This window comes from Brumimicrobium oceani (genome assembly GCF_003143775.1).
Lineage (GTDB): Bacteria > Bacteroidota > Bacteroidia > Flavobacteriales_D > Crocinitomicaceae > Brumimicrobium > Brumimicrobium oceani.
The window spans coordinates 173,015-255,020 of the sequence record NZ_QFRJ01000005.1 but is presented as its reverse complement, the minus strand read 5'-3'; the positions used below and the strand labels follow the sequence as shown (position 1 = coordinate 255,020).

The window sequence follows — 82,006 nt, the reverse complement described above, 5'->3', positions numbered from 1 at the left end:
GTGATGGCGCGTTGCGCCATCACTTCCAAACCCTGATTTTTGCCCCCTAAGACTATTAAGCTTGTCATCCTGATGTGAAAATAAAAAAATCTCAGTTTTTTATTTTCCGAAGGATCTATTTTGATCTACTCCAGTTGATAATCAGAAGTCAAGGTTCTGATTATCAATACAAAGGTGTAAATTTGGAAGGATAGCAAATTGTCTGAAACAATCTGCGACTTAAAAGGGTAACCCTAAAAAATAATTCATTTTAGTCTCAAAACTAATTTTGGGAGTATTCAGAATGTAAAGTAGTGAAAACAGCCGTTTTATAGTTTTTTAGACTATTTTTAAATATAAAACGGCAAAAATAGGCATAAATAAAAACAATTTATGGTCTTTTTAAAAAGTTACACCTAAATACAAGCGCTTGATTTCCGATTAGGAACCCAAGAATACCAGCTTAGTTTTAGGGATAATTTCGAAGATTTATATCTTGCTTACATATAAATAACATGGATTAAAACTTCTTTATTTTTGGTTAATTCGAAAGAAGCTTTTTCAAAATTTGGTCGATTCGTCAATCCAATACTTTTGAAATTTGAAAAACCTATGCCTTCAATTGGTAAAACCCAACCTTTATCTATTTCCCCATTTTTGTTTTCATCGTGCAATATATTGACGGCATAAGTTCCTGATTTCAATCCTTTAAAAGTAAATTCAGCTGAATTATTCTGAATCGTTGATTTTCTAATTTTATAATATTTCTCAAAATATTCATCTGGTATACTTCCGCTTTTATTGTACAAGGTGAATTGGACAATTCCTTTAGAATTTCTTAAGTCTTTTACTGTAATTTTTAAGTCATGATATTGCTCATCTTGACTAAAAACAGTCAAAGAAAAAACTAAGAACACCATAAGAATTAATCCACTTTTCATCCTTTTCTTTTTTGTAGTTTCAATTTTATTCCATCCACAAAAGCATAAACCACAGGAACTAAATAGACGGTTAAAATTAATGAAGACAATAATCCACCAATAATTACCCAAGCCAAGCCGTTTTTCCATTCACTTCCCGAACCTGTTGCTAATGCGATGGGCAACATTCCAATCACCATGGATAAAGTGGTCATTAAAATTGGACGTAATCTTCCTTTTCCAGATTCAACTAAAGCTGTTTTGTAATCTTTTCCGTCGGCTTTTAATTGATTCGTGAAATCGACAATCAGAATGGCGTTTTTGGTTACTAGTCCCATCAACATAATTAGTCCTAATAAGGCAAATAAACTCAGGTGACTTAAAGATAAATTTAAGGCCAAGAACGCTCCAATTATTGCCACCGGAATGGAGAATAAAACCACGAATGGATAGACAAAACTGTCATACAATGCCACAAGGATTAAGTAAATCAGCAAGAAAGAAATCATTAAAACGTTTCCTAAAGCTCCAAAACTATCATTCTGTCTTTTTACATCACTTCCCCAAGTCATTTCTATTCCAGCAGGCAGTGGATGTTCTTTCACATAAGCCACCACTTCATCCGCAACGGTTCCAGATGGTTTTCCGAGTGCGTTGGCTGTTATCGTAACAGCAGGTTGTCTATCTTTTCTTTCCAACAAAGAAGGTGAATTGTTCTTTTCTACTTTCGCAAATTGCTTCACCTCTACTGCCATTCCGTTTGGATTAATTATTGGCAATTCGGCAACATCTTTTGCGTTTTCACGATTGAAACTTCCCAATTGAACACGAACGGGATATTCGTTTCCTTCTTGGGTAATTGAAGCATCATCATTTCCGTTGAAAGAAGTTCTTAAATTCATTCCCACATAAGCTGTCGTTAATCCAAAACGCTGCATGAGATTTTTATCGGGAATTACTCTGTATTCTGGACTTCCTTCTTCAACAGAAAGCAGAATATTATCTGTTCCAGGAATGTCTTCCAATACACCTTGTAAATGATTCGCAGTTTTCATTACCTCATCCAAATCTGCGCCACTCAAGGTAATTTCTATTGGTGCAGTTCTAGGAACTAATCCCATTGCGATAATAGAATATTTTATTCCGGTATAGCGCGACTCCAATTCTGTTCTCAGTTGTCGCATGTAGGATTCTGTTGAAATATCTCCTTTTTTATCGTTGAGTTGAATGGTCATTTCTGTTCGGTAAGCAGAGCCCACACCAAGACTTCCTATTCCTGTACTTGGACCCCCCACATTACTGAATAAACTTTCCACGGCATCTTGCTGTAAAATGAAATCTTCTATTTCTTTTGCTGATTCATTATTGAAATGAATTGACGTATTTTTATCGAATTCTAATCCCAATAAGAATTTCCCTTGGTCTCCTGTGGCAATTAATTCTTTCCCGATAATTCCTTGCTTCATCATCACACCTGTCAATGCGGAAAGAGCAAGAACAAAACCTACGAAAATCAATTTATGATTTAAGACCCATTTCAATTGTCGGCCATACATTTCTTGTAAACTATCCAATTGAACTTCGAACCACAACAAAAATTTATTGAAGAAATTCGTTGGTTGCAAATCTTCTTTCTTTCCAACTCTTGAGGCCAGCCAAGGTGTTAATGTAAAACCAACCAGCAAACTCGTTAAGGTGGAGGTAATAATTACAACAGAGAATTGTTTCAGCATATCCGCAACGAAAACTTGAAGGAATAAAATTGGAACAAAAACCACGATATCAACAAGTGTAATAGACAAAGCAGAAAAACCTATTTCCATTCGGCCATCCATTGCGGCTTTGCGTTTTTCTTTCCCCCGATCTAGATGCACTTGAATGTTCTCTAAAACTACAGTTGCATCATCGACTAAAACCCCAATAATTAAGGACATTGCCAGTAAAGTCATGAGGTTTAAGGTATATCCTAAAATCCACATCATAGCAAAAGCGGTAACCAAGGAAGTTGGAATGGCAATTAAAACGATCAATGAGTTTCTGAAACTTCTCAAGAATAAAAGCATTACGAGAGAAACCAAAATAACAGCCATTATCAAGTCAAAAACCACTGAATTTACAGCTTCAATTGTGTTATCTGTGCTGTCATCTGCAATTACGAATTGAACATTCTCTTCGGCATAAGTAGCTGAAATTCTTTCAAAACGTTCACGCACACTTCGGGAAACATCAACAGCGTTTGCGTCTCCCTGTTTCTTTAAAAGAATTCCAATTCCTTCTTTTCCATTGTAACGACTCACCGAAGTGATTTCAACTGTTTTGTCTTCTACTTTGGCAATATCTTTTACATAAATTGGATTTCCTGGCATCGGCATTGCCACTTGAACATTACCAATTTCATCTAGTGTACTGAATTTTCCTTTCAGTCTTAAAGTATTTTCAAATTCATCGGTTTGAATTTTCCCAGCAGGAATATCAACACCAGATTGATTGATGGCTTGTACCACTTGATAAATTGAAACGCCATGTTGTTTTAACAGATGAGGTTGAACGTTTACTTGAATTTCTCGTTCCTTTCCGCCCAGCAAAGTGATCTCAGCAACCCCTTGAATTTGTTGAATCTGAGGAAGAAAATCATTCTTCATTTTTTGATAAAACTCCGTTTGAGGCAAATCGCTCGTTGCACTTATCGACATAATTGGTAAGTCGTTAGGTGAGACTTTACTCATTTCTGGACTCATTATATCGGCTGGTAAATCCTTTCGAATATTGTCTATATACCGCTGTGCATCTTGCATGGTATTGTCCAAATTTGTTCCGTATTTCAGGTTCACAATCACAACGGAAGCGTTGGGCAATGATTTTGTAACTAAATAATCGACACCTTCTAAATTAGAAAGCGCATCTTCAATCTTTTCGCTTACTGAAGTTTCAACTTCTTCTGGATCAGCTCCAGGATACCCTGTTTTAATCACCACAACGGGTTGATTAAAATCGGGCATTAATTCGTAGCTCAAGTTTTTAAAACCTATCCATCCCAAAAGGATAAATACGCTAAATAAAACTATGATAAGCGATGGTCGTTTTATGGAAATTTCTGTAATATTCATTATACTCAATTTAATCAATTAAAAATTATGAATTACGAATTGGCGCAGCACATCGTGAATTCGTAATTCGTAATTGAACTATTCGTAATTCACATTTATTCCGTCAAACAAATTCACAAAACCTCTGCTCACGATTTTATCTCCTGCTTTAAGTCCTTCGCCTACTAAAACAGAAGCGCCTTCAGTGGAGAGGATTTCAACATTCACGAGAACAGCTTTTCCGTCTTTTACGACATAGACTTTTGCATCATCCATTTGACCTTGAATAACAGATAAAGGCAGTACAACTCCTGACTTTATTGATTGTTGATCTAATATTACTTGCCCAAACATTCCCGCTCTAATTGGGGTTTCTTTATTATTTATCACTTCTATTTCGACTGGATATCGTGCTGCGGGATTTGCTTTACTCCCAATAGCAACAACTTTTCCTGAAAAATCTATTTGTGGATATTGATCTGCATTTAAAATCACCTCTTCATTCAAAGAAAATTGATTTATTTCTCCTTCAGCAACGAAAGCTGTGAAACGCAAAACATTCATTTGACTCAATTGAAGTAAGGGAACTCCTGGCGCTGCAAATGCTCCAACCTCTATAAACTTCTGCGTAATGGTTCCATCAAAAGGTGCACGAATTGTGGTTTTATTGATTTGTTCTTCAATTGTTCTGCGTTGAATTTTAGCCGATTCTAATTGCAATTGAATTTTATCTAATTTTGCTTTTTGAATAGCATCCGCCTCGGTTAAAATACGGTAGCGTTCGAAGTCTTTTTCTAGATCTTTCTCTTGAATCTTCACACTTTCAAGTTGTAATTTCAGAAGAGAATTATCCAATTCAATTAGAATCTGACCTTTTTTGACTTCCGAACCCAAGTCTACTCTCACCACTTCAATCTTCCCTTGAATATCAGCATTCAACTTCACTTCACGGTTGGCCATAAAGTTTCCATCGATGGTTTGGCGAGTTTCTAAATTTGAAACTTCGGCGGTAATTACATCAACGGGAATGGTTTTATTTTTATCGTAATGAAAAACTATGGATTCAGTTTCTCCTTTATTCTTAGCCAATTGAAATATGGTTATTCCAACTAAGCCAACAAGTACAACAATCGTTATTATCTTTTTCATGATCTCTATCTTTTGTGGTTAATTTTTGAGTAGGTTTCCTGATTCCTTCTTCAATTTCAAATCTGCTTTGAGGTATTCTATTATTGTAGCCAAATATTCCATTTGAGCTTTATTTACGTCCGTTTCTGCCATAATTACATCGGTTAATGAAACAATTCCTTCACTGTGCTGCAAAATGGTTTGATCATAAATCAATTCGGCCAATTTTAGTTGTTCCTCTACAATCTCCATTGTTCTATTGGCATTGTCTTTTTCTGATAAGGCATTTTCAATATTTACATCTGTTTGATCTTGCATTAATTCAAGTTGAAGTGAACTTGCATCAATTTCTAATTGTTTACTGATCACTTTCCTCTTGGTCACCATTCCATTAAAAAGTGGCATTGAAAGTTGAATTCCTGCTAATCCTTTTGGATAAAAATTCAAGAATCTGTTGGGTTCTTCATCATAACCATACCCTGTTGTTCCATAAGATGCAAAAGCATTTAAAGAAGGAAGGTAACGCGTTTTTTGAAGTGTATTGATTTGTGTTTTTAGCAAGGTATTTCTTGCTTCCGCTAATTGAACAGAAAGAGAAGTTTCCCTTGTATAATTCTCTATCTTTTCAAAATCAATTGTTTTATTTACTTTAATAGGCTCGTTAAGCGCTCTTCCCATCAAGAAATTCAAAACATTGATCACACGATCATATTTTACTGTTGTAGATTCACGTTCTTTTTCCAGTTGAAGTAGTTTTAATCGTGCTCTATTTACATCTGTTCCTGTAACTAATTCTTGCGTTTGAAGCAGCTCAACATTTTTCAATAATTGCCTTGCATTAAGAATATTAGAATCGATAAAATCTAAACTTTGAGCAATGATTTGAGCGTTATAATACACCGTAGAGACTTCAAAAAACACTTCTTCTTTCGATTTTAAATTCTGGATTCTTGTGAGTTCAGAAGCTGCCCTGCTGGTTTTAATATTTCCATATAATTCTGGATTATAAATTGGAATAGCTAAGGTTAAATCTGCATTCAAATGATGTGGAACACCAAATTGAGCCTCTTTAAATTGACCTTCTGGACCACCAAAAACACTCATTGGCATTAGCTGATAAGGTAAATCTGTGAAATACTTATAATCGGCATTCAAATTTAGTTTAGGAATTCTATTACCTTCTACAACTCTCACTTGTTGTAAACTCGATTCCATTTCCAAAGAGTTAATTCTCAATCTTTTGTTGTGTACTTCTGCTGAATCGATGCATTGCTGTAAAGTCCATGTTTGAGCATTTATCATTTGGAGTGAAGAAAGAATAAAAACCATTCCTAAAACCAATTGTTTGTGAGTATTTACTAACTTCATTGTGTAAAATTTTTTATTTTAAATCTGATTCCTTCCCACTGATCATTTCAGAAGAAATCCCTTTTTTGTTGGTGTATTCAGCTATTAATATGCCTGCGATATGTAGCAAAATAAATATCGGAAACCAATAAATCCCGAGTTTATGAACTGTTTCAATTGAGTCTTTCATTTCAGGGAAAAAACCTTGTTTCAAGGAGACTCCAGTAAACATGGATACAAAAACAAAAACGTAAAAGAAAAGATATATGCTTCCCTGTAATCTTTCTTTCATGGGCAGCTTGGAGTTGAATAAACTTGGAAACTTAATCCCTTTAGCAATCATATAAATAATACGCACGAGAAAAGCAAAAACCATTACGTAGGCAAAAGAAACGTGCCATTCCCACATAGGCGCACGAATAGCTTTGGCTATTTCGGTCATTTCTTCTTTGGGAAGTGCTTGTGTTTTACTGGCGATAATGTCCACCATTTTATGTTTGTTCAACCAATACATGCGTAAAAAGCCTGTACCATAAAGAACAGTCATTGCGACAGCAATTGTCCAATGTAAAAACCTGTGAAGTGGGGTGAATTTCGTTTTCATAATCATGTTTTTTCAATCATTTTTAGAATCCCATTGAGTACTTTCATACCATCTTTTACTACACTTGATTTATTTCCAGAAAGTTTCCATTTCATCACCGCCATTCTCATTCCACCAGTAATAATTGTGGTCATGGTTCCAGAATTAATAAGCGTGCTGTATTGTTTTTCAACTTGTCCTTTTTTGATGTTTTCTTTCACAGTACCTTGCATAAAGTCAATGATTTCGCTCACTTTATTACTTAAAGATTTATCAAAGTGAAAAATGCTTTCTGCAAAAATAACGCTTACAATAGCTGGTTTCTCCGCAAAAGTTTCTAATTGAGATAGGAATAAGATTCTTAACTGGTCGCCTGCGCTATCTGTTTCTTTAAAAGATATTCGACTGAACCTTTCTTTCATTTCCATTTTAAAATACTCAAGTAAACCCAAGAGTATTTCGTTTTTCCCTGCGAAATGACGGTAAAGAGCAGGTTCTGACAATTTAATATCCGCTGCTAAAGTATTGATGGTCAAGTTTTGAATTCCAAACTCATCAATACGCTTAGTGGCTGCCTCCATTATTTCAATTTGTCTAGCTGTAAATTCCATTTCTTACTCTTTAAAACAATGTTAGTTAGTATTCGCTCACAAAAGTAAACGTATTAATTCAATTTCCTAATAAAATCAATAAATATTCTTCATTTCTAGTGAATTGAATCTTTATAAAGTCTGCAGAAAGCCCTTTAACTTAATATTCAAGCACAAAATGTTCATTGCTTATTCATTTTGAAAAATTGGATCTATATTAGTGGACGGTTGGAAACAGTTGACTTTTATAAATAGTAATAATTATAAATTTAAATGCTTGTCGGGAATTTTACCAGCAGTTTAATAAATTACAATAGAAAATGTTTTTCTCTCAAATTTAACAAGATCCTTCCATTGTTGAAAATCATAATTTTCACCAATGATCAGGATGACAGTTGTGGGAGTTAGGGGGCAAACGAGAGAAAAAAAACTTGCTCAGTCCACTAATAAAAATGTTCCGAACAAGTTTTTTACTTTGGAAATTTAATCCTCAATTATTTGAAGAACTTGTGATACTCTTCATAAGAAGCTAATAAATGTTCAACGATATGATTTGCTTCGTCGATGCTTTTAGCTTGTTTTAATTCCTTTGTTAATTCTAAATGCGGGTGCAACCATTTGTGTAACTCATCATGACTCACACCGTCCATTGTACAACTTGTAATTAATTGCTTATTTTGATCTGCTAAGTTTTCAGCTAAACTTAAGTAATCTTCATCACCTGAATCTAAAAAATCCTTCACAAAAATTTCACCTTGCATTACGAAAGGTTTCATTTCTTCATTCACTTTCCATCTCTCACCATCATTTAGAGAAATTTCTTCTCCATCATCATGCGAATGTTCATGGTCAGCTGCAGCCGGATGTTCTTCTCCCGCTGGATGTTCATCTCCTGATGGGTGTTCCTCTCCTGTTGGGTGCTCATTATTTTCAATTGTATCTGTAGCATCTGTTGCTGACTCAGTAGCATTATCACAACTTGCCAAAAGTCCAATGCTGAAAATTCCTAATGTTAAAATTATGTGTTTCATTTTGTTTTATTTTTTAGTTTTAATTAAAATTAAATTGGTTTCTATCATGTTTTTCCCATAATGAGAAAGATCAAATTCAAAGTTAGCAATTCGCCATTTATACATCAACAAGCGCAATGAACCCATTACCACATGCATCAGATCTTCTGTGGTAATCGCATTTGTAAAAACACCCTCTTGCTGTCCTTGGAAAACCACAGGCGTGAGGTATTTCATTTTAACTTGCATTATTCCACTAATCGCTTGATTGATTTTTTTGCTTTCTTCTAATAGCCCATCAGAAAAAACGGCTACTGCAAAATGCGGATTTCTTTTAAAGAAATTAAATTGACTTTCAAAAAGAGCTTTAAAACGTTCTTCAACTGAGTCGCCATCGGAGAATGAAGATTTGAAACGCTGATCCATATCTCCAGCCAAATAATTCAACATTCCGATTATAATCTCTTCTTTACTTGAGAAATGCCTATAAACCGCACTTTCAGAGAACTTCATTTCTTTTGCAAGGTTCTTAATGGTTAATCCATGTATTCCTGAATCAGTCAAAATTCTTCCTGCTGCGGTAATTATTTCGTGTTGTCTTTCTGTTATCTCCATTTGGTTTGTGAATAGTCACTCACAAATGTAGATTAAATTTAAGGAATAGCAAGTCGTTTTTTAAAAAAAGGTGGTTTTGAAAAGTTTAGACCAAAAAAAGGGAACGAATTTGTTCCCTTTTTTATTTTAATATTGAATTTCAATTCAGCTTTTATAAAGGTAAATCGGTCCAGCGCAAATCACGTTAAACATTAAACCTTAATTGTAATTAAACATTAGCCGTCATTATATCTTCATCCCTTTAACCACCCTGTCTTTACGCTGGTTTTTCTTCCAGTTTTTCAGTTTTACCATAAGGTAGGCAGAAGCACTTTGTCTTACTGCGAAATAAACAGAGCCTCCGTAATCCAATTCTCCTTTACCGTTTACCCATTGTGCAACTAAGTAAAATCTTCCATTTGAAATATTTTGGCGCTCTGCAAAACGTAATACACGCCCATCTCCCATTTCAAATCTAATTTGAACTGTTCCATCATCTTCCATTTGCTCAAAAACACATGGTCTGTTTGCTGGAATAACAATTCTTTCTGATGTTGAACGCTCAGAAGTTACTAACTCACCAGATTGCCCAGTAGTAGCCACTTTTGTTTCTTTATCACTTCTTTCTAGAATAATAATTTCCGAAGTATAAAACTGAACTTTCTTCAGCTTCTCTGGTGTTAACTCAAATTCTGATCTAATTTTTGTAGTGTAAGGAACTTTGGTAGCACAACTTCCTAGGATTACAACTGTTAATAAAGCTATTAATATTTTCATTCTTTTTAAATTTTATTTTTTCAAATATGAGTACGAAAGTAAGAACAAATAATGTTCCAATCTACTAATTCACCAATAAATTACAACCCCGAATATCACTTTGATCGAATCTTCCCAAGATTTTAAATCGATTTCCTTTTCTCACTCCTAAATCATCTGTTGCAATAAATGAGCAGCTAAAGAGATTCGCTAAATCTATTACGTTTACTCCTCCAGTTTTTCCATCAGGCCTTAAAGAAAGAGGGTCGTTGACATCTCTTATAACCACCTTCATCCAGTTGGGAGAAGTAAAATATTCTGTTCCGTCCGTGTAGCCTTGCGACAAAAGCTCTGTCATTCCATATTCTGAATAAATATGCTTAACATTCAATCCATCACATAATATTTGATGCAATTCCTCCTTAATCATTTCCTTTCTTCGGCCCTTCATTCCACCGGTTTCAATAATCACAACCTGAGATAAATCAATCCCTTTTTCTGCTAAATCTAACAAAGCATAAGAAACGCCAAAAAGTATAATTTTCTTTTTCGTTTGCTTTGCCTTTTGAATTTCTTGGATGAGCGCCTCTAAGTCAGACAGATAAAATCCAGACAATGGATGATTGGACACTTTAACTAAATGATCCACCATGTAAACCAACGAAGATTCCCCTTGCTCAATATAATTTGGCAATAAGGCCATCACAATAGCGTCTTTTGGATCAACCATTTGTTTTGAGAAAGTATCCATAAATGAATTAACATACAATTCAGGTAGTGCCAAGAAATGATTACTTCTTATGCTTTGAGTTGTTCCTGAACTTTTAAAATTCAACAGTTGATCTGAAGAAAACTCATCAGATAGGACTGTATGCGTTTTGAAAAAGGATATTGGTAAAAAGGGGATTTCTTTGTAATGTTTTGGCGTACTTCTGCCCAAGGCATTGCAAAATTTACGATAGACTGCTACGTGATTATATTGATAATTAAATACCGATAAGGCTATTCGATTAAAATCCGTTTCTGAATCGATTTTAAATACGCTTTCTAATAAAGGATTTCTGTGAGGCACTGCGCAACTGAATTTAAAGTATTTTACAAAAATACGTAAATCAAAAGGTCTTTAAAAAGAATAGGAGCCTAGAACTGGCGTTCTAAGCTCCTATCACACTAATCAACCTAACCTACTACTACTGATACAAATGTAGTTCAATTTGTTGGAAATGTGTTGGTTTTACTCAAAAAATTAAAAAGCTTAGCTTTACAATAAATCAAAAATATTTTTTTCATCGCCAAAAAACAATGATTCGTCTACTTTTCAAGCTACATAGTGTAGTTCATAGTCCTTTAGAAACAGGTTATCACAATAACAATTCAGGATTAAAGTCTTATTACCAGTATTGGCTTTCCAATAATTGTTAAAATTTATATCTCATATTGCACTAATTTTTAAACAAATAAGGTTTTTTGACTGCAAATAATAACAAAACTACATCCTTTAAAGTGGATTTATCAATTCCCTTTTATCTTCCATCTTAACTACTCACTTTCAATCCTGTAGAACCACAAAGAACAAAATCGCAAAAAATCAGTAACGTTTTAAAACATTTTAAATTCATTTTTCAAGGAATCCAAGCAGAGGTGATTCAAAAGTAGGTTCGATATTTGATAATAGCGAAGTAATTTACAAATAGCATATATTTACAGAAAATAAGGAATTCAAACCGTGGGATTCAGAGGATTAATTTTTTAATGCATAAAATGAGAAGAGGTTTTATTACATTATTATTTACCGGATTGTTATTTGGTTTAACGGGCTGTCTTGAGCTCATTGAAGACACCACTTTAAATAGTGATGGTTCGGGAAGCTATAAATTAACAGTCAATTTAAGCGCAAGTACAACAAAAGTGAACTCTTTAATAGCAATGGATAGCATAAAAGGAACAAAAGTGCCTTCCCGCTCTGAACTTCAGCAAAAACTGCAAATTTATATTAAAAACCTCAACACGAAACCGGGAATAACCAACACAAAAGCGGAATTAAATACTGAAAACTGGATTTTAAATCTTTCTCTTGATTTTGAATCCCTGAAATCATTAAGAAATGGAATGATAGGTTTATCTGAAGACATCAATAATGCACCCGCCAATGATAAAGTCAATTCAATTATTTTAGAATTTTCTAAAAACATTTATCAAAGAAAAATTGGTGGACTCATTCCAAACGATTGGCAAGAAAAAGCACGTAAAAACGAAGATTTTGCATTATTAAAAGAGGGGAAATGCGTATTCATTCAACGATTTGAAAAAGAAATAATTAATGTGAGCTCAGCTGATGTTCGAATTGCAAAAAGCAAAAAAGCAACTATGCTACAGTTATCACCGTTAACAATTGTGAATAATCCAAAAATTATTGATTATTCCGTCACAGTAAAACCCTAGTTAATAACTCCTAAGCACAATTAAAAGCTAAATCTTTTTTACTTAGTTTTGCAATCCAAACTAGAATATAAAATGAAAAAAATTATTACCGCTCTACTTTTGCTCTTGAGCTCACTTTCTTTAAAAAGTCAAGTGAACCAAATGATTTCAGACTCTGCCTATTTCGTAATGGAAGTAGATTTAGGCAAAATTGTAAAGTCAGTTCCCCTAGAGGAAATCAACAAGCTTGAATTTGTACAATTCCTATTAAAAGAGTTTGATGACGGGAAAAACAAAATCAATAATCTGTCGGGACTTGGCGTGGATTTTAGCGCTAAACTGACTGTCTTTAATCTTGAAAGGGAAATGTACAACTCTGTTTCTGTCATTCTACCTATAAAAGACAAACAAAAATTCATTCAACTATTTTCTTCCGAACAACAAGCTCTTTTCATGACAAACGGAGCTATCGCCAGAAATGATTTGTTTATTTCTTTAACAGAATCCGCTTGTGTGATCAGCAAAATCAATTGGAATACGGAATCTTTCCGTGAAAAAACCAGGTTGATTTTCGAAGATAAGGGCTGGGAGCTTCCAGAGAATTATTATTTCTATAATGAATACGATTATATCGAAGATGATTTTTATAACATTGAAGAAACAGAGGAGATTATTGAATATGAAGCCGAGGAAACAATTTCTGAATACGAGGTTCAACAAATGGAATTAGAAAGTAAATTTCAACATATTTTAGATTCTATTACCACCATAGAAAAAACTAAAATTGTAAAGCAACATCAAAATTTTATCAATTCCCCAAAAAACAATCTTTATTCTAATGATGAGTTGTATAGAAAAATTAGCCAACAGACTTCGGATGCTAAAATCTATATGAATCCTTTAATGAACATCAATTTGATGAGTGAATTCATGTATTATCCAATCAGAGGTTACATGGAAGACGAATTGAAGGAAATGAGACAATTTGCTTACCTTAATTTTACGCCAGAAGGCATTGAGTTAGACTGGAAAATTCAAGTATCTGAAGACCTTGCAGAAGTAATGAAAGCAGGATCTTCAAAGAAAATTGACAAAAACCTTTTGAAATATATTCCAGATTATGCGCAAGGAATTGCATTATATAATATTAATGGATTTGGTGCTTACGAAAAGTTCAAGGAAATCTACATGCCCAAATTAGATGAATCAGAAAATGCTGAAATGCTGCTGGCCTCTGCAATTTGGTCTACCCTTGACGAATTTATCGATGTTGAAGCAGTTTCCTCTGTTTATCCTCCAAAAATTCTTGTTTCTTATGCTGGATTTAAAGAAGTAGAACTTTCTCGCGTGACCTATGCCTATGATGAGGAAACTTTTGAATACTCTGAAGTCGATACAACTTACATGGAGAAAATTCCTATGATGACTTTTGCACTTGCTAACGAACACGCCTTTCTAATAGAGAAATATTTAAAAGCCTTGCAAAAACTTGAATCGGATAAAGTGATTAAGAATGGAACATATTACACCATTATTGATGGACCAATGCAGTTAGGAATCTCCTATTACATTGCCATAAAAGACAATATTATTATTGTAACGAATGATGAAAGTGTTGTTACGGAACACTTGAATGGTTACTCCAAAAAAGCATTCGACCGAAAAACCCAAAAGAAAATTAAAAACGCTAAACTGTTTTATGCGCACATGGATTTTTCAAGCATAGCAGAGGATATTGTCGATTTAGGCTTTATTTATAAAACTGACGAATATTTAGAAGCATTCCATGACAAAACTGGAAAAGTAGAAATCGAAATGACTTCAATCTCTAAGAATCAAGCGCATTATAAAGTGAATATCAACACCAATGAAAAATATGAAAATGGAGGTTTTTTCCTTTTCGAATTAATGAATGCCATTTATTTATACAATAAGTAAAGCACTTTTAATTAACGATTTAAAATGACGAAAAAAGCTAAAGTTACCATTATTGCGATATTCCTTTTGGCTGGAATGGTGACTTTGTTCTTTTATCTTTCTAAAAAAAAATCCAAATCTGAATTTCAACTGATTGAATATGTTTCAGAAAAAGACATTGCTTATCACACTAATTTTATTGAACTTATAGAGGAAGCCATTCGCTATAATTCAAAAGTAGAAAAAAGCATCACCAACAACATTGCTTTAAATGAATTGAAAAGTAAACTCGTGAAATCTGGTTTAAAACTGGAAAACACCTATATCACCTATTCACTGGCAGGTGAAAAGTATGGCTCCGTTTACCTAGAAGTCACAGACGCTATGCTCTTTGAAAGTGCCTTTACCCAGCTTTCTGATTTTTTTAATTTCAGGCGAATTACAGAAAACGCTAATCTATATATTTCTGGAAACACAGCTGTAAGCGCAGAAAAACATGCACAGTTCATTAAAATTAATTTTGGAGATGGTGCCTTGAACGCATTATCTGAACCTAAAAATAAATCAAGTGCATTTTTCAGAAAACTACTTGAAAAACCCAATTTAGGAATAATCAACACCACAGGAAGTTCAGCGCTAGACTCAACAGATTATGCCACATTTTCCTACGCTTACACAGATGAACTAAGTTTTACTTTGGATTGGAAAGTGACGAAAAACCATCCTTTAAAAGTAAATCAAAACACAACAATCCCTGTTTATCCTTCGCAGAAAAACAAGATAAATGCGACGATAAATTTAGATTTAGAACATTTGACATCTAATTTAAACCCCTATTTAAAAGAAAAGGGGGGAAATGTAATTGATTTATTACCTCCAGCGCTCATGCAATTATTGACCTTATGGAATGGTGAAGCTTCGTTGCAACTTGGAGGAAAATCTGCGCAGGAGACCATTCAATACGTCACGGAATTTGACGATAATTTTAATCAGGTAGAAACAAAAATCGTTAAAGTGGATAGTGTTCCTGATGTTGGGATGTATTGGGGAACTCAGCAAGCGGAAAAAAGCTTGTCATTTCTTTATCAATTGCCCAACGTTAGGGCAGATAAGGGAAAATTACAAGTCGCATTACTTCCTTCTTTATTTACTAAAACAGAACCAAACAGTTTAAAAGTCAGCACACAATCCATCGCCTTCGAAAATCAAGAAACAAAAGACCTTCTTTATTTAAAAAGTGATATTCCAGGAATTATTGGAGAGTTAAAAGCCAAAAAAACAAGCACCCAGAATCTCCGCATTTCATTAATCCTAAAGGACTGGAGTGCTTTGAGAGATCCTGAAAAGCTCAAATTTTCGACTTTTTGGTAGATTCAGTGATTGAACGATCTAGTTTTCATCAGGCAAAAACAGTCTTTTTAACTCAGTAGCTTCTTGCGGATTCATTTTTCCAGCTAAAATCAAACTCAATTGTTTTCTTCTTAAAGCGCCATCATAACGCTCGATTTCCTCTTTTGTTTCTGGTTCAATTTGAGGAACACTAATTGGTCCTCCGTTCTGATCTACCGCCACAAAAGTATAAATTGCTTCATTGAGTTTTGTGCGTACTCCAGAAACTTGATTTTCAATAAAAACATCAATAAAAACCTCCATTGAACTTGTGAATGCACGAGAAACTTTCGCTTCTAAGGTCACCACATCAGATTCTTTAATTGGCGAACCAAAAGAAACGTTATTCACAGAAGCGGTAACTACAACCCTTCTGCTGTGGCGCTGTGCAGAAATTGCCGCTGTAACATCCATCCAACCCAATAACTGACCTCCAAACAGATTTCCATGCGGATTTGTATCGTTTGGTAATACAATTTTCGTGGTTACAGTCAATGATTCTTTTGGCGTTTTCTTTTTCATCTGATAATTTTTCGACAAAATTAATACAAGCAAAAGACTTATGGGTTAAAGAAAGATAAATTAATTGGATGAAAATTTTAGGGTAAGAGAGCATTCCAATTACAAATCAACAAAACCCAATTAAGTTACTAATAGAAATGTGGCTATATTAAAGAAACCTTTAACTTTGCTCATCATGAGTTATACCGTATTAAAAGCCTTGCACATTATTTTTATGGTCAGCTGGTTTGCTGGACTATTCTACATTGTGCGTTTGTTCATTTACCATACAGAAGCGCAAGAAAAGAGTGAACAAGAAAAGAACATCTTGAGCGCTCAGTTCACCATTATGGAAAAGAAATTGTGGTGGATTATCACTACTCCCGCCATGATTTTAACATTGGTTTTCGGGATTTCGATGTTGATTGTTAATCCTGCATTACTCAAAATGCCTTGGATGCATCTCAAACTCACTTTTGTGGCTTTATTGCTCGTTTATCATTTCAAAAGTCAATTGATTATGGGTAAAATGCACAAAAGTATTTTCAAATGGAGCTCTAATCAATTGCGTTTATGGAATGAAGTAGCCACCCTTGCTCTTGTAGCCATTGTGTTCTTGGTGAGTCTGAAAAATAGTTTGAATTGGATTTATGGAACTGTTGGGTTCTTCGCTGTTGCGGTGGCCCTCATGATTGCAATCAAAATTTATAAACGATACAGAACAAAGAAAAAATGACCTATATAGATACGCATGCCCATTTATATTCAGATAAATTTGACGAAGACCGCGATGAAATGATTCAACGTGCTATTGAAAGTGGTGTTTCTAAATTATTCCTTCCAAATATTGACATTTCTTCTATTACAAAAATGGAAGAATTGGTGGCAGATTATCCTAATGTCTGCTATTCTATGATGGGTATTCATCCTTGTGATGTGAACAAAGATTGGGAAACGCAATTTGAAGAAGTGAAAACACATTACAAGAAAGGACATCACATTGCGATTGGAGAAATTGGAATTGATTTGTATTGGGACAAAACTTTGCAGAAAGAACAAACGGAATCTTTTCGAGCGCATATCAATTGGGCAAAAGAGGAAGAATTGCCTATTGTTATTCACTGTCGAGATTCATTCGATGAGATTTTTGAAGTCTTAGATCAGGAAAACGATGATAGACTTTTTGGCGTTTTTCATTGTTTCACCGGTACAGAAGAGCAAGCCGAGCGCATTCTAAATTATGGAGGTTTTAAACTCGGAATTGGCGGAGTGGTGACCTTCAAAAATAGTGGTGTTGATAAAGCGATTCAGAATATTGATTTGAAAAATATCGTTCTGGAAACAGACGCTCCTTATTTAGCTCCTACTCCATTTAGAGGAAAAAGAAATGAAAGTGCTTACATTCCCATGATTGCCCAAAAACTGTCTGAAATCCATGGTATAAGTGAAGAAGAAATCGGTAGAATAACTACTGAAAATGCGTTGGAAGTTTTTAAAATAAAGTTATAAATATGCAGCAGTCAAAAGTGTTAATGATTTATACTGGAGGAACAATTGGAATGATTGAAGATCCCGAAACGGGTGCATTAATGGCCTTTGACTTTGATCATTTAAGCGACCAAATTCCAGAACTTTCAAGAATAAATGCGGAATTAGAAGTTGTTTCTTTAGGCGAACCGATTGACTCCTCTGACATGTGTCCTGAAATATGGCAAAACATCGCTCAAAAAGTTGTAGATAATTATGAAGATTATGACGGTTTTGTGATTTTACATGGTTCCGACACTATGGCTTTTACTGCTAGTGCCTTGAGTTTTATGCTTCAAGGAATCAAAAAACCCGTTATTTTAACAGGTTCTCAACTGCCCATCGGAACCATTCGAACAGATGGAAAAGAGAATTTAATCACTTCCATAGAAATTGCAGCCTCAAAAATAGAAGAAGAAAGCATTATCCAAGAAGTAGCTATTTACTTTGAATATTCTTTATACCGAGGAAATAGAACAACAAAAGTTTCTGCGCATGCCTTCGAAGCTTTTATTTCTCCCAACTATTTGGATTTAGCAGTGGCAGGGGTAGATATAAAATATCATCCTTCCGCTTTCTTTAAAACAGAACTACAAGAACTCAACTACAAACCTAAAATGGATGACAGGGTGGCGCTGATGAAGATTTTTCCCGGTTTCTCAACAGAAGTATACAAAAGTATGTTCGATTTCCAAAAAGTAAAAGCAGTTGTGATTGAATCTTTTGGGGCTGGAAATGTGCCCAACAATACTGCCTTTTTCGAAATGATTAAATCTTACATTTCTGAAGGAGGAATCGTCATCAACATCACACAATGTTCTTCAGGAAGTGTTTCTCAAGGAAAGTATGCCAATTCAACAATGCTTAACCAAATTGGCGTAATAAGTGGCGGAGATTTAACCACAGAAGCGGCGATAACGAAGATTATGTATTTGCTGGGGAATTATTCAGATGTGGAAGAAATTAAGCGTTTGATGCAGGTTTCATTGGTGGGAGAGTAGGGAAATTTTCAATTACGAATTGAGAATTTCGAATTTTAAAAAGTGTACTTCCCTAAATAGGGTTGACCGTTTTGGTTAATATTCTTAATTTATTCCAATCGGACGATTCTAATCCAGAGCTTTGTCAGTCCCTGATATAGGTTAACAACCAACAATTCGTAATTCACAATTACCCCATTCGTAATTATTTATTTTTCATAAAAAAAACCGTTCAGACTATAAGTCAGAACGGTTTTTTTATGAAAAATAAATTGACTACCGTATCCCGTGTCTTCTTAATTTTCTATTATCAATAACATCTGCTGATTCAATCAATGCAGAACGGAATTGGTTTTCAATCGTTGTTCTATTTTGAGATTTGATTTGCTCAATCTCAGCTGAATAATCTGTTGTTTCCTCTGCTGGTGTTGTTTGATCTACTCTTAAAACAAAAACTCCGTTTGTTCCTTTTACTGGAACTGAAGTTTCACCATCTGCTAATCCAGAAAATGCTGTACCGATGATTTGTGGCTCACGACCAACAGCAACATTACTTGCAGAGAAAGTTAAACCTTCGTTTTCAAGTTTTGCTCCTAATTCGTTAGCTAAAGCTTGAAGGTCTGCTTCTTTACCAATCATTTGATCAATTAAGTAATTCGCTTGTTTTTCTTTACGAATTTCAGCGCGGATTGCATCTTCCACAAGCTCCAATCTTGGTGTTCCTGCTTCAATAACATCAGCGATAAACGCCACTACGATACGGTTATTGTCACGAATTGGAGAAGAACTAAGTGTACCTGCTTTGTTTCCTTCATCGTACGCCAAACGTAAAATACGACCTTCAGCTATTTCATTGAATCCGGCAACAGAAGGTTCTTCATCTTGAATCGTTGCAAACCTTACAGAGTAACCTTTATCCCTTGCATAAGTTTCAAAAATAGAGTCTCTTACTTTTCCAGATTTACCGCTAAACTTATCATCTAAATCGTAAATGTAGTTTGAGGCTTCAGAATTTACTTGATCTGCTGTAGTTTTTGTTGCTTCGATGTTTTTAATTACATCTGCAAGAATAGGACGTTTTGTTTCCTCTCTATCCAAAACTTCAACAATGTGAATACCATAAGTTGTTTTCACAGTTCCCATAGTTCCCACTGGCTTGAAGAAAGAGAAGTCATTGAATTCTGGAACCATTTGTCCTTGAGGGAACTTTTCATACTTACCACCATTGTTTACAGATCCTGGATCTTCACTAAACTCAGTTACCATTTCTTCGAAGTTGTTCTTAGAACGAATAACTCGCATGATACTGTCTGCCTTTGCTTGTGCTGCATCAAACTCTTCTGGAGACCCTGCATTGATTAAGATATGACGAACTGAAGCTGTTTTTTCTTCCCCAAATCCAATTACTTTAGAAATCTTAGCTCCGTTTTGTCCAACATAAGGCCCTACAACATCACCTACGTTAGCCGCTTCCATTTCCGCAGCTACAGAAGCAGGATAAGTTGGTCCTTGCTGACCTGCACCTTCTGGTTTTGCCATTGCAGTTGAGTCGTTAGCATATCTTTTCACATCACTATAACGCATCACAAATGCAGAATCGTTTTTCACCGCAGCGAACTTTGGTTTCAACTTAGTCAAACGTTCAAAAGACTGCGTAGAATCTTCTTTACTTGGGTTTACAGGAATTACAAAATAAGCAATCTTACGACTTGCTTTTTGCTTGTACTTTTTATCATTCTTGTGCTCGTTGAAGTAGCTTTTCACCTCTTCCGCTGTTGGTTCCGCAACTGCATCCGTTGGAACTTTCGTGAAGTTTTGATAAACGTAAGTAACATTTTTTACTGTTTTCTTCGCTTTGTACTCGTGCTTTCCCTCCAAGGTTGTCGCATGAACACCTGTTGTTAGAAGCGCATTGTACTTCTCCTCCATTCTTACTTGTGCAACATAGTCCATCAAATCTTTATACTGTTGTGCACTTCCCGCTTCAGGAGATTCTCTTAGTTGATCTAAAGCTTGACGCAATTGATCTGGCGCAAATTCTCCAGTTACAGAATCTTTAAACTGTGTTGAAATAGAAGAAGGTTTGTAACCATTAGTTCCATACAACACATTTTCTAATTCATACTCATCTACCACCAATCCAACTTCTTTATACTCTTTCTTCATCAATCCATCAATGATTGAAGTTTGCCAAGCTTGTCTGATTGCGTTTTTATCATCTTCCTCAGTAAATCTTACTTGTTGCGTAGGATTTTGCTGTTGTTTATTTTGCATAATGTTATTACGCGCATTATTTAGGAAAAGATTATACTGTTGTTCGTCGATTTTTTCTCCGTCAACAGTTCCAATTCCATAGACGTCTTCTTGTGGACCTCCTCCTACGGAACTCAAGTCACCTATAATAAATGCAAGCATTGCAATACCAATTACTGCAATTAAAAGCCACGATTTCTCGCGTATTTTTCCAATTAAAGCCATTTTTTCTGTTTAATTTAAGGTTGCGAATATAATATTATGAATCAAAATATGAAAGGATAAATGTGCATTAAATATCTTTCTTACTGATTTGTAAGAATCTTCAAGCGAATTACCTCTATTCTTCGGTCAGAAACTGCTTCAATTCTCATACTATAATTCTCTAATTCTAGAATCGTTCCTTCCTCAGGAATCGACTCCAAGTAGTGTAAAACTAAGCCTCCCAAGGTTTCGTACTCACTTGATTCTTCCAATTCAAAATCGTAGGCTTCGTTGAGGTGATCAATATCTTGACGTGCTGAAAATAAATATGTTGTTTCATCAATTTGCTGTTCCAAAAGCTCATCCATATCGTGTTCATCTTCGATATCACCAAAAATCTCCTCCACAACGTCCTCAATTGTGATCAATCCAGATGTTCCACCATACTCATCCACCACAATTGCGATATTTCCATGTTGCTTGGCAAATAGCTCTAAAAGGTCTTTAGCGAGCACTGCTTCTGGAACAAAAGCTATCGGAATTAAAATTTCTTTAATTCGGCTGGGCTTCTTGAACAATTCAAAACTATGCACATATCCAATGATATTGTCTATAGTATCTCTATAAATCAATATTTTAGAAAGACCTGTTTCGATGAATCTATTTTTCAATTCCTCGATAGAAGATTCAATATCTAGTGCTACAATATCTGTTCTTGGAATCATACAATCTCTGGCTTTTATGTCAGAAAAACCTATTGCATTTTGAAGAATCTGCATTTCATTATCCAAATCGTTCTCATCTTCCATGCGTTCATTTAAATCACGCACATAATCATCCAAATCAATTTTAGAAAACACCAATTCTCCAGTCTTCACATCCATTCCCACAAGCTTCAACAAACCGTTACTGATGGTCATTGTGAAAATGGTGAGTGGATACAAGATCCCGTAAATAAGCACCAAAGGAAAAGAAAGGAATTGTAAAACCCTATTGGGATTAATTTGAAAAGTGGCTTTAGGCAGAAACTCAGCCGTAACTAAAATTAATAAAGTAGATAAAATAGTTTGTATTAATAAGGTAGCCGCTTCACTTCCCCCAACCATGGGAGAAATCCAAGGCTCCAATATTTGCGCCATCCAAATTCCATAAACCACCAAAGCGATGTTGTTCCCCAACAGCATTGTAGCAATGAAACGACTGTCATGCTTCACGAAGTTGGCCAAGACCTTCCCTGAAAAAGTCCCTTTCTTGTTGTCCAATTCAATTTTTAGTCGATTGGCCGTTATAAAAGCGATTTCCATTCCAGAGAAAAAAGCGGAAGCTGTAATTGCAATTGCGATGACGATTATACTCGACGGATCCATATAGTTTATTAAGTACTGATCTGCGTTATTTAGAAATAATACAGTATAAATTTAGAAAAAAAATAGGTTAAAGTAAATCTTGACCAATATCTTTTCGGTAATAAGCACCCTCAAACTCAATATTCTTGATTGTTTCGTAAGAAGTTTCTATTGCAGACTCAATATCATTTCCATAAGAGGTAACGGCTAAAACTCTTCCGCCAGCAGTCAAAACCGCGGGACCATCTGATGCCGTTCCGGCATGAAAAACTAAGCTTTTACTAACTGCATTTAATCCATAAATGGTTTTTCCTTTTTTGTAGGCTTCAGGATATCCTCCAGAAACCATCATTACAGAAACGGCACTTCTCGGATCAAACTCCACATCTCTTTCTGATAAGGTTTTGGTTGCCACTCCTTCAAACAAATCTACAAGATCAGATTTTAAACGAGGTAAAATCACTTCGGTTTCAGGATCTCCTAACCTACAATTGTATTCAATAACATAAGGTTCTCCTCCAACATTGATAATTCCGATGAAAATAAAACCGTTGTATTCTATTCCATCGGCTTTCAATCCTTTTACAGTAGGTACAATAATTTGATTGTAAACCTTATCTGAGAATTTCCCTTCTGCGAAAGGCACTGGGGAAACGGACCCCATTCCGCCCGTATTTAATCCCGTATCTCCTTCACCAATTCTCTTGTAATCTTTTGCTTCTGGAAAAACTTTAAATCCATCTCCATCTGTCAAAACAAAAGAAGACATTTCAGTTCCTTTTAGGAATTCTTCTATTACTACTTTTGCGCCAGCACCTCCAAATTTGTTATCCAATAACATCGAAGAGAATTCTTTCTTTGCTTCATGAATATCTTGTAAAATAAGAACTCCTTTTCCAGCCGCTAAACCATCTGCCTTCAAAACATAAGGCGCTTTTAAGCTGTCTAAAAAAGCAAACCCTTCCTTGATAGTGGCTTTTGTAAAAGTTTTATGCTTTGCCGTTGGTATATTGTGACGGTTCATAAAGTCTTTCGCAAAATCTTTACTCCCCTCTAACTGCGATGCTTCTTTATTTGGTCCAATAACAGAAACATGAGCAAGCTCTTTGTCTGCTTTAAAAAAATCTGAAATCCCAGCAACTAGAGGCGCCTCTGGCCCAACTACCACCATATTAATTTTGTTTTTCAATACAGTTGCTTTCACTGCTTCAAAATCACATGGGTCTAGTGAAATATTTTCTCCGTATTCTCTTGTACCCGCATTTCCAGGAGCAATAAACAAAGATTCTAAAGTGCTACTTCTTGACAATTTCCAAGCCAAAGCGTGCTCTCTTCCTCCTGAACCTAAAAGTAATATTTTCATTATTTTCTATTTGGTGCGCAAAGTTAATATTTCATGACGATAGAAGAGAATAAGTTGAAAGTTTTAGCGTTAATTACTTCATTAAACTCTCCAAAGTGATTAATTTTGTCTCCAATTTCCACGTTTTGATGGAGTAGTTAAGCTGCTTAGCAAGCAAGTATTAAATCCCAAAACGTATTATTGAAAAAAGTAATTGTGTTTTTATGAAGTTGTTCCCTTTCCTTTTCGTGTTTATTTCTCTTATTCTCGCGGCAACATCTTGTAGCCCCTCCAAAAAAGTAGAAGCAGAAAATATTCCTGTGACAGACACTGTGGTTGTTGAAAAAGATTTACTCTTCGGTTTTGATTTATCTCAATATGATATTGCATTTGACACCGTTGAGCAAGGTTGGACATGGAATAATTTATTTAAGGATTTCAAAATCGATCAGCATACTATAAATACTACTGCTGAAAGATTAAAAGACAGTTTAATCGGAATGAAATATATTCTTGCAGGTAAACCTTTTATGACATTCACCGAAAAAAAGGATACCAGCAATACTCCAAAATATTTGGTCTACGAACCTGATGTTTTTTCCTTTGTTACTTTTGATTTCAGTCAAGATTCTGTAGGCATTCGAAAAGAAGTTCGCCCAGTTGAAATCACCGAGCGAATGGTGAGCGGTCAAATTGCGAAAAACTCTAGCCTATCGGTAGAATTAGGAAAAAGCTTTGACAATTACCAAATGACAGCAGCTATCTCTGACGCCATTGAAGGTGTTTATGCATGGAGTGTCGACTTTTTTAAATTGCAAGTTGGAGATAAGTTCGTAGTGTATTATGATGAAAAAAGCGTGGATGGGGTTCCTTATTCAGTAGATAAAATTAAATATGTTTGGTTTGAACATGCCAACAAAGGACTTTATGCCTTTAACTTCACAGATTCAACGGGAGAAGTTTCTGGCTTTTACGATGAGTTGGCCAACGAAATGAAAAGACCATTCTTAATGTCTCCTGTAAAATTTTCTCGTATCAGTTCCTCCTTTAACATGAATAGATTACACCCAATTTACAAAACAAGAAGGCCACATTTAGGAACAGATTATGCTGCCCCAACAGGAACTCCAATATTGGCCACTGCAGATGGAACAATTTCTAGGGCTTCTAGAAGTCGTGGAAACGGAATTTACGTAAAAATTAGGCACAACAAAACTTATGACACGCAATATTTGCACATGAGTAAAATAGCAAAAGGAATAAAAAGCGGTGTTCGCGTAAAACAAGGAGACGTCATTGGATATGTGGGGTCTACGGGTGCTGCCACAGGTCCGCACGTATGCTATCGTTTTTGGAAAAATGGAAAACAAATCAATCACCGTTCAGAGAAGTTCCCAAAATCGGAACCTATGAAAGAGGAAGTGAAGCCAGAGTATTTCGAATATATTGCTCCGTTTAAAGAAAAATTAGATGTTGAAATATTGAAATTATCAGTGACACCCGCTTTGGAAAGTGAAGTATAAAACATGAACTTGTGAAAATTATAATTGTTGGAGGTGGCTTATCAGGCATTACTTTAGCTCACCAGTTAGAGGAAAAAAAGATTGATTTTCGAATTATAGACGAAGGAATAAATCACAGCACAAAAGTAGCAGCGGGAATGATTAACCCTATGACTTTTCGCCGAATGATTAAAACCTGGAAAGGTGATGAATTAATTCCAACATTAAAAGAGTTTTATCCCGCAATAGAAAAGAAAATAAAACACAAATTCTTTTTTCAAAGAAAATTGCGACGCGCTTTTAATTCTGAACATGAGCGTGACTTGTGGATGGAAAGACTTGAGGAAAATGAATATGATGACTACCTGAATCCTCCAGAGGACAAAAAAAACACACCAAGTCACTTAAAAGCGCCCTTTGGAAATGGATTTTTAAGTACTCCAGGATATGTTGATGCTAAGAAATTCATGCAGTACAATCATGACTACTTCATTGAAAAAGGCCTTCTTGAGTATGGTAAATTTGATTTTTCCGAATTAGACCCTTCCTCGAAAACATATAAAAACGAGGAATTTTCGCACCTCATCTTTTGTGAAGGCTACAAGGGTGAAGACAATCCCTATTTTGGCTATCTCCCTTTTAGTAATGCCAAAGGAGAAGTGCTCACTGTAAACTCTGATGTTTTTGACAAGAATGAAATCCTCAACAAGAAGTGCTTTATTTTACCCACAGAAAATGGTGACTTTAAATTAGGCGCTACTTACGCTTGGTATACTCAAGACACTTCACCAACGGAAGAAGCAAAAAAGGAACTTTTAGAAAATTACAATTTATTGAGTTCCGCTCCAATTGAAGTGATAGATCATGAAGCAGGTATTCGACCAGCGGTTGCAGACAGAAGACCACTTATCGGCGAACACCCTACACATAAGGGGTTGTACATTTTTAATGGCTTGGGTTCAAAAGGCTACATGATCGCTCCTTATTGCGCTATAGAATTTGTTGATTTCCTCATGGGAAAAGGCGAAATAGATCAAGAAGCAGATATTCAACGTTTCTACAAAAAACACTTTAACAAGCAGTAGTAAAGCCCATTCTTGAAAAGCCAAAAAGTTAATAAATCATGTTAAGTTAAAATAAAGTTTAAAATGTCCTTTAATCAAACTTTGCTTATTACCTTTGTCTACAGAACAATTAAAACTTTATATATATGTATCCACCAGAACTAGTTGCTCCGATGAAGGAAGATTTAACTTCAGTAGGATTCAAAGACCTAACATCTCCTGAAGATGTTGACAATATGATTAAAAACACAAAAGGAACTTTATTAATGGTTGTAAACAGCGTTTGTGGCTGTGCAGCTGGAAATATGCGTCCTGGAGTAAAAGACTCTTTAAAAGGGAATATCAAGCCAGACGCCATGGGAACCGTTTTTGCGGGAGTGGATAGCGCTGCGACACAACAAGCAAGAAATTACTTTTTGCCTTATCCTCCTTCTTCACCGTCGATTGCGGTATTTAAGGATGGTAAATTGGTTCATTTCTTAGAGCGTCATCACATTGAAGGGGTTACTGCGCAAATGATTTCGGATAATTTACAAGAGGCCTACAAAGAATTCGCCTAGTTTTTGTTTAGAAATCCCATTAGTTGCGTTGCAATTATTTTAGAAAATAATCATTGACAAAAGTCAACTCATATTTTTAAAATTTCATGCGCCTTACTAATGAAATTTCTAATTCAAAAAGTGAATCATACAGCTTCAAAAAATATTAAAAAAGCAATAGGAGAAATCTTGTTGCTTTTTTAGGTTTAATTGCTTTTCGTTATTTTTTTGGCCTTGAAAATTAAAGTTATAACACAATGAATTCTTAGACATTTTTTTCATTTGTATAAAAGTTGATTTGCACGGGTAGTTTATAAATCATCCGCACAATCCTGATAGCGAATTCATTAAATCATTCACAAACTCTATACAGCACCTTTTTGATTTAATTTTAGTTAATCGAAACACAAATTATTTTCAATAGCAATTGCACAAAACAATGCCCATATAAACTAGAGCCATGTAAATTTAGATTCGAAATAGTGTGAAAACTATTAACGACAACCCCATATTAAACAGAGATCCCGCTTTTCTCAACCTAAACACCTCAACGCTTGTCATCCTTTAATCATTAAAATCTGTGATTTTTGTGATTGAAGGATCTCACCTTACGGTATACCTTTATTAAATAGGTAGTCAATTACAATATCGGAACTTTTATTTCATTCCACCCAGGGTTATTTCCATTTATTAACTCTTCTTTTCTAGAGCGCGGAAAACGTTTCAATTGTTTCTCTCTTTTTATTGCTTCTTTAATCCAAGAGAAGGATTCAAAATAAACAAGCTTGTTAACATTGTATTTTTCTGTGAACCCTTTATTTCTTTTTGTTTTGTGTTCAAAAGTTCGTCTAGCCAAATCATTGGTTACACCAACATAAAGAACTTTATTGTTTTTATTGGTAAGGATGTACACGTAGTATTTTTTGGTGGCAATCATGATTTTTGATTTTATTTTGTTTACTATTTCTTCTTCTACAAACAGCTCAAAGCATACTTCTTCCCCGGCAAACTCATCACAACACCACGCAGTTCTAATCCTAACAAAATTCCGCTTAAAACATGTCCTGGTTTTTTCAATCTTATAGAAAGAACATCCAGAGAAATCTTTTCAAATTCTTTTATTGCTTTAACAATTAGTGTTTCATCGCCATTGAGTCCTTCAAACAAATTGGCTTGAATTACTTTTGCTTTGTCCTCTTTCTGCCACTCCATCAATCTGATCAAATCTTTACCTGATGTTATTAAATGTGCTTTACTATCTGCAATTAAGCGATTACAACCTTTAGAAAAAGGCCGATCGATATCACCAGGAAAAGCAAAAACATCTCTAGCGTAGTCATTGGCTAATAAAGCCGTAATCAAAGAGCCTCCGCGCTCACCGCTTTCTATTACAATGGTTGCATCCGTCATTCCTGCAACAATCCTGTTGCGTTGTGGAAAGTTCTCTCTGTCTGGCTTCGTGTTGTGCGGAAATTCAGTAATCAATCCACAGCCCTTGGTTTCCACCATTCTTTTGGCCAGCTTCATGTGTTGATTAGGGTAAATTCTATCCAATCCATGTCCCAACACCCCAATTGTAGGAATTCCATTTTCCAAGCATTTCTTGTGTGTGTAACCATCAACACCATAAGCCAATCCTGAAATCACTTGTACGTTATAAGGTGCAATCGCAGAAATTAACTCGTTAATCAATTGTTTACCATAACTGGTCATATTCCTTGTGCCTACAATGGCAATGGTCTTTCTTGGGTTAAAATCGAAGTCTCCTTTTTGAAAGAGCAGCATTGGACCATCAGCACATTCTTTTAATCTTCGCGGATAGTTTTTGTCTGTAAAAAAAGTGGTTTCTATTTCATTTTTTTCTACAAAACTTACAATAGATTCTGCTTCCAAAACTGCTTTGGATTTATTTAAATTTCTAAAACGTTCCTTGGCAAATCCCGGAATTTCGGTTTGTAGCTTAAAGTTTTCGTCAAAGAGCTTTTGTTCACTGCCCAAATAGGCCAATAAAACTTTTGCTCGGCGCGCTCCAACTCCTTCTAATCGGGTTAAAGCCACTTGGTGAATAAGGTGGTTATTTTTCAAATCTTAAGTTTTTAATTTAGGTTTTTTATCTATTTGAGAATGAAGATTTCTCAATCAGACAATAACTAAGATAATGAAATATATTCCATAAAAGAAAGGCATTTGTGATTTTAATTTGAGAAAAATCAGTTTTCATTCAAAATAGTTTCCCCCTTTCTTACTCGTTCATTTTATTATAAATAATATCTTTAAGCACGAATTCAATTCTATTTAAAAGATGAAAAAACTCGCAATTATTCCAGCACGTTATGCTTCCTCAAGATTCCCGGGAAAACCTTTAATCGATTTGGCAGGAAAAACAATGATTCAAAGGGTGTTGGAAGGTGTTACAAATTCAAAGCATTTTGATGAAGTTGTGGTTGCTACAGACAATGAAAAGATTGCGAACCACATAAAAGAAATTGGGGGGAAAGCAATGCTCACAAAAGCATCGCATGAAAGTGGAACAGACCGTTGTGGAGAAGTCATTGAAAGTTATTCTGATTTCGATATTGTAGTCAACATTCAAGGAGATGAACCTTTGGTAGACGCCGAACAATTGCGACTTTTACTGGCTGCTTTTGAGGATGAAACTGTTGAAATTGCAACTTTAGGATCACCAAAAATCACTTCAGAAGATAGAAATGATTCAAATAGAATTAAAGTGGTTGTTAATCATAAATCAGATGCGCTATATTTTTCGAGAAGTCCAATACCCTTCGAAAGAAACCAAGAGAATTATCCTTTTTTAAAACACATCGGCTTGTATGGTTTTCGAACAAATACTTTAAAAAAATTAGTACAACTCTCTCCTAATGTTTTAGAACAAACAGAGAGTTTAGAGCAATTGAGATGGATGTATTATGGATACAAGATTAGGGTTGTAGAAACGGATATTGAAACACCAAATATTGATACGCCTGAGGACGTTGAGGTGGTGTTAAAGAATTTGAAATAGGTGGTTTTGTTTTTTGTAGAGACGCAATGCATTGCGTCTCTACAAAAAACAAAACCACAAAATCCAATTTATCTTCATTTTTACCCACATTTTTGTAACTTTTAAAATCATATTAGGTATACCTAAAATTATTAATTTGTATCTTTGCTTACATGACACATTTGGACGCTCTTCTCGGAACTTTACTTTTACGCAACAATTGCGTTGTAATCCCTAATTTTGGTGGATTTGTTGCTAATAATGTCTCTGCCAAAATTGATGTGAAAAATGGCTTAATTACTCCACCAAGTAAAGCTTTAAGTTTCAACAAAAACTTGAGTAATAATGATGGTTTAATTATCAACCATTTGGCCAACGAAAAAAAGCTTTCTTTTGATGAGGCCCAAAACATTATTTCCCTAGAAGTTCAGCAAATTAAGTCCCAACTAAATGAAGGAAAGCGAATTCATTTTCATAATGTTGGCTTTTTATATACCAACACTGCAGGAAAAATAGCGTTTGAACAGGATCGTTTTTTTAATTTACTGCTTTCCTCCTACGGTTTAGGAAATGTACAATTCATTAGTGAAGAAGAGGAAGTTGAGCCGGTTATAATTGCTCCAAATGCAGTCAACGCAAAAGAAACTGCTCCAGTTGCTCCAACTATAATTTTAGAAAACGAGCCTACTAAAGCAGAAAATAATGAAGATGCCCAAGAAATTGAACACCCTGCTGTTGCTCAAAAATCATCAAGCACTTTATTCGGGAAAATCGCTAAATATGCCGCAGTAGCTGCTTTGGTACCACTTGCGTTCTACAGCTTTTGGATTCCAATGAAAACAGACGTCCTGAAATCAGGAATTGTTTATTTAGACGATTTTAATCCTTTTAAAGGAGCGGAAGATTCCAAATATGAAAGCGCAATGAACAAAGAAGGTCTTACTATAGATTCTGTTCATTCTTCCACAACTTTGTCTTCCATCACTGAAAATTTAAATTCTGGAGCACCCGTTTTTGCATATCCACTATCAGATGACTTATTTATTCCTGTTTGGAGAAAAGTGGAAACAACAGAGAACATTAAGCACTCTGAGAACCTTGAGAAAGACGAGGTTGCAGCTCCTAAAAACAGTTATCATGCAATTGTTGGTTGTTTTAGTGATCCAACAAACGCTAATGATTTAATTGCTGAATTAAAATCAAAAGGATTTAATGCTTACAAAGTGGATGTTAAAGGAGGTTTACACAGAATATCTGCTGGAAACACAACAAAACGTTCAGAAATTTCAACTTTACGTGCAAATTTAGAATCGACAGATTTGAATGTTTGGATTCTTAAAAAATAAAAATCAATAAATTTATATTTCTATGAAAAAAATAATTCTTTCTCTTGCAGCCTTTTCTGTAGGACTAATCGGCTATGCCCAAAACATCACAAATGTTGAAGGTTCAACATATAACTTCACCGAAGTTGCGCATTTAGATGCTACACCTGTCTTATCTCAAGGATATACGGGAACTTGCTGGAGTTTTTCGGCATTGTCGTTTTTCGAATCTGAAATGATCAGAAAAGGTGTTGAGAATCCGCCAATTTTATCGCAAATGTACATCGCACGTAAAGCTTATGAAGGTAAAGCGGAGAACTACATCAGAATGGATGGTAAAAGTAATTTCTCTCAAGGAGGAGCTTTTCACGATATTCCTTACGTATTTGAAAGATATGGAATTGTTCCAAATGACGTTTACGGAGGATTGAATTACGGATCTGACAAACATAATCACCAAGAGCTTTTTGCTGGATTAAATGGTTATATGGGCGGAATTCTGGACTATGTAGACAATAAAAAATCAGCAACACTTTCTAAAACATGGAAAGCTGGACTGAATGGAATTTTAGATGCTTATTTTGGAGAAGACCCAACAAAATTCACTTTCGAAGGAAAAGAATATACGCCAAGATCTTTTGCAGAATCTACAAAATTAGACATGGACGATTATGTTTCTTTGACTTCATTCACACACTTCCCAATGCATGAAGAAGTTCAATTAAGAATTCAAGACAACTGGGCTTGGGGAAAAAGCTACAATGTTTCGATGGACGAATTGCTAGAAGCGACAGTTAACGCTGTAAAAAATGGTTACACTGTTGCTTGGGCTTCTGATGTTTCTGAAAAAGGATTCAACTTTGGGAAAGGTTTAGCCATCGTTCCAGAAGACGAAAGCACAATTCAAGTAAGAGGTAGAGACAATTCAAACTTCTCTGATGCTGGTGCAGAAAAAATCTCTGACGCTTTCATGACGCCAGTAAAAGAAATTACAGTAACTCCAGAAATGCGTCAAGAAGGTTATGACAACAAAACCACGACTGACGATCACGGAATGCACATTACTGGACTGTATACAGAAGCTAACGGAACGCGTTATTTCTTAGTAAAAAACTCTTGGGGAACAGGAAATTATCCAGAAGGATATTTATATGTTTCTGAGAATTACTTTAAGTTGAAAACGATTAATGTTTATATGCATAAGGATGGAGTTCCTAAGAATATCTCGAAAAAGATTATGAAGTAGGCATTAAGAAAGGTTATCACGAGATGAAATCTCGCGATAACCTTCCCTATTGACCCCGACACTTGCCAAAGTGTTACTGCGAGATTACCTTCGGTGCTACTTCGTGGTTTATCTCGTAGTTATACTTTGGACCCACTGGTTGAACACAGAATATTTAAAAAACATGACAGTAACAAAAACATATACGATTTTAGCCTTGATTTCATTGGCACTTTTCTCTTCTTGTGGAAATGGAGAGAAAAGGATGGATAGTAAAAACAAATCAGTTACTGAAAAAGAAGCTCTCTATCCTCACGAACTTTTAAAGTCCTTTGAGGATAGGCCTTTTTTCTTTTATAATGTTGAAAATTTGTTTGACACAATAAATGATCCTGAAACAAAAGATGAAGCTTTTTTGCCTGAGAGTGAGAAACAATGGAATACCAAGAGATATTACGACAAGCTGGAAAAATTAGCGACTGTCTTAACTCATCCTTCAGAGAATAATCCCCTGTTTATTGGTCTTGCTGAAATTGAAAATCGTTTTGTGGTTTTAGATTTAATGAAAACTGGAAGGTTAGCAGAGACAAAGTATAGAGTTGTTCATTATGACGCGCCGGACGTTCGCGGAATTGATGTTGCTTTGGCTTATGACCACGAAAGATTCAAAGTGATGTATGAGGAAGCAATTGATTTGTCAATTATTGGTGAACCAGACTATAAAACACGTGATATTCTTTATGTAAAAGGATTGTTGAAAGACAGTTTAGATTTACATGTTTTTGTGAATCACTGGTCTTCTAGGAGAGGTGGAGCGGAAGAAAGCGAATACAAAAGAATCAATGCTGCCAAAGCTTTACTCTACAAAACGGACTCCATTCGCAATGTGAATGCTGATGCCAAAATCATTATCATGGGAGATTTCAATGATTATCCAGATAATAATTCGATTCTTAATACTTTAGGTGCAGGATTGGCTTCAAATGCTACGAATTTCGTGAATCTCATGCTGCCAATGCACGAAAACGGAGAGGGAAGCTATAACTACCGAGGAGATTGGGGAATGTTGGATCAATTCATTGTTTCGCCAAGTTTAGTAGCACCAAAAAGCGGACTTCACATCAAGGAAAGCAAAGCCTTTATGGTGAATGACGATAGATTTATGCATTTCAATAAAGCTGGAGAAAAATCACCCAACAGAACTTATGGTGGACCAAATTATTATGGAGGTTATTCAGATCATTTGGCCATTTATGGGTTTTTGAAGGTGCTTGAGGAGTAGGTTTTTGAACTATAAATTGGAACGCGGATGACGCTGATCTTCGATCACAGATTTTCACAGATTAAAGAAAAGTTTTAACCGAACTCTTTGATAAAGTTATAGAGATTGTTTCACAAAAGGAAACATTCAATTAAAATCCTGCGATTATCCGCGTTGCTTGCAGTTCTGCTGAGCTTGTCGATGCATCCGTGTCATCCGCGTCCCATTACAGCGCAAACAAACGCATTCCATCCTCAAATAAAATAAATAACCAAAGCATAAACGATTATCCACCCATCAATTATTCCAGAAAAATACATTTCGTGGCGAGTGGTTTGGCTACCAACTATTAGAATTCCCAAAACAAAATAACAGAGATAAAACAGCCACAAATGGATAACAACTGGGAAGAAAAGATATAAACTCAAAGCGCTTAATCCAGCAAAAACCAAAGCGATACCCTTCGACCCTTTCACGCCAAAAATTTGTGGAATGGTAGATTTATGCTTTTTATCATAAACCAAATCTCGGATATCGAAAGGGACAGTTGCAGCGAGAATAAAAAAGAAAATTGAGAGTCCTAGTCCAATGGGGAAATCGGTTGAATCTGCAATTCGCATATAGGGCCAATAAACAGAAACAAGCGCCCATTGTGCTGCAATTAAATAAATCTTAGCGTAAGGAACATCTCGCAATGCCATAGATTTTGGATGGATTTTCATAGCATAAAGCACGCCGATAATCGCACTAAAAGCCAAGAACCAAAAATCAATATTCCAGCCTAAAACTGTAAAATAAATTGCAATTGATCCAATTATTCCGATTCCAGCAAGAGTTTTGATTAAAAAAGTATGATTTTCCAACCAATGGTGTCGATCCGAAGATTTTACTTTTATTTCTCCCGAGCGAAGAATGCGCTGAATGTTGTAGATGAAAAGCGTGGCGAAGAAAACCATAAAGCCAATTCCAATGTAATGAGGATTACCTAGTTTTACGGCACAAGAATAAGCGAGAAGTCCGGCTGAAAAGCTGACAAGGATGTTGCTGTATATTAGATATTGGAGTATGCGCATAATTGGTTTGTAAAATTACGGGAATAAAAACTGTTCTTAAATAGTGTCTGGACGGAAACACATCAAAATTAAAAACAGTTCTTTTTGCGATAGTTCCCTTTATTTTTAATCACCTGATGCTAAGGTATCACCTCATAAAAATAATTTCAAATCTCATCAAAAATAATCTATTTTATAAAATTCATCTGTTTCCGACCAACCACTAAATAGAATAAAAGCTTTTTTCATTGTAAAAATGTTCCTATTTTTCGTTATATTTATAAAAGTCAACCTTTAAATAACCACAAAGAGGATTAACTTAAAAGTGAATCTTCTTGTAATTAACTTAAAAGTGAATATATTTGCAACCATCAAAACTGCCCAATCGTTTAATAAGGTAACTTATTATACAGTAAAATTTGAAAACGAGGAATATTCTGAATTTGAGAAATTTATTATTAGGCATAGGAATGTGAGCGAGATTCACAATGAGTACAATGATCTAATGGCACTAATTAAAATATTAGGAAATGAAATTGGAGCACTTGAGCGTTATTTTTCGAGAAAAGAAAGAAAAGCCGAAGCCCTACCACCAGAATGGAATAAACTAAGAACTCATGAAAGAAAACTTCATATCAAATATCATCACAACCTTCGATTGTATTGTATGCGCATAAGCGATGAATTTGTATTTTTATTTAATGGTGGAATAAAAACACCAGGTAAAATTACAGCACAAGAATGCAAGGTAGTTCGTCAATATTTTCGAATGGCAAACAAGCTTGCTTCATGCATAGAGGAAGCAATGAAAGACGGAGAAATCAGCTTTCATGGTAAAAGAATAGAAATAGAAGAAGATTACGAATTAATACTTTGAGAAATGAGCGATTTAATCACAAATGCATTTAATGAGATTGATCCTAGAAACGAAAAGTTTATAGAGAAAAACACAGATATAGTAGAGGAGATTTATGCCTTGATGGAACAACATGGGGTCAAATCCCAAAAAGAACTGGCTAAACTGCTAGGGAAGAAAGAATCAGAAGTAAGTAAACTTTTAACAGGGGTTCAAAACATGACATTGCGTTCTATAACCAATATGGAAGTAGCGCTTGGAAAAGATATTATTATGACTGCTTCGAAAGCAAAAGAGAAGTTTGAACACACAAATTACATGATTTGCTATAAACAAATTCAAACGAATCCGGATTCAGAAAAAGCATCGACAAACGAGCATTTTCAAATAGGGAAAGTGAGGAGTTTTAAATTAAGAATAGCCTAATGAAATCAAAAGTTGATGCTGATAAAATAAATTTACTTTTTGTTAAGACACTAAAGTCTAACATTGAGGTAGGTTCTAATTTTATAAAAGAAGAAGGTCAAGAATATCATTTATCTCTTGGTCAAGAATCTGGGTTAAATCTCGATGAAAAGAAAATTGCCTTTACACTAAAAGTTTTAATTGAGTTCCCCAATACAAATGAAGACGCAAAAGCGCAAGCTGAATTTGTGTTGCAATTTTTATTTGAGATAGAAAACCTAGACAAATTAGTAACATTGGATGACGAGGGTGCCATAACCGTTTCAGGAGAACTCTCCATGACTTTAGCTGGGATTTCTTATTCAACCGCAAGAGGAATAATATTAAACACGACAGAACAAAGTACAATTCGCGGTATTTTACTTCCGGTTATTAGCCCTGCAAAACTATTTACTAAAGGGAAAATCCAATTGTAGTAACTCCTTTTTTGATTGTTTTAGTATTTAGAATTTCTATAGTACGTAAAGACAAGTTCTTCATTCGACACCTTTAAAATTCACATTTGAACCTACAAAATAAATTAAATAAAAAGCCTTCCATAGCAATCGAAGCGTCAACTATCAGATTTCTAGGAATCCTGAAAAAAATCTACAAAACTCCGCGTTGCTTGCAGCTCTGATGAGCTCCCCGAAGTATCCGTGTCATCCGCGTTCCGTCATTCTACCACTACGAACCCTCACACATTTGTCAGAAAATCACCAACTCACATCTTATTAACACCAAATATTCTCTTCTCAGAACTATATATCTTATATTTGCAGTCTCAATAAAACTGTAATAAATGAGCGCATTTTCTAAACGTCACATAGGTCCTTCTGAGGACGAGAAATCGGCAATGTTAGCTGAGATCGGAGTAGGTTCAATCGATGAATTGATGGAGCTAACAGTTCCTAAAGATATTCGACTACAAAATGAATTAAGAATTGATACTGCCCTAACGGAAAAGCAGTATTTAGATCATATTGGTGAGCTGGCTGTGAAAAACAGAGTATTCAAATCTTATATTGGTTTGGGTTACAGCGAAACTAATGTTCCACCGGTTATCCAAAGAAATATTTTGGAGAATCCAGGATGGTACACCGCTTACACGCCTTACCAAGCAGAAATTGCACAAGGAAGATTGGAAGCTTTATTGAATTTCCAAACGATGATTATCGATTTAACAGGTTTGGAATTGGCGAATGCTTCTTTGTTAGACGAATCAACTGCAGCAGCAGAAGCAATGATTATGTTCTTCAATGCGAGATCTCGTTCTGATGCTAAAGCAGGAAAAAATAAATTCTTTGTTTCTGAATTTACTTATCCTCAAACAATAGACGTAATTAAAGGAAGAGCGAAGCATTTAGGAATCGAATTAATTTTTGGAGATCCAACAAATTACGATTTAACAGATGATAAGATTTTCGGAGCTTTAGTTCAATATCCAGATGTTTATGGTCGAGTGAAAGACCTTAGAGGATTCGTTGAAAAAGCGACCAAACAAGAAGTAAAAGTTGCCGTTGCAGCAGATATTATGTCACTGGTTTTATTAGAAGCTCCAGGGAAAATGGGTGTTGATGTGGTTTGTGGTTCTACACAAAGATTCGGTGTTCCAATGGGATATGGTGGACCACACGCTGCCTATTTTGCAACACGTGAAGAATACAAAAGACACATTCCAGGTAGAATTATCGGAGTATCGAAAGATGCTGACGGAAATACTGCTTTAAGAATGGCGCTTCAAACACGTGAGCAACACATTAAAAGAGATAGAGCAACTTCAAATATTTGTACCGCACAAGCTTTATTGGCTGTTATGGCGGGAATGTATGCTGTTTATCACGGTCCTGAAGGCATAAAATATATCGCACAAAACATTCACAATCAAACGGCAACAATTCACAAAGCTATTGAAAAAGTAGGCTACAAGGTATTGCATGACGACTATTTCGATACTTTATGGGTTGAAACACCAGAAGGTTTAACTTGTGAAGAATTGAAAGATGTTGCAGAAGATCACCGCATCAATTTACGTTACATCAATGAAAATCAATTTTCAATTAGCGTTGGAGAAAGAACAAATGATGCTGAAGTAAAAGACTTGGTGGCTATGCTTGAAAGAGCAATCAATGCAAAAGCTATCGAAGTGAAATTTATTTCTTCTTTAGTAAATCAAGATTTGGCGCGTAAAACTGAAATTTTAACGCACGAGGTGTTCAACACTTATCATTCTGAAACAAAAATGATGCGTTACATGAAATGGTTGGAAAACAAAGACCTTTCATTGGTTCACTCTATGATTGCCTTGGGTTCATGTACAATGAAATTGAACGCAGCAGCACAATTAATGCCGATTACTTGGCCAGAATTCTCAAATCTTCACCCTTTCGCTCCGGTAAATCAAGCCATTGGTTACCACGAAATGATCAAAGAATTAGAGAAGGATTTATGTGAAATTACAGGATTCTACGCAATGTCTATGCAGCCTAACTCGGGTGCGCAAGGAGAATACGCAGGATTGATGGTAATCAAAGCTTACCACGAATCGAATGGAGACGATCAGAGAAACATCTGTTTAATTCCTTCATCAGCACACGGAACAAACCCAGCTTCAGCGGTAATGGCTGGATTTAAAGTGGTGGTAACGAAATGTGATGACCAAGGGAATATCGACATTGAGGATTTAAGAAAGAACGCTGAAAAATACACTGATAGATTAGGTGCTGTAATGGTAACTTATCCTTCTACTCACGGAGTTTTCGAAGCTGGAATTAGAGAAATTACCCAAATCATTCATGATCACGGTGGACAAGTTTATATGGATGGTGCAAACATGAATGCACAAGTTGGATTGACAAATCCAGGGAATATTGGAGCAGACGTTTGTCACTTAAACTTACACAAAACATTTGCTATTCCTCATGGAGGTGGTGGGCCAGGAATGGGACCAATTGGTGTTGCAGAACACTTAGCTCCTTTCATTCCAGGAAGTCCATTTGTTGATGGCGTTGGTGGAAAAAAAGCAATTCACGCAGTTTCTGGAGCACCTTATGGAAGCGCTTTGATTCTATTGGTTTCTTACGCTTACATCAAGATGTTAGGAACAAAAGGATTAAAACACGCTACTGAAATGGCGATTGTAAATGCAAATTACATTAAAGCAAGATTAAGTAAGCACTTCCCTATCCTATATTCTGGAGAAAACAACACAGTTGGACACGAAATGATTCTGGACTGTAGAGCGTTTAAACGTACCGCAGGAATTGAAGTAGCAGATATCGCAAAACGTTTAATCGATTATGGATTCCATTCGCCTACTGTTTCTTTCCCTGTTGCTGGAACATTAATGATTGAGCCAACAGAGTCAGAAGACAAAGCTGAATTGGATCGTTTCTGTGATGCGATGATCAATATTCGTAAAGAAATCAAATTTATCGAAGACGGACATGCAGATCAAGAATCAAACTTATTGAAAAATGCACCTCACACAGCGGAGTGTATTATCAATCAAGATTGGAAATACGATTACACACCAAAAGAAGCAGCTTACCCACTAGAATATTTAGTGCGTAACAAATTCTGGGTTTCTGTACGTCGTGTAGATGATGCTTATGGAGATAGAAACTTAATTTGTTCTTGTCCTTCAATTGAATCATACAATACTGAAGAGGAAGAAGCATTTGCATAAATATTCTTGGTAATAAAACTCTAAAGCCTGCGTTATGCTCGTTTTAAATTACAGTCATTTATAAAAATAAACTCCTGTCAATTTAAAACTTCACAAGCCTTGTCTTTAAAGCTTTCTTATCAAAGAATAAAATAACGATTGGTTTTTTTATCAAAAAAATGAAATAAATATTTTAACGCGAAGAGGGGTGAAAAATTCCTTCTTCGCTTTTTTTAAAACTCAAAATGGATTACGCAATAGAAATTAAATTTAAGAAATTACTAGCCGAACTTGATGAAAGGTTTGGTGGTGGATTAGATGTTCAATCTATTCTATTTCTTATTGGTGTTCAAGAATTGGGTAAAGGATACCAAAATTTCAGTAAGAGACAAAAAACAGAACTGATGCATGTTGCAGTTTGTACTGTTCTAGAACCTTATGGTTATTATAAAACCATTGGTAGAGATACTGATAATTGGCCTCATTTTGAATTCTTAAAGGAATTACCACCTTTAGATCAACCACAACAACAGCACTTGATGAAGGAAGCAATACTCACTTATTTTCAAGCAGAAAATAATGAAAGTATTGATAACATTGAAATACCTGAGGTATTGAGGTATTATGAAAAGGAAGGTGAATAGAGAGTGTACCTAATATACCGTCCCTTCAGGACTTAATTCAAATTTTGAATTACAAGCAAGCCTAGGACTTTCGTCCTAGGCTTTTTAATGTCGTACCTTCGGCACTCGTTTTAATTACACTTGATTATCCATGTTTTACGGTATTTAATACCTTCGCACCTACATTTATTGGTTTAGGGGTTTTGCTCAGAGCTAACATTTTGAAGCTTTGGTCTTGTTTTTATTGTGGATGTCTTCCTTTTGGAATCGATGATTTCAAAAGAGTGACATTTCGTTTTGTGAAGCAGGTTATAAGTCCTGAAGGGACGGCATTAGAAAACCTAGGAGGCTACTCCTAGGTTGAGCATAAAAAATCCGCACCTAAGTCCTGAAGGGACGGTATATAGAGAATCAACACGAATGCCAACGCGCTCTTTAAGGGTAGCTCATCCCCTGAAGCAATCTAACCCTGCTTTTTGAACTTACTCTCTTCTTGCCAATTACTTGCAAAACTCAAAAAACCGCTTATCAAAGGATGCGGAGCTTCTTTTGTACTACAAACCTGTGGCAAACTCATCGAAGCAACGCAAAATGGTCTAGATTTTAAACTGATAATTTCAGCTTCTTCAAAATGATTCGTGGCTTCTACATCAATCGCTTCTTGCTTCAGCACCTCTAAAATTTGAGGGTAAATGGAGAAACGTGCATTCGTAAGCTCTATCCTTTTTGCCTCATTGTACAAGGAAATCAATGACTTTGTTACTGGCTGAACTTCGACTTTCTCAAAATTATTTTCTGAGGCTAAGTTTCCAGAAATAACTTTCTCTTGATTTAGATTGAGATTATACATCTTAACAATTAGCTCTAGAAATGTTTTAAATGACTCTCCTGTAATCAATAAAGCAACTTGAGAAGCCAAAATAGATTTTATAATTTCATCTAGAAAAAAAGCATTGTCATAAGGTCCAGGAGCAATAATAACACCATGAAAGTTGTTGAACTTTGAAGGCTTTAGTGCAGCGGCCTCATGTGTACGCATCCAATAATAATTTACATTGATGTTTAATAGACTCGCAGAATGCTCAATTGCTAGATTTGTAGCATGATGTGCATTGTTTGTGAAGTTAAAATCACCTATTATTATAATTTTTATGGCTTTGGACATAAGGTAAACAAGGATTACTGGGAAAAGATATAAAAAAAAATGGTCATTCCTCGACGAAATGACCATTATATAATTTTTTAGAATATTTTATCTTTTAAAATAACCTTCGAAAATCGCATTTTCTATCTCAATTGTATCTCTAAATAAGGGATCAACCGGATTGGTGTAGAGCGATAAACCAAATTTCGCTACAAACTTCATGTATTGACCATTGTCATCAGAATCTGCTTCTAAATTCGTCAATTCGAAATATTGTGGTTGCCCATCCACTTCAGAGCTTGTCCAAACAGTTCCTTGACTATCTCTGTAAACGATTTCTACACCATCCTCAGCATCTGTTTTGTATTCAATTGGCATGGTGATTCCAGATTTAAAAAACTCATTAAAGTCTTCTACTGGAGGCATGGTGCTATTGTTTGGACTATAAATTAAATTGCCCAATCGGATCTGAATCATGTCTTGCTTTTGATCACTTTCTAAAGTAGAGTAGTAAGTAATTTTTGAAGGCTGAGGAGAAGGCAAAATTTCTTGTGCTTGCGAAGGATTACAATAAAAACCTTTGATGTCTTCGATGATTACAAATTTAGCTCCTTGAATATTCCCCGTAAATGAAACTGGCAATTTAGCTTCATAAGTTGGCTTTGGTATCACCTCGTGCTTCACACATGAAGTCAAAAAAGCTACCCCTAATATAATCGATAATGTATTAATGTATTTCATAATAGTTCCTAGTTACGTGGCTAATATACGTAAAGAATAGATAAAAGGTTGCCTTGTTTGGGTATTTTCTTTGTTAAGAAGTAGCTGACAAGCTAAACACAAGGTTTCAAAGCCTAAGTCTAAAAATGCTGTTGGCTTATTCGTAAAGAAAATCATAAAATATTCTACGGCCTTTCCAACCATCTCACTCCACAATCAATTTCGATGTATAGCTCTTTTCCCCATCAAACATCTGTAAAGTGTACATTCCGGGATTCAATGAATTTACATCAACTGAGTTTTTAGTTGCATTAATTGAAGTAGCCAAAACTGTTTTTCCCATCATATCATAAATGATAATTTCGTGACTTTCACCCAAAGGTAAATTTGAGATTTGAAAAGAATTTGATGTGGGATTTGGGAAAATTTTAAGTGTTTCGTTTTTGTTAAGGATTGAAGTACTGAGGTCTGATGAAATATCTAACAACCAATAATCATCGTCTCCTCTACTTGCGATAGTTTTATCTCCTCCAATGTCAGAATTTGATTGAATAAGAATATTGAATGAATTATTATATTCTAGAATATTAGGGTAACTTTCAGAATCATCACCTCCAAACATAAACTGATATTTCAAAGACAAATCACTGGTATCTAAAACGAGTGTCCATACATCTTTAGAATTATTATAGGTTGATAATTCAACCTCCCCTGAAACAGCACTATTTGTAGAACCGGTAACGATGAGGTCGCCAGAAGAGGAAATTAAACCATCATTGATTTCATCATCACTATTTCCACCATAAGTTTTATCAACTATAATATTTCCACTGCCATCCAACTTTGTAATCCAATAATCATTTCCACCTCTTGAAGGCTCTGATTTCGTTCCTGAATCACTAGAATATGAACTTGATAAAACAAAAATCCTATTGTCTGAAACAATCAGCTTTTTAGGTAAGTCCGCATTATCTCCCCCTAAAGTTCGATCCCATAAAACATTTCCATTATTATCTAATTTAATCAACCAATTGTCAAATACTCCAAAGTTCGCTTCAGTTTTATCATTTGATATTGGCGAACTTGAATAACCGAGAATAACAACATCCCCAGAATTATCAAAGGCAGCATCTTGCACATTATCCCCTCCCGTGCCTCCAATAGTTTTATCCCACAATACATTCCCATCGGAATCAATGTTTAGTATCCAATAATCCACACTACCTATTGATGGTTCAGTTTTATCACCCGAAATAGATGAGCTTGAAGAGCCAATGATTAAAAAAGATCCGTCAGATTTTTCCAAAATGTGTACAGCAAATTCATTCCCCGACCCTCCATAGCTTCTTTGCCAAATTTCGTTGCCCTGCAAGTCTAATTTTATCAGCCATATATCATTTCCACCTTTGTTTATTGTGGTTTTGTTTCCGTCAATTCCAGAACCTGAAGTAGCTAGTACCATAAGATAATCATCTGAAGTATGAATTATTTTATTCAAGTTATCACCCATACTACCTCCATAGCCAACTTGCCACTCAATATCTTTATTATCATCTAATGAAATCAACCATAAATCAACAACGCCATTATTTGAAGTTAGTTTATCTCCAGAAATACCGGAAAAAGAATGGCCACCTAAAACTACCTGATTATGGACTCTCAAAATATCTTTTGGAATATCTGCTCCACTCCCCCCAAAAACATATTGATCAGTAATTTGTAGTGTTTGGGTACTGGAAAAGAAAACAAGTGCTAAGGCAGAAAGTAGTAATGTTATTTTCATGGTGTTTGGTTTAAAAGTAGAGAATATGATACGAATCTAAGCAATCTAAGCAATCTAAGCAATCTAAGCAAGTTATAATTAATAAATGACACTAATTATAATTTTTTTAAATTAAAACATGCTCTATATAATGATAAATTTCACTAGTAAGATTAAAATTAGTTTAGGCATGTGGACCAACTACTCGAGTAGTCTAACGAGTTAAATATCAAAACAATGAGGTACTTTTTGTAAGAAAAGTTTTAAGCCTATTGAAAGATTTTAAATAATTTAAGGAAGAAAGGAAGTGAAGTTTCTCTTAAAATCAAATTTCGGAGTTGAAACCGCTTTTGTAATTGTTGATTAAATATAAGCAAAAAGAATCCTCCCCCCTTGACCTCCGTCAGCTGACGGATGAAGCACTCATTAACAAATACTTTCAAGCTATGAGCAGAGCTTTTTTGAATTTCAGCAGGCCACCAAATAGTTTCAGAATTAATCAAAAACAACCTTTCCTCTCACCCCACCATAAACTCAGGCAATGCCAACCCCAATTTCTTGGCGGCATTCCGAAGAATTGATTTTTGATAAGGAAGCAAAACTTGTTCGCCAGAGACAAATTCAACCATTTTACGGTTAGAAAGAAAATAATTGCTGTAGTTTTCTCCAAAGTCTGACTTTACTAATTCTTTAATGGGTAGGAAAAAATTGTCTTTCGCTGCTTGGACTCTTCTTCTGTGGTTGTTGTTTCTTATTCTTTGTTCGCTTGTCATTGGAGGAATGCTGGATTTGACTAATAGATTTCTGCATCTCCTTAAGCAAGCATATAGTAATCAAAAAAATAAACACAAGTGTAAATCCATGGGCCTACATTTTTTTTATCTTTTAAAAATATTGTATCTTTGATTAAAACATCGGAATAATGACATCTATAACATTGAGTGGGAAATCTAAAAGTAAACTAAAGCTAATCGAACAATTAGCTAGGGAATTAGGATCAACTATTGAAAAAACTCCTAATAATGAAACTATTAAAGCAATGGAAGATGCTCGATCAGGAAAAGGCTTAACCAGAGTAAAGACTTTCGAAGAATACAAAGAAGCTACTGAATAACATGTATGAATTAGATTTACAAACAAAATTCAAGAAAGATTTAAAGCTTGCGAAAAAAAGAGGTTTAAAAATAGATGAATCAGATACTGTTGTTAAATTTCTTATGAGGGATGGTAAACTTCCAAAAAGATAAAAACCTCATAAACTTAGTGGGAATTATTCAAAATATTGGGAGTGTCACATTCAACCAGACTGGCTATTAATTTGGAATAAAGATGAAAGTATTAAACTCATTTCACTTATAAGAACAGGCACTCACTCAGACTTATTTAAATAAACTCAGAAATACATTTTCACACCCAAATCAAACATTTCCTAATCCAGTTCTCACCCCACCATAAACTCAGGCAATGCCAACCCCAATTTCTTGGCGGCATTCCGAAGAATTGATTTTTGATAAGGAAGCAAAACTTGTTCGCCAGAGACAAATTCAACCATTTTACGGTTAGAAAGAAAGTAATTGCTGTAGTTTTCTCCAAACTCTGACTTTACTTGTTCTTTAATGGGTAGGAAAAAATTGTCTTTTGCGTCTTGGACCCTTCTTCTGTGGTTGTTGTTTCTTATTCTTTGTTCGCTTGTCATTGGAGGAATGCTCGACTGCCCCATCGTGATTCTGTTCTCCTGAATTTCCTTTTCTGCTTCTTCTAAAAGTGATTCAATTTTCTTTTGAACTTTGGCCACTTTCAGTTTCGGGTGAACGCCTTTCATTGTTGTCCATTCTGAAACTTTTTTAGGAGATTGTGCCAATAACAAAGCAATTTTTTTGTCTAGCACTTTGTATGTTGGTCTGCTTAAAGATTCACCCAGTTTTTCGCGGTAATCCATTATTTTTTCAAAGCGAATCCATTCTCTCAATGAAAGCATCTTTTGATCTTTCTTGGTCAAATACGCTACTTTATCTCCTCCCGACCAATCGTAATTTTCAAAAGCTTGCATTTCCTCAGCAAACCAATCTTGGCGGTTGGTCTCTTCCAACATTTTTATAAGCTCATCTTTTAGCTTTGGCAAATGGAAAACATCTTCTGCTGCATAGATGTGCTGCTGCTCTGTTAATGGTCGTTGAAACCAATTACTTTTCTGCTGACTCGCTTTCGTATCTATTGGATAATCTTCACCCAAAACCGCTAAAATCGAATTATTCAATGAAAGCGTTTCGTAATTCAAGAGTCGCATTGCCACACCTAAATCGACGATATTGTTTGGTTTTGCGCCTAAATGATGCAATAATCGCATATCTTCATTAAAAGCAAAACAAATCAATTGAATTTCAGGATTTTCTAGAATAGGGAAAATGAGTTCAATATCTAACCCTGTTAACGGATCGATTAAGTAACAATTTTCCCCATCAAAAATCTGCATTAAACAGAGGTTAAATCCGTATCGAAAATGATTTTTATCAAATTCTAAATCTATACAAATTTCGTTTTTGGTTGATAATATTTCAACTACTTTTTCGAAAGAAGCTGTGTTATCAATATATTTTATGTTTGAATTCATTAATTAGTGATCGCGTGACATCAGGTATTTTGCTAAGTCTAAAAGTTCTTTTTTATTGGCATCAGGAACATTTATTTCTTGCATGTTTAAAAGCGCTTTTTGATAGAACAAATCTTTTTGTTCTTCTGCTTTTTGACGAACGCCAAGCTGCTCAAAAATATCTTTTACATTGTCAATTTTTTCTTGACCTGATTGATTATTTAGGAAAGTATCTAGTTTCGATTTTGTAGTATTATCTGCCATTTCATAGGCTTTCAGCAAAAGGAAAGTCTTTTTATTTGACAGAATATCTCCACCTACTTGCTTACCAAATTTATCTGGATCAGCATACAAATCGAGCAAATCATCATGCATTTGAAAAGCTAATCCAACATTCACACCAAAATCATAAATATGCTTGATGTCTTCTTTGTTTTCTGCTCCTCCAATTATCGCTCCCATTTCTAAGGCTGCACCTAATAAAACAGAAGTTTTCAAACGAATCATTTCGATATATTCATCGATAGTAACAGCGTTTGAGGATTCAAAATCCATGTCCATTTGTTGTCCTTCGCAGACTTCTCTAGCTGTGCGCGTAAAAATACTTAACAGTTGAGGTAAAACTTTTGCGTCGTGTTTTGCCAGTAATGAATAAGCTTCAACAAACAATACATCGCCAGAAAGAATAGCAATGTCTCTGTCCCATTTTTCATGCACAGTTGCTTTTCCTCTACGTAAAGGTGCATCGTCCATAATATCATCATGAATTAATGTAAAATTATGGAACAATTCAACCGCTAAAGCAGCATTAATGGCTTTTATACCTGGCGAACCAAATAAATGACAAGCCAACATTGTTAGAGAAGGACGCGTACGTTTACCGCCTAATGTTAGGAAATAACGCAATGGATCATAAAGATTTTTCGGCTCTTTTGGCAATTCCAAAGATTGAATTTGCTTTTCTAGCAATTGCTGGTACTCTTGAATATGGTGCATTTAAAATTCTGTTTGCTTTTTATAAATAGATACGAAATACTGTGAAAGATAAAACAAGAGTTAGCTTCTTTTGTTTTCTGGATTGTCATTTTCATCCTTTTCACCGTCCTCGTTATTTTCCTCATCTGGATCATAATCGATTCTCGTTCTAGGATCTACTTCAAGTTCAGACAATTCAATATCAATTTCTTCATTGTAAATATTGATAAATGGTTCACGGAAAGCTTTGGTAGCAATTCTGTTTTCTAAACTTAAAAGCAATGAAGGAAGAACTGTAAGATTGGTTAACATGGCTACCAACATTGTCAGTGAAACCAATAAACCTAGTGCTTTTGTTCCTCCAAATTGAGAGAAGGCAAACATAGAGAATCCGAAGAACAAGACGATAGAGGTATAGAACATGCTCAAACCTGTTTCGTAAAGTGCGTTAATTACACAAGCCCTTTGATCATAGCTGCGCACTTTGAGTTCTTGGCGGTATTTGGCCAAGAAGTGAATTGTATCATCGACAGAAATACCAAATGCAATACTAAACACAAGCAATGTTGAAGGCTTAATTGGAATGGCGAAAAGCCCCATAATTCCTGCTGTTACTAGCAATGGAATAAAGTTAGGAACGAGCGAAATAACCACCATTCTCCAAGAACGGAATAAGAAAGCCATTAAAATCGCAATAATGAAAATTGCAATGATTAAACTCGTTAAAAGATTTTTGATTAAATATTGCGTTCCTTCGGCGGCTACAACTGAAGTTCCTGTAATGAGGTAAGTCAAGTTTTCATCTTCAATTGCTTTTTCTAGAGCGGCTTTAAATTCAGGTTTATCGTAATAAGAAGCCAATAAATTAGGGTCTAAGTCAAACTGAAAAAGTAGAGAATCATTTCCATCTGCTATGTTGTAGGCAGTGTTGTTTCTGTAAGCATTAGAAAGGCTAAAAATTGAATCTGCATAAGCTGTTTCTCCTGCTTTAAACTGTTCATGATAGGCTGCAACTTGTTCTGCATTCGGATTTAAAACGCTATCCAACATCGCAGTAACTTTCTTGATTTTTTGGTCAATTTCATAGGAACCTAAATCAATGATCTGCATTCTTAAACGGTAAGTTGTGTTCGTGGTATCAATCAATTCTTTTAATGAAAGTCCGATCGCAGATGCAGGGAATATTTTCGTTGAAACTTCTAGCACCTCCTCAGCATTATCGTTTTGGGCGATGTAATTATTGACCTCATCTTGCGAAGGAAATTCTGATGGCTTTATGGAGTCTGTCGCAGAAGTGTCAGGCCTAAAATTCATTACACGTTGGGCGATCTTTGGGTAATTCAACATTAAAGAATCGCTGTAATTTGACTTTCCTACACGAATTGAATCTTGATATTGGTACACCAATTGTGTTTTCACCATGTCATCTTGGAAATTGTCGACATAGCCTTTCAAACGCAACATATCCTTGCGCTCAATCAATTTGTACATGTCTGGATTGTTTCCATAATAAGACATGTTGATCAACTTCATGAAATTCACAATAGAAATGGACTTACTAAAAGTGGTATCCTTTTGAATATTCGCTTGGACAGTCTCAATTTTCTCCAGCGTTTTCTTGTCAAATTTTCTACCATCCTTTTTATAATTAATCAGAATTTCGAAAGGAATGGCACCGTTAAAATTTTCTTGAATAAAAAGAATATCCTGCAATATAGGGTCGGAATCGGGTAAATCACTGGTTAAATTCCCCGTTGCTTCCATTTTTGTGGCTCCAAAAATAGCTACACCCACAACAATAACCGTGGTGAGGTAAATACGCTTTCTGTGCGTAGTGGTTAAATACACTAGCTTATTTACAATGGTAATTGCGAATTTCTTTTCTAAATGCTTTAAATGTCTAGATTTCGGCATTTTGGTTAATGAAAATAGAATCGGGATAATAGTAATCGAAATTACGAATACGAATAAAATATTCATCGATGCCGTTGTACCAAACTCAATTAGCTTTTCAGAATTGGTAAACATAAAGGTAGAAAAACCTAGGGCAGTGGTAAGATTGGTTAAGAAGGTCGCATTTCCAACTTTAGAAATTACTCGCGATAAGGCTTTGGTTTTATTCCCATGGTTTTTGACTTCTCGGTGAAACTTGGTGAGTAAGAAAATACAATTTGGAATTCCAATTACAATCATCAATGGAGGAATCAAAGCCATTAAGATGGAAAGCTTGAATCCCATAAGTCCAATACTTCCCAGCGACCAGATCACCGCAATAAACACAACTAAAATACTAAAAGCCACCACTCTAAAAGAGCGGAAGAAAAGATATAAAAGTAAGGAGGTCACAGCGATAGCAAGTCCAATAAAAATATACATTTCACTGACTACTCTTTTCCCCATCACCACTCGAATATGTGGCAAGCCAGCAAAGTGCATTTTACCAAAAACGTGTTCATAGCCTAAAGCTATTTCTTCGGCATCTAATACAACCCCAGATTTATTTTGATCACTTAAATAAGCCTCATCGATGGTAATCATCATTAAGGAAACATTTGTAGAATCGTTGTAAAGCAATCCATCATACAAAGGTATTTCTCTTATTTCTCGGCGAATATCTTCTATTGATTTCTCTTTAAAAGTTGCATCAAGAAAAATAGGCTCCGCTTCAAACTTCCCTTCTGTGGTATTGTTTTTAATGGTGAACAAATCAGCTTCGGAAAGCACTGCATTTACTCCGTCTAGTTTGGCAATAGAATCTCCAAGCTCTTTCCACATCAGGAAATTCTCTTCGGTGTAAAGCTTGTCTGATTGTATGGCTAAAACTAAAGCCCCTCCATCTTCACCAAACATTTCTTTCAATTGCAGATAATCGTCCTGTGCTGGAGATTTCTTGGGCAACATGTTACCATATTTGTTGTCCATTTCTAGACTCGTAAGCGCGAAATAGCCGAAAAATATAGTCAAGGCTGTCATTATTGAAATAATAACAATCCTATTCCTCAATATAATCTGAGAGAGTTTAAACCACATAAACTAAGTTATAATTAAACGCACAAAGGTAAACAAAATGATAGAAATGGATGAAGTTAGGCTATATTTAAAGAAAGAGCTGAAAATTAACGCACATTATGAACATTTTGCGCAAATTCCCTTGGCTTGAATTTCCTGTTCTTCTATTGTAAAACCAGGTACTTCTATCTTGGGTAATTCATCCACTTCAACGCAATATACTTCGCTACAAAGTCTACATTGAAAATGAATATGGTTATGCTCGTGCAATCCACTATCATGATCACAAACCCCATCGCAGAGCGCCAATTTCTTTACATCTCCGGGCATTACAATTTCATGAATAACACCTTTGTTTGTAAAGGATTTTATGGTTCTGTAAAGCGTAATCCTATCGAACTCAACAAGCGCATCCTCAATATCTTGTATAGATATTGCATGCTCATTTTTCAAAAAAACGTCTAGCACTTCTTTTCTAAAAGGAGTAACACGTAATTTCTTTTTTTTTAAAATTTCAACTTCCATAGATGCAATATTGTTGCATTTGTATTACATTTGCAACTCAGATTAAAAACAATGAAAGCAAAAATAGGCATTTTTCTTTATATACTATTTTCTTTTCATCTTCAGGCGCAAGATATAAAAGGGAAAATAATTCATGCAGAAACCAAAGAGGCTATTCCTTTTGCTAAGGTAGGTTTTCCTGGCATTAATATGTTTACCAGCGCAAATGAAAATGGAGAATTCTTCTTTGATCATTTGCCAGAATCCCGCTTAACAATAAAAGTCTCTGCGTTTGATTTTAAAGTGCTACTTGAAGAAGTTGACTTATCAAAAAAGGAAACACTAGTTTTGTCCCTTACTCCTTTACATACCGTTTTTGAAGAAGTAAAAATCACAGCCTCTGAAGGAAGAGTTCAACGGGAGAACATTACTTCTATCGCCATAGCATCCAAAGAAGAATTATTTCAAACTGGAGCAACAACATTGGGTGAATCTTTAATACAAATCCCTGGAGTTCAATCAAGTTCTGTGGGAATGGGAATCAGCAAACCCATTATTCGTGGACTCTCGGGAATGCGCGTTGTGACCTATAATAATGGCTTGCGCATAGAAAACCAACAATGGGGAAGCGATCACGGAATGGCAGCTTCTGAACTGGGCTTAGGAAAAGTGGAAGTCGTAAAAGGGCCTTCTTCTCTACTTTATGGAGCTGATGCACTGGGAGGAGTAATTCATTTTATTGATGAACCTTATCTTCAAAAAGGAAAAAGTGATGGATATGTTTCTACGAAACTTGAATCTAATTCATTGGGAACAACAAATGAAGTAGGATTTAGAATTCACAAAGGAAAATGGCGTGCAAATGTTCATGCGAATTATATAAATCATGCCGATTTTCAATTACCCGATGCACAATTCATTAAAAACTCAAGATTTTGGGGATCGAATTTTAAAACAAGCTTGGGTTATCGTCACAAGAATTATCAATTGAATATCCGCTATCAACTTTCTTACTTAAGATTAGGAATCCCTGGACATTCACACAATGCCAATCCAGAAGCGATTGATTTTATTTCAAATGTGAGAAAACGAGAAGGAACACTTCCTGCACAATACAATTTCAATAATTTCTTGTTGATTGAAAACACCATTTTCTTTAATCGCTCAAATCTATTAATTGAATTGGGAAACACAAACAGCGATTTGCAAGAGTATGATGAGAAAGTGACCCTGCCTTTTACGCATTTGAATGTCAATAATTCAACTTACAATATTAGGTACACTTACAGACTAACAGACGAAATTGGATTAAAAACTGGCGTTCAGGGAATGGCTAAAATCAATAAAAATCGCTTTCCTAGTTCTTCCTTACTCATTCCAGATGCCAATAGTTTCGACAATGGAATTTATGCATTGATGGATTATGAAAGAGGAAAATGGCGTTTCCAAGGTGGATTAAGGTATGATGTCCGTTATCTCTCGGTGAAAAGTTCGGCAGGTTTAGATTCTTCGCTGATTACCAATATTAACCCAGAAGCAATGAACAGAACTTTCCAAGGCCTGAACTATTCCGCTGGATTCGTAAGAAATGCGGAGAAAACTTCCTTACGTTTCAATGCTTCAAGCGGATATAGAGCTCCTCATTTGTCAGAATTAAAATCAGATGGGTTTCATCATGGTTCTTTAAGGTATGAAAGGGGAGACGAAAACTTAAAATCAGAACATGCTATTCAGTTGGATTTGGCATTGGAATTACATTATGACCATTTAGAAATCGTGATTAATCCTTATTACAATCGCATTTCAAACTTCATTTATTTAAATCAGTCAGAAGATTTCGCTGGAAGCTTTCCTATTTTTGAATACGGCCAAGCGGATGTTGCACATCTTTACGGAGGAGAAATTGGGTTTCATTACCATCCGCACAAGATTCACCGTTTGCACATCAACAGTAATTTTTCCGCTACCATTGCTGAAACTCAAGACGGAGAAGCAATTAGCTTAATTCCACAGCCAAACTTTAATACTTCGATTCGATTTGATATTAAAAACAAGCATAAAGTTAGCTTTAAGAATATCATTTTAGAACACATTTATTATTTGCCTCAAAATCGTGTAGGAGCCAATGAAACTTTTTCGGTAGATTATCACTTGGTGAATTTAGCCACGCATTTAAGCATTGGAAAAGCTGAGAATTTGGACATCTCAACAGGAATTAGAAATGTATTGAACACGAACTATCGCGGACACCTTTCGGCATTAAAGAATTTAGGGCTTTCTCAACCTGGGATTAACATGTTTGTATCGCTGAAATATAAAATTAGGTGAGGTAATTACGGGGAGGTGTGGTTGGAAAATGACGCAAAGTTACGCAGAGATGCGGAGATTCGCAGAGGTGCGGAGTTTCGCAGAGGTGTGGTTGCAAGGTTACGCGGAGTTTCGTAGAGAGGTAGAATTGAAAGGTGACGCAGAGTTGCGCAGAGGTGCGGAGATTCGCAGAGGTGTGGTTGGAAGGTTACGCGGAGTTTCGGTGAGGTTTCGCAAAGTTTCGCAGAGAGGTGGAATTGAAAGGTGACGCAGAGTTGCGCAGAGGTGCGGAGTTTCGCAGAGGTGTGGAGTTTCGCAGAGGTGTGGCTGGAAGGTTACGCGGAGTTTCGCGGAGGTTGCGTAGAGTTTCGCAGAGTTTCGTAGAGAGGTAGAATTGAAAGGTGACGCAGAGTTGCGCAGAGGTGCGGAGATTCGCAGAGGTGCGGTTGCAAGGTTACGCGGAGTTTCGGTGAGGTTTCGCAAAGTTTCGCAGAGGTGTGGCTGGAAGGTTACGCGGAGTTTCGCGGAGGTTGCGTAGAGTTTCGCAGAGTTTCGTAGAGAGGTAGGATTGAAAGGTGACGCAGAGTTGCGCAGAGGTGCGGATATTCGCGGGGATATGGTGGTGTGTTGGAGGAACGCGAAGGTGGGAATTTTTACTCAGGGAGTACTTGGGTTAAAAAGAAAATGGGTAACAGGATAAAATATTGAATAAAGTAAAAATCAAGTAAATATATAAATATGAAAAAGAGAGTAATTTTTAGCGCGTTATTAGTAGCAGGATTCACATTTACATCTTGCGAAAAGTGTTCTGAGTGTCATTATGATGGTCCAAACGGAGAAATTGAAATTGGTGAATACTGCGGTGATGAACTTGAAGATATTGAGGCTTCTGGTTTTACGGTTAATGATGTAAATTATGAAGTACACTGCCATGAACATTAAATAAGGGTAGATGATAATTGATAATTCGCTAAATGTGAATTATCAATTATCGTTTGCTATCCTTATCTTTGCATCAAAATCAAATTGATTATGCAAATTAGTTCGAAAAATTTTCTGCGTTTCCCCCTTTTTACTCTTGTTTTTTTCTTCACTATTTTTGGAATAAAAGCTCAAGCAGTAAGTGCACAGGGAAATATATTTTCTCATTTCTCGGACGTTCAAATGCGAATAGACACCAATATTTACAAGTATTCTTTGGACAGAATATATGTAGAAAATGAATGGAAAATACCCTTCGAATATCAAGAAACCAATGCCATCGTTGAATTTCGCATATTTCCAAACAAGCATTCCGAACTGAAAGAAAACTGGAAATTAAACCCCTCGAATGAATACAAAATTATTGATTCACTCTCTCTAAGAATGGATGGATATTATCATTTCAAAGTACAGTTTTCAGACCTTGCACAAGCTGTTTTTCTTAATGTAGAATTAGCGGTAGACAATAAATCTTTGGCAATTCCTATCTTCCCCTACACCTTAACCTATGCGACCATTTATCCAGGCGAAAGTGATTTATATATCGGAGATGAGAAAACATTTGAGTTGGTAACCAATCAACCAGATAATATAGTTATAGATCCTTTGTGGAAGCAAAGTGAAGGTTATGAATACAGGATTCATAGAAGCAATGACAAAATATGGCTTTCTATAATTCCTACCGAAACCGGAAACCTAGAAGTTGAATTCACCATCAAATTATATCGTCCAAACATTCAGCACAGGAGGCCAAAGTACCTTTTAGATAAACAGAGTTTTACATTCAATGTTAAAGGATCACGTTTGAAATTCTTGACTTTTGATAGCAAGGAGATCATTTGGGAAACAAAGAGTCCAAAAGGAGTTGAGCTACAAATCGACAATCATAGGTTGTTGGCCATCAACAAAACCTACCGATTAGAAGCTACAGATGAAACTGGCGGACCTTTAATTGCAGAAATGTATACAGTTAGACGGCTAAGCAACGACAAGATCCTCTGTATGTTTAGACCTTATAATTATCATAGAATATCCTCGGGTTATTTATACATCAAAGACGGTGATGTTCCGAAATTCATTACCAACATTAATATTCTTCCAGAACCCAAAATTAATAACGTGAGTATTCTTCGACAAGGAGGAAGTTGGGTAAATACAAAGCAAGTCTACCCTGGAGAAACGGTTGAAATCAGATTGCAAGGAGAAGGCTTAAACAGAACAGACTTTAAATTTGAAGATTTAGTAGATCTTTCAAGCGACAGTTTAATCAGAAATGAGTCTGTTGCTCATTATTTACTGAAGGTACCCATAGATATTCGTAAAAAAAGTGTCAATATTTATACTGGAGACGTGAAAACTAGCGTTATGCTAGACATTATAGAATATCAGCGTCCAAAAGAACTGGATTTTGTAATTATAGAATATGGCGGAACCCCCGCGGTAGCCAAGGATGCAACCCAACCTATTTTGCATGAAACCACAATAGGTGATGTAAATATTCAGTTCGACAATCAGTATATCGATGATGCTTTTCAACTGTACGGCAAGCAGTTTTTAGAAGTAGAAGTACGCATTACGGATGCCAACAATAAGCTGGTAGAAAAGCAAATTATAGATGACATTGTAGTGTGTCCGGGTTCAAATTCACCGAGGAGTTTTGCTTACACCAGCTCAACCGGCTGCATGAATGAAATTATTTCAATCAACGACTATTTATCCAACAAAACGCACAGTTTAGAAAATTGGGCGAAAGTAGAATTAATAATTCGACACCGAAAAAATGTGTATGGAGGACAAGGTTACACGAGTCGTGTAGAAATCATCAAAGCTAAATATGTTGCTTTCGATGTGGATTTATCAATCCCTGCCGGACTAATCATCAAAAAAGTTGGCGAACCCGGCTTCCCTGGATTAAGTGGTATTTCACTTTCCATGTTAGCACAATTCTCATTTTACCAAAGAAATGAGATTCAAAAACTACGTCCTTTTAAAATAGGAGCTGGTTTCTTGGCAAAGAACGCCTTTAATTTCAATGAAAATGCTGAAAGAGATTTAGGAATCGTTTTATTGGGCTCTGTTTACCCTACGAAGAAAAACCGCAGATTCTCCTTTCCGCTCTACGCAGGAATGGGTTATTTCTTAAACGAATCAAAATTTTTCTTCCTCATCGGACCAGGAGTAAGTATTAATTTTTAATGCCTATACGGAACTTTACCAGTAAATATATCTAATCAAGTATGTGATTAAGCGGTGAACAGACAAGATCCTTCGCAAATTTCTATTTTCAACCAATTGAAAAAGAAATTTACTTCAGGATGACATTAGGCTAGGGGCATATTTCAAACGAGAGGAAAAAGAGAGCGCCAGCGAACCAAAAAGCATCTGCGAAATCTGCGGGAAAACTGTGCGCCATCGCCCCCAAAAAGATCTGCGCAATCCGCGAAAATCTGCGGGAAACAAATAAAGAGTGGGAAAGAGAATGAGAGCGCAGCGACCGCCTCCCCCCTTTCTTCTACTTAGAAAATCTATATTTGAAAATACAATAAATAGCCCTAAAACCATCCTTCCATCCAATCTTCTTCCCTTCATCGTAAGTTCTTCCGTAGTATGAAATTCCAACCTCGTAGATTTTAACTTTAGGAATCCTAGCTAATTTGGCAGTAATTTCTGGTTCTATACCAAAACGATTCTCCTTGATCACTATATTCTTGGCAATTGAAACACGGATCAATTTATAACAAGTCTCCATATCCGACAAATTCAAATTCGTCATTACATTAGACAAGCTGGTTAAAAACTTATTTCCTATAGAATGCCAATAGAACAAAATTCTGTGCGGATGATGTCCCATAAAACGCGAGCCATAAACAGCATCAGCATTATCCTTAAAAACAGGCTTTAAAAGCAAATTATACTCTTCCGGATCATACTCCAAATCTGCATCTTGAATAATCATATAATCTCCCGTGCACTCTTGAATTGCACGATTTATAGCCGCACCTTTTCCTTTATTAAAGTCTTGGGAAAATAATTGAATCTTGAAATCCGGATTACTGCGCATATATTCCTCAATCTTTAGCACAGTATCATCGCTAGAACAATCATTCACAATGATCACCTCCTTCTCGATACCATTAATCAATTCCACCTCTTTTACCTTATCCAAAATAAGATGAATTGTCCTTCCTTCGTTGTAAGCAGGAATCAGAATAGATAATTTTTTAATATTCATTGCTGTAAATATGGTTTAAAAGTAGAGTAAATTTGATGAAACGAAATAAATTTTCAGAAAATTATAATTGAAAGCAACAGTCTTCTGCTTTAATGCTAAACCTCCTCTGTGATTGGAAATTAGTCAAAACCAATATAAAAGGAAAAAACAAAAGGCAGCATTCTCAATTAAAACACTGCCTTTATGCATAGTTGACAAAGCTTTAAGCCTTTTTCCTTACCGTTAATTGTTCAATTCTCTTTTCAAATTTTTCTCCTTTAAAAATACGTTGAACGAAAATTCCAGGCGTATGAATTTCGTTAGGATCTAACTCTCCAGCTTCCACTAAAATCTCTACTTCGGCGATGGTCGTTTTTCCCGCCATGGCCATTACTGGATTAAAGTTTCTTGCAGTTCCTTTATAAATTAAGTTTCCTTCCGTATCTCCCTTCCAAGCTTTTACAATTGCATAATCAGCAGTTAAAGCCGTTTCTAAAATATGTGGCTTTCCATCAAAATCGCGCACCTCCTTTCCTTCTGCAACCTCAGTTCCATATCCAGCTGGAGTATAAAAAGCAGGAATTCCATTTCCACCAGCACGACAACGTTCAGCCAAAGAACCTTGAGGAATTAAATCTACTTCGAGCTCACCAGAAAGCATTTGACGTTCGAACTCATCATTTTCTCCAACGTAAGAAGAAATCATTTTTTTAATTTGTTTCTTTTGCAGCAATAATCCTAAACCAAAGTCATCCACCCCTGCATTATTAGAAATACAAGTTAAATCCTTTACCCCCATTTCCACAAGATGTGCAATTGAGTTTTCTGGAATACCGCACAAACCAAAACCACCTAACATTAAGGTCATGCCAGATTCAATTCCCTCGCATGCTTTTTCTACATTATCTACAGTCTTTCTCATACTATTATTCTTTAAAATATTCCAAAGTCAGGCGTTTTATCTTCATTTGTTTCCCCTGACTTATTATTACAATTATACATTGAGTTTTCATAACCAAAAGGCTCTTCAAACGGCTCGGTTGAAATATGAATGTTCGGATCTTTGTATACCCCTTGCATCATATATCCATAAATAGGCAAAGCCATACGCGCTCCTTGTCCCCATTCCATTGAACGGAAACGAACAGCCATATCCTCTGCTCCTACCCATACTCCTGTTACTAAATCAGGTGTTAAGCCCATAAACCAACCATCCGAGTTATTTTGAGTTGTTCCTGTTTTACCTGCAGTGGGTTGTGTTATTCCACCCCAATCCCCTCTCCAAGTTCCTCTCAAACTTGCACCAGTTCCTTGCGTTACCACTTTCTGCATCATCATCAGTGTTGCATAAGCCAACTCTTCCGACATTGCCTCTCTGGCAATTGGTTGATGTTCGTAAATTACATTTCCATTCCTGTCTTCAATTCTAATTATCGAAGTGGGTTCTGTATAAATTCCTCCATTTACAAAAGCAGATTGAGCACCTACCATTTCCAATAAAGACAAGTCCATTACCCCAAGACACATTGCTGGAACAATATCTTCTTTTCTCAAATTAATGTTCAGGTTACTCATCAATTTCGCTACCGCTCTTGGGCCTGCAACACCACCCATTTTAGACATTACCGCCACCGTGATATTGTTCATAGAGTTGGCTAATCCTTTTTCAAAAGAAACCGGTTCTCCTTTCATTTTCGAACCTGAGTTTTTTGGACACCATTGCGTCATGTCTTCTGGACGTGAGCCTGTTTGCACATCTACGCAATAAGAAATATTTGGCGTTGTTTCACATGGTGTAAGCACGCCAAACTGCATTCCAGCCGAATAAATAAAGGGTTTAATTGTAGAACCTACCTGACGTTTTCCTTGAGCTACATGATCATAAGCAAAATGGTTAATATCTGGACCACCAACCCATGCCTTTATAAATCCTGTTTGTGGTTCAATAGAAACCAGACCGGCACGCATGATGTTTTTATAGTAACGAATAGAATCATTTGGAGTTAAAACAGTGTCTATATCGCCATCCCAAGAGAACACTTTCATGGGTACTTTTTTATCGAAACTCGCAATAGCTTCTTCCACAGAAATGTCTCTTCGTCGCATACTTCTGTACCTTGTTGATCTCTTTCGGGCACTATTCATCAAAGATTCTATGGTATTGTCCTTAATGTCATAAGCAAAAGGATACTTATCCGTTCTTTGGTTATTCTTCGTAAAAGGCTCCTGAATATTTTTCTTCAAGTGCTTTTTTAATGCTAATTCGGCATGCTTTTGAATATCCGCATTTATGGTCGTATAAATTTTTAGTCCGTCATCATAAATATTGTAGCGATCACCGTTTGGTTTTTGATATTTATACTCGTCCTCCTCATTTTTTTCATTAAGAATATCGGTGATTTTCCCCCTTAAGGATTCTCTAAAGTAAGGCGCCAATCCTTCCTTGTGATCTACAGTTTGATAATCTGTAACGATGGGCAATTGTTTTAAACTATCGTACTCTTCTTTTGAAATAGTAGTCGTTAATGCTGGATTTTCTTTCTTAGAATTTAGGTACCACTGGTGAAGCACCACATTTCTACGGCTAATGGCACGCAAAGAATCACTTTCTCTCTCTGCTTTCTTGTCGGCTTGTGTTACTTGGTCTTTAGAAATATTCAATCGCGCAGAAAGTCTTCCGGAATAGTCTTTCACAGTAAAACCATAAGGATTATAAAGTCCAGGGTTTTTACACATTCCCACAAGAATTGCAGCTTCGTCTTTACTCAACTCTGATGCTTTTTTATTAAAATAAACCCTAGATGCGCTTGAAATTCCCACCGCGTTTTCAAGAAAATCAAACTGATTAAGATACATTGTTATAATTTCCTTCTTTGTATATCTTCGTTCTAAACGCAACGCAATAACGTTTTCTTTGACCTTCTCATATAGCCTCCTTTCGATGCCGCTCATTTTCTCAACTCGCTGCTCTTCGTCAGTTTTCCCTAAACCCTCTTGTTGGGCAGCTCTTCTTTCATCTCTTTCCTTTAGAGTAAAAATCAACTTCGCCAATTGTTGAGAAATAGTTGATGCCCCACCAGCTTCACCCATATTTGCAATGGCGCGTCCAACGGCTTTGGCATCAATTCCTGAATGGTCTTCAAATCTTTCGTCCTCTGTTGCGATTAGTGCTGAAATTACATAAGGTGAAATTTCATTGTAAGGCACACTCGTTCGATTAATGGTCCAATATTTCCCTAACTCCGTCATTCCATCATCGGCAAAAACAGTAGTTGCCAAAAGTTCTTCCTGATTCTCTAACATAGAAACAGAAGGCAAGGTGTCGCTATCTGTCTGAACATAACGCAAATAAAGGATAAAAAAGAAAGGTGTTAATCCAACAATCCAGAACAGGAAAATTAAGGACTTAGCTATTGGTTTTTTAAAGTGGGCACTGCCTTTTTTTGCTTTTGATTCTTTTTTTGACATCAGGAATTTTTATGAAAAGATAAATTTAATCATAATTGCGACATTGAAATAATGAAGAGGATAGAATTATAGTTTTTTGGTGATTTGGTGAGTCGTGAATTCGTTTTTGAGTATCCAAAAATTCAAATCGGAGATACAGCGCAGGGACGATTTGTAAACTTAGTGAACCGATCTCATGACCAAAGGGAGTAATCGTTCGATCCATTAAAAATGCAATTCGGAGATTCAAAAAAAAATCACACCAAAAAAAATCGCCTCATTTTCACGAGGCGATTTTCTTCAATTCTATAGAAAATTATTTTTTCTTCTTTTTAGCTTCTTTAATGAAGTTCTCAATAGCCATAGACATAGACGGCATTTGCGGTTGAGGCGCATGAATGTCCAGTCTCAGGTTGTTGTCTATTACAGCTTTTGCCGTTGTTGGTCCAAAGGCTGCAATCAATGTGTCATTCTGTTTGAAATCAGGGAAGTTCTTTAATAGAGACTCTATTCCTGATGGTGAAAAGAACACCAAAACATCATACTGCACACTTTCTAAATCAGACAAATCAGAGGCCACTGTTCTGTATAAAACAACTTTAGAATAATTGATTTTCTCTCTATCTAAAGCCATTGGAATACTGTCCCTTAAAATATCAGAGCACGGCAATAAAAACTTCTCTTTTTTATGCTTTTTTATTGAATCCATTAAGTCTTCAATATTTGTTTTCCCATGAAAAATCTTTCTTTTTCTGTAGGTAACATACTTTTGTAAATAATAAGCCACAGCTTCGGAAATACAAAAATATTTCATCGCCGTTGGAACCTCAAATCTACAGTCCTCAGCCATGCGGAAGTAATGATCAACAGCTGTTTTTGAAGTTAAAACTACAGCGGAATGATCTGAAAAATTCACCTTTTGATTTCTAAACTCAGTTTTGTCCACCCCTTCTACGTGAATAAAAGGTCTGAAGTCGACTTGAAGTTTATAATTCTCGGCAAGTGCGAGATACGGATTCTTATTTGTTTCCGGTTCTGGCTGTGATACTAAAATCGTTCGAATACTCAAAATTTAGCAGTACTTTAGTTCATAAATATTATACGAATTACCCAATGAAAACAGGCGATACAAGCAGATATCCCACTACTATCGGCCAGATTTCCAAGCCGCAAAGGTACAAAATTATGTAATACCACAATGCTTTATTGCGAATAGCGAGCAAGAATCCTCTTACTAAACGTATGAAATAAAACAAAGTAAGCACGGAAGCCAAGGACACCAACATGTACTCAGACAATTGTGGATTCAAAATCCAAATAAATAATATTGGAATAAGTGCAATTCCCGAAATATGGGCGGTAAAATTTAACAAAAGAATATTATCCTTCACATATTTAAATTCGCCAGACAAAGAACCAACAAAGAACAAGGAAGAAAGCTGAAACAAATAAATCAACGACGGCAAAGCGATTAACCAATATTCGTTGATTTCGAGGTAGCTAAGCAACATAAAAGCAGCAATTCCTGAAACCACAAAATAGTTTAATAACAACACCCAATTTCCCAGGCCTAAAAAACTCAAATTTTCTCGTGCATTGGGAAGTGAGGAAGGTGCTTTAAAAAATGTACTGCTCATTTGGGAGAAGACCATTTCCTTTTGAAATTTCAATACAGAAAGCATAGTAATTGTGAACAGTAAAGCGTAAACCACCCAATGCGGAAACAATTCTTCACGTAAGGACAACTCCATTTCTTCCATTTAACAACTTTTAAAGACTACTATTTGACAGCTTGGAAAAGCATTAGAATCAAAACCAATTCTGTTCACGACTGAGCTCTGCTCAATAAAACCGCAATGATATAAATGCGCCAATATGTTCACAAAATTACAAAAATATAAGATGCACTGTTTCTCTTCCGTTTATTATATAGAAAATGAGATTAAATGGTTAAATTTGTCTTCGAATTAAAAAGTAAAAAATGAAGTCAGATTTATATACACACCCGGATTACTATGCAATGGATGATTTATTGTCAGATGAGCATAAATTAATTCGTGATACAGCAAGGGATTGGGTAAAGAAAGAAGTTTCTCCAATTATTGATGAACATTATGAAAACGCTACTTTCCCAATGCACATTTTGAGTGGATTAGGAGAAATTGGAGCGTTTGGACCATATATTCCAGAAGAATACGGTGGACCAGGATTAGACCAAATTTCTTATGGTTTAATTATGCAAGAATTAGAGCGTTGTGATAGTGGATTAAGATCTACAGCATCTGTTCAGAGTTCTTTGGTAATGTATCCAATTTGGAAGTACGGATCAGAGGAACAAAAGCAAAAATTTCTACCAAAACTAGCTTCTGGAGAAATGATGGGTTGTTTTGGTCTAACAGAGCCAGATTATGGTTCTGATCCAGGAGGAATGGTTTCCAACTTTAAAGACATGGGAGACCATTATCTATTAAACGGAGCCAAAATGTGGATTTCTAACGCACCTTTTGCTGATGTTGCCGTAGTTTGGGCAAAAAATGAAGAAGGAAGAATCCATGGTCTGCTTGTAGAAAGAGGAATGGAAGGTTTTTCAACGCCAGAAATGCATGGAAAATTATCTTTACGCGCTTCTGCAACTGGAGAATTAATTTTTGAAAATGTAAAAGTCCCTAAAGAGAACTTACTTCCTGGAAGAAGTGGATTGGGAGCACCTTTATCTTGTTTAGATTCTGCTCGTTTTGGAATTGCTTGGGGTGCTTTGGGTGCTGCAATGGATTGTTATGATCAAGCATTGCGTTACTCAAAAGAAAGAACTCAATTCAATGTTCCAATCGGAGCTTTCCAATTAATGCAAAAGAAATTGGCTGAAATGATTACTGAAATCACAAAAGCTCAATTGCTAACTTTCCGTTTGGGTCAATTAAGAAACGAAGGAAAGGCAACTTCTGCACAAATTTCTATGGCCAAACGTAACAACGTTGAAATCGCATTGAACATTGCAAGAGAAGCAAGACAAATGCACGGTGGAATGGGAATCACTTCTGAATATTCAATGATGCGTCATATGGCGAACCTTGAATCTGTGGTAACTTACGAAGGAACACACGACATTCACTTGTTGATTACAGGAATGGATGTTACAGGAATCCCTGCTTTTACGCGCGAGATGCCAGAAAAAAAATAATATTTTAAAAAGAAAAATTTAAATCTTGCGTTATGCTCGACTTTAAAAGTTTCTAATCAAAATTATAGGTATTACTTTCAAAGGAGTGGAACAATTGTTTCACTCCTTTTTTGTTTGGTTCTACCCTGATTTTATTGGTTTATTGTAAATAGTACGCCGTATCTAAAATGGAGTTCCAAGAGCCTTGATTGATCTTTTTGTTTGCGCCGTAATGGAACGCGGATGACACGGCTGCAAGCAACGCAGATGATCGCAGATTTAAAAAAAATATGACTAAAAAAGTTTTTAAGGTTTAGTCTCAAAGGCACGTGATATTTCACTGAATTCGTGATAGAACCTTTCGTTTTTGATTTGGTAAGGATTTAGTTAATTCAATATTAAAAACAAAAAATTCATTTCTTATTGCATTTTATGAAGTATAATACTATTTTTGCCAACGCTTTGAAGGAAATCTCAAGGCATTTAGGTAAAAATAACCGGTCCTATAACTCAGCTGGTTAGAGTATCTGACTCATAATCAGAAAGTCCCTGGTTCGAGCCCAGGTGGGACCACGTTAATAAAAGAAGACTTTACTTATCAGTAAGGTCTTTTTTTTTGATAAAACTTTATGGGCAAGAAGTTTATATTGAGCTTGTCGAAATAAGCCCAGGTGGGACCACGTATCAGAGAAGAGTGAAGAGAGTGAGTGCTGAGGCGTTCACTCTTTTTTTATGCGGTAAAGTCAATCTCTTTGTTTATTGCCCTTGCTCAATACTGTTTTTGTTCACTTTTTTTTTGTGGTGAAATTTTGGGCGAGAAGGTTATATTGAGCTAGCTTTGAAGCCGGGAACGAGCTAAAATCTTGCACCAGCGGCGGATGTGCTTACTCCTTTTTTTTGGAAATTTAATTTAGCCTAAAGAAAAAGGGACTCTTGGAGATGGGAAGGAGTTGCAGCCTCCTATCCTAGTCAACAAAACTCAAATCACTCACCTAAAGCCTTCAAACCTACTAAATCACCATATTGTATTATTAGAAGCAGGCAATTTTTATTTATACGGGCATAAAACCGTATATTACGCGTTTTGATATTTCTAAAAATTAAATTCTATCATTTTGCCTATGCTTCTCAAAAAAACATTCATACTGTTCTCACTTGCATTCTTCGTGATATTTAGTGGCAGCAGCAAGCCTATTTTTGCTCAGGAACAGCTAACAGCGTTTGACAGCGTATATATGGAAATTGTTACAAATGTTAGGAACATAGATATCGATAGAGCAATTGAAATGACAGATTCCTTATATAAAAACGCTAAGAATGATCAACAAAAAATTAAGAGTGCGCTCTTACTGGCCTTGTGTTACGAAGAAAAGGGGGAAATAACAGATGCAATTTATTGGGCAACACAATCAGAAAAGAAAGCTATTCAAAAGAAAGATTATGAATTTCAGGTGCGTGCTTCTGGGTATTTAGCTACTTTATATAGAAGGGTTGACTTAACTAGACAAGCAGAGGAGCATATTAAAAATGCGGAAATAGCAAATGCACAGCGGAAATCTAAAGCTAACTATTACGCCATTCAAAGTATTATTCATCATGAAAAAGCATTCCATGAAAGTGATGAAGGAAACTTCGAAGAAGCTTTTAATGAATTAGAAAAATCTGAAGCTTATTTAAAGAAAATGGGGGATAATCCTCAAAACAATTTTGCTTTAGCTAGTGTATATGAGTCTTTTGCGGCGTACTATATGGAGCTTAAAGATTATGAGAAAGCAAAAGAAAAAGCTAATAGAGCAATAGAATTAGCCCAAAACCAAAGCCCTGAACTCATTGGTTTAATTGAAAATCATCTTGGTGCTATTGAATTGCATTATAAAAACTATGACCAAGCAATTGAACACCTTGAAAAAGCGGAGAAGTTTGCTGATCAATCTCAAAAACTATCAGTTCAATTTGTAGTCTATAAAAACTTAGCAAAATACTTCAAGGCCATCGAAGACTTTGAGAAAACGGTTCACTACAATGAAAAAGTCAGTCAAGTTCATGCAAAGCGCACAGCAAACAACAAACAAATATCGAATGAATTGATGTCTAAACTACATCACAAGGCGGACCAAGAAAAAAGAAGTAATCAAATCTTAATTTTGCTATCCATATTTTTAATCTTGAGCTTAATAGATATTGTAGTCATTGCCAGGGTCTCTATCAAACGAAAAAACAGAAAATATAAGCAATTAATAGAGCGATTTGAAGACGCTATGAACAAGAAGTCGACTCAAGAAGATGCTATAAAATCACAGGAAACAAAGGAGGGGAAATCAAAATCAATAATGACTCCTGAAACAGAAGAACGTTTATTGGAGGAATTGGAAAAACTGGAGAAAGAGAAATTCTTCATTAATAAAGAAGTTACCCTATCCACATTAACCTCGGATTTAAACAGCAATAACCGATATGTGTCTTACATTATAAAAACGCATAAAAAGAATGATTTCAAGAACTACATCAACGAATTGAGGGTGTATTTTGTTATTCAGTTATTGCGAGATCAACCTGAATATTTAGATTACAAACTCGCATATATTGCTGAGAAATCAGGCTTTTCATCACATAGCCAATTCACACAAGTTTTTAAAAAGGTTTCTTCATTAACACCATCTGAGTTTATTTCAGAAGTAAGAAAAGAGAATAAAAAGTCAAATTTGAAATAGTTTGCATTTCAGTGTTGTGATTATTCTTGATGTCATATTTGAATAATCAATATGAATTTAGGGCTTGATTTTAACCAAAAAAAGCAAAACTTTCATCTTGCTTTTTAATTACTCCCCATCAAAATCGGGCAAAGTTTATTACGTTTTTTTACTCCAAAATAAAATTAATCTTCACGATTTTAGTTGAGCGTACAAACTCTCCATTTTTTGAACCTGGCTTCCATTTTGGCGATGCTTTTATCACGCGGATTGCCTCTTTTTGGAGGGCGCTTGAAAGTGATTTGTTTTTCACTTCAACATCTGTAATCGTTCCGTCTATTTCTACTACAAAACTCACATAGGCCGTTCCCGATTCATTAAACCTTATACTTTCTTCAGGGTATTTTACCGTATTTCTGAGGTAGCTCAACCAATTGCCTTGAAACTCTGCATCAAAATCTGGATAATCTACTATCGCTGCTTCGGGCGCCTCTCCCATATCAACACTAAAATTACCTGAGCTTACTGACTGTAAATGTTGCGTGGTAACTGCTAGCTTCTGTTTCTTATTTGTATTCTTCACCTTTTTCAGCTTATTCAATAAATCAGTCGAAAATATAGGAGTAGACGGTTCTGTTTTCGGTTTACTGTTGTTTTCCTTTAGAATCTCAACCTTTGGTAAAGGCTCTTTTTCAACGATCAGTATAGGAATATCAGCTGTTCTTTCCACAACTTCTTTCTTCTCTTTTAGATAGACAGGAGTTTTGTAGGAGAAAGCCATTAATGTTGCTGACCCAACAATAAATAAACCCAATTGGAAAAATATTTTTCTGCTAGATTCTAGTTCGAGTTTAGGATTCTTTTTCTTCATCATAATCTTTTGTTTAATAGTGAACTGAAGAATAACCAAGTTCTGTACCATTTCTCAAACCGATGCTTTCAAAGGCTTTTAGAAACTTTTATAAATTAAAACATCAAAGAAAAATCTTGACAAATGCATCATAATTCAGCAACAGATTTCCCATCCTTTGATTATGTCAGTAATCCTATTCATAATTTTTGCTTATGGTATTCATGAAATATATAAATGAAAATATATGAATTAGTATACTTTACTTTGCAGAGCATTAAAAACAATTGAAATATGAATTTGAGTTTACTTTCACTATTTGCGCTTCTCGCACCATTGTCCTTCGTCCTGATTTCCATCTGGTCGAAATTTCAGCAAAATTCTTCTGTCGCACCCATAAAAAAAGGAATTATGGCGGCGGCTTTCTTCAATATTCTCCTCTCGCTATTTTTTGCCATCTTGGTCATGCAATATGGATTATTGGAAAGTAGCAAATTTGAAATATTGGGCTTAGGAATTTCCCTCCGATTGGATGCTCTAAGCATCATTATGTTTGTTATGATCGCTTTACTGGCTTTTATTGTTGTTAAGTTTAGCTGCAACTATCTGGACGGTGACGAAAGACAAGGTATTTTCATGGGCAGACTAGCGGCTGCAATTGCCTCAGTTCAGCTATTGGTTATCTCTGGAAATTTAGCCATTTTATTCATTGCTTGGGTGGGCACAAGTCTGGCACTTCATCGCTTATTGGTTTTTTATCCCAATCGGCCAAGGGCTATTATTGCTGCACGTAAAAAGTTCATCGTGGCAAGGGCTGGAGATATTTCATTGTTGGCAGGATTCATCGTGCTTTACTCTGCTTTTGGAACAGGAAATTTAGAAATCATATTCCAACGCATCATTGAAGAGGGGCTTTCTAATTATCACATAGAAGCAGCCGCCATGTTCATTGTTTTGGCCGCCATTTTAAAATCTGCTCAATTCCCTACTCATGGATGGTTAATTGAAGTTATGGAAACACCAACTCCAGTTTCTGCCTTATTGCATGCTGGTCTGTTAAACGCCGGACCTTTCCTCATTGCAAGAATGGCATTTGTAATGGACGGAGCAAGTTACGCACCTGTTATTCTGGTCGCTGTTGGAGGTTTTACTGCATTGTTTGCCTCATTGGTTTTCATCACTCAAGCTTCCATCAAAACTTCGCTTGGTTACTCTAGTGTGGCACACATGGGATTCAGTTTAATGATGTGTGGCTTGGGTGTATACGCAGCGGCAATGCTTCATTTGGTAGCTCACTCCTTCTACAAGGCGCATTCATTCCTCTCTTCTGGTAGTGTTATTGATCTTGTGCGCACTTCAAAAATTGCGCTCCCAAAGCGACTTGGTAGCCCATTCAGAATCATAGTTAGTTTTCTTTTGGCCTTAACCATTTTCATTGCTATTGCTTTCCTTTGGGGAATAGATCCCCTCGCAAAGTTTGGAATGTTTGCTATCGGCAGCATCATCGTTATGGGACTAACAACCATAATTGCTCCCGCTTTAGACTCTGACGGACCATTCAAAGGAATAGTAAAAACCCTTATTTTGGCGGCATCTGTTGCATTTTCTTTTTTCTTTTTGGAAGCAGGAGCACACTTTTTACTGCATTCACAAATTCCAGCCCTAAAACCACCTACATTCATCCTACTTGTACTCATGGGCTTAATTCTCTTGAGTTACTCGGCTGTGATCATCATTCAAATTATAAGCCCTACGGCAGCTTCCAATACTTTTTGGTGGAAAATGGGCGTGCATTTAAGAAATGGCTGCTATGTTAATTCTCTTTTTGATCGCCTAGTAAGGTCACTTTATCACATACCCGCTAAAGACACCATCAGCGGCTTTAAAGATACACCGCAAACAAGTTCAAAATAAACGGAAACCTAAAAACTAAAAAAGATGACTACAATAAACATTTCACCATTATTAAAAACGGATACAAAATCGGTGCTAAGCGAAAAGCTAAAGCTTACCAGCAAAAAAATAGCACCTGTTTGGCCGCTCGAAAATTTCGTAGCCGTAAATCCGTACATGGGACTAGCAGAAATGCGCTTCGAAAGAGCAGCTAATTTACTTTCCAAAATAGCCGGAATTGAAATGACCCTGCCCATTCAATACTACTTAGACGAAATTGAAAAAGGTAAAATAACACAAGAGGACATCAACGCTGTTCGACAAAGAAAGGGCTTGGAGAAAGTTCAAGATTTTCAGCGCTTTTTAGCCGAGTTAAGAAGGGAAATTGACAACAAATTTCAATATCCTGAATTGCAAACTGTGAGCGATGTTAAATCCGCTTTATCACAAAAAGATTGGAACAGATTTGTGCTCGACAGAATTTCTATCTGGGCAGGCGCATATTTCGATAAAGGTCAAGCAATTTGGAACACAAGCCAAAACAAGGAATCACTTTTCGCCGCATGGAAAGCCGATGCCTCTGTTGATAGAACACCAAAAGTGATGGGATTGAGCGGGTTTAATAAATGGGTGAAAGAACTACCTGATCAACCAATCGAAGCGGCACAATATGCATTGGACCAATTAAAAATCCCTGAGGATTGCGTTAACCTTTACCTCCACTGTCTTTTATTAAGAATAGGTGGTTGGTCCGCTTTTTCAGCAAGAATAGATTTTGAAAATGAATTGTATGGCAAAGAAGGGGGGAATGTTGTAGATTTTCTCTGTATCCTTTTGTGTTGGGAAGCAGGAATGTTAAGCTGTTCGAAAAGACCTAAAATGCCAGAAAAATGGGCTAATGCACTCAAAATATTACAAGAATTAAGAAAAACGGAAGAATCTACGGATAAATTAAAACAGAAATTACTGCTTCAAGACGCTTTTGATTATTCGGCACAACGCAGGTTAATTCAGCAGTTTGAAACGAAACAAGAAAATTCAAAAAAGCGGACAACTCCAACAACAGTAAAAGCCATCTTTTGTATCGATGTACGTTCGGAGCTCTACAGAAGAAACTTAGAAATGGTTGCACCCTCAGTTGAAACACTAGGATTTGCAGGCTTCTTTGCTTTTCCAATTAAATACTACCCTGTGGGCCACAACCAAGGAAATGCACAATGTCCTGTTCTTCTGCCCACTGGTCCGGTTATAAAAGAAGAAATGCCCAATGAATCTACCCAAAAGCAGGCTGAAAAAAGCAGAAGCCTAAAACGACAGGTAGACCACGCCTGGAAAAACTTCAAATCTGGAGCAATCTCCTGTTTTAGCTTTGTGAGCCCTGTAGGTTTAGCCTATCTACCAAAGCTTTTTACTGATTCTTACGGAATGACCAGACCTATTCCACATCCCAGTAATAAAGGACTAAGCAAAGCGCAGCAATCCAATAAACGCATCAGCTTATCAGTAGGTCAACACATGGGTCAAGCAACTGGAATTCCTATTGAAGGCCAGATTAAAATGGCAAAAAATGCGCTCAAGGCCATGTCTTTAACTGAAGACTTTTCACGATTAATTTTAATGGTTGGTCACGGTTCTTCTACCGTTAACAATCCCCATGGAACTGGTTTAGATTGTGGTGCTTGTGCTGGTCAGACAGGTGAGGCAAATGCAAAAGTGGCCGCTGCTGTTCTAAATAACGACCAAGTTAGGGAAGCCCTTGCAGAAGAGGGGATAATTATTCCCGAAAGCACAGTTTTCGTCGCTGCACAACACGACACTACAACGGACGAAATGGAGTTATTCAACCAGGATTTAATTCCCCAAAGTCATTCAAAAGACATAAAAGAATTGAAACAATGGTTGAAAGAAGCAGGACATTATTCAAGAATGGAAAGGGCGAAAAGAATGAATGTTGCCCAGAACAAAGATACCGACCAACAAATAATTAAGCGCAGTAAAGACTGGGCACAAGTTCGCCCTGAATGGGGGCTAGCCGGTTGTTCAAGCTTTGTTGTTGCTCCAAGATACAGAACCGAAGGCTTAGATTTTGGCGGTCGCTCATTTCTACATTCTTACGAATGGAAAAAAGATAAAGGCTTCGGCGTATTAGAACTTATTATGACAGCGCCCATGGTTGTAACCAGCTGGATCAACCTACAATACTACGCCTCCACTGTTGACAATAAAAATTATGGATCAGGAAATAAAACATTGCACAACATTGTAGGAGGAGTTGGTGTGCTGGAAGGTTATGCAGGAGATTTAAGAACAGGGCTGCCTTGGCAATCTGTTCATGATGGTGAAAAATTCCAAAACGAACCATTGAAATTAAATGTCATAATTGAAGCACCAATTGAGGAAATGAACAAGGTTTTAGCCAAACACAATTCAGTTAAGCAGCTCTGCGACAACAACTGGATTCATCTACTCGCCATGAACAATAAAGGGAAAATTTCTCATCGCTACACAGGAGATTTGAAATGGGAAAGCATTGCATAAATTATTAATCATAAAACAAGATATGAAAAAGACAAATGAGAACAAATTATTTTTAATCTGTCCAGACTGTTTTTTAGAAAACAGAATTCAACATAATTTTCCGGGACAATCCTACTTTGCCACCGCATTAGGAGCAGTATTCGCTCCCATAAAATTTGGATATGCCGAAAGTATAAACGGAATAATAAACAGAGAGAACATCAAAGAAGTCTATGTTGTAAATGACACTTCTTGCCGATTCATTAATGCCATAATTCAAGGGGAAGAAGGCTTTAATACCAAAGAAGAGAAGATTTTGAATGACGTGTTTTATGAAAATTCTGTAGCTATTTTGAAACATGAAAATATAAAAGACCGAGCAATGGAGCTGCTCCAATTGAATTTAACAAAACAAGTTAAAGAATTGAGAAAAACAGACCTCATTGGATCGAAGTTTCAAGCTGGCGTTCTCACGATTGAAGGATTAATTTATGACAGAAAGACCTTAAGCTTCGAAATGCTACACATAAAAGACAATTCCCATGAACCATCCATGTAGTCCTGCAAACAGATACTTTAAGGGCCGTAAACTTGCCATAGCCACCAAACACGAAAAAGAAAAAGTGATTGGTTCACTTATGAAAGAGAAACTTGGAGTATCTTTTGAAGTCCCCGCGTTAATCGACACCGATATTTTCGGTACTTTTTCAGGAGAAACAACAAGGAATGATGATCCTATCACTACGGCACGAAAGAAGTGTGAATTAGCAATGCAGTTAACAAATACCGATTTGGCCATTGCCAGTGAAGGTTCTTTCGGTACTCACCCTCACTTGTTTTTCGCCAGTGCCGATGACGAAATCATAGTGTTAATGGACAAAAAGAACAAACTTGAAATTACAGCACGAGAACTAAGTACATCTACAAATTTTGATGGACAAACGATTTGTACAGAAAAACAACTCATACAATTTGCAGAAAAAGCCTTGTTTCCATCTCACGGTTTAATCCTAAAGAGATCGGAACAAGACCATAGCCTCGTGCTCAAGGATTTTACAAATTTAGATCATCTTCGAAAAGAATTTAAGCTATTGCTCTCCCACCGTGGTTCTGTATTCATAGAAACCGATATGCGTGCGATGATGAACCCCACACGCATGAAAGTTATTGAGAAAGCTACACAAAAACTAATTGAGAAAATACAATCGTGTTGCCCTGAATGTCACACACCTGGTTTCTCCGTCACTCAGTCAAAAGCGGGTTTACCGTGTGACTTGTGCGGTTTTCCAACACCATCTACACTTTACCATTTACTTAGCTGTGCAAAATGTGATTTCAAAAGAAAAGTGCTCTTCCCTCATAAAAAAGAAAAAGAGGAAGCCATGTTTTGTGAACATTGTAATCCTTAAAAGCTAAGCAGTAATTTTAGAAGTTATCTGCCACAATACTGTCTTTTTCCTTTTCGATATACTCCAAAAAAGCGGTGGCTACTGGTGAGAGTTTCTTGGCGCTTAGCCAAACTAAATTCCAATTAGATATAATCGGAAGTCCTTCGAAGGGAATGATTTCTAGTTCCCCATTCTTCAATTCGTTTTTAATTCCAATTAGCGGCATAATCGAATAACCCAAGCCGGCAATAACAGCTTGTTTCACTGCCTCATTTGATGTTAATTCAAGTTTTTTATGTGTAGGTAAATTCTTAGACTTAATAAATCCTTCCATAGCTGCTCTCGTAGCAGAACCTTCTTCACGATAAATTAATGAAGAATCTTCAAAAATATGTTCACCCGATTTTTCTTTCAAGGCTTTAGAACTTCCTATCAAATAAAGTTCGTTCTGGAGTAATTGAACTCCATCCGTTGCAAGCTGATCTGGCACAACAGACATCAGAGAGAAATCGACCTCGTTCTTTTCCAAACTTTTCACCACCTGCGATTTATTGGTAACATCCATTAATAAATCTACACCTTTATGTTGTCGCATAAATCCAGATAAAAAGTAAGGCATGACGTATTTCCCCGTTGAAGCAATCGAAAGCTTTAAGCGGCCCGCCAATTGGTTTTGATAAATCATGGTTTTGTAATTGATGGCCTCTACTTCACTGAGTATTTTCTCCGCCGCCTTGGCTATTTCCTCTCCAAAATCGGTAACGTAAAGCTGTCTCCCCACAATTTCTGTGAGTGGTACAGAAAATTGGTCTTGAAACTTTTTTAATTGAATGGAAACAGCGGGCTGTGTTAAAAACAATTCCTCCGAAGCTTTTGTAACACTTTTAAGCTGAACTATTTTTAAGAAAATCTTGAGTTGGTGAAGCGTATATTGCATAAACCTATATTTATGGATTTGATTTCAAATATAAATAATTGATAATTAAAAATTGGTAGTTGACAATTATAAGATTGAGGAAGTATTTGAATTTCTGAATTCAAGGAATGAAGGATTGGATCACCCGTTTAAATCAAAAAATACAACTAGCTATTTGCATTGGAAGGAACAATTATTTATGGACTCTAAAAAATTTTGTGTGGGTGATTGTATTTGTTCTTTCTAAAGATATACGTTGACTATATATTTAACGAACTTCAATATATATATCTCATAAACAACTTTTTTACTCACCCGACAAAACTTACTGAAAACGTTCATTTCCAACGGAATGACATAGCAATAGGGCTAAACACTGGTCCACCCAATAAACCTTGCAAACCATTTCAAAACCCCACAAAAGATAGGATTGGAATACAATTAAAAATTGAAAGAAGAATTAAAGATTCAAAAATTAAAAATAGAACAAAAAAGTGGAGAAATCGATAGCAAGATGACCATCATTTTCTCCACTTTGTATTCACTAAAGATTATTTATCAAATTCAGTAAGCAACAGTTTTGGTATTTGGCTCTTTATAGGAAAAACAAGCTCAATTTCTAAAAATCAAAAATTCAACACCAATAAACGAATTGTCATACCATTGGGGAATAAATTATCAACTACAAACCACTGCTCGCGTTAATAATTAATCCTTAAAGGTTAACAATTATAAACTACTGATCTAATAATTTAAAACCTTTACCATGAATATTCATGATTTCGATTTTTTCGTCTGCCTTTAATATCTTTCTCAATTTAGCAATATACACATCCATACTACGGCCATTGAAATAGTTATCATCTCCCCAGATAGCACGCAGCGCAGCCTGTCTATCTAAAATCTGGTTTTTATTTTTGGCCAGCAATTTTAACAATTGACTTTCTTTGGTAGTTAATTTATTTTCTTCTCCATCAATTGTAATGACTCTTGTCATTGGGTCAAAAACAAATCTTCCAATGTTGAAAGTATCATCAATAGTTGTCTCTCCGTCATTTGAGCGTTTCAGGATTGCCTCTATTCTTGCGACTAATTCTTCCATACTAAATGGTTTTGTCATGTAATCATCGCCACCAATAGAAAAAGCTTCCAACTTATCTTCTTTCATTGCTTTCGCAGTTAAAAACAAGATTGGAATTTTTTTATCGATGATTCGAATCTCCTTGGCTACAGAAAATCCGTCCATTTCTGGCATCATCACATCCAAAATAACAAAGTGATAATTTCCATCGTTGAATTTTTCAAGTGCCTGCTTTCCATCTCTGGCTAAGTCTACTTCATATCCTTTTGCTTTAATAAAAGACTCCAACAACATTCCTAAATTATTGTCATCTTCGCTCAATAAAATTTTTACTTTATCACTCATCCTCTTTAGATTTATTAATTGTTAAAACAAAGGTAGAACCTTCGCCAAATTTACTCTTCACACTTACTTTCCAACCTTGAACATCGGCAATGGCTTTCACATAATTCAGCCCTAAACCATAACCTTTTACATTATGAACATTTCCTGTTGGAACACGATAAAGTTTATCAAAAATTTTATCTAAATGTTCATTTTTAATTCCTATTCCTTTGTCTTGAACTGTTAAACGATATTCGTCGTTAGATATTTTCTCAGTTTTAACAAATATATCAACTTCTTTCTTACTGTATTTAATAGCATTATCTACAAGATTAGAAACCAAATTATTGGTATGCACCTCATCCCCAATAAAAGGCATCAATCCTGGTGCTTGCTCTAATCTAATTCCTCCCACAGGAATTCTAATTTTAGACTTGGCCACAACTCTTGAAACGATTTCATTTAACTCAAGTTCATCCCGTTTCATTTTGATATCGCCGCGGTCTAAAACTGCTGTTTTCAAGATTTGTTCCACTAAGCCTCCCAATCTTTTATTTTCTTCATCAATCATTTTAACGAAGGGTGTAAGACTCGACAAGTCATTTTTCGTCATATCTGAGTCAGACATTGCTTCACAGGCCAAAGAAATTGTGCTAATTGGTGTTTTAAACTCATGGGTCATATTAGAAATAAAATCATTTTTAACCTCGGCCAATCTTCTTTGGTGAAGAATGGTTTTAAACATCACATAAAACGACAGAACAACCAATAAAACCAGTAAAATACTCACCGCTAAAGTCAACCACATTTCATTGAATAACACCGTGTTTTTTCTAGGGAATGCTACATGCAGTGTTAAGTCTTCATCAAAGATATTTCCAGGAAACATACGCACAGCTTTTGTATTAGACGTATCAATACTTAAATTGTAGCGATCTGTGTAAGACGGGAATTCCACCAATTGATCATCTTCATTAAAAATAGCATAATTAAAAGAGGTTTCTAATCCTTCTACTTCAAATGTCTTCGAAATCATAGAATCCAGAAAAGCTAAATTAATGCGTTCAACAGCAGATGTTTCATTGTTGTTCCTGAAAGCAGAAATCATCAATTCATTAATGTATTTGGACTTTTTAAATAAGCTATTTACCACTCTTTTATCTAACTGAAAAGCCAAATCATTACCTTCCGATTCAGGGTCCTCTTTACTTGCTTCTTCTTTAACGTAGGTAGCAAGCTCACTAATATCGCGTGCTAAAACACTGTGTTTTGCTGTAACATGGGTTAAAGAATCGTAGGAATCACCGGTGATCTGAAGGTATTTAACATCTCTTCCATTTTCATAAATCAATGTATCTTTAATAGAAACGGACTCTCTTACTGGAACCAAATTTTGAAACTCCTGCTTTAAGGCTTGTTTATATTGACCACTGAAATCCTTTCCAAAAAAAGAGGTGTACCGCTGTAAATCTGAAGCTTTTTCGTGTCTAATGGCCACCTTGGTCAATACGTTAACCATTTGAGTATCCAACTCTTCAGATTTCTTTTCATAGAGCTGAAAAGCCTGATATAATTGTAGAAAAACCAGTGCTATCAAAGCAGTACTGATCAATATGACGATATGTTTTAGTTGTATTTTTCTCACTTCAGGAATCTAAATTAATTCTAAACCTCTTCCAAGCGTGATGCTTAACCTTTTTTAACATCAAAAAAAACCTTATAAATGACGATATTTCAGCGGATTTTGAATCTGAATTCCCTGTTTGATATCTGTTTAGAATGAAGTGCTCAAATCTATTCCATTGAGTTATTTTAAAGTCAATTCTTTGCATTCAGCAAGATTAATCATCGGTGTTAAAATTAGAAAAATAATTTGAGATGCATAAGTACTATTTTACCCAGAAATATAACGAATTCATTTAGGAAAGGATTCATCAGTCACCCCAAGAGAAGCTCCGCAGATTAAGGAGAGTACTTTTCTCCTTATTTAACGCGATTAAATTCGGTGATAAACCTAACCCTAATTATTCATGAATTTCCTATTACAAAGCCAAGCTGCCTGCTAAATTTGGAAATGCTCGAAATTAAGTCCACACTTTTGCGCCTTCAGAACAATTCTTACAAATATCTATCTGTGAGCGATCTGTGAATACCTGATATCTAAAAGATTGATATTGAGCAGAGCTCCAAATATTTATAAAATCAGTTCTGAGCACATCTCCAAGCACGTGTTGCGCATCTTTGTCGAAACAACAAGGAACAACCTTTCCATCCCACGTTAGAACAGTGGAAGACCACATTCGCCAACAATGATTACTGATTGTGTATTTACTGCGATAAGTCCCATCTTTCATTCGCTTGTAACGCGCATATTTTTCATTCTTGGGCATCAGAGGATTTCCATTTTTGTAATCGTACAACTGAGCGGTTTTAAGCCTTACCTCATCCACACCTAAACTTTTCCCGAGTTTAAAAACATCATCAATTTCATGCTCATTGGCTTTTACAACCAAAAACTGAAATATCAAGTGCGGTGTTTTGCTCTTTGCTTTCTTTTTCGCTTCAATCATGTGCTGTGTTCCTTCGATCACTTTCTCCAGTTTCCCACGTTTTCTGTATTGTTCATAAGTCTCTTGCGTGAGTCCATCAATAGAGATAATCATTCGATCCAAACCTGAGTCAACGATTTCTTCTGCTTTTGATTGCGTAATAAAATGGGCATTTGTAGAGGTCGCCGTATAAATTTTTCGATGGTTAGCTTCCTTAATTAATTCCAAAAATTGTGGATGTAAGAAGGGTTCCCCTTGAAAATAATAATTGATGTAAAAGAGTTGATTCCCCAATTGATCTAACATCAAAATATGCTCATTTAAATCAAGTTTTCCTGTTGCGCGAGTAAATTGTTTTAATCCACTAGGACATTCGGGACATCCCAAGTTGCAGGCTGTTGTGGGTTCTATACTAGCAGCAAAAGGTAAGCCTTTCGATTGAATCTTCTTGAAGTTTTTCGCCAAGAAATAGGAATAGTAAAGTAAAATCAGATTCCATATTCTAGAAAAAGTAATTTTCGCAATAATATTTCTCTGATCGCTCCACATTAGAAACAAAGTTAAACAGAATCAGCTAGCTTCTACAAAAACTTCAATCTTACGGATACTTTATAAAAGAAATTGTCTTTTGTTTCAGTAAATTCATAGGGTCCGTAACGGTAAAAAACACCAGCACCAAATCCAAGCGGCCCCATTTTAAGCAGATAGTCAGCGATAAATCCTGATTCGTAATATCCCTTATCTGGAGTTTTAAAATCAAATAATTGATGGTCTCCTCTGTTTTGCATTTCTCCGAAAGCTGCTGCATTGTGAATTACAAAAGTTGGCTCCGACCAAGACGATTTATTTTTGATTGGCAAGAAAGTAAAACGAACAAATAATGAAGAGAATTTATCACTAAAAAACTCCGAAGGTCCCATTGTTTCAAAAGTATTCGCTACGGATAAAGTATAGTTAATTCCTGTTCCTTCCTGAATTTGTTGCAAAGTAAGCGGCACATTACCTATTGTCATTCCGCTTTTGCTCACTAAATTTAGATTTCCTGCTCCTCTAATGGCAAAATCTTGATGAATTTCCATATTGAATCGGTAGTAATCATAATTTGAATCAAAAATTCCGCTCACGCCTTTTACCGCTTTCAGGGTGATTTTAGGCCATTTTGTACCCAATGAAACACGTCGATTTTCGAGCATCATTATTTTTTCACGAATATTCCAATTAATGACAATTCCTGCTTCTGCAATATCGAATTCGTCATTTGTTCCGTTTAAACTAAACAGCGGAGCATATTGATAGTTATCTATAAAAGTAAATCGCTTGTAATTAGCAAATACTTGAATTTTAAGATTTTGACGAATCAATCCACTCAAATTAACTCCAGCGACTCTTTCCCTATCCGCCAAACTCACAAAGAAATCTCTATAAATTCCTTGATTTGTTAAATTGAATGCATCATCATAAAAGTTAGTATTTCCACGTTCATGAATATCATCTTGGTAAATCAATTTCAAATTCAAATTTCTCTTCTGATTCAAAGTGAAATTAATATTTCCTCCCCATTTCCATTCTTTGTCTTTAAACCCGTATGCCGCATAAGCCGCTGCGCCAAACACTTCGCTAAATCTGCTGTTTGTTTCTAAGCCTAAACCCGCTCGTATTCCTTCTTGGCGATTAAAATAGGACAATTGCCAAACGGGAATATTGAACATTCCAATTGGAATTTTACCCGATGTTCCCACTTTCGCCAAATAAACTAATCGGTCCAAATTAGCGTCTTTCGCTAAGCTATCCACAACTTTATAGGTTTCGCCTTCTTTACCAGATGCAGTATTTCCGCGCAAGTCTTCAATCAATATAGAATCTCTCAAGGCTCCTTCATCCACTTCAACAGAAATGGGATTAAAACTTTTAAATTTTGGTTCTTTAAAAACCACATCATTTATGTACAAACTACTTCTACCGATCAAATTTAGATAATCATCAATTTGAATTCCATTAAAAGTCAACTCTGTACTAATCTTCGATGGAAACCATTTTTTATTGGCCGTGAGCTGATATTCTTGAATAATTTTAGCGTTAATAATACCACCTTCTTCATAGGGCGAAGCGATTACACGTTCAATTGCCCAAGCGCTAGTACGAATGTATAAGTAACCCGATAATCCGTCGAAAATCTTACCTTTCCTTGGACGAAATTTGATGGTATAGGTCGTGTCTTGAGTCGATGGATGAATTAGCGTGTCTTCTAAAATAAATAAATACCTGCGTAATCCTCCAGGAGCAATAGGGTTAATGTATTCATCCTGATTTAATTCGAAATTATTGTCATAAAAAGAAAAGGATTGGAACTGATTCACCAAGGTCGCAAAAAGTGGGTCTTTCACTCCTGAAACATTATATGCACTCACCACTTCCTTGTCGTAATTAGGCGGTGAGAAGGTTCTAGTGGCTTTCGTTTCTGTTAAAAAGATATATTGTTTGTCTAAAAACTCCATGGTATTAATCATAGAAGTGTCAGACATGGTATCTCTTTTTACATTCTCCTTTAATTCTCCAGTAATGTATAGTTTTGAATATGAATCATAGGTAAAAGCATCGTTTCTCATGGGATCGTTTTGCTTTTTATTGTCCATCACATTTTGAATAATGCGATGTGCAGGATTTTCTCCGGGTGTAATTACTACCTCGTCGTACACTTGTGCATCGGGAAACAAGTATACCGTAGGATTTTCTAATAAAGCAGAACCTTTAATGATTGTATCCTTGTAATCATAAAAGCGAAAAGAATAAAGATTAGAACTAACAATTAAAATGGACGCTTTTCCATCAATATCTGTAACTACAGCTTTATTTATACCATCAGAAATTTTAGCAAAAGATACTGGATTGTTGGTTTGCGCATCAATCACTTGAATTTTTGTTTCCTGCGCTATTACTAATTGTGATATCCATAATACCGACAAGAACAATAAAAGTTTTCTCATTATTTTTTGTTAAGCTCTAAAACTTCAATTTTGAAAATCAAATCTGCGTAAGGCTCAATCTGAGGTCTACGTCCGTTTTTACCATATGCCAAAAAGTAAGGAATATACAAGTCAATTTTTGTTCCTTTTTTACTTAGTCCAACTCCTTCATTGAAACCAGGAATTAATCCCATTTCTAAATACTTGAAGTTTAAGGGCGCATTTCTATCATAAGAAGAGTCAAATTTACCACCAAAAACGGCTTCACCTAAATAATGTAAACTCACATCGTCTCCTCTTTGCGCTAATTCACCTTCCCCTTCTTCATGTAAAACGTAAACCAAACCAGATTCTGTTTGCACTGCATTTGGCGCCATTTCTTTGACTAAATCATAGAAATATGTTTTGTACTCTTCTTCTGTTTTTGCTTTAGCTTCAATCACGCGAACTTTGTTTTGAGCTTTCAACTTGTCCAATCTCAAACGCTCTGCCTCAATTTCAACTTCTTGCTTTTCATATTCATTTTTGAAAACTTTAGAGGGGTTATAAAACAATTTGTACTTCAATCCTTTCTTCACAATTTTCACACTCTT

General features: G+C 35.8%; 66 protein-coding genes, 1 tRNA gene and 1 pseudogene (1 of these 68 only partly in view). 31 read left to right on the top strand and 37 right to left on the bottom strand.

The window, feature by feature from the left end; translation table 11 throughout:
* Window positions 1-479: 479 nt before the first annotated feature.
* From DIT68_RS08880 to DIT68_RS08835, 10 genes are all read right to left on the bottom strand, one after another.
* Entirely contained in the window at window positions 480-920 is a 441-nt protein-coding gene (locus DIT68_RS08880) for a DUF2141 domain-containing protein (protein WP_109359441.1), read from the bottom strand.
* A complete protein-coding gene (locus DIT68_RS08875) occupies window positions 917-4,006 on the bottom strand; it encodes an efflux RND transporter permease subunit (RefSeq protein WP_109359440.1) in 3,090 nt (1,029 codons plus the stop codon). The genes DIT68_RS08880 and DIT68_RS08875 overlap by 4 nt, the downstream gene beginning before the upstream one ends.
* A 78-nt stretch (window positions 4,007-4,084) precedes the next feature.
* Complete coding sequence (locus tag DIT68_RS08870) at window positions 4,085-5,134, bottom strand: efflux RND transporter periplasmic adaptor subunit (RefSeq protein ID WP_109359439.1); 1,050 nt, start codon at window positions 5,132-5,134, stop codon at window positions 4,085-4,087.
* 18 nt (window positions 5,135-5,152) lie between these two features.
* Window positions 5,153-6,481, bottom strand: a complete 1,329-nt coding sequence (locus tag DIT68_RS08865; protein WP_109359438.1) for a TolC family protein — start codon at window positions 6,479-6,481, stop codon at window positions 5,153-5,155.
* 13 nt (window positions 6,482-6,494) lie between these two features.
* Window positions 6,495-7,064: a cytochrome b/b6 domain-containing protein gene (locus DIT68_RS08860; RefSeq protein WP_109359447.1), complete on the bottom strand. Its 570-nt coding sequence runs from the start codon at window positions 7,062-7,064 to the stop codon at window positions 6,495-6,497.
* A 2-nt stretch (window positions 7,065-7,066) separates the two neighbouring features.
* On the bottom strand, window positions 7,067-7,654 hold the full coding sequence (locus tag DIT68_RS08855; RefSeq protein ID WP_109359437.1) for a TetR/AcrR family transcriptional regulator: 588 nt from the start codon (window positions 7,652-7,654) through the stop codon (window positions 7,067-7,069).
* A 473-nt stretch (window positions 7,655-8,127) separates the two neighbouring features.
* Window positions 8,128-8,664: a hypothetical protein gene (locus tag DIT68_RS16425; protein WP_199223398.1), complete on the bottom strand. Its 537-nt coding sequence runs from the start codon at window positions 8,662-8,664 to the stop codon at window positions 8,128-8,130.
* 6 nt (window positions 8,665-8,670) lie between these two features.
* Window positions 8,671-9,258 (bottom strand): TetR/AcrR family transcriptional regulator, encoded by a 588-nt coding sequence (locus DIT68_RS08845; RefSeq protein WP_109359436.1) that lies wholly within the window; start codon window positions 9,256-9,258, stop codon window positions 8,671-8,673.
* Between the two features lie 225 nt (window positions 9,259-9,483).
* Entirely contained in the window at window positions 9,484-10,014 is a 531-nt protein-coding gene (locus DIT68_RS08840; RefSeq protein WP_109359435.1) for a hypothetical protein, read from the bottom strand.
* A 64-nt stretch (window positions 10,015-10,078) separates the two neighbouring features.
* On the bottom strand, window positions 10,079-11,065 hold the full coding sequence (locus DIT68_RS08835) for a LuxE/PaaK family acyltransferase (protein WP_109359434.1): 987 nt from the start codon (window positions 11,063-11,065) through the stop codon (window positions 10,079-10,081).
* Between the two features lie 689 nt (window positions 11,066-11,754).
* Between DIT68_RS08835 and DIT68_RS08830 the strand changes: the two genes are divergently transcribed.
* The 3 genes from DIT68_RS08830 to DIT68_RS08820 all read left to right on the top strand — a co-directional run bounded on the left by DIT68_RS08830 (window position 11,755) and on the right by DIT68_RS08820 (window position 15,702).
* Window positions 11,755-12,435, top strand: coding sequence for a hypothetical protein (locus tag DIT68_RS08830; RefSeq protein ID WP_109359433.1), 681 nt, complete (start codon window positions 11,755-11,757; stop codon window positions 12,433-12,435).
* Between the two features lie 72 nt (window positions 12,436-12,507).
* Window positions 12,508-14,352, top strand: coding sequence for a hypothetical protein (locus DIT68_RS08825; RefSeq protein WP_109359432.1), 1,845 nt, complete (start codon window positions 12,508-12,510; stop codon window positions 14,350-14,352).
* A 24-nt stretch (window positions 14,353-14,376) separates the two neighbouring features.
* Entirely contained in the window at window positions 14,377-15,702 is a 1,326-nt protein-coding gene (locus tag DIT68_RS08820; RefSeq protein ID WP_109359431.1) for a hypothetical protein, read from the top strand.
* A gap of 18 nt (window positions 15,703-15,720) precedes the next feature.
* On the opposite strand, the gene DIT68_RS08815 is transcribed toward DIT68_RS08820, so the two are convergent.
* Window positions 15,721-16,242, bottom strand: coding sequence for an acyl-CoA thioesterase (locus DIT68_RS08815; protein ID WP_109359430.1), 522 nt, complete (start codon window positions 16,240-16,242; stop codon window positions 15,721-15,723).
* 175 nt (window positions 16,243-16,417) lie between these two features.
* Between DIT68_RS08815 and hemJ the strand changes: the two genes are divergently transcribed.
* The 3 genes from hemJ to DIT68_RS08800 are packed head-to-tail and all read left to right on the top strand — an operon-like array spanning window position 16,418 to window position 18,749.
* Window positions 16,418-16,957: a protoporphyrinogen oxidase HemJ gene (gene hemJ, locus DIT68_RS08810; RefSeq protein ID WP_109359429.1), complete on the top strand. Its 540-nt coding sequence runs from the start codon at window positions 16,418-16,420 to the stop codon at window positions 16,955-16,957.
* The gene (locus DIT68_RS08805) at window positions 16,954-17,730 is read left to right on the top strand and encodes a TatD family hydrolase (RefSeq protein WP_109359428.1); all 777 of its coding nucleotides are present in this window, start codon (window positions 16,954-16,956) and stop codon (window positions 17,728-17,730) included. The genes hemJ and DIT68_RS08805 overlap by 4 nt, the downstream gene beginning before the upstream one ends.
* A 2-nt stretch (window positions 17,731-17,732) precedes the next feature.
* Entirely contained in the window at window positions 17,733-18,749 is a 1,017-nt protein-coding gene (locus DIT68_RS08800; RefSeq protein WP_109359427.1) for an asparaginase, read from the top strand.
* A gap of 255 nt (window positions 18,750-19,004) precedes the next feature.
* Here the strand turns inward: DIT68_RS08800 and DIT68_RS08795 are convergent, their stop codons facing one another.
* The 3 genes from DIT68_RS08795 to purD all read right to left on the bottom strand — a co-directional run bounded on the left by DIT68_RS08795 (window position 19,005) and on the right by purD (window position 23,894).
* Window positions 19,005-21,206: a peptidylprolyl isomerase gene (locus DIT68_RS08795; RefSeq protein ID WP_109359426.1), complete on the bottom strand. Its 2,202-nt coding sequence runs from the start codon at window positions 21,204-21,206 to the stop codon at window positions 19,005-19,007.
* 80 nt (window positions 21,207-21,286) lie between these two features.
* A complete protein-coding gene (locus tag DIT68_RS08790; RefSeq protein WP_109359425.1) occupies window positions 21,287-22,552 on the bottom strand; it encodes a hemolysin family protein in 1,266 nt (421 codons plus the stop codon).
* Window positions 22,553-22,619: 67 nt separating this feature from the next.
* Complete coding sequence (purD, locus tag DIT68_RS08785) at window positions 22,620-23,894, bottom strand: phosphoribosylamine--glycine ligase (protein WP_109359424.1); 1,275 nt, start codon at window positions 23,892-23,894, stop codon at window positions 22,620-22,622.
* Window positions 23,895-24,097: 203 nt separating this feature from the next.
* On the opposite strand from purD, the gene DIT68_RS08780 reads away from it, so the two are divergent.
* The 3 genes from DIT68_RS08780 to DIT68_RS08770 all read left to right on the top strand — a co-directional run bounded on the left by DIT68_RS08780 (window position 24,098) and on the right by DIT68_RS08770 (window position 26,999).
* Window positions 24,098-25,396: a peptidoglycan DD-metalloendopeptidase family protein gene (locus DIT68_RS08780; protein ID WP_109359423.1), complete on the top strand. Its 1,299-nt coding sequence runs from the start codon at window positions 24,098-24,100 to the stop codon at window positions 25,394-25,396.
* Between the two features lie 11 nt (window positions 25,397-25,407).
* On the top strand, window positions 25,408-26,460 hold the full coding sequence (locus tag DIT68_RS08775) for an NAD(P)/FAD-dependent oxidoreductase (RefSeq protein ID WP_158276149.1): 1,053 nt from the start codon (window positions 25,408-25,410) through the stop codon (window positions 26,458-26,460).
* A 125-nt stretch (window positions 26,461-26,585) separates the two neighbouring features.
* Entirely contained in the window at window positions 26,586-26,999 is a 414-nt protein-coding gene (locus tag DIT68_RS08770) for a BrxA/BrxB family bacilliredoxin (RefSeq protein ID WP_109359421.1), read from the top strand.
* Between the two features lie 619 nt (window positions 27,000-27,618).
* Here DIT68_RS08770 and DIT68_RS08765 read toward each other — a convergent pair.
* Together DIT68_RS08765 and dprA are read right to left on the bottom strand one after the other, a co-directional pair.
* The gene (locus DIT68_RS08765; protein WP_109359420.1) at window positions 27,619-27,915 is read right to left on the bottom strand and encodes a GIY-YIG nuclease family protein; all 297 of its coding nucleotides are present in this window, start codon (window positions 27,913-27,915) and stop codon (window positions 27,619-27,621) included.
* A gap of 35 nt (window positions 27,916-27,950) precedes the next feature.
* The gene (gene dprA / locus DIT68_RS08760) at window positions 27,951-29,063 is read right to left on the bottom strand and encodes a DNA-processing protein DprA (RefSeq protein ID WP_109359419.1); all 1,113 of its coding nucleotides are present in this window, start codon (window positions 29,061-29,063) and stop codon (window positions 27,951-27,953) included.
* Between the two features lie 217 nt (window positions 29,064-29,280).
* Here dprA and kdsB point away from each other — a divergent pair, with 217 nt between their 5' ends.
* The 4 genes from kdsB to DIT68_RS08740 all read left to right on the top strand — a co-directional run bounded on the left by kdsB (window position 29,281) and on the right by DIT68_RS08740 (window position 33,811).
* Window positions 29,281-30,000, top strand: coding sequence for a 3-deoxy-manno-octulosonate cytidylyltransferase (gene kdsB, locus DIT68_RS08755; protein ID WP_109359418.1), 720 nt, complete (start codon window positions 29,281-29,283; stop codon window positions 29,998-30,000).
* Between the two features lie 152 nt (window positions 30,001-30,152).
* Window positions 30,153-31,325, top strand: coding sequence for an HU domain-containing protein (locus DIT68_RS08750; protein WP_109359417.1), 1,173 nt, complete (start codon window positions 30,153-30,155; stop codon window positions 31,323-31,325).
* Window positions 31,326-31,347: 22 nt separating this feature from the next.
* A complete protein-coding gene (locus DIT68_RS08745; RefSeq protein WP_109359416.1) occupies window positions 31,348-32,550 on the top strand; it encodes a C1 family peptidase in 1,203 nt (400 codons plus the stop codon).
* A 163-nt stretch (window positions 32,551-32,713) separates the two neighbouring features.
* Window positions 32,714-33,811 (top strand): endonuclease/exonuclease/phosphatase family protein, encoded by a 1,098-nt coding sequence (locus DIT68_RS08740; RefSeq protein WP_109359415.1) that lies wholly within the window; start codon window positions 32,714-32,716, stop codon window positions 33,809-33,811.
* Between the two features lie 233 nt (window positions 33,812-34,044).
* On the opposite strand, the gene DIT68_RS08735 is transcribed toward DIT68_RS08740, so the two are convergent.
* Window positions 34,045-34,863: a UbiA prenyltransferase family protein gene (locus DIT68_RS08735; RefSeq protein ID WP_109359414.1), complete on the bottom strand. Its 819-nt coding sequence runs from the start codon at window positions 34,861-34,863 to the stop codon at window positions 34,045-34,047.
* 331 nt (window positions 34,864-35,194) lie between these two features.
* Between DIT68_RS08735 and DIT68_RS08730 the strand changes: the two genes are divergently transcribed.
* The 5 genes from DIT68_RS08730 to DIT68_RS08710 all read left to right on the top strand — a co-directional run bounded on the left by DIT68_RS08730 (window position 35,195) and on the right by DIT68_RS08710 (window position 40,453).
* The gene (locus DIT68_RS08730; RefSeq protein ID WP_146194169.1) at window positions 35,195-35,719 is read left to right on the top strand and encodes a hypothetical protein; all 525 of its coding nucleotides are present in this window, start codon (window positions 35,195-35,197) and stop codon (window positions 35,717-35,719) included.
* A 3-nt stretch (window positions 35,720-35,722) separates the two neighbouring features.
* Entirely contained in the window at window positions 35,723-36,124 is a 402-nt protein-coding gene (locus DIT68_RS08725; protein WP_109359412.1) for a helix-turn-helix domain-containing protein, read from the top strand.
* The gene (locus DIT68_RS08720) at window positions 36,124-36,579 is read left to right on the top strand and encodes a hypothetical protein (RefSeq protein WP_109359411.1); all 456 of its coding nucleotides are present in this window, start codon (window positions 36,124-36,126) and stop codon (window positions 36,577-36,579) included. The genes DIT68_RS08725 and DIT68_RS08720 overlap by 1 nt, the downstream gene beginning before the upstream one ends.
* Window positions 36,580-36,944: 365 nt before the next feature.
* Entirely contained in the window at window positions 36,945-39,830 is a 2,886-nt protein-coding gene (gene gcvP, locus DIT68_RS08715; protein ID WP_109359410.1) for an aminomethyl-transferring glycine dehydrogenase, read from the top strand.
* Between the two features lie 224 nt (window positions 39,831-40,054).
* Window positions 40,055-40,453: a hypothetical protein gene (locus DIT68_RS08710; RefSeq protein ID WP_199223397.1), complete on the top strand. Its 399-nt coding sequence runs from the start codon at window positions 40,055-40,057 to the stop codon at window positions 40,451-40,453.
* Between the two features lie 442 nt (window positions 40,454-40,895).
* Here DIT68_RS08710 and DIT68_RS08705 read toward each other — a convergent pair whose 3' ends face one another.
* From DIT68_RS08705 to DIT68_RS08685, 4 genes are all read right to left on the bottom strand, one after another.
* The gene (locus tag DIT68_RS08705) at window positions 40,896-41,597 is read right to left on the bottom strand and encodes a CTP synthase (RefSeq protein WP_109359409.1); all 702 of its coding nucleotides are present in this window, start codon (window positions 41,595-41,597) and stop codon (window positions 40,896-40,898) included.
* Between the two features lie 87 nt (window positions 41,598-41,684).
* A complete protein-coding gene (locus DIT68_RS08700; RefSeq protein ID WP_109359408.1) occupies window positions 41,685-42,317 on the bottom strand; it encodes a hypothetical protein in 633 nt (210 codons plus the stop codon).
* Window positions 42,318-42,501: 184 nt separating this feature from the next.
* Complete coding sequence (locus DIT68_RS08695) at window positions 42,502-44,079, bottom strand: T9SS type A sorting domain-containing protein (RefSeq protein WP_109359407.1); 1,578 nt, start codon at window positions 44,077-44,079, stop codon at window positions 42,502-42,504.
* A gap of 497 nt (window positions 44,080-44,576) precedes the next feature.
* Window positions 44,577-44,831 (bottom strand): hypothetical protein, encoded by a 255-nt coding sequence (locus DIT68_RS08685; RefSeq protein ID WP_109359405.1) that lies wholly within the window; start codon window positions 44,829-44,831, stop codon window positions 44,577-44,579.
* Between the two features lie 149 nt (window positions 44,832-44,980).
* Here DIT68_RS08685 and DIT68_RS08680 point away from each other — a divergent pair, with 149 nt between their 5' ends.
* On the top strand, window positions 44,981-45,172 hold the full coding sequence (locus DIT68_RS08680) for a hypothetical protein (protein ID WP_109359404.1): 192 nt from the start codon (window positions 44,981-44,983) through the stop codon (window positions 45,170-45,172).
* Between the two features lie 145 nt (window positions 45,173-45,317).
* A pseudogene (locus tag DIT68_RS16550) lies at window positions 45,318-45,449 on the top strand (type II toxin-antitoxin system mRNA interferase toxin, RelE/StbE family); the annotation flags it as partial.
* A gap of 50 nt (window positions 45,450-45,499) precedes the next feature.
* Here the strand turns inward: DIT68_RS16550 and DIT68_RS08670 are convergent.
* From DIT68_RS08670 to DIT68_RS08655, 4 genes are all read right to left on the bottom strand, one after another.
* The gene (locus tag DIT68_RS08670; RefSeq protein WP_109359403.1) at window positions 45,500-46,669 is read right to left on the bottom strand and encodes a ribonuclease D; all 1,170 of its coding nucleotides are present in this window, start codon (window positions 46,667-46,669) and stop codon (window positions 45,500-45,502) included.
* A gap of 3 nt (window positions 46,670-46,672) precedes the next feature.
* Window positions 46,673-47,644 carry a polyprenyl synthetase family protein gene (locus DIT68_RS08665; RefSeq protein WP_109359402.1) on the bottom strand — a complete coding sequence of 324 codons (972 nt, stop codon included), beginning with the start codon at window positions 47,642-47,644 and terminating at the stop codon, window positions 46,673-46,675.
* A 60-nt stretch (window positions 47,645-47,704) separates the two neighbouring features.
* Window positions 47,705-50,587 carry an efflux RND transporter permease subunit gene (locus tag DIT68_RS08660; protein ID WP_233244176.1) on the bottom strand — a complete coding sequence of 961 codons (2,883 nt, stop codon included), beginning with the start codon at window positions 50,585-50,587 and terminating at the stop codon, window positions 47,705-47,707.
* A gap of 162 nt (window positions 50,588-50,749) precedes the next feature.
* Complete coding sequence (locus DIT68_RS08655; RefSeq protein WP_109359400.1) at window positions 50,750-51,157, bottom strand: Fur family transcriptional regulator; 408 nt, start codon at window positions 51,155-51,157, stop codon at window positions 50,750-50,752.
* Window positions 51,158-51,208: 51 nt separating this feature from the next.
* On the opposite strand from DIT68_RS08655, the gene DIT68_RS08650 reads away from it, so the two are divergent.
* The 4 genes from DIT68_RS08650 to DIT68_RS08635 all read left to right on the top strand — a co-directional run bounded on the left by DIT68_RS08650 (window position 51,209) and on the right by DIT68_RS08635 (window position 56,620).
* Window positions 51,209-53,464 (top strand): TonB-dependent receptor, encoded by a 2,256-nt coding sequence (locus DIT68_RS08650; RefSeq protein ID WP_109359399.1) that lies wholly within the window; start codon window positions 51,209-51,211, stop codon window positions 53,462-53,464.
* Between the two features lie 49 nt (window positions 53,465-53,513).
* Window positions 53,514-53,711, top strand: coding sequence for a hypothetical protein (locus DIT68_RS08645; protein ID WP_146194168.1), 198 nt, complete (start codon window positions 53,514-53,516; stop codon window positions 53,709-53,711).
* Window positions 53,712-54,181: 470 nt separating this feature from the next.
* Window positions 54,182-54,385 carry a hypothetical protein gene (locus tag DIT68_RS08640; protein WP_109359397.1) on the top strand — a complete coding sequence of 68 codons (204 nt, stop codon included), beginning with the start codon at window positions 54,182-54,184 and terminating at the stop codon, window positions 54,383-54,385.
* Between the two features lie 90 nt (window positions 54,386-54,475).
* Window positions 54,476-56,620: a hypothetical protein gene (locus DIT68_RS08635; RefSeq protein WP_109359396.1), complete on the top strand. Its 2,145-nt coding sequence runs from the start codon at window positions 54,476-54,478 to the stop codon at window positions 56,618-56,620.
* Window positions 56,621-56,936: 316 nt separating this feature from the next.
* Here DIT68_RS08635 and DIT68_RS08630 read toward each other — a convergent pair whose 3' ends face one another.
* The 5 genes from DIT68_RS08630 to DIT68_RS08610 form a co-directional block, all read right to left on the bottom strand.
* Window positions 56,937-57,656 carry a glycosyltransferase family 2 protein gene (locus tag DIT68_RS08630; protein ID WP_109359395.1) on the bottom strand — a complete coding sequence of 240 codons (720 nt, stop codon included), beginning with the start codon at window positions 57,654-57,656 and terminating at the stop codon, window positions 56,937-56,939.
* A 202-nt stretch (window positions 57,657-57,858) separates the two neighbouring features.
* Window positions 57,859-58,557 carry a CoA transferase subunit A gene (locus DIT68_RS08625; RefSeq protein ID WP_109359394.1) on the bottom strand — a complete coding sequence of 233 codons (699 nt, stop codon included), beginning with the start codon at window positions 58,555-58,557 and terminating at the stop codon, window positions 57,859-57,861.
* A gap of 11 nt (window positions 58,558-58,568) precedes the next feature.
* Window positions 58,569-61,103 carry a transglycosylase domain-containing protein gene (locus tag DIT68_RS08620; protein WP_109359393.1) on the bottom strand — a complete coding sequence of 845 codons (2,535 nt, stop codon included), beginning with the start codon at window positions 61,101-61,103 and terminating at the stop codon, window positions 58,569-58,571.
* A 295-nt stretch (window positions 61,104-61,398) separates the two neighbouring features.
* A complete protein-coding gene (locus DIT68_RS08615; protein ID WP_109359392.1) occupies window positions 61,399-62,151 on the bottom strand; it encodes a uroporphyrinogen-III synthase in 753 nt (250 codons plus the stop codon).
* A gap of 37 nt (window positions 62,152-62,188) precedes the next feature.
* A complete protein-coding gene (locus tag DIT68_RS08610) occupies window positions 62,189-62,842 on the bottom strand; it encodes a DUF4271 domain-containing protein (RefSeq protein ID WP_109359391.1) in 654 nt (217 codons plus the stop codon).
* Window positions 62,843-63,063: 221 nt separating this feature from the next.
* On the opposite strand from DIT68_RS08610, the gene DIT68_RS08605 reads away from it, so the two are divergent.
* The 3 genes from DIT68_RS08605 (at window position 63,064) to DIT68_RS08595 (ending at window position 66,953) form a co-directional block, all read left to right on the top strand.
* Entirely contained in the window at window positions 63,064-64,263 is a 1,200-nt protein-coding gene (locus DIT68_RS08605; RefSeq protein WP_109359390.1) for an acyl-CoA dehydrogenase family protein, read from the top strand.
* A gap of 478 nt (window positions 64,264-64,741) precedes the next feature.
* Window positions 64,742-64,815: transfer RNA gene (locus DIT68_RS08600), tRNA-Ile, on the top strand.
* Window positions 64,816-65,477: 662 nt separating this feature from the next.
* Window positions 65,478-66,953, top strand: coding sequence for a tetratricopeptide repeat protein (locus DIT68_RS08595; RefSeq protein WP_158276148.1), 1,476 nt, complete (start codon window positions 65,478-65,480; stop codon window positions 66,951-66,953).
* A 148-nt stretch (window positions 66,954-67,101) separates the two neighbouring features.
* Here DIT68_RS08595 and DIT68_RS08590 read toward each other — a convergent pair whose 3' ends face one another.
* Complete coding sequence (locus tag DIT68_RS08590; RefSeq protein WP_158276147.1) at window positions 67,102-67,806, bottom strand: energy transducer TonB; 705 nt, start codon at window positions 67,804-67,806, stop codon at window positions 67,102-67,104.
* 270 nt (window positions 67,807-68,076) lie between these two features.
* Between DIT68_RS08590 and DIT68_RS08585 the strand changes: the two genes are divergently transcribed.
* From DIT68_RS08585 to DIT68_RS08570, 4 genes are read left to right on the top strand one after another with little or no spacing between them, the layout of a single operon-like run.
* Window positions 68,077-69,696, top strand: a complete 1,620-nt coding sequence (locus DIT68_RS08585; protein ID WP_109359387.1) for a proton-conducting transporter transmembrane domain-containing protein — start codon at window positions 68,077-68,079, stop codon at window positions 69,694-69,696.
* Window positions 69,697-69,720: 24 nt separating this feature from the next.
* Window positions 69,721-72,213, top strand: coding sequence for a YbcC family protein (locus DIT68_RS08580; protein ID WP_109359386.1), 2,493 nt, complete (start codon window positions 69,721-69,723; stop codon window positions 72,211-72,213).
* Between the two features lie 22 nt (window positions 72,214-72,235).
* Entirely contained in the window at window positions 72,236-72,751 is a 516-nt protein-coding gene (locus DIT68_RS08575; protein ID WP_146194167.1) for a carbonic anhydrase, read from the top strand.
* The gene (locus DIT68_RS08570) at window positions 72,735-73,601 is read left to right on the top strand and encodes a DUF6671 family protein (RefSeq protein ID WP_109359384.1); all 867 of its coding nucleotides are present in this window, start codon (window positions 72,735-72,737) and stop codon (window positions 73,599-73,601) included. The genes DIT68_RS08575 and DIT68_RS08570 overlap by 17 nt, the downstream gene beginning before the upstream one ends.
* Before the next feature lie 16 nt (window positions 73,602-73,617).
* Here the strand turns inward: DIT68_RS08570 and DIT68_RS08565 are convergent, their stop codons facing one another.
* From DIT68_RS08565 to DIT68_RS08530, 6 genes are all read right to left on the bottom strand, one after another.
* Window positions 73,618-74,517, bottom strand: a complete 900-nt coding sequence (locus DIT68_RS08565; protein ID WP_109359383.1) for a LysR family transcriptional regulator — start codon at window positions 74,515-74,517, stop codon at window positions 73,618-73,620.
* Window positions 74,518-75,232: 715 nt separating this feature from the next.
* Window positions 75,233-75,922, bottom strand: coding sequence for a response regulator transcription factor (locus DIT68_RS08555; protein WP_109359381.1), 690 nt, complete (start codon window positions 75,920-75,922; stop codon window positions 75,233-75,235).
* Window positions 75,915-77,546: a sensor histidine kinase gene (locus tag DIT68_RS08550; RefSeq protein ID WP_109359380.1), complete on the bottom strand. Its 1,632-nt coding sequence runs from the start codon at window positions 77,544-77,546 to the stop codon at window positions 75,915-75,917. The genes DIT68_RS08555 and DIT68_RS08550 overlap by 8 nt, the downstream gene beginning before the upstream one ends.
* A gap of 439 nt (window positions 77,547-77,985) precedes the next feature.
* The gene (locus tag DIT68_RS08540; protein ID WP_109359378.1) at window positions 77,986-78,999 is read right to left on the bottom strand and encodes a radical SAM/SPASM domain-containing protein; all 1,014 of its coding nucleotides are present in this window, start codon (window positions 78,997-78,999) and stop codon (window positions 77,986-77,988) included.
* Window positions 79,000-79,031: 32 nt separating this feature from the next.
* Window positions 79,032-81,434 (bottom strand): DUF5686 family protein, encoded by a 2,403-nt coding sequence (locus DIT68_RS08535; protein WP_109359377.1) that lies wholly within the window; start codon window positions 81,432-81,434, stop codon window positions 79,032-79,034.
* A protein-coding gene (locus DIT68_RS08530) for a peptidylprolyl isomerase (protein WP_199223396.1) crosses the window boundary here: on the bottom strand, window positions 81,434-82,006 show its 3' portion. It continues 522 nt past the right edge of the window; 573 of the gene's 1,095 nt are visible here — the last part of the coding sequence; its start codon lies beyond the right edge, outside the window — the gene reads right to left on this strand; it ends in the stop codon at window positions 81,434-81,436. Before DIT68_RS08530 ends, DIT68_RS08535 begins: the two co-directional genes overlap by 1 nt.

What these genes read in the sequence shown, in the direction of transcription:
- DIT68_RS08880 (WP_109359441.1), bottom strand. Translation starts at nt 920, where the DNA reads ATGAAAAGTGGATTAATTCTTATGGTGTTCTTAGTTTTTTCTTTGACT.
- DIT68_RS08875 (WP_109359440.1), bottom strand. Translation starts at nt 4,006, where the DNA reads ATGAATATTACAGAAATTTCCATAAAACGACCATCGCTTATCATAGTT.
- DIT68_RS08870 (WP_109359439.1), bottom strand. Translation starts at nt 5,134, where the DNA reads ATGAAAAAGATAATAACGATTGTTGTACTTGTTGGCTTAGTTGGAATA.
- DIT68_RS08865 (WP_109359438.1), bottom strand. Translation starts at nt 6,481, where the DNA reads ATGAAGTTAGTAAATACTCACAAACAATTGGTTTTAGGAATGGTTTTT.
- DIT68_RS08860 (WP_109359447.1), bottom strand. Translation starts at nt 7,064, where the DNA reads ATGAAAACGAAATTCACCCCACTTCACAGGTTTTTACATTGGACAATT.
- DIT68_RS08855 (WP_109359437.1), bottom strand. Translation starts at nt 7,654, where the DNA reads ATGGAATTTACAGCTAGACAAATTGAAATAATGGAGGCAGCCACTAAG.
- DIT68_RS16425 (WP_199223398.1), bottom strand. Translation starts at nt 8,664, where the DNA reads ATGAAACACATAATTTTAACATTAGGAATTTTCAGCATTGGACTTTTG.
- DIT68_RS08845 (WP_109359436.1), bottom strand. Translation starts at nt 9,258, where the DNA reads ATGGAGATAACAGAAAGACAACACGAAATAATTACCGCAGCAGGAAGA.
- DIT68_RS08840 (WP_109359435.1), bottom strand. Translation starts at nt 10,014, where the DNA reads ATGAAAATATTAATAGCTTTATTAACAGTTGTAATCCTAGGAAGTTGT.
- DIT68_RS08830 (WP_109359433.1), top strand. Translation starts at nt 11,755, where the DNA reads ATGAGAAGAGGTTTTATTACATTATTATTTACCGGATTGTTATTTGGT.
- DIT68_RS08825 (WP_109359432.1), top strand. Translation starts at nt 12,508, where the DNA reads ATGAAAAAAATTATTACCGCTCTACTTTTGCTCTTGAGCTCACTTTCT.
- DIT68_RS08820 (WP_109359431.1), top strand. Translation starts at nt 14,377, where the DNA reads ATGACGAAAAAAGCTAAAGTTACCATTATTGCGATATTCCTTTTGGCT.
- DIT68_RS08815 (WP_109359430.1), bottom strand. Translation starts at nt 16,242, where the DNA reads ATGAAAAAGAAAACGCCAAAAGAATCATTGACTGTAACCACGAAAATT.
- hemJ (WP_109359429.1), top strand. Translation starts at nt 16,418, where the DNA reads ATGAGTTATACCGTATTAAAAGCCTTGCACATTATTTTTATGGTCAGC.
- DIT68_RS08805 (WP_109359428.1), top strand. Translation starts at nt 16,954, where the DNA reads ATGACCTATATAGATACGCATGCCCATTTATATTCAGATAAATTTGAC.
- DIT68_RS08800 (WP_109359427.1), top strand. Translation starts at nt 17,733, where the DNA reads ATGCAGCAGTCAAAAGTGTTAATGATTTATACTGGAGGAACAATTGGA.
- DIT68_RS08795 (WP_109359426.1), bottom strand. Translation starts at nt 21,206, where the DNA reads ATGGCTTTAATTGGAAAAATACGCGAGAAATCGTGGCTTTTAATTGCA.
- DIT68_RS08790 (WP_109359425.1), bottom strand. Translation starts at nt 22,552, where the DNA reads ATGGATCCGTCGAGTATAATCGTCATCGCAATTGCAATTACAGCTTCC.
- purD (WP_109359424.1), bottom strand. Translation starts at nt 23,894, where the DNA reads ATGAAAATATTACTTTTAGGTTCAGGAGGAAGAGAGCACGCTTTGGCT.
- DIT68_RS08780 (WP_109359423.1), top strand. Translation starts at nt 24,098, where the DNA reads ATGAAGTTGTTCCCTTTCCTTTTCGTGTTTATTTCTCTTATTCTCGCG.
- DIT68_RS08770 (WP_109359421.1), top strand. Translation starts at nt 26,586, where the DNA reads ATGTATCCACCAGAACTAGTTGCTCCGATGAAGGAAGATTTAACTTCA.
- DIT68_RS08765 (WP_109359420.1), bottom strand. Translation starts at nt 27,915, where the DNA reads ATGATTGCCACCAAAAAATACTACGTGTACATCCTTACCAATAAAAAC.
- kdsB (WP_109359418.1), top strand. Translation starts at nt 29,281, where the DNA reads ATGAAAAAACTCGCAATTATTCCAGCACGTTATGCTTCCTCAAGATTC.
- DIT68_RS08750 (WP_109359417.1), top strand. Translation starts at nt 30,153, where the DNA reads ATGACACATTTGGACGCTCTTCTCGGAACTTTACTTTTACGCAACAAT.
- DIT68_RS08745 (WP_109359416.1), top strand. Translation starts at nt 31,348, where the DNA reads ATGAAAAAAATAATTCTTTCTCTTGCAGCCTTTTCTGTAGGACTAATC.
- DIT68_RS08740 (WP_109359415.1), top strand. Translation starts at nt 32,714, where the DNA reads ATGACAGTAACAAAAACATATACGATTTTAGCCTTGATTTCATTGGCA.
- DIT68_RS08735 (WP_109359414.1), bottom strand. Translation starts at nt 34,863, where the DNA reads ATGCGCATACTCCAATATCTAATATACAGCAACATCCTTGTCAGCTTT.
- DIT68_RS08725 (WP_109359412.1), top strand. Translation starts at nt 35,723, where the DNA reads ATGAGCGATTTAATCACAAATGCATTTAATGAGATTGATCCTAGAAAC.
- DIT68_RS08720 (WP_109359411.1), top strand. Translation starts at nt 36,124, where the DNA reads ATGAAATCAAAAGTTGATGCTGATAAAATAAATTTACTTTTTGTTAAG.
- gcvP (WP_109359410.1), top strand. Translation starts at nt 36,945, where the DNA reads ATGAGCGCATTTTCTAAACGTCACATAGGTCCTTCTGAGGACGAGAAA.
- DIT68_RS08710 (WP_199223397.1), top strand. Translation starts at nt 40,055, where the DNA reads ATGGATTACGCAATAGAAATTAAATTTAAGAAATTACTAGCCGAACTT.
- DIT68_RS08705 (WP_109359409.1), bottom strand. Translation starts at nt 41,597, where the DNA reads ATGTCCAAAGCCATAAAAATTATAATAATAGGTGATTTTAACTTCACA.
- DIT68_RS08700 (WP_109359408.1), bottom strand. Translation starts at nt 42,317, where the DNA reads ATGAAATACATTAATACATTATCGATTATATTAGGGGTAGCTTTTTTG.
- DIT68_RS08695 (WP_109359407.1), bottom strand. Translation starts at nt 44,079, where the DNA reads ATGAAAATAACATTACTACTTTCTGCCTTAGCACTTGTTTTCTTTTCC.
- DIT68_RS08685 (WP_109359405.1), bottom strand. Translation starts at nt 44,831, where the DNA reads ATGACAAGCGAACAAAGAATAAGAAACAACAACCACAGAAGAAGAGTC.
- DIT68_RS08680 (WP_109359404.1), top strand. Translation starts at nt 44,981, where the DNA reads ATGACATCTATAACATTGAGTGGGAAATCTAAAAGTAAACTAAAGCTA.
- DIT68_RS08670 (WP_109359403.1), bottom strand. Translation starts at nt 46,669, where the DNA reads ATGAATTCAAACATAAAATATATTGATAACACAGCTTCTTTCGAAAAA.
- DIT68_RS08665 (WP_109359402.1), bottom strand. Translation starts at nt 47,644, where the DNA reads ATGCACCATATTCAAGAGTACCAGCAATTGCTAGAAAAGCAAATTCAA.
- DIT68_RS08655 (WP_109359400.1), bottom strand. Translation starts at nt 51,157, where the DNA reads ATGGAAGTTGAAATTTTAAAAAAAAAGAAATTACGTGTTACTCCTTTT.
- DIT68_RS08650 (WP_109359399.1), top strand. Translation starts at nt 51,209, where the DNA reads ATGAAAGCAAAAATAGGCATTTTTCTTTATATACTATTTTCTTTTCAT.
- DIT68_RS08645 (WP_146194168.1), top strand. Translation starts at nt 53,514, where the DNA reads ATGCGGAGATTCGCAGAGGTGCGGAGTTTCGCAGAGGTGTGGTTGCAA.
- DIT68_RS08640 (WP_109359397.1), top strand. Translation starts at nt 54,182, where the DNA reads ATGAAAAAGAGAGTAATTTTTAGCGCGTTATTAGTAGCAGGATTCACA.
- DIT68_RS08635 (WP_109359396.1), top strand. Translation starts at nt 54,476, where the DNA reads ATGCAAATTAGTTCGAAAAATTTTCTGCGTTTCCCCCTTTTTACTCTT.
- DIT68_RS08630 (WP_109359395.1), bottom strand. Translation starts at nt 57,656, where the DNA reads ATGAATATTAAAAAATTATCTATTCTGATTCCTGCTTACAACGAAGGA.
- DIT68_RS08625 (WP_109359394.1), bottom strand. Translation starts at nt 58,557, where the DNA reads ATGAGAAAGACTGTAGATAATGTAGAAAAAGCATGCGAGGGAATTGAA.
- DIT68_RS08620 (WP_109359393.1), bottom strand. Translation starts at nt 61,103, where the DNA reads ATGTCAAAAAAAGAATCAAAAGCAAAAAAAGGCAGTGCCCACTTTAAA.
- DIT68_RS08610 (WP_109359391.1), bottom strand. Translation starts at nt 62,842, where the DNA reads ATGGAAGAAATGGAGTTGTCCTTACGTGAAGAATTGTTTCCGCATTGG.
- DIT68_RS08605 (WP_109359390.1), top strand. Translation starts at nt 63,064, where the DNA reads ATGAAGTCAGATTTATATACACACCCGGATTACTATGCAATGGATGAT.
- DIT68_RS08595 (WP_158276148.1), top strand. Translation starts at nt 65,478, where the DNA reads ATGGAAATTGTTACAAATGTTAGGAACATAGATATCGATAGAGCAATT.
- DIT68_RS08590 (WP_158276147.1), bottom strand. Translation starts at nt 67,806, where the DNA reads ATGATGAAGAAAAAGAATCCTAAACTCGAACTAGAATCTAGCAGAAAA.
- DIT68_RS08585 (WP_109359387.1), top strand. Translation starts at nt 68,077, where the DNA reads ATGAATTTGAGTTTACTTTCACTATTTGCGCTTCTCGCACCATTGTCC.
- DIT68_RS08580 (WP_109359386.1), top strand. Translation starts at nt 69,721, where the DNA reads ATGACTACAATAAACATTTCACCATTATTAAAAACGGATACAAAATCG.
- DIT68_RS08575 (WP_146194167.1), top strand. Translation starts at nt 72,236, where the DNA reads ATGAAAAAGACAAATGAGAACAAATTATTTTTAATCTGTCCAGACTGT.
- DIT68_RS08570 (WP_109359384.1), top strand. Translation starts at nt 72,735, where the DNA reads ATGAACCATCCATGTAGTCCTGCAAACAGATACTTTAAGGGCCGTAAA.
- DIT68_RS08565 (WP_109359383.1), bottom strand. Translation starts at nt 74,517, where the DNA reads ATGCAATATACGCTTCACCAACTCAAGATTTTCTTAAAAATAGTTCAG.
- DIT68_RS08555 (WP_109359381.1), bottom strand. Translation starts at nt 75,922, where the DNA reads ATGAGTGATAAAGTAAAAATTTTATTGAGCGAAGATGACAATAATTTA.
- DIT68_RS08540 (WP_109359378.1), bottom strand. Translation starts at nt 78,999, where the DNA reads ATGTGGAGCGATCAGAGAAATATTATTGCGAAAATTACTTTTTCTAGA.
- DIT68_RS08535 (WP_109359377.1), bottom strand. Translation starts at nt 81,434, where the DNA reads ATGAGAAAACTTTTATTGTTCTTGTCGGTATTATGGATATCACAATTA.